General features: G+C 70.8%; 100 protein-coding genes, 1 rRNA gene, 6 pseudogenes and 1 riboswitch (1 of these 108 only partly in view). Of the genes and pseudogenes, 66 read left to right on the top strand and 41 right to left on the bottom strand.

Features of this window, described 5'->3' with window-relative positions; translation table 11 throughout:
• The 11 genes from rrf to ACH4D5_RS37190 all read left to right on the top strand — a co-directional run.
• Window positions 1-88 (top strand): 5S ribosomal RNA (gene rrf / locus ACH4D5_RS37240); the annotation flags it as partial.
• 159 nt (window positions 89-247) lie between these two features.
• Window positions 248-856: a CDP-alcohol phosphatidyltransferase family protein gene (locus ACH4D5_RS37235; protein ID WP_398312127.1), complete on the top strand. Its 609-nt coding sequence runs from the start codon at window positions 248-250 to the stop codon at window positions 854-856.
• Window positions 857-969: 113 nt separating this feature from the next.
• Complete coding sequence (locus ACH4D5_RS37230; protein WP_362995197.1) at window positions 970-3,465, top strand: mannose-1-phosphate guanyltransferase; 2,496 nt, start codon at window positions 970-972, stop codon at window positions 3,463-3,465.
• Between the two features lie 88 nt (window positions 3,466-3,553).
• On the top strand, window positions 3,554-4,453 hold the full coding sequence (locus ACH4D5_RS37225; RefSeq protein WP_398312124.1) for a DUF881 domain-containing protein: 900 nt from the start codon (window positions 3,554-3,556) through the stop codon (window positions 4,451-4,453).
• Window positions 4,450-4,782 (top strand): small basic family protein, encoded by a 333-nt coding sequence (locus ACH4D5_RS37220; RefSeq protein ID WP_003988855.1) that lies wholly within the window; start codon window positions 4,450-4,452, stop codon window positions 4,780-4,782. Before ACH4D5_RS37225 ends, ACH4D5_RS37220 begins: the two co-directional genes overlap by 4 nt.
• 5 nt (window positions 4,783-4,787) lie before the next feature.
• Window positions 4,788-5,618: a DUF881 domain-containing protein gene (locus ACH4D5_RS37215; RefSeq protein ID WP_398312121.1), complete on the top strand. Its 831-nt coding sequence runs from the start codon at window positions 4,788-4,790 to the stop codon at window positions 5,616-5,618.
• Between the two features lie 82 nt (window positions 5,619-5,700).
• Window positions 5,701-6,669, top strand: coding sequence for an FHA domain-containing protein (locus tag ACH4D5_RS37210; protein WP_398312136.1), 969 nt, complete (start codon window positions 5,701-5,703; stop codon window positions 6,667-6,669).
• Window positions 6,670-6,712: 43 nt separating this feature from the next.
• Complete coding sequence (locus tag ACH4D5_RS37205) at window positions 6,713-7,456, top strand: MerR family transcriptional regulator (protein WP_398312118.1); 744 nt, start codon at window positions 6,713-6,715, stop codon at window positions 7,454-7,456.
• Between the two features lie 74 nt (window positions 7,457-7,530).
• Window positions 7,531-8,004 (top strand): bifunctional nuclease family protein, encoded by a 474-nt coding sequence (locus tag ACH4D5_RS37200; RefSeq protein ID WP_063795355.1) that lies wholly within the window; start codon window positions 7,531-7,533, stop codon window positions 8,002-8,004.
• Between the two features lie 169 nt (window positions 8,005-8,173).
• The gene (locus ACH4D5_RS37195) at window positions 8,174-8,791 is read left to right on the top strand and encodes a MerR family transcriptional regulator (protein WP_398312115.1); all 618 of its coding nucleotides are present in this window, start codon (window positions 8,174-8,176) and stop codon (window positions 8,789-8,791) included.
• Between the two features lie 37 nt (window positions 8,792-8,828).
• Window positions 8,829-10,298 carry a DNA polymerase IV gene (locus ACH4D5_RS37190; RefSeq protein WP_398312112.1) on the top strand — a complete coding sequence of 490 codons (1,470 nt, stop codon included), beginning with the start codon at window positions 8,829-8,831 and terminating at the stop codon, window positions 10,296-10,298.
• 34 nt (window positions 10,299-10,332) lie between these two features.
• On the opposite strand, the gene ACH4D5_RS37185 is transcribed toward ACH4D5_RS37190, so the two are convergent.
• Window positions 10,333-10,716, bottom strand: a complete 384-nt coding sequence (locus ACH4D5_RS37185; protein WP_398312109.1) for a PRC-barrel domain-containing protein — start codon at window positions 10,714-10,716, stop codon at window positions 10,333-10,335.
• A gap of 144 nt (window positions 10,717-10,860) precedes the next feature.
• Window positions 10,861-10,959, top strand: a riboswitch (glycine riboswitch).
• 189 nt (window positions 10,960-11,148) lie between these two features.
• Between ACH4D5_RS37185 and gcvP the strand changes: the two genes are divergently transcribed.
• Window positions 11,149-14,037, top strand: a complete 2,889-nt coding sequence (gcvP, locus tag ACH4D5_RS37180; protein ID WP_398312106.1) for an aminomethyl-transferring glycine dehydrogenase — start codon at window positions 11,149-11,151, stop codon at window positions 14,035-14,037.
• A gap of 144 nt (window positions 14,038-14,181) precedes the next feature.
• Here the strand turns inward: gcvP and ACH4D5_RS37175 are convergent, their stop codons facing one another.
• Entirely contained in the window at window positions 14,182-14,388 is a 207-nt protein-coding gene (locus ACH4D5_RS37175) for a DUF5999 family protein (protein WP_362995214.1), read from the bottom strand.
• A gap of 306 nt (window positions 14,389-14,694) precedes the next feature.
• Complete coding sequence (locus ACH4D5_RS37170) at window positions 14,695-15,279, bottom strand: hypothetical protein (protein WP_362995216.1); 585 nt, start codon at window positions 15,277-15,279, stop codon at window positions 14,695-14,697.
• 483 nt (window positions 15,280-15,762) lie between these two features.
• Here ACH4D5_RS37170 and ACH4D5_RS37165 point away from each other — a divergent pair, with 483 nt between their 5' ends.
• A complete protein-coding gene (locus ACH4D5_RS37165; protein ID WP_398312101.1) occupies window positions 15,763-17,283 on the top strand; it encodes a glutamate--cysteine ligase in 1,521 nt (506 codons plus the stop codon).
• Between the two features lie 32 nt (window positions 17,284-17,315).
• On the opposite strand, the gene ACH4D5_RS37160 is transcribed toward ACH4D5_RS37165, so the two are convergent.
• A complete protein-coding gene (locus ACH4D5_RS37160) occupies window positions 17,316-19,091 on the bottom strand; it encodes a substrate-binding and VWA domain-containing protein (RefSeq protein ID WP_398312098.1) in 1,776 nt (591 codons plus the stop codon).
• Between the two features lie 167 nt (window positions 19,092-19,258).
• On the opposite strand from ACH4D5_RS37160, the gene ACH4D5_RS37155 reads away from it, so the two are divergent.
• Entirely contained in the window at window positions 19,259-20,062 is an 804-nt protein-coding gene (locus ACH4D5_RS37155) for a CPBP family intramembrane glutamic endopeptidase (protein ID WP_398312095.1), read from the top strand.
• 30 nt (window positions 20,063-20,092) lie between these two features.
• Here ACH4D5_RS37155 and ACH4D5_RS37150 read toward each other — a convergent pair whose 3' ends face one another.
• Complete coding sequence (locus tag ACH4D5_RS37150) at window positions 20,093-20,947, bottom strand: PhzF family phenazine biosynthesis protein (protein WP_398312092.1); 855 nt, start codon at window positions 20,945-20,947, stop codon at window positions 20,093-20,095.
• 188 nt (window positions 20,948-21,135) lie between these two features.
• Between ACH4D5_RS37150 and ACH4D5_RS37145 the strand changes: the two genes are divergently transcribed.
• From ACH4D5_RS37145 to ACH4D5_RS37135, 3 genes are all read left to right on the top strand, one after another.
• On the top strand, window positions 21,136-21,825 hold the full coding sequence (locus ACH4D5_RS37145) for a HEAT repeat domain-containing protein (protein ID WP_398312089.1): 690 nt from the start codon (window positions 21,136-21,138) through the stop codon (window positions 21,823-21,825).
• Between the two features lie 3 nt (window positions 21,826-21,828).
• On the top strand, window positions 21,829-23,010 hold the full coding sequence (locus ACH4D5_RS37140) for a MerR family transcriptional regulator (protein WP_398312086.1): 1,182 nt from the start codon (window positions 21,829-21,831) through the stop codon (window positions 23,008-23,010).
• Between the two features lie 105 nt (window positions 23,011-23,115).
• Window positions 23,116-23,790, top strand: coding sequence for a PadR family transcriptional regulator (locus tag ACH4D5_RS37135; protein ID WP_398312083.1), 675 nt, complete (start codon window positions 23,116-23,118; stop codon window positions 23,788-23,790).
• Between the two features lie 128 nt (window positions 23,791-23,918).
• On the opposite strand, the gene ACH4D5_RS37130 is transcribed toward ACH4D5_RS37135, so the two are convergent.
• Window positions 23,919-24,347 carry an SRPBCC family protein gene (locus tag ACH4D5_RS37130; protein WP_398312080.1) on the bottom strand — a complete coding sequence of 143 codons (429 nt, stop codon included), beginning with the start codon at window positions 24,345-24,347 and terminating at the stop codon, window positions 23,919-23,921.
• A gap of 284 nt (window positions 24,348-24,631) precedes the next feature.
• Between ACH4D5_RS37130 and ACH4D5_RS37125 the strand changes: the two genes are divergently transcribed.
• A complete protein-coding gene (locus tag ACH4D5_RS37125; RefSeq protein WP_398312077.1) occupies window positions 24,632-25,450 on the top strand; it encodes a putative protein N(5)-glutamine methyltransferase in 819 nt (272 codons plus the stop codon).
• A gap of 99 nt (window positions 25,451-25,549) precedes the next feature.
• Here the strand turns inward: ACH4D5_RS37125 and ACH4D5_RS37120 are convergent, their stop codons facing one another.
• The gene (locus tag ACH4D5_RS37120) at window positions 25,550-25,738 is read right to left on the bottom strand and encodes a hypothetical protein (protein WP_398312074.1); all 189 of its coding nucleotides are present in this window, start codon (window positions 25,736-25,738) and stop codon (window positions 25,550-25,552) included.
• Between the two features lie 196 nt (window positions 25,739-25,934).
• Here ACH4D5_RS37120 and ACH4D5_RS37115 point away from each other — a divergent pair, with 196 nt between their 5' ends.
• From ACH4D5_RS37115 to ACH4D5_RS37105, 3 genes are all read left to right on the top strand, one after another.
• Window positions 25,935-26,525, top strand: coding sequence for a Clp protease N-terminal domain-containing protein (locus ACH4D5_RS37115; RefSeq protein WP_398312071.1), 591 nt, complete (start codon window positions 25,935-25,937; stop codon window positions 26,523-26,525).
• Window positions 26,526-26,601: 76 nt separating this feature from the next.
• Window positions 26,602-27,639 (top strand): EamA family transporter, encoded by a 1,038-nt coding sequence (locus ACH4D5_RS37110; protein ID WP_398312068.1) that lies wholly within the window; start codon window positions 26,602-26,604, stop codon window positions 27,637-27,639.
• A 159-nt stretch (window positions 27,640-27,798) separates the two neighbouring features.
• A complete protein-coding gene (locus ACH4D5_RS37105; protein ID WP_398312065.1) occupies window positions 27,799-28,854 on the top strand; it encodes a DMT family transporter in 1,056 nt (351 codons plus the stop codon).
• Window positions 28,855-29,009: 155 nt separating this feature from the next.
• On the opposite strand, the gene ACH4D5_RS37100 is transcribed toward ACH4D5_RS37105, so the two are convergent.
• Both ACH4D5_RS37100 and ACH4D5_RS37095 read right to left on the bottom strand, forming a co-directional pair.
• The gene (locus tag ACH4D5_RS37100) at window positions 29,010-29,651 is read right to left on the bottom strand and encodes an FMN-binding negative transcriptional regulator (RefSeq protein ID WP_398312062.1); all 642 of its coding nucleotides are present in this window, start codon (window positions 29,649-29,651) and stop codon (window positions 29,010-29,012) included.
• Window positions 29,651-30,355 (bottom strand): pyridoxamine 5'-phosphate oxidase family protein, encoded by a 705-nt coding sequence (locus ACH4D5_RS37095; RefSeq protein WP_398312059.1) that lies wholly within the window; start codon window positions 30,353-30,355, stop codon window positions 29,651-29,653. The genes ACH4D5_RS37100 and ACH4D5_RS37095 overlap by 1 nt, the downstream gene beginning before the upstream one ends.
• Before the next feature lie 80 nt (window positions 30,356-30,435).
• On the opposite strand from ACH4D5_RS37095, the gene ACH4D5_RS37090 reads away from it, so the two are divergent.
• The gene (locus ACH4D5_RS37090; RefSeq protein WP_398312057.1) at window positions 30,436-31,767 is read left to right on the top strand and encodes an aminotransferase class I/II-fold pyridoxal phosphate-dependent enzyme; all 1,332 of its coding nucleotides are present in this window, start codon (window positions 30,436-30,438) and stop codon (window positions 31,765-31,767) included.
• Here ACH4D5_RS37090 and ACH4D5_RS37085 read toward each other — a convergent pair.
• Entirely contained in the window at window positions 31,758-32,852 is a 1,095-nt protein-coding gene (locus tag ACH4D5_RS37085; protein ID WP_398312054.1) for a DMT family transporter, read from the bottom strand. The two genes, ACH4D5_RS37090 and ACH4D5_RS37085, sit on opposite strands and share 10 nt — an antisense overlap.
• Before the next feature lie 74 nt (window positions 32,853-32,926).
• On the opposite strand from ACH4D5_RS37085, the gene ACH4D5_RS37080 reads away from it, so the two are divergent.
• A complete protein-coding gene (locus tag ACH4D5_RS37080) occupies window positions 32,927-33,829 on the top strand; it encodes a LysR substrate-binding domain-containing protein (RefSeq protein WP_398312051.1) in 903 nt (300 codons plus the stop codon).
• A gap of 82 nt (window positions 33,830-33,911) precedes the next feature.
• Here the strand turns inward: ACH4D5_RS37080 and ACH4D5_RS37075 are convergent, their stop codons facing one another.
• Entirely contained in the window at window positions 33,912-34,397 is a 486-nt protein-coding gene (locus ACH4D5_RS37075; RefSeq protein WP_398312048.1) for a pyridoxamine 5'-phosphate oxidase family protein, read from the bottom strand.
• A gap of 175 nt (window positions 34,398-34,572) precedes the next feature.
• Here ACH4D5_RS37075 and ACH4D5_RS37070 point away from each other — a divergent pair, with 175 nt between their 5' ends.
• Window positions 34,573-35,217, top strand: coding sequence for a cysteine hydrolase (locus tag ACH4D5_RS37070; RefSeq protein ID WP_398312045.1), 645 nt, complete (start codon window positions 34,573-34,575; stop codon window positions 35,215-35,217).
• Here ACH4D5_RS37070 and ACH4D5_RS37065 read toward each other — a convergent pair.
• Window positions 35,214-35,696, bottom strand: a complete 483-nt coding sequence (locus tag ACH4D5_RS37065) for a Rieske (2Fe-2S) protein (protein WP_398312042.1) — start codon at window positions 35,694-35,696, stop codon at window positions 35,214-35,216. The two genes, ACH4D5_RS37070 and ACH4D5_RS37065, sit on opposite strands and share 4 nt — an antisense overlap.
• Window positions 35,697-35,728: 32 nt before the next feature.
• Window positions 35,729-37,864, bottom strand: coding sequence for a prolyl oligopeptidase family serine peptidase (locus tag ACH4D5_RS37060; protein ID WP_398312039.1), 2,136 nt, complete (start codon window positions 37,862-37,864; stop codon window positions 35,729-35,731).
• A gap of 64 nt (window positions 37,865-37,928) precedes the next feature.
• Between ACH4D5_RS37060 and ACH4D5_RS37055 the strand changes: the two are divergent.
• The 6 genes and pseudogenes from ACH4D5_RS37055 to ung form a co-directional block, all read left to right on the top strand.
• Window positions 37,929-38,820: pseudogene (locus ACH4D5_RS37055) on the top strand (HipA family kinase); the annotation flags it as partial.
• On the top strand, window positions 38,720-39,142 hold the full coding sequence (locus ACH4D5_RS37050) for a DUF3037 domain-containing protein (RefSeq protein WP_398312036.1): 423 nt from the start codon (window positions 38,720-38,722) through the stop codon (window positions 39,140-39,142). The pseudogene ACH4D5_RS37055 and the gene ACH4D5_RS37050, both read left to right, overlap by 101 nt.
• 193 nt (window positions 39,143-39,335) lie before the next feature.
• Window positions 39,336-40,097 (top strand): 3-oxoacyl-ACP reductase FabG, encoded by a 762-nt coding sequence (gene fabG / locus ACH4D5_RS37045; protein ID WP_398312033.1) that lies wholly within the window; start codon window positions 39,336-39,338, stop codon window positions 40,095-40,097.
• 24 nt (window positions 40,098-40,121) lie between these two features.
• Window positions 40,122-40,877, top strand: a complete 756-nt coding sequence (locus tag ACH4D5_RS37040) for an SDR family oxidoreductase (protein WP_398312030.1) — start codon at window positions 40,122-40,124, stop codon at window positions 40,875-40,877.
• A gap of 146 nt (window positions 40,878-41,023) precedes the next feature.
• Window positions 41,024-42,643, top strand: a complete 1,620-nt coding sequence (locus ACH4D5_RS37035) for an ABC transporter substrate-binding protein (RefSeq protein WP_398312027.1) — start codon at window positions 41,024-41,026, stop codon at window positions 42,641-42,643.
• 111 nt (window positions 42,644-42,754) lie between these two features.
• Window positions 42,755-43,438: a uracil-DNA glycosylase gene (ung, locus tag ACH4D5_RS37030; protein ID WP_398312024.1), complete on the top strand. Its 684-nt coding sequence runs from the start codon at window positions 42,755-42,757 to the stop codon at window positions 43,436-43,438.
• A gap of 2 nt (window positions 43,439-43,440) precedes the next feature.
• Here the strand turns inward: ung and ACH4D5_RS37025 are convergent, their stop codons facing one another.
• Window positions 43,441-43,866: a DUF3224 domain-containing protein gene (locus tag ACH4D5_RS37025; RefSeq protein ID WP_398312021.1), complete on the bottom strand. Its 426-nt coding sequence runs from the start codon at window positions 43,864-43,866 to the stop codon at window positions 43,441-43,443.
• A 183-nt stretch (window positions 43,867-44,049) separates the two neighbouring features.
• On the opposite strand from ACH4D5_RS37025, the gene ACH4D5_RS37020 reads away from it, so the two are divergent.
• Together ACH4D5_RS37020 and ACH4D5_RS37015 are read left to right on the top strand one after the other, a co-directional pair.
• Window positions 44,050-45,012 (top strand): helix-turn-helix transcriptional regulator, encoded by a 963-nt coding sequence (locus tag ACH4D5_RS37020; RefSeq protein ID WP_398312018.1) that lies wholly within the window; start codon window positions 44,050-44,052, stop codon window positions 45,010-45,012.
• A 71-nt stretch (window positions 45,013-45,083) separates the two neighbouring features.
• Window positions 45,084-45,599: a hypothetical protein gene (locus ACH4D5_RS37015; protein ID WP_398312015.1), complete on the top strand. Its 516-nt coding sequence runs from the start codon at window positions 45,084-45,086 to the stop codon at window positions 45,597-45,599.
• Between the two features lie 11 nt (window positions 45,600-45,610).
• On the opposite strand, the gene ACH4D5_RS37010 is transcribed toward ACH4D5_RS37015, so the two are convergent.
• Entirely contained in the window at window positions 45,611-46,120 is a 510-nt protein-coding gene (locus tag ACH4D5_RS37010; RefSeq protein ID WP_398312012.1) for a hypothetical protein, read from the bottom strand.
• A 156-nt stretch (window positions 46,121-46,276) separates the two neighbouring features.
• Window positions 46,277-46,870, bottom strand: a complete 594-nt coding sequence (locus ACH4D5_RS37005; protein WP_398312009.1) for a TetR/AcrR family transcriptional regulator — start codon at window positions 46,868-46,870, stop codon at window positions 46,277-46,279.
• Between the two features lie 89 nt (window positions 46,871-46,959).
• Here ACH4D5_RS37005 and ACH4D5_RS37000 point away from each other — a divergent pair, with 89 nt between their 5' ends.
• Together ACH4D5_RS37000 and ACH4D5_RS36995 are read left to right on the top strand one after the other, a co-directional pair.
• The gene (locus tag ACH4D5_RS37000; RefSeq protein ID WP_398312006.1) at window positions 46,960-48,204 is read left to right on the top strand and encodes an FAD-dependent monooxygenase; all 1,245 of its coding nucleotides are present in this window, start codon (window positions 46,960-46,962) and stop codon (window positions 48,202-48,204) included.
• Window positions 48,205-48,278: 74 nt separating this feature from the next.
• Window positions 48,279-49,184: a Gfo/Idh/MocA family protein gene (locus ACH4D5_RS36995; RefSeq protein ID WP_398312003.1), complete on the top strand. Its 906-nt coding sequence runs from the start codon at window positions 48,279-48,281 to the stop codon at window positions 49,182-49,184.
• Here ACH4D5_RS36995 and lnt read toward each other — a convergent pair.
• The 3 genes from lnt to ACH4D5_RS36980 form a co-directional block, all read right to left on the bottom strand.
• Complete coding sequence (gene lnt / locus ACH4D5_RS36990) at window positions 49,108-50,880, bottom strand: apolipoprotein N-acyltransferase (protein WP_398312000.1); 1,773 nt, start codon at window positions 50,878-50,880, stop codon at window positions 49,108-49,110. The two genes, ACH4D5_RS36995 and lnt, sit on opposite strands and share 77 nt — an antisense overlap.
• 127 nt (window positions 50,881-51,007) lie before the next feature.
• On the bottom strand, window positions 51,008-51,529 hold the full coding sequence (locus ACH4D5_RS36985; RefSeq protein ID WP_398311997.1) for a nuclear transport factor 2 family protein: 522 nt from the start codon (window positions 51,527-51,529) through the stop codon (window positions 51,008-51,010).
• 121 nt (window positions 51,530-51,650) lie between these two features.
• Window positions 51,651-51,830: a hypothetical protein gene (locus tag ACH4D5_RS36980; protein ID WP_398311994.1), complete on the bottom strand. Its 180-nt coding sequence runs from the start codon at window positions 51,828-51,830 to the stop codon at window positions 51,651-51,653.
• A 255-nt stretch (window positions 51,831-52,085) separates the two neighbouring features.
• Between ACH4D5_RS36980 and ACH4D5_RS36975 the strand changes: the two genes are divergently transcribed.
• Entirely contained in the window at window positions 52,086-52,754 is a 669-nt protein-coding gene (locus ACH4D5_RS36975) for a hypothetical protein (protein ID WP_398311991.1), read from the top strand.
• A 127-nt stretch (window positions 52,755-52,881) separates the two neighbouring features.
• On the opposite strand, the gene ACH4D5_RS36970 is transcribed toward ACH4D5_RS36975, so the two are convergent.
• The 4 genes from ACH4D5_RS36970 to ACH4D5_RS36955 all read right to left on the bottom strand — a co-directional run bounded on the left by ACH4D5_RS36970 (window position 52,882) and on the right by ACH4D5_RS36955 (window position 55,547).
• Window positions 52,882-53,112 carry a chaplin gene (locus tag ACH4D5_RS36970; protein WP_398311988.1) on the bottom strand — a complete coding sequence of 77 codons (231 nt, stop codon included), beginning with the start codon at window positions 53,110-53,112 and terminating at the stop codon, window positions 52,882-52,884.
• Window positions 53,113-53,316: 204 nt separating this feature from the next.
• Window positions 53,317-54,486, bottom strand: coding sequence for an elongation factor Tu (tuf, locus tag ACH4D5_RS36965; RefSeq protein ID WP_398311985.1), 1,170 nt, complete (start codon window positions 54,484-54,486; stop codon window positions 53,317-53,319).
• A gap of 127 nt (window positions 54,487-54,613) precedes the next feature.
• On the bottom strand, window positions 54,614-54,748 hold the full coding sequence (locus ACH4D5_RS36960) for a hypothetical protein (protein WP_398311982.1): 135 nt from the start codon (window positions 54,746-54,748) through the stop codon (window positions 54,614-54,616).
• A gap of 88 nt (window positions 54,749-54,836) precedes the next feature.
• Window positions 54,837-55,547: a DNA alkylation repair protein gene (locus tag ACH4D5_RS36955; protein WP_398311979.1), complete on the bottom strand. Its 711-nt coding sequence runs from the start codon at window positions 55,545-55,547 to the stop codon at window positions 54,837-54,839.
• 49 nt (window positions 55,548-55,596) lie between these two features.
• On the opposite strand from ACH4D5_RS36955, the gene ACH4D5_RS36950 reads away from it, so the two are divergent.
• The gene (locus ACH4D5_RS36950) at window positions 55,597-56,301 is read left to right on the top strand and encodes a TVP38/TMEM64 family protein (protein WP_398311976.1); all 705 of its coding nucleotides are present in this window, start codon (window positions 55,597-55,599) and stop codon (window positions 56,299-56,301) included.
• A gap of 109 nt (window positions 56,302-56,410) precedes the next feature.
• On the opposite strand, the gene ACH4D5_RS36945 is transcribed toward ACH4D5_RS36950, so the two are convergent.
• Window positions 56,411-57,580 (bottom strand): thiolase family protein, encoded by a 1,170-nt coding sequence (locus ACH4D5_RS36945; RefSeq protein WP_398311973.1) that lies wholly within the window; start codon window positions 57,578-57,580, stop codon window positions 56,411-56,413.
• Between the two features lie 125 nt (window positions 57,581-57,705).
• Between ACH4D5_RS36945 and ACH4D5_RS36940 the strand changes: the two are divergent.
• The 4 genes and pseudogenes from ACH4D5_RS36940 to ACH4D5_RS36925 form a co-directional block, all read left to right on the top strand.
• Window positions 57,706-58,161, top strand: a pseudogene (locus tag ACH4D5_RS36940) (winged helix-turn-helix transcriptional regulator); the annotation flags it as partial.
• A 220-nt stretch (window positions 58,162-58,381) separates the two neighbouring features.
• On the top strand, window positions 58,382-59,254 hold the full coding sequence (locus ACH4D5_RS36935; RefSeq protein ID WP_398311970.1) for an undecaprenyl-diphosphate phosphatase: 873 nt from the start codon (window positions 58,382-58,384) through the stop codon (window positions 59,252-59,254).
• 77 nt (window positions 59,255-59,331) lie between these two features.
• Window positions 59,332-59,584 (top strand): annotated as a pseudogene (locus ACH4D5_RS36930) (transposase); the annotation flags it as partial.
• 451 nt (window positions 59,585-60,035) lie between these two features.
• Complete coding sequence (locus ACH4D5_RS36925; protein ID WP_398311967.1) at window positions 60,036-60,551, top strand: hypothetical protein; 516 nt, start codon at window positions 60,036-60,038, stop codon at window positions 60,549-60,551.
• 1 nt (window position 60,552) lies between these two features.
• On the opposite strand, the gene ACH4D5_RS36920 is transcribed toward ACH4D5_RS36925, so the two are convergent.
• Window positions 60,553-60,717, bottom strand: a complete 165-nt coding sequence (locus ACH4D5_RS36920) for a hypothetical protein (RefSeq protein WP_398311964.1) — start codon at window positions 60,715-60,717, stop codon at window positions 60,553-60,555.
• A 134-nt stretch (window positions 60,718-60,851) separates the two neighbouring features.
• Here ACH4D5_RS36920 and ACH4D5_RS36915 point away from each other — a divergent pair, with 134 nt between their 5' ends.
• The 5 genes from ACH4D5_RS36915 (at window position 60,852) to ACH4D5_RS36895 (ending at window position 62,573) form a co-directional block, all read left to right on the top strand.
• Window positions 60,852-61,136: a hypothetical protein gene (locus ACH4D5_RS36915; RefSeq protein WP_398311961.1), complete on the top strand. Its 285-nt coding sequence runs from the start codon at window positions 60,852-60,854 to the stop codon at window positions 61,134-61,136.
• Between the two features lie 18 nt (window positions 61,137-61,154).
• Entirely contained in the window at window positions 61,155-61,403 is a 249-nt protein-coding gene (locus ACH4D5_RS36910) for a hypothetical protein (protein WP_398311958.1), read from the top strand.
• 277 nt (window positions 61,404-61,680) lie between these two features.
• Window positions 61,681-61,866, top strand: a complete 186-nt coding sequence (locus tag ACH4D5_RS36905) for a hypothetical protein (protein WP_398311955.1) — start codon at window positions 61,681-61,683, stop codon at window positions 61,864-61,866.
• 87 nt (window positions 61,867-61,953) lie between these two features.
• A complete protein-coding gene (locus ACH4D5_RS36900; RefSeq protein ID WP_398311952.1) occupies window positions 61,954-62,205 on the top strand; it encodes a hypothetical protein in 252 nt (83 codons plus the stop codon).
• A 77-nt stretch (window positions 62,206-62,282) separates the two neighbouring features.
• Window positions 62,283-62,573 (top strand): hypothetical protein, encoded by a 291-nt coding sequence (locus tag ACH4D5_RS36895; RefSeq protein WP_398311949.1) that lies wholly within the window; start codon window positions 62,283-62,285, stop codon window positions 62,571-62,573.
• Between the two features lie 56 nt (window positions 62,574-62,629).
• Here ACH4D5_RS36895 and ACH4D5_RS36890 read toward each other — a convergent pair whose 3' ends face one another.
• Entirely contained in the window at window positions 62,630-62,881 is a 252-nt protein-coding gene (locus ACH4D5_RS36890; protein ID WP_398311946.1) for a DUF6907 domain-containing protein, read from the bottom strand.
• 510 nt (window positions 62,882-63,391) lie between these two features.
• On the opposite strand from ACH4D5_RS36890, the gene ACH4D5_RS36885 reads away from it, so the two are divergent.
• On the top strand, window positions 63,392-64,225 hold the full coding sequence (locus tag ACH4D5_RS36885; RefSeq protein WP_398311943.1) for a hypothetical protein: 834 nt from the start codon (window positions 63,392-63,394) through the stop codon (window positions 64,223-64,225).
• 298 nt (window positions 64,226-64,523) lie between these two features.
• On the opposite strand, the gene ACH4D5_RS36880 is transcribed toward ACH4D5_RS36885, so the two are convergent.
• Window positions 64,524-64,745, bottom strand: coding sequence for a hypothetical protein (locus ACH4D5_RS36880; protein WP_398311940.1), 222 nt, complete (start codon window positions 64,743-64,745; stop codon window positions 64,524-64,526).
• 72 nt (window positions 64,746-64,817) lie between these two features.
• Between ACH4D5_RS36880 and ACH4D5_RS36875 the strand changes: the two are divergent.
• The 5 genes and pseudogenes from ACH4D5_RS36875 to ACH4D5_RS36855 form a co-directional block, all read left to right on the top strand.
• Window positions 64,818-65,288 (top strand): annotated as a pseudogene (locus ACH4D5_RS36875) (fasciclin domain-containing protein); the annotation flags it as partial.
• A gap of 219 nt (window positions 65,289-65,507) precedes the next feature.
• A complete protein-coding gene (locus ACH4D5_RS36870; RefSeq protein ID WP_398311937.1) occupies window positions 65,508-65,969 on the top strand; it encodes a hypothetical protein in 462 nt (153 codons plus the stop codon).
• 5 nt (window positions 65,970-65,974) lie between these two features.
• Window positions 65,975-67,870, top strand: coding sequence for a hypothetical protein (locus tag ACH4D5_RS36865; RefSeq protein ID WP_398311934.1), 1,896 nt, complete (start codon window positions 65,975-65,977; stop codon window positions 67,868-67,870).
• A 1,016-nt stretch (window positions 67,871-68,886) separates the two neighbouring features.
• The gene (locus ACH4D5_RS36860; RefSeq protein ID WP_398311931.1) at window positions 68,887-69,255 is read left to right on the top strand and encodes a hypothetical protein; all 369 of its coding nucleotides are present in this window, start codon (window positions 68,887-68,889) and stop codon (window positions 69,253-69,255) included.
• 302 nt (window positions 69,256-69,557) lie between these two features.
• Window positions 69,558-69,749 carry a DUF6233 domain-containing protein gene (locus ACH4D5_RS36855; protein ID WP_398312133.1) on the top strand — a complete coding sequence of 64 codons (192 nt, stop codon included), beginning with the start codon at window positions 69,558-69,560 and terminating at the stop codon, window positions 69,747-69,749.
• 133 nt (window positions 69,750-69,882) lie between these two features.
• Here ACH4D5_RS36855 and ACH4D5_RS36850 read toward each other — a convergent pair whose 3' ends face one another.
• Window positions 69,883-70,353 (bottom strand): hypothetical protein, encoded by a 471-nt coding sequence (locus ACH4D5_RS36850; RefSeq protein ID WP_398311928.1) that lies wholly within the window; start codon window positions 70,351-70,353, stop codon window positions 69,883-69,885.
• Between the two features lie 78 nt (window positions 70,354-70,431).
• Window positions 70,432-70,851, bottom strand: a complete 420-nt coding sequence (locus ACH4D5_RS36845) for a hypothetical protein (protein WP_398311925.1) — start codon at window positions 70,849-70,851, stop codon at window positions 70,432-70,434.
• A 211-nt stretch (window positions 70,852-71,062) separates the two neighbouring features.
• On the opposite strand from ACH4D5_RS36845, the gene ACH4D5_RS36840 reads away from it, so the two are divergent.
• The 4 genes from ACH4D5_RS36840 to ACH4D5_RS36825 all read left to right on the top strand — a co-directional run bounded on the left by ACH4D5_RS36840 (window position 71,063) and on the right by ACH4D5_RS36825 (window position 73,760).
• On the top strand, window positions 71,063-71,203 hold the full coding sequence (locus ACH4D5_RS36840) for a hypothetical protein (RefSeq protein WP_398311922.1): 141 nt from the start codon (window positions 71,063-71,065) through the stop codon (window positions 71,201-71,203).
• A 205-nt stretch (window positions 71,204-71,408) separates the two neighbouring features.
• Window positions 71,409-72,293: a glycosyltransferase family 2 protein gene (locus tag ACH4D5_RS36835; protein WP_398311919.1), complete on the top strand. Its 885-nt coding sequence runs from the start codon at window positions 71,409-71,411 to the stop codon at window positions 72,291-72,293.
• Window positions 72,294-72,427: 134 nt separating this feature from the next.
• Window positions 72,428-72,556, top strand: a complete 129-nt coding sequence (locus tag ACH4D5_RS36830; protein WP_398311916.1) for a hypothetical protein — start codon at window positions 72,428-72,430, stop codon at window positions 72,554-72,556.
• Between the two features lie 412 nt (window positions 72,557-72,968).
• Window positions 72,969-73,760 (top strand): spermidine synthase, encoded by a 792-nt coding sequence (locus ACH4D5_RS36825; RefSeq protein WP_398311913.1) that lies wholly within the window; start codon window positions 72,969-72,971, stop codon window positions 73,758-73,760.
• Here ACH4D5_RS36825 and ACH4D5_RS36820 read toward each other — a convergent pair.
• The 4 genes from ACH4D5_RS36820 to ACH4D5_RS36805 form a co-directional block, all read right to left on the bottom strand.
• Complete coding sequence (locus ACH4D5_RS36820; RefSeq protein ID WP_398311910.1) at window positions 73,722-75,038, bottom strand: MFS transporter; 1,317 nt, start codon at window positions 75,036-75,038, stop codon at window positions 73,722-73,724. The two genes, ACH4D5_RS36825 and ACH4D5_RS36820, sit on opposite strands and share 39 nt — an antisense overlap.
• A gap of 91 nt (window positions 75,039-75,129) precedes the next feature.
• Complete coding sequence (locus ACH4D5_RS36815; protein WP_398311907.1) at window positions 75,130-76,230, bottom strand: hypothetical protein; 1,101 nt, start codon at window positions 76,228-76,230, stop codon at window positions 75,130-75,132.
• 110 nt (window positions 76,231-76,340) lie between these two features.
• The gene (locus tag ACH4D5_RS36810) at window positions 76,341-77,285 is read right to left on the bottom strand and encodes a hypothetical protein (RefSeq protein ID WP_398311904.1); all 945 of its coding nucleotides are present in this window, start codon (window positions 77,283-77,285) and stop codon (window positions 76,341-76,343) included.
• An 80-nt stretch (window positions 77,286-77,365) separates the two neighbouring features.
• On the bottom strand, window positions 77,366-78,364 hold the full coding sequence (locus tag ACH4D5_RS36805; protein ID WP_398311901.1) for a hypothetical protein: 999 nt from the start codon (window positions 78,362-78,364) through the stop codon (window positions 77,366-77,368).
• 82 nt (window positions 78,365-78,446) lie between these two features.
• On the opposite strand from ACH4D5_RS36805, the gene ACH4D5_RS36800 reads away from it, so the two are divergent.
• From ACH4D5_RS36800 to ACH4D5_RS36785, 4 genes are all read left to right on the top strand, one after another.
• Window positions 78,447-78,899 (top strand): DUF4442 domain-containing protein, encoded by a 453-nt coding sequence (locus ACH4D5_RS36800; protein WP_398311898.1) that lies wholly within the window; start codon window positions 78,447-78,449, stop codon window positions 78,897-78,899.
• A gap of 288 nt (window positions 78,900-79,187) precedes the next feature.
• Complete coding sequence (locus ACH4D5_RS36795) at window positions 79,188-81,683, top strand: beta-glucosidase (RefSeq protein ID WP_398311896.1); 2,496 nt, start codon at window positions 79,188-79,190, stop codon at window positions 81,681-81,683.
• 14 nt (window positions 81,684-81,697) lie between these two features.
• Window positions 81,698-83,416: a carboxylesterase/lipase family protein gene (locus ACH4D5_RS36790; RefSeq protein ID WP_398311894.1), complete on the top strand. Its 1,719-nt coding sequence runs from the start codon at window positions 81,698-81,700 to the stop codon at window positions 83,414-83,416.
• Window positions 83,417-83,513: 97 nt separating this feature from the next.
• Window positions 83,514-84,203 carry a DedA family protein gene (locus tag ACH4D5_RS36785; RefSeq protein ID WP_398311891.1) on the top strand — a complete coding sequence of 230 codons (690 nt, stop codon included), beginning with the start codon at window positions 83,514-83,516 and terminating at the stop codon, window positions 84,201-84,203.
• A gap of 1 nt (window position 84,204) precedes the next feature.
• On the opposite strand, the gene ACH4D5_RS36780 is transcribed toward ACH4D5_RS36785, so the two are convergent.
• The gene (locus tag ACH4D5_RS36780) at window positions 84,205-84,738 is read right to left on the bottom strand and encodes a gamma carbonic anhydrase family protein (protein ID WP_398311888.1); all 534 of its coding nucleotides are present in this window, start codon (window positions 84,736-84,738) and stop codon (window positions 84,205-84,207) included.
• A gap of 134 nt (window positions 84,739-84,872) precedes the next feature.
• Between ACH4D5_RS36780 and ACH4D5_RS36775 the strand changes: the two genes are divergently transcribed.
• The 3 genes from ACH4D5_RS36775 (at window position 84,873) to ACH4D5_RS36765 (ending at window position 86,930) form a co-directional block, all read left to right on the top strand.
• Window positions 84,873-85,610 (top strand): acyltransferase, encoded by a 738-nt coding sequence (locus ACH4D5_RS36775; RefSeq protein ID WP_398311885.1) that lies wholly within the window; start codon window positions 84,873-84,875, stop codon window positions 85,608-85,610.
• Window positions 85,611-85,735: 125 nt separating this feature from the next.
• Window positions 85,736-86,320, top strand: coding sequence for a helix-turn-helix domain-containing protein (locus ACH4D5_RS36770; RefSeq protein ID WP_398311882.1), 585 nt, complete (start codon window positions 85,736-85,738; stop codon window positions 86,318-86,320).
• A gap of 43 nt (window positions 86,321-86,363) precedes the next feature.
• Window positions 86,364-86,930 (top strand): YbaK/EbsC family protein, encoded by a 567-nt coding sequence (locus tag ACH4D5_RS36765; protein ID WP_398311879.1) that lies wholly within the window; start codon window positions 86,364-86,366, stop codon window positions 86,928-86,930.
• A 27-nt stretch (window positions 86,931-86,957) separates the two neighbouring features.
• Here the strand turns inward: ACH4D5_RS36765 and ACH4D5_RS36760 are convergent, their stop codons facing one another.
• A complete protein-coding gene (locus ACH4D5_RS36760) occupies window positions 86,958-88,127 on the bottom strand; it encodes an acyl-CoA dehydrogenase family protein (RefSeq protein ID WP_398311876.1) in 1,170 nt (389 codons plus the stop codon).
• Entirely contained in the window at window positions 88,124-89,320 is a 1,197-nt protein-coding gene (locus tag ACH4D5_RS36755; RefSeq protein WP_398311874.1) for a CaiB/BaiF CoA transferase family protein, read from the bottom strand. The genes ACH4D5_RS36760 and ACH4D5_RS36755 overlap by 4 nt, the downstream gene beginning before the upstream one ends.
• Window positions 89,321-89,708: 388 nt before the next feature.
• Here ACH4D5_RS36755 and ACH4D5_RS36750 point away from each other — a divergent pair, with 388 nt between their 5' ends.
• The 4 genes and pseudogenes from ACH4D5_RS36750 to ACH4D5_RS36735 all read left to right on the top strand — a co-directional run.
• Complete coding sequence (locus tag ACH4D5_RS36750) at window positions 89,709-90,506, top strand: GNAT family N-acetyltransferase (RefSeq protein WP_398311871.1); 798 nt, start codon at window positions 89,709-89,711, stop codon at window positions 90,504-90,506.
• Window positions 90,503-91,390 carry a lysophospholipid acyltransferase family protein gene (locus tag ACH4D5_RS36745; protein WP_398311869.1) on the top strand — a complete coding sequence of 296 codons (888 nt, stop codon included), beginning with the start codon at window positions 90,503-90,505 and terminating at the stop codon, window positions 91,388-91,390. Before ACH4D5_RS36750 ends, ACH4D5_RS36745 begins: the two co-directional genes overlap by 4 nt.
• 31 nt (window positions 91,391-91,421) lie before the next feature.
• Window positions 91,422-92,831 (top strand): annotated as a pseudogene (locus ACH4D5_RS36740) (alpha-amylase family protein); the annotation flags it as partial.
• A 153-nt stretch (window positions 92,832-92,984) separates the two neighbouring features.
• Window positions 92,985-96,089: pseudogene (locus ACH4D5_RS36735) on the top strand (alpha-amylase family glycosyl hydrolase); the annotation flags it as partial.
• 62 nt (window positions 96,090-96,151) lie between these two features.
• Here ACH4D5_RS36735 and ACH4D5_RS36730 read toward each other — a convergent pair.
• The 5 genes in view from ACH4D5_RS36730 to malQ are tightly spaced (each overlapping or abutting the next) and all read right to left on the bottom strand, a layout consistent with a single transcriptional unit that may run on beyond the window.
• Window positions 96,152-97,087 carry a sugar nucleotide-binding protein gene (locus ACH4D5_RS36730; RefSeq protein ID WP_398311866.1) on the bottom strand — a complete coding sequence of 312 codons (936 nt, stop codon included), beginning with the start codon at window positions 97,085-97,087 and terminating at the stop codon, window positions 96,152-96,154.
• Window positions 97,084-98,154 carry an ROK family protein gene (locus ACH4D5_RS36725; RefSeq protein ID WP_398311863.1) on the bottom strand — a complete coding sequence of 357 codons (1,071 nt, stop codon included), beginning with the start codon at window positions 98,152-98,154 and terminating at the stop codon, window positions 97,084-97,086. Before ACH4D5_RS36725 ends, ACH4D5_RS36730 begins: the two co-directional genes overlap by 4 nt.
• The gene (locus ACH4D5_RS36720) at window positions 98,135-98,512 is read right to left on the bottom strand and encodes a cupin domain-containing protein (protein WP_398311860.1); all 378 of its coding nucleotides are present in this window, start codon (window positions 98,510-98,512) and stop codon (window positions 98,135-98,137) included. The genes ACH4D5_RS36725 and ACH4D5_RS36720 overlap by 20 nt, the downstream gene beginning before the upstream one ends.
• Window positions 98,505-99,743, bottom strand: a complete 1,239-nt coding sequence (locus tag ACH4D5_RS36715) for a sedoheptulose 7-phosphate cyclase (protein ID WP_398311857.1) — start codon at window positions 99,741-99,743, stop codon at window positions 98,505-98,507. The genes ACH4D5_RS36720 and ACH4D5_RS36715 overlap by 8 nt, the downstream gene beginning before the upstream one ends.
• Window positions 99,721-100,101, bottom strand: partial view of a 4-alpha-glucanotransferase gene (gene malQ, locus ACH4D5_RS36710; RefSeq protein ID WP_398311855.1) — the end only. The gene runs 1,845 nt beyond the window's last position; the window shows 381 of its 2,226 coding nt (coding positions 1,846-2,226); its start codon lies off the right edge, out of view — the gene reads right to left on this strand; its stop codon occupies window positions 99,721-99,723. The genes ACH4D5_RS36715 and malQ overlap by 23 nt, the downstream gene beginning before the upstream one ends.

Below are 100,101 nucleotides of genomic sequence, written 5' to 3'. Positions count from 1 at the left end.
CGGTTACATTCCGAACCCGGAAGCTAAGCCTCATAGCGCCGATGGTACTGCAGGGGGGACCCTGTGGGAGAGTAGGACGCCGCCGAACTCCTTTTATAGCCGTGGCCCCTGGATTGAATTCCAGGGGCCACGGCTTTTTTTGTTTTCCGGATGCCTTGAGCGTCCGGCCACCCCTCCGCACCGACCCGCCGCGACTGAGGGTAAGGTCAGGGGGCATCATTGGCTCTTTCCCACAGGAGGCCCCCGGGTGGAGGTCCAGGAGACTCGCGTCCAGACGGACCGGGTCCTCACCATCCCGAACATCCTCAGCATGGCGCGCCTCGCCGGCGTACCTCTCTTCCTGTGGCTGATCCTCCGGCCCGAGTTCGGCGGGCCCAACAGCGACCACTGGGCGCTGCTGGTCCTGGCGCTCAGCGGCGTCAGCGACTACCTCGACGGCAAGCTCGCACGCCGTTGGAACCAGATCAGCAAGCTCGGCCGACTGCTCGACCCCGCAGCCGATCGGCTCTACATCCTCTCGACGCTGCTCGGCCTGACCTGGCGGGAGATTCTTCCGCTCTGGCTGACCGCGGCGCTGCTGCTCCGCGAGCTGGTCCTGCTGGTCATGGTCGGGATCCTCAGGCGCCACGGCTATCCGCCGCCCCAGGTGAACTTCCTGGGCAAGGCCGCCACCTTCAACCTGATGTACGCCTTTCCCCTACTGCTCCTGAGCGACGCAAGTGGCTGGATCGCCACACCCGCTGCTATTTTCGGATGGGCGTTCGCCGGATGGGGTACAACGCTGTATTGGTGGGCAGGGATCCTATATGTGGTTCAGGTCCGCCGACTTGTCAAGGCGGACAACCCAGCCGATTGAGCTCACTGATTCGGTGGCTGTAGACGCTCCATGGGCCCGCATCCGACATGTGTGGGTCCATTCAGGTGAGCTGGTCGGCTAAATCGTCGTCTATTGAGGAGGACGCTTCCGACATGAAGGCCGTCGTGATGGCCGGCGGTGAGGGCACACGCCTTCGCCCCATGACCTCGAGCATGCCCAAGCCGCTCCTTCCCGTGGCCAACCGGCCGATCATGGAGCATGTGCTTCGGCTGCTGAAGAGGCATGGGCTCACCGAGACCGTAGTGACAGTGCAGTTCCTGGCGTCTCTCGTCAAGAACTACTTCGGCGACGGCGAAGAGCTTGGGATGGAGCTCACCTATGCCAACGAAGAGAAACCGCTCGGTACAGCAGGCAGCGTGAAGAACGCCGAGGAAGCGCTGAAGGACGACGCCTTCCTCGTGATCTCCGGTGACGCTCTGACCGATTTTGACCTCACCGACCTGATCGCCTTCCACAAGGAAAAGGGCGCGCTCGTCACCGTCTGCCTGACACGCGTACCCAATCCGCTGGAATTCGGCATCACCATCGTCGACGAAGAAGGAAAGGTCGAGCGCTTCCTCGAGAAGCCGACCTGGGGGCAGGTCTTCTCCGACACGGTGAACACGGGCATCTACGTCATGGAGCCCGAGGTCTTCGACTACGTCGAGGCCGATGTGCCGGTCGACTGGTCCGGTGATGTCTTCCCGCAGCTCATGAAGGAAGGCAAGCCCGTCTACGGCTACATCGCCGAGGGCTACTGGGAGGACGTCGGCACGCACGAGAGCTACGTCAAGGCGCAGGCCGACGTCCTCGAAGGCAAGGTGGACGTCGAGCTGGACGGCTTCGAGATCTCTCCCGGGGTCTGGGTGGCGGAAGGTGCGGAGGTGCATCCCGACGCCGTCCTGCGCGGACCGTTGTACGTCGGGGACTACGCCAAGATCGAAGCGGACGTCGAAATCCGCGAGCACACCGTCGTGGGCTCCAACGTCGTGGTGAAGAGCGGCGCCTTCCTGCACAAGGCCGTCGTGCACGACAACGTCTACATCGGGCAGCACAGCAACTTGCGGGGCTGCGTCGTCGGAAAGAACACCGACATCATGCGCGCCGCCCGCATCGAGGACGGCGCTGTCATCGGCGACGAGTGCCTCGTCGGCGAAGAATCGATCATCCAGGGCAACGTCAGGGTCTATCCCTTCAAGACCATCGAGGCCGGCGCCTTCGTCAACACCTCGGTCATCTGGGAGTCCCGCGGACAAGCGCACCTCTTCGGGGCGCGTGGCGTCTCCGGAATCCTGAACGTCGAGATCACACCCGAGCTCGCCGTGCGCCTGGCCGGTGCCTACGCGACGACCCTGAAGAAGGGGTCCACCGTCACCACCGCGCGTGACCACTCACGAGGTGCGCGGGCGCTCAAGCGGGCGGTGATCTCGGCGTTGCAGGCCAGCGCTATCGACGTACGAGATCTCGAGAACGTGCCACTGCCCGTCGCGCGGCAGCAGACGGCCAGAGGCAGCGCCGGCGGCATCATGATCCGTACCACGCCCGGGGTGCCGGACTCCGTCGACATCATGTTCTTCGACGAACAGGGCGGGGACCTCTCGCAGGGCAGCCAGCGGAAGCTGGACCGGGTCTACGCGCGCCAGGAGTACCGCCGGGCCTTCCCCGGGGAGATCGGCGACCTGCACTTCCCGTCCAGCGTCTTCGACTCCTACACGGGGTCGCTGCTGCGGAACGTGGACACCACAGGCGTCGCCGAGTCCGGACTCAAGGTCGTCGTCGACGCGTCCAACGGCAGTGCCGGGCTGGTGCTGCCGAGCCTCCTCGGCAAGCTCGGGGTGGACGCGCTGACCATCAACCCGGGCCTCGACGAGTCGCGACCCACGGAGACCGCCGAGTCCCGCAGGGCCGGGCTCGTCCGGCTCGGGGAGATCGTGGCGTCCGCCAGGGCCGCCTTCGGGGTGCGGTTCGACCCGGTCGGCGAGCGGCTTTCGCTCGTCGACGAGAAGGGCCGGATCGTCGAGGACGACCGGGCCCTGCTGGTGATGCTCGACCTGGTGGCCGCCGAGCGGCGCAGCGGGCGGGTGGCGCTGCCGGTGACGACGACGCGCATCGCCGAGCAGGTCGCCGCGTACCACGGGACGCAGGTGGACTGGACGACCACGTCGCCCGACGACCTGACGAGGGTGGGCCGGGCCGACTCGACCATCTTCGGCGGTGACGGGCGGGGCGGGTTCATCGTCCCCGAGTTCAGCGGCGTCTTCGACGGCACTGCCGCGTTCGTGCGGCTCATCGGGCTCGTGGCGCGTACGCAGCTCACCCTGAGCCAGATCGACGCGCGTATCCCGCGCGCCCATGTACTGCGGCGCGACCTCGCGACGCCGTGGGCGGTCAAGGGACTCGTGATGAGGCGCGTGGTGGAGGAGGCCGGCGAGCGGTCCGTGGACACCACTGACGGTGTGCGGGTCGTGGAGACCGACGGACGGTGGGTGCTCGTGCTGCCCGACCCGGCCGAGGCCGTCACCCATCTGTGGGCCGAAGGGCCCGATGACGCGTCCGCCCAGGCGCTGCTCGACGAGTGGTCCGCGGTGGTGGACAGCGCGGGTCGCTGACCTTTCCGAGCGCCGGGCAGCACCCACAACGGGTGCTGCCCGGCGCGTCGGTGGGGCCATTCGGAGGTAGCGCCCCCGACGTGCGACGATGTGCTGCATGCCGCAGCAGCCCCCCGTTCGGAGCACCCCCTCACGCCCCCGGCGCCCGGACGCGTCCATGTCGCTGCTCACCACCGTCATGGACCACAGCCTGGACGAGGGATACGCCGAGGCGGCCGCCCGCAAGCAGGCCAGAGGGAACAGCGGTGTCCCTCGCCCGCTGCGGGCCAAACTCGGGCTCGCGGCCGGGCTCGTGCTCGCCGCGCTGGTCGTCACCGTGGGGGCCGCGCAGGCGCGGATAGAGGCGCCCGTGCTGGCCAAGGAGCGCGAAGAGCTCATCGACCGCGTCGAAGAGGCGACGGCGGGAGCCGACCGGCTCGAGGACGACGTGGACGAACTCCGCGACGACGTCGGCGAGCGGCAGCGGGCCGCGCTGAAGCAGCACGGCGGCAGCCAGGGCGAGTTGCTGGGACTCCTCTCCGGAGCCACGGAAGCCCAGGGGCCCGGCGTCAAGCTCGTCGTGGACGACAAGAAGCAGGCCGACCAGGGCGGCGGCGGGCCGCGCGAGAGCTCCGGATTCTCCGACACCGGACGGGTGCGCGACCGCGACATGCAGCGTGTCGTCAACGGCCTGTGGCAGTCGGGCGCCGAGGCGATCTCGATCAACGACCAGCGGCTCACCGCACTGTCGGCGATCAGAGCCGCGGGTGACGCGATACTGGTCGACAACAGACCGCTGGTGCCGCCGTATACGGTGCTCGCGGTAGGTGACGGGAAACGCTTGAGCACCCGTTTCCAGAACAGCCGTGACGGTCAGTACCTGCATGCTCTGCAGGAGAACTTCGGCATCCGGACCAGCATCTCCGTGTCGGACGAGCTTCGGCTGCCGGCTGCGCCGAGCGTGACCGTACGTACAGCAGAGCCGAAGGCAGGAAAGGGCACATCGTGATCGCCGTACTGGGCCTCGTCGTGGGAGTCGTGGCCGGATTGTTGGTTCGGCCCGAAGTACCGGCGGTGGTCGAGCCGTACCTTCCGATCGCCGTGGTCGCGGCTCTCGACGCCGTGTTCGGAGGGCTGCGGGCGATGCTCGACGGCATCTTCGACGACAAGGTGTTCGTGGTGTCGTTCCTGTCGAACGTGGTGGTGGCCGCGCTCATCGTGTTCCTGGGCGACAAGCTCGGCGTCGGCGCCCAGTTGTCCACCGGCGTCGTCGTGGTCCTCGGCATCCGGATCTTCTCCAACGCCGCGGCGATCCGCCGGCACGTCTTCAGGGCGTGACGCCGATGAGTGCCGACGAGAGGCCCGAGTACAACCGGCGCAAGGAACTCCCCGCCGAGGTCCCCAGCGCGCCCGAGACGCCCGCGCCCGCCGAGCCCGTAGGGAAGCCGCAGCTCACCGGCCGTCAGCGGCTGGTGAAGGGCCTGTGGCCGCCGCGGGTGACCAGGCCCCAACTCATCGTCGCCCTGCTGCTGTTCGTGCTCGGCCTCGGCCTGGCCATCCAGGTGCGGTCCAACAACGACAGCAGCGCGCTGCGCGGCGCGAGGCAAGAAGATCTCGTACGCATCCTCGATGAACTGGATGACCGTACCGAGCGTCTGGAAGAAGAGAAGCGCCGCCTCGAGGAACAGCGGACCGGACTGGAGAACAGTTCGGACCAGGCCGAGGAGGCGCGCAAGCAGACGGTCGAGCGGGAGCGGCAACTCGGCATCCTGGCAGGCACGGTGGCGGCCCAGGGGCCCGGCATCACGCTGACCATCGAGGACAGGAAAGGGGCGATCGAGGCGGACATGCTGCTCGACGCCATTCAGGAGCTGCGCGCCGCGGGCGCCGAGGCGATCCAGATCAATGACGTACGCGTCGTGGCGAACACCTATCTGTCGGACGCCGGCGGCGGGGGAGTACGGGTGGACGGCCGCAAGGTCGGCGAACCGTACCTCTTCAAGGTGATCGGCAAGCCGCAGGATCTCGAACCTGCGCTGAACATCCCGGGAGGCGTGGTGCAGACTCTGGAGAAGGAGCAGGCCACGGTCACCGTGGAACGCTCGGAGAAGATCGTCGTGGACGCCTTGCGACCTGCGAAGCAGCCTGACTACGCTCGGTCGTCCTCCCAGTGAGGGGCGGACGCATGAGGGTCGTCGGGCGGGGGCATGAGGTTGCGGGGGGTCGGCGCACCGGAAGCGTGGTGCGTGGTGGAAACTGTTTGGTGGCCACGGACGTTGTGAGGATGTCTGGCTCACCGATGAATGCCGGTGTGTGCAATCAGGGTTCGTCCTGCCCCACGGGCGGGTCTGTTTCGGTCAAGGGGAATCGCCCGTGAAGTTGTTTGCGAAGTTGTTCGGCAAGAGCGCACGTCAGGACAGTGGCAATCCGGCCACTGCCCGGCACCGTGCTCCGCGCCATGGAGATGCCGAGGAGCAGGGCGCGGGGCGCCCGATGTTCCGCGATCAGGTCGCTGGTCCAGGCGGTGACATTTCGGGCGGACAGGGCGCGTCGTCTGTTGACCCTGCCGGTCCCGGACGCATAGGTTTCGGAGAACCTTCAACCTCAAGTGCGGGTGGAGGGTACACCTCCGACCCGTACGCATCGAATGCCCCTGCGGGGCAGCCACGGCAGGAGGACCCGTCCATGGCGCTGGTGTGTACGAGGTGCGGTAACCGAAACGCCGAGGCGAGCCGGTTCTGCTCCAACTGCGGTGCGCCGCTGCGGGCCGGTGCCGCACCGGAGCGCGCGTCGGAGACGACCTCGACGATCTCCATCTCGGGCCTTGAGGCCTACGACGCCGAGGCGACGGGCACGAACCCGTCTCCCGCGCTCTCTCCGGAGGCGCAGGCGGCCGTCGACGCTCTGCCGCTCGGCTCGGCGCTCCTCGTGGTGCGCCGCGGTCCGAACTCGGGCAGTCGTTTCCTGCTCGACGGCGAGCTGACCACGGCGGGGCGTCACCCGCAGAGCGACATCTTCCTGGACGACGTGACGGTGTCGCGTCGCCACGTGGAGTTCCGTCGCCTCGGGGACGGTTCCTTCACCGTCGCCGACGTGGGCAGCCTCAACGGCACGTACGTCAATCGGGAGCGGATCGACTCGGTCTCGCTGTCGAACGGCGACGAGGTGCAGATCGGCAAGTACCGACTGGTCTTCTACGCGAGCCAGCGGGCCGTCGGCATCTGACCCTCCCCCAGACGCCGTCCGGGGGGATCCCCAGGGAAGGTCCATGCTTCAAACACCGAGGGGCGGTGCCGGGAACGGCACCGCCGCCGCGGACCGCCGGCTGATGAGCATCGGCACCGTGCTGAACGAACTGCGTGCCGAATTTCCCGAGGTCACGATCTCCAAGATCCGGTTTCTGGAGTCCGAGGGGCTCATCGAGCCCCAGCGCACCCCTTCCGGATACCGGAAGTTCAGCCCGGAGGACGTCGAGCGGCTCGGTCACGTCCTGCGGATGCAGCGGGACCACTATCTGCCGCTCAGGGTCATCCGTGAGCACCTCGACGCGCTGGAGCGCGGTGAGAGGCCCCCGATGCCGTCCCTGGGGCGTCAGGGGGAGTCCGGCGACGCCCAGGGCCTCGGCGAGGCCGAGGGGCCGACGGCGGCCCGTGTGGGCCGTGCCGAGCTGCTGGCCGCCGCCGAGATCGACGAGGTACAGCTCGCCGAGTGGGAGGCGTACGGCCTCGTCGCACCGTTGCCGGACGGCGGGTACGACGCGGAGGCCGTCACGGTCGCCTCACTCGTGGTCGAACTCGGCCGGTTCGGAATCGAGCCGCGGCACCTGCGGGCCATGAAGGCCGCCGCGGACCGCGAGGCCGGGCTCGTCGACCAGGTGGTCGCTCCGCTGCGGCGGCATCGTAATCCGCAGACCAGGGCCCATGCCGAGGCGCGTGCCAAAGAGCTGGCGAGCCTGACGGGGCGGCTGCATTCGGCGCTCGTGCAGACGGCGCTGGGCATCAGATTGCCCTGACTCGCCCGGTCCCGTCCGGTACTCGACGGGTGCCCGACTACCCAAACCTGCCAGCCACGTCCTAGGGTTGCTGTGTGAACGAGCTCGACGTCGTAGGTGTCCGGGTCGAAATGCCCTCCAACCAGCCGATCGTGCTCCTGCGTGAAGTGGGAGGCGACCGGTACCTCCCCATCTGGATCGGACCAGGTGAGGCGACCGCCATCGCCTTCGCGCAGCAGGGCATGGCACCCGCACGGCCGCTGACCCACGACCTGTTCAAGGACGTGCTGGAAGCGGTGGGCCAGGAGCTCTCCGAAGTGCGCATCACGGACCTGCGGGAAGGGGTCTTCTACGCGGAGCTGGTCTTCGCCAGCGGTGTCGAGGTGAGCGCGCGTCCGTCCGACGCCATAGCGCTTGCCCTGCGCACCGGGACGCCCATCTTCGGAAGCGACGGCGTCCTGGACGACGCCGGCATCGCCATCCCGGACGAGCAGGAGGACGAGGTGGAGAAGTTCCGCGAGTTCCTCGACCAGATCTCGCCCGAGGACTTCGGCACCAACAGCCAGTGAGCCGCTTCCGGCGGCCCGCGTCGGACCATTCGGCTAGCCTTTCCCCGCGACGAGGCACGGGAAACCACTCTCAGGGTGATTATCACTCGGCGTGCCGAGTGTGGCGATCGTTGACGAGCCCCTGGCGACTGCCTACCGTCGAGAAGGCAGGTCAAGGAGGGAGGTCGGCGTGAGAAGCAGCGGCGACGGTACGGCGATGGGCGGTCCGTACCCGCTCCACGGCGGCGCGGCCGGTCACTCTCCGAATCGACCGATGGCGGTCCAGGGGAGCGGGGACACGACGTCCGAGCATTCCGAACAGGTCGGCTACCGCGGTCCCACCGCGTGCGCGGCCGCGGGCATCACCTACCGGCAACTCGACTACTGGGCCCGTACGGGCCTGGTCGAGCCCAGCGTGCGGGCCGCGGGCGGTTCGGGTACGCAGCGGCTCTACAGCTTCCGCGACGTCGTCGTCCTGAAGATCGTGAAGCGGTTCCTCGACACCGGGGTCTCACTGCAGAACATCCGCACGACGGTGCAGCATCTGCGGGAGCGCGGGTTCCGCGACCTGGAGCGGATGACGCTGATGAGCGACGGCGCCACGGTCTATGAGTGCACGTCCTCCAGCGAGGTCCACGAGCTGCTCCAGGGCGGGCAGGGGGTCTTCGGGATCGCCGTGGGGGTCGTCTGGCGGGACGTCGAGGCCGCGCTGTCCCAGCTGCACGGCGAGCGCATCGACACCGGGGAGACGCTCATCGGGCACAATCCGGCCGACGAGCTGGCCAGACGGCGCAACAAGGCGGTCTGAGGCCGCGTTGTCAGTGGCGTAAGGCAGCATCGGAGATGTGAGAAGCGCCCCGACGATCCTGCATCTGGACATGGATGCCTTCTACGCGTCCGCGGAGCAGGCCGCGAAGCCCAGCCTGCGGGGCAAAGCCGTGATCGTGGGCGGGCTCGGGCCGCGGGGTGTCGTGGCGACCGCTTCCTATGAAGCGCGGCGGTTCGGAGTGCACTCGGCGATGCCCATGGGGCAGGCGCGCAGACTGGCGCCGAACGCCGCGTATCTCGTGCCGCGCTTCGGGCTGTACCGCGAGATCAGCGAGCAGGTGATGGGCCTCCTGCGGGAGCTGTCGCCGCTGGTGGAGCCGCTCAGCCTGGACGAGGCCTTCGTGGACCTGGAGGCCGGCGGCGTCGCCGACGACGCGGAATCGGCCCGGGCCGTGGGGGAGCGGCTGCGGGCGGACATCAGGGCGGTGACGGGGCTCGCCGGGTCGGTGGGGCTCGCCGTCTCCAAGATGCTGGCGAAGATCGCCTCGGAAGAGGCCAAGCCGAACGGTCTCGTGCTGATCACCCCGGGGACGGAGCGCGCCCTGCTGGGGCCGATGTCCGTGCGGACGTTGCCCGGGGTGGGGCCTGCTACGGGCGACCATTTGCGGCGGGCCGGGATCACGACGGTCGAGGAGCTCGCGGAGGCCGGTGAGGACGAGCTCGTACGACTGCTGGGGAAGGCCCACGGCGGCTCGCTGTACGCGATGGCGCTCGCGCACGACGAGCGGCCCGTGGTGGCCGAGCGGGACACGAAATCGGTCAGCGTCGAGGACACGTACGACGTGGACATCCACGACCGGGTGCGGGTCAGGACGGAGGTCGGGCGGCTCGCGGAGCGGTGTGTGCAGCGGCTGCGGGCGGCCGGGCACTCGGGGCGGACCATCGTGCTCAAGGTGCGGCGGTTCGACTTCTCGACGCTGACGCGGTCCGAGACGCTGCGCGGGCCCACGGACGACCCGGGAGTGGTCCGGGAGGCCGCCGCGCGGCTCCTTGAGTCCGTGGACACCACGGGAGGGGTGCGGCTGCTCGGCGTGGGCGTCACGGGGCTCGCGGACTACACGCAGGAGGATCTCTTCGCGCAGGCCCAGGCGGCCGAGGCGGCCCTGGCCGGTGCCGAAGGGGCGGCGGCGGAGGAAGCCGGCGGGACAGCGGCCGCGGAGGTGGCCGCGGGCGATCCGGAGCGGGAGCGGGCCGAGGAGCCGGTGGTGCCTGCCGAGCGGCGGTGGGCGGCCGGACACGACGTGCGGCATGCCGAGTACGGGCACGGCTGGGTGCAGGGGAGCGGTCTCGGCCGGGTGACGGTGCGCTTCGAGACGCCGGACTCGCCACCGGGGCGGGTGCGGACGTTCCGGACGGACGACCCGGACCTGGCGCCCGCGGAGCCGCTGCCGCTGGTCAGAGCGGTGCAGCGGGGCGAGAGGGTGGCTGAAGCGGGGCTCGAAGGAGCGTCGGGGGCAGCTCGGGTGGCGGTGGAGGGCCCGGGGTGAGGCCGGGTGCCGGGTCGGGCCGCGGGCCAGTGGGTCAGGGGGCCTCTGTGCCGGCGATGCGGCCGAAGTCCTGGTCGGGCGGGGGCGGTGGGGCGCCCGGTGGCGTCGTGTCGAGGCCGTAGTGGTGGTAGAGCTGGAGCTCCTGCTCGGGGGAGAGGTGGCGGCCCACCCCGAAGTCCGGGGCGTCCTTGATCAGGGCGCGGTCGAAGGGAATGTGCAGGGTGCCGTCCTCGGCCAGCTCGCTCGGCTCCAGCGGGACGAAGGCGTCGCGGCTGAACAGGCCGGTGCGTATGGCGGCCCACTCCGGGGCGCCCGTGGCGTCGTCGAGGTAGACCTCGTCGATCGTGCCGATCTTGGTCCCGTTCCGGTCGAACGCCTTGCGGCCGATCAGGTTGCGCGGATCGATATCGGTCTGCACGGGCCCTCCAGCTGGTCGCGGCTCGTCGAAAACGGGCGTAACTCATCTTTAATCATTCGTAGTCACTACGAAAGAGCACTTCGGGGCAGGTGGCCACTCGAGGGAACGGCCGGGGTCCTCGCTGGTAGGCTGGCGCTTGGCTGCTGACCCCGTGCGGGAGAGCTCTCCGGGACGTGATCCCGGAGGCGCCGAAGGAGCAAATCCTCCCCGGAATCTCTCAGGCACCCGTACCGCACGGACGAGGTCACTCTGGAAAGCAGGGCGGGCGTCGGGCGGGCACGTTCGGAACCCTTCCTCACCGACGGTGAAAGCAGATCTGTCGAAACGGACCGGTCTGTGAAGCTCTCAGGTTGAGATGACAGAGGGGGAGGCCGTCCGGGTACCCGCGCCGTGGTACCCCTCGCAGGTCGTGCAGACCAGGAGGCCTCCGCAATGACTGCCACCCATCGCACCCCGCTCTCGGAGCTTGAGCAGGGCATCCCCTTCGAGCAGCGGCACATAGGGCCCGATGCGGAAGCGCGGGCGAAGATGCTCGCCCAGGTCGGGTACGGCTCGCTCGACGAGCTGACGGCCGCCGCGGTGCCGGATGTGATCAAGAACGCCGAAGCGCTGAAGCTGCCCGGCGCGCGCTCCGAGGCCGAGGTGCTGGCCGAGCTGCGCTCCCTCGCCGACCGGAACCAGGTCCTCGACTCCATGATCGGACTCGGGTACTACGGCACCTTCACGCCGCCGGTCATCCTGCGGAACGTGATGGAGAACCCGGCCTGGTACACGGCCTACACGCCGTACCAGCCCGAGATCTCCCAGGGCCGCCTCGAGGCGCTGCTCAACTTCCAGACCATGGTCGCCGAGCTGACCGGCCTGCCCACCTCCGGAGCCTCGCTGCTCGACGAGGGCACCGCCGCCGCCGAGGCCATGGCCCTCTCGCGTCGCATGGGCAAGGTCAAGGACGGCGTGTTCGTCGTCGACGCCGACGCCCTGCCGCAGACCATCGCCGTCATCCAGACCCGCGCCGAGCCCACCGGTGTCGAGGTCGTCGTCACCGACCTGAGCGACGGCCTGCCCGCCGAGGTCGCCGAGCGCGGCGTCGTCGGCGTACTCGTCCAGTACCCGGGCGCCTCGGGTGCCGTCCGCGACATCAAGCCGCTCATCGACCAGGCGCACGAGCTCGGCGCCGTCGTCACCGTCGCCGCCGACCTGCTCGCCCTGACGCTGCTCACCTCGCCCGGCGAGCTCGGCGCCGACATTGCCGTCGGCACGACGCAGCGCTTCGGTGTGCCGATGGGCTTCGGCGGGCCGCACGCCGGTTACATGGCGGTCCGCGAGAAGTTCGCGCGCAGCCTGCCCGGGCGGCTCGTCGGCGTCTCCGTCGACGCCGACGGCAACAAGGCCTACCGCCTCGCGCTGCAGACCCGTGAGCAGCACATCCGCCGCGAGAAGGCCACCAGCAACATCTGTACCGCTCAGGTGCTGCTCGCCGTCATGGCCGGAATGTACGCCGTGTACCACGGGCCCGACGGCCTGAAGGCGATCGCGCGGCGCACCCACCGCTACGCGACGCTGCTCGCCGCCGGCCTCACCAGGGGCGGCTACGAAGTCGTCCACGGCGCCTACTTCGACACGCTCACGGTGCGGGCGCCCGGCAAGGCCGAGCAGCTGGTGGCCGCCGCCCGCGAGGCCGGCGTCAACATCCACCTCGTCGACGCCGACCACGTCTCCCTGTCCTGCGACGAGACGACCACGCGCCGGCAGCTCAGCGCGGTGTGGGGCGCCTTCGGCGTCGACGCCGACGTCGAGGCGCTCGACGCCGCCGTCGCGGACACGCTGCCCGAGGGCCTGCTGCGCGGCGACGACTACCTGACTCACCCGGTCTTCCACCAGTACCGCTCCGAGACGTCGATGCTGCGCTACCTGCGCAAGCTCGCCGACCGCGACTACGCGCTCGACCGCGGCATGATCCCGCTGGGCTCCTGCACCATGAAGCTCAACGCGACCACCGAGATGGAGCCCGTCACCTGGCCCGAGTTCGGCCAGCTGCACCCCTTCGCGCCCGCCCAGCAGGCCCAGGGCTACCTCACGCTCATCCGTGAGCTGGAGGAGCGGCTCGCCGAGGTGACCGGGTACGACAAGGTCTCCCTGCAGCCCAACGCCGGTTCGCAGGGCGAGCTCGCCGGACTGCTCGCGGTCCGCGGCTACCACCGGGCCAACGGCGACGAGCAGCGCACCGTCTGCCTCATCCCGTCCTCCGCCCACGGCACGAACGCCGCGAGCGCCGTCATGGCCGGCATGAAGGTCGTCGTCGTGAAGACCGCCGACGACGGCGAGGTCGACATAGCGGACCTGCGCGCCAAGATCGAGAAGCACCGCGACGAGCTGGCCGTACTGATGATCACGTACCCCTCGACGCACGGCGTCTTCGAGGAGCACGTAACCGACATCTGCGCGGAGGTGCACGAGGCCGGCGGTCAGGTGTACGTCGACGGGGCCAACCTCAACGCCCTGGTGGGGCTCGCCAAGCCGGGCCACTTCGGCGGCGACGTCTCGCACCTGAACCTGCACAAGACCTTCTGCATCCCGCACGGCGGCGGCGGTCCCGGCGTGGGTCCGGTCGGGGTGCGCGAGCACCTCGCGCCGTACCTGCCCAACCACCCGCTGCAGCCCGCGGCCGGCCCCGAGACCGGCGTCGGTCCGATCTCCGCGGCGCCGTGGGGCTCCGCCGGAATCCTGCCGATCTCCTGGTCGTACGTGCGCCTCATGGGCGGCGAGGGCCTCAAGCGCGCCACCCAGGTCGCGGTGCTCTCCGCCAACTACATCGCCAAGCGCCTCGAGCCGCACTACCCGGTGCTCTACACCGGTCCGGCCGGCCTGGTCGCGCACGAGTGCATCGTGGACCTGCGGCCGCTCAGCAAGGCGACCGGGGTCAGCGTCGACGACATCGCGAAGCGGCTCATCGACTACGGCTTCCACGCGCCCACCATGTCGTTCCCGGTCGCGGGAACCCTGATGATCGAGCCGACCGAGAGCGAGGACCTGGCCGAGATCGACCGGTTCTGCGAGGCGATGATCGCCATCCGCCGGGAGATCGAGAAGGTCGGCTCGGGCGAGTGGACCGCCGACGACAACCCGCTGCGGAACGCCCCGCACACCGCCGCCGCGCTGAGCGGTGACTGGGAGCACGGCTACAGCCGCGAGGAGGCCGTCTTCCCGGCCGGCGTCGTCGCCGCGGACAAGTACTGGCCGCCGGTGCGCCGTATCGACCAGGCGTACGGCGACCGGAACCTGGTCTGCTCCTGCCCGCCGCTGGATGCGTACGAGGACTGATATACGCGCCCCAGTGGGGCGGGCATGCGGTGGGGCCGGTTCGGAGAGTTCTCTCCGGGCCGGCCCCGCTTCTGTTCGGTGGTGCGGTGGTGCGCTGCTGCGGACTTGCGGTGTGGTGCGGTCGCGCGGATGTGCCGTCGGTGCTCAGGCGGCTGTCATGACCTGGTCGGTGCCCAGCGGTCGGTGCGGGGCAATGATCTGGCCGTCCGGCAGCAGCTCACCGGTGTCCTCGAAGAGCAGGACGCCGTTGCACAGCAGGCTCCAGCCCTGCTCCGGGTGGCTCGCCATGAGGAGCGCGGCTTCCCGGTCGGCTGAGTCGGCTGTCGGGCACGCGGGTTGGTGCTGGCACATGGAAGGGTTCTTTCGCTGCGATGAGATGGCTGTGACGTCGGTCCTGTGGCTCGATGCGGTGTTCATAACCGCCCCCCGTTTGTAGTCGGTCCGATCCCAGTGTTGCCCTCCGGGCGTCAATCCGCAGGGATTTTGCCGCAGCGGCTCCTACTGCTTAATGACGTATCACCCGGCCGGACGGTTCAGTCCAACTTCCCCGTCTCTTCGGGTGGTTCGGGGTGGCCTGACCGGGCTAGTCCACCTGGGTGGGCAGCGCTGTGCCCCGCGGCCGGGGGCGGCGGGGCACAGGAAGCGGAAGAGGTGCTGTCAGGCGGGTGAGCTCAGCAGCGGTGCCGGTGTCAGACGGTGGTTGAGCATCGGCAGCAGCTCGGCGACGCGGTGCGGGCGGTGGGCCGCGATGCCGGGCGGGGCGGGCGCCAGCGGCACCAGCAGGTCGGTGGCGGCGAGGGGGCCCTCGGCGCCGTCGTCCGTGCAGTCCCGGTGCAGCCAGAGCGTGAGCATATAGAGCTCGGGCACGGAGAGCAGCCGCGGCTGGCAGGGCATCGGCATGGCCTCGGCGTGCCGCAGGGCCCGTTCGGTGGAGGCGATGTACGGCCCTTCGAAGAAGTGCGAGAACGCCCAGCCGTCCGGAGTCAGCATCGTGTCGGCCGCGGCGACGGCGCGCTCGCCGCAGCGGATGAGGAAGCGCCAGCCGGCGAGCCGGGTGGGCGAGGTGCCCTCGGGCGTGATGCGGTCCAACACGTGGACGGGCAGAGGGAGTTCGGGGCTCGCCGGTCCCTGTGCGGTACGCAGGGACGGCGTGCGGGCCTCGCGTACGGCTGTGGGGGAACCGAGTGCCGCGAGGACGCTGCGCAGGGCGGGCGCTGGAGCCGGGGGGACATGCAGCGGCATGGTGGGTCGCCTCTCTCATTCGACAGGCACAGTGGAGCGGGGGCAGGTGCGTGACGGCGCTGTCAGCTCTGGGCCAGAGGGGCGGGGGCCGGTGCCGCGAGCGCCAACTCTCTGCCTAGATTGCGCAGTTTATACGAGACGTGTTCGAGCAGTGTTTCATCTAGGCGCTCCGTATATTGCGGGCAAGGCCTTAATGAGCCGTCCTTGTGAGGCCTTTCTCCCGATTTCGCAGGGGGATCGACCCGCATGACCTCGGATTTCTCCGAAAACGCGGTCGGCCGATTTCTGCCGGTGCTTTTGACCAGGCGCATCGGAAGGGAATCTTCACCGTGCCGCATGCCTGGTGAATGTGCCGGACCCCTGCTGTGCCGAGCGTACCGGCCGGTGGCCCCGCCCGGGGCGTTATCGATCACATTGCCTGGGCATCATCCCTCGTACACAGCGGCCGGACCCATGGCTGCCCGATCGAGGAGGGACGCTTCGATGGGGGAGAAGGTCGTGGCGGGCACGTTCGACCTGGCCGACCGGAACGACTTCCGAGGCAAGCTCCGAGAGTGCCTGGCGGGGCTGGAGCGTTTGTTGGAGGAACAGCGATTCGATCGGCCCAAGAATCTGATGGGCATGGAGATCGAACTGAATCTCGCCGGGCCCGACGGGCTGCCGAGGATGTTGAATGCGCAGGTTCTTGAGCGCATCGCGAGCCGGGATTTCCAGACGGAACTCGGAATGTTCAATCTGGAAGTGAACATTGCCCCGCACCGGCTCGGCGGACGCGTTCTCGACCGGCTCGCCGAAGAGCTGCGCACCGGCCTCAACTACGCCCACAGGAAAGCGAACGAGCTCGACGCCGGCATTGTCATGATCGGTATTCTGCCGACGCTGGACCGCGCCGACCTGGTATCGGCAAACCTCTCGGACGTCGACCGCTACGCCCTCCTGAACGATCAGATCGTGGCGGCGCGCGGTGAGCACTTCACCCTCGACATCCAGGGTGTGGAGCGGCTGACCTGTACCTCCGCGTCGATCGCGCCCGAAGCGGCGTGCACCTCCGTGCAGTTGCACCTACAGGTCACGCCCGGCCGGTTCGCCGATGTGTGGAACGCGGCGCAGGCGATCGCCGCGGCCCAGGTCGCCGTCGGCGCCAACGCGCCGTTCCTGTTCGGCCGTGAACTGTGGCGCGAGTCCCGGCCGCCGCTGTTCCTGCAGTCCACCGACACACGGTCGCCCGAGCTGCAGGTCCAGGGCGTGCGGCCGCGCACCTGGTTCGGTGAGCGGTGGATCACCGGGCCGCTGGAGCTCTTCGAGGAGAACCTGCGGTACTTCCCCGCGCTGCTGCCTCTGATGGAGGAGGAGGACCCGCTGGGCGTCCTCGACGCGGGCGGTGTGCCGCGCCTCGGCGAACTCGTCCTGCACAACGGCACCGTGTACCGCTGGAACCGCCCGGTGTACGGCATCGCCGACGGCGTCCCGCACCTGCGGGTGGAGAACCGGGTGCTGCCCGCGGGCCCCACCATCACCGACGTCATCGCCAACGCCGCCTTCTACTACGGGCTCGTGCGGGCGCTCGCCGAGGAGGCGCGGCCCGTGTGGTCCCGGCTGCCCTTCGAGGCCGCGGCCCACAACTTCGACGTCGCGTGCCGCCACGGCATCGACGCCACGCTGCAGTGGCCGCGGCGCGGCAGGCTCGGCGGACTCGTCGAGGTGGCGGCCGTCCGGCTCGTACGCGAGGAGTTGCTGCCGCTCGCGGCCGCGGGGCTCGACGCGTGGGGCGTGGAGGCCGCCGACCGGGATCTGTACCTCGGGGTGATCGAGGAGCGGTGCCGGCGGCGGGTCAACGGCGCGTCGTGGCAGGCGACGACGTATCACAAGGCCCTGGAGAGCGGGCTGGCCAGAGAGGAGGCGCTGGCCGCGACCACCAAGCGGTACTGCCGGCTGATGCATGAGGGTGAGCCGGTGCACACGTGGCCCGTGGGGCTGAGGGAACCGGCGGTACCGCTGAGCTGACCGGGCCGCCGGACCGGCAGGGGCACGGGGTGTCAGCCCCGGTTGCTGCCCGCCTCCATGATCGCCTTGAGGATGACCGCGTGGATCTGCGTCGGGTCGTCCACCTGGTGGCCGGAGCCGCCGGTCGCCGCGGCGATCTGCTGGACCTCGTCCTTGTCCGCGTCCGGGCCGACGGCGATGGCGATGATCGGCACCGGCCGCCCGGGATCGGCGAGTTCCTCGAGGCGGGCGATGAGGGAGCTGCGCGAGATGCTGCCCGGGTCCTGGTTGGCGCCGTCCGTCAGGATCACGAGGGCGTTGAACTTGTCGCGCGCGTACGTCGACCGGGCTTCCTTGTAGGCGGCGAGCGTCGTGTCGTACAGACCGGTGGCACCGCCCGGCACGGGCTGCAGGGCGGAAAAGGCCGCGGACAGCTTGTCGCGGTGGGTGACGCTGCCCTCGCGCTCGCCCAGGCGCCGGGTCGGCTGCAGTGCGCGGTAGTCACGGCTGCCGTCGAGGCGGGTGGCGAACTCCCACAGGCCGATCTCGTCCTCGTCGGTGAAGCCCGCGAGGGCCCGCAGGAGCGCGGCCTTGGTGACCTCCATGCGGGACTGGCCGCGGCCGGGGACGAGCTGCCGCATGGACTCCGAGGCGTCGACGACCGTGCTCAGGCGGGCGCTCTGCACCGTGATCGTCCACATGCCCAGGGTCTCCTGGAGCTGTTTGTCCGAGGGCGGATCCGTGGCCTCGTCCGCGTAGGGCTGCGGGGTGCGGCCGCCGGCGGCGGCGACCAGCTTGTCCGACGGCCGGCCGGGGTCGGTCCGGAAGCCGTGCTCGGTCAGGGTCCGGCGACCGTCGTCGTCACTGAACATCGTCATGAAGCGCAGGGCGGCACGGCTCGTGTCGGTGGACATGCGGTCGTCCTCGACAAGCGTGTACGGGTAGTCGAGCCGGGGCGAACCGTCCTCTGGGTAGAACAGGTCGAGGCTGTTCTCCTCGCCCGCCGAGGCGTTGTGCGCGTACGCGGCCTGCTCGGAGAGGATCAGCGCCTGGTTGCGGCGCGGGTTTCCCTGCTCGGCTCCCGAGTCGTCGCGGGCCAAGGTGTCCAGCAGTTGGCCGTCGCTGTCGGTCGTGCGGGTCGACAGGGCTTTCGCCATGGCGGCGGCCCGGGTGTCGCCTTCCTCGCCGCCGTGCTTCTTCGCGGAGGCGCCCAGCTTGGCGAGGGCGAGCAGGCCGGTCGCGCTGCGTGCGGGGTCGGCGGCGCCGAGGCGCAGCTTGTCGCCCTTCATGGCGGCCGCCGTCAACCGCGGCCAGTCGTACGTCTTCTCGGGCCAGCCCAGCGATGCGGCGGCGGACGGGATCATGCCGATGGCGACGGGGGAGGAGGCTATGTTGCCCGCGGGCGCGATCTTGGTCTGTTTGGCACCCAGGCCGACGCGCTGCACCCACACGTCGGAGTCGGGCACCCACACGTCGTACTCCGGATCGCCCTTGCCCGCGCGGAGTTCGGCCGCGACCTGGTACGAGTCGCGTGCGGTGACCCGCACGTCGATGCAGTGCCCGTCCGAGGTGATCTCCTTCTCGCGGGCGAGGTCGGCGGCCTCGCGCAGGGCGGGGGTCACATCGGGTGCGGCGACGACATCGAGGCGTACCGCGTCGTCGCCGCAGGCGCCGCCGAAGGAGAGCAGTCCGCCGCGGACCGCCGCCGCCGCGCCGCCCGCGACCACGAGGACGAGCGCCGTGGCGATGGCGACCGCGCGGCCGCGCGCACGCGGCCGGGGGTCGGCCGCTGCCGTCCCGCGCTCATCGGGCAAGCTGTGACGTCCCATGGCGGTGGTGCCCCTCCTTGAACGATGTGGCAAGGAAAGAGGGGGCTGTACGCCCACAACCGGCGTCCGTCCCCCTCGGCCTGTCGCGCACGGTCTTCGTAACTTCTTTCGAGACCCTAGCGGGACGAAGATGGGGATGAGGCGGGATTACTCAACTGGAGGCGGAAGTGCAAGCGGAGCCGGGGCCGATGGCCGGTTCTATTCCGGCGGACGGACCTTCGCGGCGGATCCTGCGGGACGAGACGCTGCTCGTCCTGGCCGTCTCGCTCGGGGCCAGCGGTGTGTCCGCGCTGATCAGCTTCGTGGGCTCGGTCACCAGACCGGGCGGCCTGAAGGACCAGGCGGCCACGATGAACGCGTCGGCGGCGCCTGGCCGGCCGTGGCTCGATCTCGCGTGGCAACTGTTCGGCATCACGACCGCGTTGGTGCCGGTCGCGCTGGTCGCGCACTTCCTGCTGCGGGAGAAGGCGGCGCTGCGGACGATCGGTTTCGACCGGACGAGGCCCTGGCCGGACCTGGGGCGCGGCGCCGCGATCGCCGCGGTGATCGGCAGCACCGGGATCGCCTTCTACCTCGCGGCCCGCGGGCTCGGCTTCAACCTCACCGTCGTCCCCGAGGCGTTGCCGGACGTGTGGTGGAAGTACCCCGTCCTCGTCCTGTCCGCGGTGCAGAACGCGGTCCTCGAGGAAGTCATCATCGTCGGCTACCTGCTGCGCAGGCTCGGCCAATTGGGGTGGACGCCGATGGCCGCGCTGATGGGCAGTTCGGTGCTGCGGGGCTCGTACCACCTGTACCAGGGCATCGGCGGCTTCCTCGGGAACCTCGCGATGGGGGTGGTCTTCGTGCTGCTCTACCGCAGGTGGGGCCGGGTCGGGCCGCTGGTCGTGGCCCACTCGCTGCTCGACATCGGCGCGTTCGTCGGCTACGCGCTGCTGGCGGGGAAGGTGGGGTGGCTGCCCACGCCTTCGTAGGCAGCACCTGGTGTCGGCGTAGGGGCGGCGTCAGGCGAAGAGGTCGCCCTCGATGACCGTGACCGCGTGGCCGGTCAGGAGGGTGCGCTCGCCGCGGAGCCGGGTACGGACCAGGCCGCTGCGGGCCGAGGCCTGAAGCCCGGTCAGTTCGGTGCGGCCGAGCCGCTCGGACCAGAAGGGGGCGAGGGCGGTGTGGGCGCTGCCCGTCACCGGGTCCTCGTCGATGCCGACGCGCGGGAAGAAGCCGCGGGAGACGAAGTCGTAGCCGCCGGAGGGGTCCGCGGCCCGGGCGGTGGCGATGATGCCGCGCTCGGAGTGGCGGACGAGGGCCTTGTGGTCGGGGGTGAGCGACCTGACCGTCTTCTCGTCGGCGAGCTCGACCAGCAGGTCGCCGACGTTCCGGCCCGTGTCGTACGCGGCGAGCGGCTCGGCGCCCAGCGCCTCGGTGATGCCGTCGGGAAGCTCGGTCGCGGTGAGCGGGGCGGTCGGGAAGTCGAGGGTGAGCGAGCCGTCCTCGTGCGCGGTCGAGGTGAGGACGCCGCTGCGGGTGGCGAAGCGGACGGTGCCGGAGGCCACACCTGTGGTGTGCAGGACGTGGGCCGTGGCCAAAGTGGCATGGCCGCAGAGGTCGACTTCGGTGGCGGGTGTGAACCAGCGGAGCGCCCAGTCGGCGTCGCCGCCCGCGGGCAGCGGGTGGGCGAAGGCGGTCTCGGCGTGGTTGACCTCCCTGGCCACGTGCTGCAGCCAGGTGTCGTCGGGGAAGGCGTCGAGGAGCAGGACGCCGGCCGGGTTGCCGGCGAAGGGGCGGTCGGTGAAGGCATCGACCACGCGGATGCGGTGGGGGGTGTGGGAGTGGGCGCGGGATGCGGTGTCGGAAGTAGCCATGGGCATCACGGTAGAGGGCAGCGGAGTGTCGCCGGTAAGGCCAATCCGGGGTGGCTGGCCTGGTTTTGAGGAGTGATTGGCCTTAGGGGGGGTGGGGTGTGGGCCAGCCCTGGCAGCCCACCCCAGCTGGGTTCGTTTGACCTTGACACGGTGACAAGGCCTTCACTTCTGCTGAGGAGGTGGTCCCCATGACCATGTCGGAAGAGGGCACGAAGCCGAAGGGTGACACGGACACGGCACGAGCTGTCCGGGGACTGGAGAACGGCAACCCGTCGGTGCGGCTGCAGGCGGCGCTGGCGGTCGGCACGGCTCCGGACCCCCGGTTCGTCGACCGGCTCGTCGAGCGGTGCGCGATCGAGCCCGAGTTCTACGTGCGGGAAATGCTCACGTGGGCGCTCACCCGCCAGCCGGCAGGAGTAACGGTCCCTCGGCTCGTCGATGAGCTGCGTACAGAGGGCGCGCAGGCGCGAAGTCAGGCGCTGCACACGCTGTCCAAGATCGCGGACCGGCAGGCGTGGCCGGCGATCACCCGGGCCCTGCTGGCCGACGCCGACGACGAGGTGGCGCGGAGCGCCTGGCGGGCGGCGGTCGTGCTCGTACCCGAGGGGGAAGAGGCGGAGCTGGCCGGCGTATTGGCGACGCAGCTCGGGCGCGGCGGGCGTGAGACGCAGTTGAGCCTCAGCCGGGCGCTGATCGCGCTCGGCGAGGTGATCGTGCCGGTCCTGCGCGCCGCGGCGACGGATGCCGACCCGCGCGTACGTCGGCACGCGATCGCCACGGAGCGGTTGCTGCGCGACCCGGAGGCCGGATTGGAGTTCGCGATCGAGGAGGCCAAGCGCGTCGTGGTCCTCGGCGCGGGTGGTCAGGAGGAGTCTTAGTCCGTGTTGATCGGTGATGTGGCACGACGGTCCGGGGTGAGCGCCCGCATGCTCAGGCACTACGACTCGCTCGGTCTGGTGCGGCCGACGGGGCGCACCGGCGGCGGCTACCGGGAGTACTCCGAGGACGACATCCGGCGGATCTTCCATATCGAGAGCCTCCGGTCGCTGGGGCTGTCCTTGCGTGAGGTCGGGCGCGCGCTCGACGATCCCGGCTTCACGCCCGCGGAGCTCGTCGACGACCTCGTCCGTCAGACGCGGGAACGCATCGCTCGTGAGATGGAGCTGCTCACGCGCCTCCGGCGGATCGGTGCCGCGGAGCCCGCGGGCTGGGAGGACGTCCTCCAGGTCGTCGCTCTGCTCCAGGGGCTGGGGTCGAAGAGCGCGGGGGCGCGTCAGCGGGCGGCCCTGTCGTCGGTCGAGGAGGCCCCGGTGCCGGTGGAAGCGCTGGTCGAGGCGGTGCTGAACGAGGCGGACCCGAATGTCGCCGGGGCGCTTCGGTGGGCTTTGGCGCAATCGGGCGGGGGAGGGGGAGGGGGCAGTGGTGCGGGCGGTGGTGAGGGAGAGGGCGGTGGTGAGGGAGAGGGTGGTGGTGATGCAGGGGGCAGTGGTGCGTTGGCGCTGTTGGCGGAGGGGTTGGACTCGCCGGTCGCCGCGGTGCGCAAGCGCGCCGTCCAGGCCGTCGCCGCGCTGGGGGACGGCGAGGCAGCCATCGCACTGCTGCGGGATGCCCTCGCCCACCCCGACCCGGTGGTCCGCGGGTGCGCGGCTCTGGCGCTCGGGGCGCGCGGGGAGGCCGACGCGATTCCGACGCTCATCGATCTGATCGGCGGCGAGGTGTACGTCGGGGGTGAGGTGCACGTCGGCGGGGCGGAAAGCGACGGCGGAGGCGGGAGCGGCGTCGCTGGGGTGGGTGACGTCAGCGGGGTGAGCGACGTCGACGCGGCCGACGCGCTGAGCGTGCTGGCGAGCGATCCGGCGCTGGCGGACCGGATCGCCACCGGGCTCGTCGACCGCGTGACCCATGGCGCCACGGAACCAGCCGCACGCCGGCGGCTGACGCAGGCGCTCGCGGACATCCCGGGCGCCACGACGTCGCGTGCTCTCGAAGAGCTGTCGCATGACGAGGACCGTGCCGTCGCGCTGACCGCCAGGTACCTCCTGACGCTGCGCGCGGCACGGTGAGGGACATGGGGGTTGCCGACCGACTACTTCCGATATATCGTTGAGGCATCGCGACAGGTTCACGACTGATCAACAAGCAATCGAAGCAATCAAGGAGTGATCACCATGCGTTCCCATGGTTTTGAATACGAGCACGGCCGCGGTCATGGACGCGGCCGCCATGGCGGCCCCGAGGGTCGTGAGGGTTTCGGCCGCGGAGGATTCGGCGGCTTCGGGGGTCTCGGGGACTTCGAGGGGCGGCGCGGCGCGTTCGGTCCGTTCGGTCCCGGTTTCGGCGGGCCCGGTGGGCCCGGCGGCCCCTGGGGCGGTGGCCGGGGCGGTCGTGGCGGTCCGCGCGGCAGGGCACGGCGCGGCGACGTGCGCGCGTCGATCCTGGCCCTCCTGAAGGACCGCCCGATGCACGGCTACGAGATGATCCAGGAGATCGCCGAGCGCAGCGGCGGGGCGTGGAAGCCCAGCCCCGGTTCCGTCTACCCGACCCTGCAGCTGCTGGAGGACGAGGGTCTGATCAGCAGTGCGAGCGAGGGCGGGAAGAAGCTCTTCTCGCTCACCGACGACGGCCGCGCGGCCGCCGCGGAGGGCCCCGAGGCGCCGTGGGAAGAGGCCGGGCGCGGGGTCGACTGGGAGACGCTGAACGAGGTCCGGCAGGCCGGTTTCGGTCTGATGGAGGCGTTCGGCCAGGTCTGGAAGACCGGCAGCAAGGAGCAGCGAGAAAAGGCTCTCGCGGTCGTCAACGACGCCCGCAAGAAGATGTATCTGATCCTCGCCGATGAGGACTGAGGTGGTCGGAGCCGATGGCTCCCACCACAGATGAGGCGCCCCGCACACATGGTGTGGGGCGCCTCGTTCGTTGTGCGGGCACGCGCGCTGCCGGCTTCGAGTCGCGGACCGGCGTACGCGTGACGGCCTCAGGTCACGAGTCCGTCCAGCTTGCGCAGGGACTCGTTGAGCGCGGCAGTCGCCGAGTCCTTCAGCTTTCCCGCCATCAGGGACACGGCGGCGCCGGTGAACTCCCCTTCGATGCGGACGACCGTCGCGGGTCCGTCCGGCGAGAGGGCATAGCGGGTGCGTACGTTGACGCCCATCGGGCCCTTGCCCGCGATGGCCAGGGTGCGCGCGGTCTCCAGCTCTTCGATCGTCCAGTCGACCTCGGCGGGGAAGCCCATCAGCTTCATGTTCTCCACGAAAGTGCCGCCCACCTCCAGGGTGGTCGGTCCGCCCTGCGGGAAGCTCGTGTGCGTGGCGTTCCACTCGTCGTACGAGGAGAAGTCGGTGAGCCGGGCCCAGACCTTCTCGGCGGGCGCCTCCATCCGTGCTTCCGCGCTGACTTCGGCCATGCGGCCCCCTCTTCCCGTCGGGCGCTGCGACGGCCGCAGCTACGGTGTCGCGGAACGTAGCCGCAGGGTCTGGAACATTCAATACTGATGAACTGTCAGATGTGGCCGTGCGGGGGAGTGGGGTACTGTTCCCCTGCCCTGTGACAGACGCAGGCAGCGCGCTTTGGAGGTGAGACCCATTACCGCAGTGGCAGGTCGGGTGCTCCCCCTTCGCGACCGCGCGGTTCACCCGGCATAGGTGAACCGAGGGAGCCCCATCGGGATCCCGAAAGGTTTACATCAGCATGTCGATCACAGCTTTCTCCGCATCGCACCGTTCCTCCGTCGTCGACGCCCTGCGCGCCGCGGGCTGCGTCTTCGCCGAGGACGAGGCGGAGTTGATTCTCTCCACCGCGCGCACCCCGGCCGAAGTGGCCGACATGGTCGAGCGCCGTGCGGGCGGTCTGCCTCTCGAACACGTGGTGGGCTGGGCCGAGTTCCGCGGTCTGCGCGTCGCCGTGGACCCGGGCGTCTTCGTGCCGCGCCGCCGCACCGAGTTCCTCGTCGGGCAGGCCGCCGCGCTCGCCGGGCGCGAAGCCGTCGTCGTCGATCTGTGCTGTGGCTCGGGGGCGCTCGGCGCCGCGCTCGCCGCGGGCCTCGACCGGGTGGAACTGCACGCCGCCGACATCGACCCGGCCGCGGTCCACTGCGCCCGCCGCAATGTCGCCGCAGCCGGGGGCGAGGTCTACGAAGGCGACCTCTACGACCCGCTGCCCGGCACGCTCCGCGGCCGCGTCGGCATCCTCCTCGCCAACGTCCCTTACGTGCCCACCGAAGAGGTCGGTCTGCTGCCCGCCGAGGCCCGCGTCCACGAGGCGCGGGTGGCGCTCGACGGCGGCGCGGACGGACTCGACGTGCTGCGCCGGGTGACCGAGGCGGCGCCCGCGTGGCTGGCGCCCGGCGGGCACCTGCTCTTCGAGACGAGTGAGGGCCAGGTGGCCGCCGCCGTCGACGCCGTCGAGCGGGCCGGTCTCGCGGCTCGGGTGGTCAGCGACGAGACCCTGTACGCCACGGTCGTCATCGGGACCCGCGCGGCGGGCCGCGGAGGCCGGCGGGCGGCGTAACGGCCGGACGGCACGACGGGGACCCGGCCCACATTCCCCTGAGCCACCTTCCGGGGGTGCGTGGGCGGCCGGTCGGCCCGTCTCCTGCATCTCCGCCGGTCAGCCCACCAGTCGTATCTCCGCCGCGTCGAAAAGATCCGACGCCCTCGGGAACGGGCCCTCGTCGTGGCAGTGCCAGGCCTCCCAGAACAGGTCGGCGGGCAGTGCGTTGTCGGGTGCGTACACCCGATAGACGTACTGCCTGCCGTCGACAGCAGGCAGGGCGACCATCCAGCTCCTGCTCTCCATGATTGTTGGACGTGCGAAGCCTCGCCATGGTTGCGCGCTCGGCACGGAGCAAGGCGGCGCGCGCGCCGCCGCGCGGGCCGAGCCGATCTCATCCGTAAGGAGGACAACCATCGCATGCGTGCCCAACCTGTGTCGGACGCCAAGATGCTTCCCGCCGCCGATGCATATGCCCCTGGGGGTTGATGTGGTGGGAGATGTGCAAAGCCGTACCCCGCCGGGCGCCGAGCCCGGCCCGACCCGAGCAGAACTCGACTCCGGACTCAGCGCGGAACTGGCGTCGGTGGTGGCCGGTGCGCGCCGTCGCGCCGTCCGTGACGGGGATCGGCAGATAGACACCGCGCACCTGCTGCACTCCCTCCTGGAGACCGACCCCGAGGTGCGCTCCGTTTTCGAGAACGGCGCGCAGGCCGTGCGGGTGCTCGGCTATCTCGTGCAGCGCAGCATCGGCTACGGCCTGCAATGGCAGGGCACCGTCGAGGACTCCGGTGCCGTGCCCGTGGTGACGCCGGTGAAGGAGACCGGCTGGTCGCCGGCCGCCACCAGCGCGATGGACATGGCGCTGGAACGTGCCGCGCTGCGCGGGGAGGCCCGGGCCCTCGGCATCGACCTGCTCGCGGGGCTCGTCGCCGACCCGGACTGCCGGGCCGTCGAGGTCCTCGGACGGGCGAAGGTCGACGTCCCGGTGCTGCTGCGGCGTATCGAGGCGGGATGCAGGCAGTACGCGTCCGGCGGGCAGGGGCATGTCGCGGGCCAGGGGTACTCCGCAGGCCAGGGCTCCGACTGCTGACCGCGGGGCGGCGTGGCGTCCGCCGATTGAGACAGGGGTCTAAAGGAGTGACGCTCCTGACGTCGGCTGCCATGATGTGCCGGTGCGAGCGTCTGACGGTATTCAAGAGGAAAGCCATGGCTCCCGAGGAAGTCATGGAAAGAGTGGTGGCAGGGGGCTCGGGCTGGGTCTCGCCCTGATCTCCGCGGTCGCCTTCGGCGGCTCCGGCGTCGCGGCGAAACCGCTGATCGAAGCGGGCCTCGACCCGCTGCACGTGGTGTGGCTGCGGGTGGCGGGGGCCGCCCTCGTGATGCTGCCCGTCGCCTGGCGCCACCGCGGACTGCTGCGGAGCAGGCCCGCGCTGCTCGCCGGGTTCGGTCTCCTCGCCGTCGCGGGCGTCCAGGCCTGCTATTTCGCCGCGCTCTCCCGCATTCCCGTGGGCGTCGCGCTGCTGATCGAGTACCTTGCGCCCGCGCTCGTGCTCGGCTGGGTGCGCTTCGTGCAGCGGCGGCCGGTGACGCGGGCCGCCGCGCTCGGTGTGGTGCTCGCCGTCGGCGGGCTCGCCTGCGTCGTCGAGGTGTGGGCGGGGCTGAGCTTCGACGTCGTCGGCCTCCTGCTCGCGCTCGGCGCCGCCTGCTGCCAGGTCGGCTACTTCGTCCTGTCCGACCAGGGCAGCGACGCGGGCGACGACGCCCCGGACCCGCTCGGCGTCATCGCGTACGGCCTGCTCGTCGGCACCGCGGTCCTGACCGTCGTCGCGCGGCCGTGGGGCATGGACTGGTCGGTGCTCGCGGGCGACGCGGACCTGGACGGCTCGGCCGTGCCGGCCTGGGCGCTGCTCGCCTGGATCGTGCTCATCGCGACGGTCGTCGCCTACGTCACCGGCGTCCTGTCCGTGCGCAGGCTCTCGCCCCAGGTGGCGGGCGTCGTGGCCTGCCTCGAAGCGGTCATCGCGACCGCCCTGGCCTGGGTCGTCCTGGGCGAGCACCTCTCGGCGCCGCAGGTCGTCGGTGGCGCGATCGTGCTCGTGGGCGCGTTCATCGCCCAGTCCTCCGCCCCGGCCGACACCGCCGTCGTACCGGGGGAGATCCCGGCATCCGAAACGGAGTTGTCGCACAGCGGGAGCCGGTCCTAAGGTGCTGATCATGTATTCACACGCACTCGTTCTTCCGCCCCCCGCCGCTTAGCGCGGGGCACTGACGGAACACGCCCGAGCCGGTGGCCGGGCGGAACGGTGCTGCCCGCAGACGGAGCCAGTCATCCCTCTCTGCTGCGGAGATCTCACGTGTCGAACATGTCGAGCACGTCCAGCGCGCCCGTACTCCCGGGCGCCGCTGTCCTTCCTGCCGTCCGGCGCCTGCCCGTCGGACGAGGCCTCTTCTATCTGATCATCGCCGGAACCGCGTGGGGCACCGCGGGTGCCGCCGCCGCGCTGGTCTTCGATGCCGGCGACATGGGCCCGGTCAGCCTTTCCTTCTGGCGGTGCGTGGGTGGCTTCGTGCTGCTGTTCGCGGCGCGTCTCGTGCGGCCGCGCCGCGCCGGGGCGTACGGGACGGCCGCCGAGCCACTGAGCCGTCGGGCGCACCAAGCGCACCGGGTACGCCGACTGCGCCGGGTGCGCAGGATCGTCGTGACCGGCGTGGCTCTCGCGGTGTTCCAGACCGCCTACTTCGCCTCCGTCGAGGCGACCGGCCTCGCGGTCGGCACCGTCGTCACCATGGGGTCGGGGCCCGTCCTCATCGCGCTCGGCGCGCGGCTGACCCTGAACGAGCGGCTCGGACGCGGCGGTGTCGTGGCCGTCGTCGGCGCCCTCGGGGGCCTCGCCGTGCTGGTCCTCGGTGGCGACGGCGGCGGTGGCGCGACCGTGCGGCCTTCGGGGGTCGCCTGGGGGCTCGTCTCCGCGGCCGCGTACGCCGTCATGACGCTCCTCACGCGCTGGTGGGGCCGGGACGGCGGCGCCGACTCTGCCGAGACCACGGTCTGGGCGTTCGCCGTCGTCTCGCTCTGCCTGCTGCCGCTCGCCGCGGTCGAGGGCCTGGTGCCGCACACCGCCGACCCCGTGCGCGTGGGCCTGTGCCTTCTGTACATCGCCGCCGTGCCGACGGCCGTCGCCTACGCGCTGTATTTCGCCGGGGCGGCCGTCGTACGGTCCGCCACCGTCTCCGTGATCATGCTGCTCGAACCGGTGGGCGCCGCGATCATCGCGGTCGCGTTCCTGGGTGAGGCGCTGACGGTGGCGACCGTGCTGGGTACGGCGCTGATGCTGGCCGCGGTGACGGGCCTCGCGGTCACGGAGGCGCGGGGCGTGGTGGCCGAGCGGCGCGAAGTGGCGCCGGTGGCGCCGGTGTAGGGGGAGCGGGGTGGGTGCCTTGCGGTGACATCTGCTTGCCGTGAGGCGCCCCCGCCATCCGCCCTCGCCGCCGTCCGTGGGGCCTGATCCGGTCCTGCGCCGGGTCCGGTCCCGCGCCGGGTCAAGTCTCGCACCGGACCACGTCCCGCGCCGGGTCAGGTCTCGCGGCGGCGCGCCTGGTGCGCGCGGGCGGCCGCGTCGCGCGGCCCCTGCCGCTCGGCGAGGCCGGCGGCGATGCGGTCCTGCACTTCGTCCGGCTTGTGACTCGCGTACTTGAACTTCGCCCGTACGTCCGTCACTTCGAGGGAGAGCGCGCGGATGCCGGAGAGCATGCGGCCGTACGGAGCCTCGCCCACCGCCGCCCGCGCGGAACCGCCCTCCGGCTGGAAGTGGCCGACCTGGCGGTTCAGGATGTCGGCCTTCTCCTCGGGGTCGTCGACGATGCGGGCGGTGCAGCGGAGCTGGACGGCGGCGTAGAAGCTGGTCGGCACGCCGTGCTCGGCCGGAATGTCGGGGGCGGCCTGCCAGGGCCCCGGCACGTACACGTAGTCGTCGACCACGCTCAGCAGCACGGTCGGGTCGGCCTCCAGGGCGTGCCACACGGGGTTCGGGCGCGCCAGGTGACCAAGAACCCGCCCGTGAGTGCCGTGTGTGGCTTCGTACGTGAAGTGGAGCGGCTGGACGTGGGGAGGTTCGCCCGGCAGGCCGTTCACGGCGAGTTGCCCGAAGTCATGGGTGGCGAGCCACTGTTGCCACTCGGTGTCGGTGCGGGGGGCGTCCCAGGGGTGGATCAGCATCACAGCCCCGCCAGGTAGGCGGGGACCTCGATGCCCGGTGCGAGGTCGTCGGCGGGGATCAGGGCGTCGTGGCCCTTGCGGAGCGGGACCACGCCGGCCCAGTGGGGGAGGTCCATGTCCTCCGGCTCGTCGTTCGGGCCGCCGGTGCGCGCCTTCGCCGACACCTCGTTCAGGTCGAGGCGGAGCACGGCGGTCGCCGCGAGCTCCTTGGCGTCGGCGGGGCGGGAGTCGGCCGCCCGGCCCGGCACGACGTGGTCGACGAGCGCGTCCAGCGCGAGCCGCTTCTCCTCCGGGTCCGTGACCTGGTGGGCCGTGCCGTGGACCACGACGGAGCGATAGTTGATCGAGTGGTGGAAGGCCGAGCGGGCCAGCACCAGGCCGTCGACGTGGGTGACGGTCAGGCACACCGGCAGGCCCGGGTCCTGCTCCGTGGCGGACGCGCCCGCCATGCGCAGCGGCCGGGACCCGGTCGAGCCGTGCACGTACAGGCGGTCGCTCACCCTTCCGTAGAGCGTAGGGAGCACGACGGGGGCGCCGTCGCGGACGAAGCCGAGATGGCAGACGTAGGCCTCGTCGAGTATCGCGTGCACCGACTCGCGGTCGTACGAAGCGCGCTCCCGTGAGCGGGTGGGGATCGTGCGGTCGGTCGGTGTGTAGGCGGCGCCCGGCGAAGGGGTGTCGGTGGTGCTCGGCTGCGTCTGCATGGTTCTCCCTGCTCTGTCGCGCTGTGCGGTGCTGCGTTCTCGACTTGCCACAACTATTGCACTAGTGCATAATCTGCTTTGTGCTAGGAGAGTATCGGATCGAAGGCCGGCGCGCAGCTGAGATCGCGGCCAGCGTGGAGCGTGCGGTGGGCGACGGCGGCCTCGAACCGGGGCAACTGCTGCCGCCCATGCGGGAGTTGGCGACCCACCTCGGGGTGAATCCCAATACCGTCGCGGCCGCCTATCGCACGCTGCGCGAGCGGGGCGTCATCGAGACGGCGGGGCGGCGCGGCAGCCGTATCCGTCCGAAGCCCGCCACCACCGCACGCGAACTGATCCGGGTGGACGCGCCGCCAGGGGTGCGCAACGTCTCCAAGGGCAACCCCGACCCGAGGCTGCTGCCCGCCCTGTCCGAGGCGCTCACGGCGGCCGCCGCACAGAGCGACGAGCGACCCGTCCTCTACGGAGAGGGCGCGGTGGACCCGGAGCTCGAACGGCACGCGCGCGTGGCCTTCGACGCCGACGGCGTGCCCCGTGGCCCCCTCGCCGTCACCTCCGGATCGCTCGACGCCATCGAGCGCGTGCTCGCCGCCCACCTCAAGCCCGGCGACGGGGTCGCCGTGGAGGACCCGGGGTGGGGCAGCCTGCTGGATCTCGTCTCCGCCCTGGGGCTTCGCGCGGTCCCGGTGGGTGTGGACGACGAGGGTCCGCTGCCCGCCGACGTGGAGCGGGCGCTGGCGTCCGGCGCGCGGGCGGCCATCGTGACGGACCGGGCGCAGAATCCGACCGGTGCCGCCGTCACCGCTCCACGCGCGCGTGCCCTGCGGGACGTGTTCGCCGCGCACGAGGACGTTCTGCTCATCGAGGATGACCACGGCCACGGCATCGTCGACCTGCCACTGCACCCGCTGGCCGGGGCGACCCGCAGCTGGGCCCTGACCCGCTCCACCGCCAAGGCGTACGGCCCCGATCTGCGGCTCGCCGTGCTCACCGGTGACTCCGTGACGGTGGACCGGGTGCAGGGGCGCCAGCGGCTCGGTCCCGGCTGGGTGAGCCGACTGCTGCAGCGCGCTGTCGCCCGGCTCTGGGCCGAGGGCGCGGTCGACCCCCGCACGGTGGCGGCCTCCTACGACCGGCGCCGGGAGGCCCTCATCGCGGCGCTCGCCGAGCGGGGCGCGGCCGCGTACGGACGCAGCGGCATGAACGCGTGGGTGCCGGTGCCCGACGAGACCGGGGCGGTCGCGCGGCTGCTGCACGCGGGGTGGGCCGTGGCTCCGGGGGCGAGATTCCGGCTGAACACGCCGCCCGCGGTGCGGATCACCGTGGCGGCGCTCGACGACGAGGACATCGTGGCGGTGGCGGACGCCGTCGCCGCGGCCACCGGGCCCGCTCCTGTCCGGCGTTACGACTGACGGGACGGGCACACTTCTGGGGTCGCTACGACTGACGTGGCGGACGCACTTCCGGGCGCCTTCGTGCACGGCCTGGCGCCTTCGCGCAACGGCCGGGACCGCGGGCGCGGCCCGGACTGGGTGAGCGCGGCGCCCGCCAGGACGATCACCGCGCCGACGGGCGTCGACCAGCTCAGGGACTCCCCGAGCACCACGACGCCGGCGGCGGTCGCGATGACCGGGATGAAGTACGTGACCATCTGGGCGGTCGTCGGGCCGACCTCGGCGACCAGCGCGTACTGCAGCAGGAACGCGAGCCCGGTACCGAGGGCACCGAGTGCCACGACGGCGAGCAGCGGTACGACGGGGAAGTGGGTCGGCAGCGAGGTGAACAGCGGGGTCACTATGGCCAGTTCGGCCGTCGCGACGAGCAACTGGGCGCCGGAGAGGGAGAGGTTCGAGTGCCCGGACCCGGCCAGTGTGCGGCGTACGTAGATCCAGCCGATCGGGTAGCTGAGCGAGGCGAGCAGCGCCATCAGGGTGCCGCCGAGATCGAGTCCGCTGAAGCCCTGCCACGCGCCGAGCACGGTGAGCACACCGAAGAAGCCGAGGCCGAGGCCCGCGACGCGGCGCCGGGTCGGCCGGTCCTCGGAGAGCGCGACCAGCGAGAGGGCCATGCCCCACAGCGGTGACGTCGCGTTGCAGATCCCCGCGAGCGTCGACGGGATCGTCAGCTCCGCGTACGCGAAGAGGGAGAACGGCAGGGCGTTGAGCAGGAGGGCCGCCACCGTCAGGTGCAGCCAGGTCCGCGCCCCGCGCGGCAGCCGCTCCCGCTTCACCACGAGCACGGCGGCGACCACGGCCGTGCCGAACGCCAGCCTGCCCAGGGTCACTTGGAACGGGGCGTACCCGTCCGTCCCCACCTTGATCAGCAGAAAGCTGAAGCCCCAGATGAGCGAGAGGACACCGAAGCGGATGCGCCAGTCGAGGGCGGCGCGCGTCGGCGTGCCGGGAGGGGTGACTGCCGGTCTGACTGCCGAGGCGGCGGGGACGGAGGGGGCGTAGGGGACGGTGTCCGACCGGGGCGGCGGGGGCGCGGTGCTCATGCGTCTCACGATGGACCCGACGATCTCGTAGCACAAGCGAGATTTCGTGCGGTGTATCGCGTAGCATCGCTTACATGTTGAACCTGGAGCGGCTGCGCACGCTCGATGCCCTCGCCCGGCACGGCTCCGTCAGCGGGGCGGCCGCGGGGCTGCACGTCACGACGTCGGCGGTCTCGCAGCAGATGACGAAGCTGGAGCGCGAGGTGGGTCAGCAGCTCCTCGCCAAGAACGGCAGGGGGGTGCGCCTGACCGACGCCGGGCGGCTGCTCGCCGAGCACGCCGCGCGGATCCTCTCGCAGGTCGAGCTCGCCCAGGCCGACCTGGAGGAACAGCGCGGCAAGGCTGTCGGCGAGCTGCGGATCTCCGCGTTCCCCACGGCCATGCGCGGCCTGCTGCCCGCGACTCTGTCCGCGCTCCGCGCCGACCACCCCGGGCTGCGGGTGGCCTGCCAGGAGATGGAGCCGACGCCGGCCGTCGCGGCCGTGGTGCGGGGCGACATCGACATGGCGGTCGTCCTCGACTGGTACAACAAACCGCTGCCCGTCCCTGACGGCCTGGTCAAGGTGCCTCTCCTCGACGACCCCGCCGACATCGCGATGCCCGCGGCGCATCCTCTCGCGGACCGCACCGAGGTGGACTTGGAGGAGTTCGCGAACGACGAGTGGATCACCTGGGCGGAGGGCGAGTTCTGCCACGAGTGGCTGATGTTCACGCTGCGCGGCAAGGGCGTCGAGCCGCGCATCGCGCACCGCGCCGAGGAGCACCACACGCAGCTCGCGCTGGTCGCGGCCGGCCTCGGGGTGTGCGTGGCACCGCAGTTGGGCCGGGACCCGATGCCGACGGGAGTACGCGCGGTCCCGGTGCGGCAGCGGGTGCGGCGGCATGTGTACGTGGTGTGGCGGGCGGACGCGGACCGCCGCCCGTCGATCAGGGCGGCGGCGGAGGCGCTGAGGGCGGCGGGGGCCGGGCTCCGGTAGGTGGCTCGGGTGGCGTCCTTCGGCAGGGGGAGCTTCGGAAAGGGGCAGGGGAGCTTCGGAACGGGGCAGGGGGCGGGCTGGTTCAGTGGGTTCCCGCCCGGCCGGGCGCGGCCAGTTTGCGGAAGTCCCAGGAGGCCACGGCGTCCGGTGTCAGACGCGCCCAGGCGTGGCGGCCGTCATGCGGCATCTCGGACATGCCGAAGATCTTCTGGGCGAAAAGGCGCTCGGGCGCATCGAGTTCGGGGCACGGATCGCCCTTGCGCGGGCACTCGCCGACGAAGTCCACCGTCCCCGACAGCTCCACACCGCGCAGCTCGCCGTACGCCTCTCCGGCGTCGACCACCACGGCGATCCGCGGATCCTTGCGCAGGTCGGCCCAGCGCTTGCTCCGGGTGATCGAGTACAGCCACAGCGACGTGCCGTCCCAGGCGAACCAGAGCGTGCTGGCGTGCGGGGCGCCGTCCTGGGACACGGTCGCCACCCGGCACGTGCGTTCCGTGGCGAGGAACGTGTCGAGTTCGTCCGGCGTCATCATGATCCTGCGGCCCCGGCGCTGCGTGACGGCCATGTGTCCTCCAGCTCAGGATGTTCGTAGATGGGACGGAAGCCTGACTTTCCGTCAGGAAAGAATGAGGGCTCTTCCTTCGTGACGCAATGGCCGTTAGCCTCGCGCGGATTCCGGGCCCAGGGGGCCGACACCCGGCCGACGCCGGCGTCCCGGACGTCCGCGACAAGGGGAAGCCATGCCGTCGTACGAACAGCTGAGGGAACTCCTCGACCCCGCCACCACGGCCCTGCTGACCGTCGAGTGCCAGCAGGGCGTCGTCGGCACCGAGAGCGCCCTGCCCGAACTGGCCGCGGAGGCACGCAAGTCGGGCGCCCTCGCCAATGTCGCCCGGCTGGTGTCCGCGGCGCACCAGAGCGGGGTGCAGGTCCTGCACGCGGTCGCCGAACGGCGGCCCGACGGGCGCGGGGCCAGCCACAACGCCCGGCTGTTCCGGGCCGCCGAGCGGCTGCCCGTACAGCAGCTCTCGGGCACCGCCGCCGTACGGATCGCGCCGCCGATCGAAGTGGCCGACGAGGACTTCGTCGTACGACGCCTGCACGGCCTGTCACCGATCGCGGGCACCGACGTGGACCCACTGCTGCGCAACATCGGCTGCCGCACCCTGCTGGTCACCGGCGTCTCGGCCAACGTCGCGATACCGAACGCCGTGTTCGACGCCGTGAATCTCGGCTACACCGCCGTCGTACCCGCCGACGCCATCGCCGGAGTCCCCGCCGACTACACACCCGCCATGATCCGCCACACCCTCGCGCTCGTCGCCACCGTCACCACCACGCAGGACGTGCTCGGCGCCTGGAAGCGGCCGGGCCGCGCCGGCTAGACCAGCCTGATCGAGCCGCCCGCCACGGTGATCTCGGCCGCCGGCAGGGGCTTGGGCGCAGGACCGCCCCGCACGCTGCCGTCCGCGATGTCGAACTTGCTGCCGTGGCACGGGCAGTTGACGGTGCCGCCCTCGACGCTCGTCACCGGACACTGCTTGTGGGTGCAGCGGTTGGAGAACGCCTTGAACTCGCCCTTGGTGGGCTGGGTGACCACGATCTGCTCGTCCTTGAAGATCTTGCCGCCGCCCACGGGGATGTCCGACGTCTTGGCCAGCACGGCGCCGCCCGCGCCACCGTCCTCACCGCCTTCCGGCTCCTGCGCGCCCGCCGGTTCGGAGGAGCTCTTGTCGTCACTGGACCCGCATGCGGTGAGGGCGGCGGCGATGCCCGCGGCCCCGATGGTGGCCATGACCGTGCGGCGGCAGGGAGCGGAGACGGTCTCTTCGGAAGCCGTCGTGCCCGGAAGTGAAGTCGTCATGTCCGGTGGTACGGAGCCATGGCCCCCCGTGTTCAAACGCTCAAGGATTTCCCCAGGAAATCGAGTTCGAGCCGCAGCAGGTTCGCCGCCACCTCGTCCTGGGAGACCAGGTGGCCCGCGCCGGGCAGCGGCAGCACGGTGTGCGGGCGGCCTGCGGCCAGCAGCGCCGCGGAGAAGCGCAGCATGTGCACAGGGAGGACGTTGTCGTCCGCGAGCCCGTGCACCAGCATCAGCGGCCGCTCCAGACGGTGCGCGTGCGCGACCAGCGAACAGCGCTCGTACTGGTCGGGCAGGACGTCGGGATGGCCGAGATAGCGCTCCTTCCAGTGCGTGTCGTACAACCGCAGGTCCGTCGGCGCGGCACCCGCCACCGCCGCGTGGAAGACGTCGGGCCGGTGCAGCACCGCGCCCGCCGCGAGATAGCCGCCGAAGGACCAGCCCCGGATGCCCACACGCTCCAGGTTGAGGTCGGGGAAGCGCTCGGCGGCGGCGTGCAGCGCGTCCACCTGGTCCTCCAGCACCGGCGTCAGCTGGTCGCCGTGCACGGCCTTCTCCCACACGTCGCCACGGCCGGGCGTGCCGCGCCCGTCCGTGATCAGCACCGCGTACCCCTGCTCGGCGAACCACTGCGCCACGATCGTCCACCACGCGCGCGCGTGGACCACGAGTTGGATTCCTGGACCCGCGTAAGGGCAGAGCAGGACAGGCAGCTTCGCGGCACCCGGTTCGTGCCAGGACGGCAGGTACAGCGCGCTGCGCAGCTCCCGCTTCCCGAGGGTGAGATGGCGGGGCCGGGGCACCACCACCGGCTCCTCGGCGAACACCGCGATCCGCCCGACCGGTACGCCGTCGCGCAGCACCGTCACCGTCTGTCCCTCGGGCGTCCTGCTGTCGAGGACCACGGTGTCGCCGCCGACGGCCGCGGTGTGCACGCCTGGTCCCTCGCTGATCCGCCGCAGGGTGCCGGTACGGCGCTCGGGGTCGGGCTCGTCGTCCTGGTGGTCGAACGACCAGACGTGCACCTCCGTGGGCTCGTACGAGGCGGTGAACCACACCCGGTCGTCGACGCCGCCCAGTACCTCGCGCACCTGGAGACCGCTCGGCGTCCTGGTGTTGCCGACCCGCAGGCCCCGCGTGCCGCCGCGCACGTTCCAGTGCGCCACGACCCGCCCGCTCGCCAGGCGCAGCGGTACGCCCGGCATCAACTCCAGCCAGGCGGGGTCGCGTCGGTGCCCGACCATCTCCGCACCGCCGGTCGCCGGGTCCACCTCCAGCACGTACAGGGAACGCTGGTCGCGGGTCTGCAGGGTCATCAGCGGGCCCTCGGCGTCCCAGCACACCGTGGGAACGTACTCGAAGACGCCGTCCGTCCACTCTCCGTAGGAGTGGTGCTCCGAGACGCGTTCCGGGGTGCGCACCGTGACGTGTGTCCCGTCCACACGCAGGATGTGCAGGGACGTTTCGGCGTTGGCGGTTCCTGCCGCCGGATAGCGGACCGCGCGGGGCGGCAGGTCGGGCCTTGCCGGGTCGGACAGCCACCAGCGTCGCACCCGCGAGGCGTCCACGCGCGCGACGATCAGCGCGTCGCTCTCCGGAGACCACCAGAATCCGCGCTGCCTGCCCATCGACTCGGCGGCGACGTGATCGGCGAGACCGTACGTGACGTCGTCGCCCTCGGGCTCCGCGAGCGCCCGGTCGCCCGTGCCGTCGACGCCGACGACGTGCAGGGCGCCTCCGGAGACGTACGCGACGACGTTCCCGTCGGGCGACGGGCGCGGGTCGACCACCGGTCCCGCCGTGCGGATCCGGCGCGGTGCGCCGCCGTCCGTCTCCACCACCCAGAGCGCGCCGCCCAGCGCGACAGCGGCCACGCGCGCGTGGTGGTCGATCGCGAAAGTCACCACTCCTTGTGATGCTTCCCGCGCCCGCTCCCTGCGGATCCGTTCCGCCTCCGGCACCGGTCCCGCCTCGCCCAACGCCAACGGATCGACCAGCATGCGCTCGGCCCCGTCCTCGTACACCCACAGCCTGCCCACCGGATCGTTGCCGGCGGTGGAGCGCACGAACAGCACCCGTTCACCGTCCGGCGAGACCGTGAAGCCGTGTGGCACACCCAGCGAGAAGCGGCGCGTGCGCGCGAACTGCCGAGGAAGGTCAAGGGAGTCCATGGCGGGCACTGTAGAGAGCGGGCCACGTGATCGAACAGCGTCGGACCGGCAGTAACCTGGGGCAATGCTCAGCGAAGTCACCGCGGTCCGCTATGTCACGCCCCTACGGGAGGGTGGCTCGCTGCCCGGGGTCGTCGAGGCCGACGACCACGGCACCTACGGAACGTACGTCATCAAGTTCACCGGCGCGGGGCAGGGGCGCAAGACGCTCGTCGCCGAGGTGATCTGCGGTGAGCTCGCCCGCAGGCTCGGTCTTCGGATGCCGCGGCTCGTCGGGATCCGGCTCGACCCGGTCCTCGGCCTCGGCGAACCCGACGAGCGGGTGCAGGCACTGCTCAAGGCGAGCGGCGGGCTCAACCTCGGCATGGAATTCCTGTCGGGCGCCCTCGGCTTCGACCCGCTCGCTCACCACGTTGACCCGGCCGAGGCGGGCCGCGTCGTCTGGTTCGACGCCCTGATCAACAACGTGGACCGCTCCTGGCGCAATCCGAACCTGCTCCTGTGGCAGGGCGATCTGTGGCTCATCGACCACGGGGCCAGCATGATCTGGCACCACAACTGGCGCACCGCGGAGACCGCCGCCGCCAAGCCGTACGACGCCTCGGACCACGTCCTCGCCCCCTACGGGCCCGACGTGGCGGCGGCCGCCGCCGAACTCGCCCCCCTCGTCACCCAGGAACTGCTCACCGACGTCGTGGCCCAGGTGCCCGAGGAGTGGCTGGCGGACGAGCCGGGCTTCGACAGCGCCGACGACGTCCGGCGGGCGTACGTGGCCGCTCTGCTGCCGCGTGCCGGGACCATCCACGAGCGGATCACCCTGCCGTTGACCGAGCCGAAGCCGAAGGGCGCCACCAAGTGACCGAACAGAACGCGCCCGTCCCCGACGGGCAGACCGCGCCCGCACGGGACGTCTTCGAGTACGCGCTGGTGCGCGTCGTGCCGCGTGTGGAGCGCGGCGAGCAGTTCAACGCGGGAGTCCTGGTCTACTGCCGCGCCAAGTCCTTCGTGGCCGCCCGCACCCACCTGGACGAGGCCAAGCTCCTCGCCCTGGACCCGGCGGCGGACGTGGCCGGCATCCGGGCCTCGCTCGGCGCCGTCGAGCGGATCTGCCGGGGCGGCGCGGCCGCGGGGCAGGCCGAGAGCGACGACGCGGGACGGCGTTTCCGCTGGCTCATCGCGCCCCGCTCCACGGTGGTCCAGCCGGGCCCCGTGCACACCGGCCTGACGGCGGATCCCGAGGCCGAGGTGAACCGTCTCCTCGACCTGTTGGTGAGGTAAAGCGGCACGGCTCTCCTGGTTGCCGTTGACACCCGGTGCCAGGGCTTCTAGCGTCTCGTCCAGCTGAAGGTACTAAGCGGTCGCTCACCATCGGGGCGTACCGTGGAGCCGCACCCCGTAGAGCCACACCTGTACAGCCACATCCGTACAGCCACATCCGTAGAGCCGCATCCCAAGGGCGAGGAGAACCAGCATGTCCACCACTGAGCAGCGCGTCGCTGTCGTGACCGGTGCAGCGCGAGGCATCGGCGCCGCGACCGCCGTACGGCTTGCCGCCGAGGGCCGCGCCGTGGCCGTCATCGACCTCGACGAGGCCGCCTGCAAGGACACCGTCGCGCAGATCACCGCGGCCGGTGGCAGGGCGATCGCCGTCGGCTGCGACGTGTCCGACGAGGCCCAGGTCGAGGCCGCCGTCGCCCGCATCGCCGAGGAGCTCGGCGGGCCGACGATCCTCGTCAACAACGCCGGCGTGCTCCGCGACAACCTCCTCTTCAAGATGAGCGCGAGCGACTGGGACACGGTCATGAACGTGCACCTGCGCGGCGCCTTCCTGATGTCCAAGGCCTGCCAGAAGCACATGGTGGACGCGGGCTTCGGCCGCATCGTCAACCTCTCCTCGTCCTCCGCGCTCGGCAACCGCGGCCAGGTCAACTACGCCGCCGCCAAGGCCGGTCTCCAAGGCTTCACCAAGACCCTCGCCAAGGAGCTCGGCAAGTTCGGCGTCACCGCCAACTCCGTCGCCCCCGGCTTCATCGTCACCGAGATGACGAAGGCCACCGCGGACCGCGTCGGCATGGGCTTCGAGGAGTTCCAGGCCGCGGCCGCCACCCAGATCCCGGTCCAGCGCGTCGGCCGCCCCGAGGACATCGCCAACGCCATCGCCTTCTTCACGGGCGACGCCGCGGGCTTCGTCTCCGGGCAGGTCATGTACGTCGCCGGCGGCCCGCTCAACTGACCCGGAAGCTGGAAGGCAGGGATCATGGCTGTGCAGGACAGCGGGAAGGCCGCGCTCGTCACGGGCGCGAGCCGTGGCATCGGATACGGCATCGCCGAGGCGCTGGTCGCCCGCGGTGACCGGGTCTGCATCACCGGACGCAATGAGGACGCCCTCAAGGAAGCCGTCGAGAAGCTCGGCTCCGACCGGGTCATCGGCGTCGCCGGCAAGGCCCACGACGAGGCGCACCAGGCGGTCGCCGTCGAGCGCACGATGGAGGCGTTCGGCCGCGTCGACTTCCTGATCAACAACGCGGGTACGAACCCGGTCTTCGGACCGATGGCCGACCTCGATCTGAACGTCGCGCGCAAGGTGTTCGAGACCAACGTCATCTCGGCGCTCGGCTTCGCCCAGCACACCTGGAAGGCCTGGCAGAGCGAGAACGGCGGCGCGATCGTGAACATCGCCTCCGTCGCCGGAGTCTCCGCCTCGCCGTTCATCGGCGCGTACGGGATGAGCAAGGCCGCCATGGTCAACCTCACCCTGCAGCTGGCGCACGAGTTCGCGCCGAAGGTGCGCGTGAACTCCATCGCGCCCGCGGTTGTCAAGACCAAGTTCGCCCAGGCGCTGTACGAGGGCCGCGAGGCGGAGGCCGCCGCCTCCTACCCGCTCGGCCGGCTCGGCGTGCCGGAGGACATCGGGGGCGCGGCCGCGTTCCTCACGTCCGCCCAGTCCGACTGGATCACGGGCCAGACACTCGTGGTCGATGGCGGCATCTTCCTCAATGCGGGCGTCGGCTGACGAAGGCCGCACACCCGTCGAGTGCGCCGTCTACACCGCTTTCAGTGACATACGCGCGCATCAAGTGCCCTGTCGGCGCCGAGACTTGGCCCGGCGGGGCACTGCGATATTGTCTCCCGATTCCATGGCATGGCCGATCGAGGAGCGTGCGCGTGTTCAGTGAAGTCCCCCCTGCCAAGCGGACCCGGGGTCTGCGCCCGGCGGCGGCGATCGCGTCCATATCCCTGCTCGCCGGCTGTGGGGTGTTCTCGTCCGAGGGGTCGGACGAAGAGGAGCAGATCACCGTCGGCACGATGAGCGCGCCGACCACCTTGGATCCGGCGAAGGCCTGGGACAGCTCATGGGAGCTCTACAGGAACGTCTTCCAGACGCTGCTCAGCTTCCCCTCGGGGGCCACCGAGCCCGAGCCGGACGCCGCGGAGTCCTGCGGGTTCAGCGACGCCTCCAACACGGTCTTCACCTGTGAGCTGCGCGAGGGCCTGCGGTTCTCCGACGGCGACGAGCTGGACGCGGCGGCCGTGAAGTACTCCTTCGACCGCATGCTGACCCTCGACGCCAAGAAGGTGGTGAAGGGCGGTCCCGCCGGTCTCCTCGGCTCACTCGACAAGGTCGAGACGAAGGGCGACCGGACCGTCGTCTTCCGCCTCAAGAAGGCGGACGCCACCTTCCCGTTCGTGCTCGCGACACCGGCCATGTCGATCGTCGACCCCGCCGAGTACCCGGCGGACAAGCTCCGCGAGGGCAACGAGGTCACCGGCTCCGGGCCGTACACCCTGGAGGCGTACACGCCGAACGACAAGGCCGAGCTGGTCAAGAACGACCACTACAAGGGCGCGGCCGACGTCAAGAACGACGCCGTGACCATCCGCTACTTCAAGAAGTCGTCGGCCATGGTCGACGCCCTCAAGAACAAGCAGATCGACGTCACGTTCCGAGGCCTGGCCTCCGAGGACATCGTCGCCATGCAGGGTAGGGGCAGGCGCGAACAGGACATCGAGCTCGTCGAGGGCTCGGGCACCGAGATCCGCTACCTCGTCTTCAACACCAAGGACCCGTGGGCGCGGAAGCTCCCGGTCCGCCAGGCTTTCGCGCAGCTCGTCGACCGCGGGGCCATCGCCCACAAGATCTACAAGGACACCGTCGAACCGCTGTACTCCATGGTCCCCAGGGGCCTCACCGGTCACGCCACCGGGTTCTTCGACGACTACGGAAATCCCAGCGCGGCCAAGGCCAGGAAGATCCTCACCGACGCCGGCATCCACCAGCCGGTGCCGCTCACCCTCTGGTACACCACCGATCGCTACGGCTCGGCCACCGAACCGGAGTTCGCCGAGCTCAAGCGGCAGCTGGAGGCCTCGGGCCTGTTCAAGATCACACTGAAGAGCCGTCCCTGGACCGAGTTCCAGGAGGGGTACAGCAAGGGCGAATACCCGGTCTTCGGACGCGGCTGGTTCCCCGACTTCCCCGACGCGGACAACTTCATCGCGCCGTTCGTCGGCCCCAAGAACGTGCTCAACACGCCCTACCCGTCCAAGGAGATCACCGACGAGGTACTGCCGCGCCAGCGCAGGGAGGCCGACCGCGGCGCCGTGATCGACGAGTTCGAGCGGGCCCAGGAGATCCTCGTCGACGACGTCAGGCTGCTGCCCCTGTGGCAGGGCAAGCAGTACATCATGTCGAGCGAGGAGATCGCGGGCGGCGAGCGCGCCTTGGACCCCTCGGCGATCATGATGATGTGGGAGCTGCAGCGCAAGACCAGCTGGTAGCGGGGGCGGGGCGGAGGGCCGTCGGCCGGTCGGGGCGGCCGGGCGGTCGATTGTCAGTGGTCGCCGGTAGGTTCTGTGGTGAGAAGTGACCGCACACCGGAGGTTGTTGACGTGACCGACATCGCCATGCTGCCCGCGTCCTGGCGCGGAGTCCTCGGCGAGGAGCTCCAGAAGCCCTACTTCAAAGAGCTCACCGAGTTCGTCGAGCAGGAGCGGGCGAAGGGCCCCGTCTACCCTCCGCGCGAGGAGGTCTTCGCCGCCCTGGACGCGACGCCGTACGACCAGGTCAAGGTCCTGGTCCTCGGCCAGGACCCGTATCACGGCGAGGGGCAGGGACACGGCCTGTGCTTCTCCGTGCGCCCCGGCGTGAAGACCCCGCCCTCCCTGCGGAACATCTACAAGGAGATGAAGGAGGAGCTCGGCCACCCCGTGCCCGACAACGGCTATCTGATGCCATGGGCCAAGCAGGGCGTCCTCCTGCTGAACGCGGTCCTGACGGTCCGCGCCGGAGAGGCCAATTCCCACAAGGGCAAGGGCTGGGAGAAGTTCACGGACGCGGTGATCCGGGCGGTGGCCGACCGCCCCGACCCCGCCGTCTTCGTCCTGTGGGGGAACTACGCCCAGAAGAAGCTCCCGCTCATCGACGAGGAGCGGCACGTCGTCGTGAAGGGCGCGCACCCCTCGCCGCTCTCCGCGAAGAGGTTCTTCGGCTCACGCCCCTTCACACAGATCAACGAAGCGGTGGCCGCGCAGGGCCACGAGCCGATCGACTGGCGGATCCCGGACATAGGCTGACGTCAGCCCGCGACGGCATAGGCGAGGGAGTACGGGGTGGTGGCCTGCCCGCTCCGCGCGGTGAACGAACCGGCTCCGGTGAGCCCGGCGAGGTCACCGGTGCCCGAGCCGGGCAGCACGGTGAAGGAACACTCGATGGTTCCGTCGGCACCGAAGGAACCGCGCTGCTCGATCACGAAGGAGCCCGAGCGGCCGGCGAGCGTCCCGTCGACGAACTCGTAACCCACGAAGGTGCCGACCGTCTCGCTCGTGTACGCGATGGTGTACTCGCAGGAGGTGCCCGTCGCCTCGACGGCGCCGGTGTAGTCGTTGCTGACGGCGGCGTGGGCGATGCGTGCGCCGCCGTCAGCGCCGGCGACGGGGCGCTCGTCCCAGCCGGCGAAGGTGAAGGTGCCGGTTGCCGTGTCGGTGGTGTGCTGCTTGGTCATGGTTCTCCTCTGCGGTAGCGGCCCCACCTGCCGTGGTGGGCGCCGTGCGAAGGACACTGCCAGCCGTACCTGACACCTTCTGTCAGGTACTGAGGCATCAAGTGCTGAGGCATCAAGTGCTGAGGCATCAAGTGCCGAGGGATCAAGTGCTGAGGCATCAAGTGCTGAGGCAGAATCGATCACGTGCGCGCCGACCGGCTCCTGGCCCTTCTCCTGCTGCTCCAGAACCGTGGACGCATGACCGCGCCGGAGCTGGCGGAAGAGCTGGAGGTCTCGGTCAGGACCGTCTACCGGGACGCCGAGGCGCTCGCCGCCTCCGGAGTGCCCGTGTACGCGGAGCGTGGCCCCGCCGGCGGCTTCCGGCTCCTGGACGGCTACCGCACCCGGCTGACGGGGCTCACCGACGACGAAGCCGATTCGCTGGCCCTCGCCGGTATGCCGGGGGCCGCCGCCGAGCTCGGCCTGGGCGCGGAACTGGCCACCGCGCAGCTGAAGTTGGCGGCAGCGCTGCCCGCCGGCCTTGGGGAGCGGTCGCGGCGCATCCAGGAGCGCTTCCACCTCGACGCGGCCGCCTGGTTCCGTACGGCGGAACCGGCGCCGCTGCTCGCCACGGTCGCCGACGCGGTGTGGCGGCAGCGAGTGCTGGAGGCCCACTACCGGCGCTGGGGCGGCGAAGTCCGGCGCGAGCTGCATCCTTTGGGGCTGGTCCTCAAGGCGGGCAACTGGTATCTGGTCGCGGCGGTCGACGGCGATGCGCGCACATACAGGGTGTCGCGGTTCCTGGCGGCGACGGTGACTCGGGAGGCCTGCGAGCGCCCGGACGGCTTCGACCTCGCGGCGTACTGGGAGGCGTCGTCGCGCGGCCTCGAAGCGCGGGTGCTGCGGGGCACGGCGCGGCTGAGGGTCTCCCCGGCGGGGCGACGGCTGCTGCCCGCCATGTTCGGGACCGCGGGGGTGCGGGCCGTGGCGGGTGCGGGCGCGGCGGACGCCGACGGCTGGGCCGAGGTCGACCTCGACGTGGAAGAACTGCCGGTGGCGGTCGGCGACATCCTCCGGCTCGGCCTGGACGCGGAGGTGCTCGGCCCGCCCGAGCTCCGCGCCGAGGTGGCAAGGAGCGTCACCGCGCTGGCCCAGCGGTACGCGTGAGCACCCCCCGTCCGAACGTGCCTGACCGCGATTGTCAGTGGTGGCCGCTAGCGTCGTGAGAGATGGAGGCGATGGCCGGCACGACCACGGAGGATCCGGTGACGGAGCAGCAGGAGCACACGGCGGAAGACGCGATGATGACGCGGATCGGGCAGGCGGTCATGCTGCATCACGGCGGCGACCGTGAGGAGGCGCAGGACCGCTTCCTCGGCCTCTGGGGGGAGATCGGCGACACCGGCGACCCGCTGCACCGCTGCACGCTCGCGCACTACATGGCGGACACACAGGCCGACCCTTCGGACGAACTGGCGTGGGACCTCCGGGCGTTGTCGGCGGCGCACGAGCTCACCGACGAGCGGCTGAGCGAACACCACCAGTCGCTGGCGGTGCGCGGTTTCTACCCCTCCCTGCACCTGAACCTCGCCGCGGATTACGTGAAGCTGGGCCGCCCGGAAGCGGCCCGCAGCCATCTGCGCCGGGCGCGCGGCGCGGTGGGCGCGCTGGAGGACGACGGCTACGGCAGAGGCATCAAGGAGGCCATCGCCCGACTGGAGGGGGAGGTGGGGGAGGGGAGCGAGGAGGAGTAGGGGGCGCTGACTCAACGGCCGTATGTGTTGCGGCAGATGACGGCTTGAGGGCTGTGTGGATCCCAGTTGCCGTACGCCTCGCCGAGTGCGCAGACGTCCGCGACCGGTGGGGCGGGGACAGTGGGTGGGGCGGGACGGGGGGCTCCGGCGTCGGGCCGCGCCGGGGCAGGCCTGCGTACTGGCGCTGCGGGCGGGGACGGGGGTGCGGGTGCCGGGCGGTCGTGGCTGTGCGGCGGGCCGGGAGGCTTGGTCCCCGTTTCGGTCTGCCAGGAGGACGCCTGCCGGGGGGAGGGGCGCCGGGGCGGGCCCATGCGCTCCAGTGCCTCCCGGGCCGGGGCCTGCACGAGGCGAGGCCGGTTCTTCCCGTCGGTGCGGGGCGCGGGCGGCGGGCCGGTGACCGCGGAGGGGGCGGCCTCCGGGGGCTGCTCGACGCTCATGCAGCCGGAGACGGCGGCCGAGACGGCGACGGATGCGAGGATCGCGGCAGCGGTGGCGGCGGTGGTGGTCGTCGGTCGAGGCACCCGCACAACCATGGTGCGCCCGGCGCACGTTGGGAGTGAAATCCGTGAGGTTGCCCCGCACGGGTGACGGGGCAGGGTGAGTCCACTCACCCCGCGTCACCCGTCCAGCACCCCCCTCACCCATCCGGCACCCCCCTCACCCATCCAGCGCCCCCCTCACCCGTCCAGCATCCCCCGCAACAGTTCCCCCACGCTGCTCCGCAGCTCCTCCTGTGTCGGCGTCGCGGCGTGGTGCGAACCCGCCACGCACGAGAACATCAGGCCGTCGCACCACGCCACCAGGGAGAGGGTGTGGCGTTCGGGGGCGGTGGAGCCCGCGGCGCGGAGCAGGGCCTCCAGGGGCTCCCTGAACTGGGCGCCCGTGGCGTCGTAGTAGGCGCGCAGCTCCGGCCTGCGGGTGGCTTCGAGGGCCAATTCGTAGCGGGATACGAGGAGTTGGCGCTGGTCGCCGGTCAGGTACCGGTGCAGGGCCAGGGCCAGGCCCGCGGCCAGTTGTTCGCGGCCGGCCGCCGGGTCCGGGAGCTCGGTGGGGTGCAGCACCTCCGCCTCACGTTCGGCCTGCCGCCGTACCGCCGCCTCCAGAAGCGCGAGCCGGGTGCGCGCGTGGTTGGACGTGGAGCCCTGGGGCAGTCCCGCCGCCTCGTCGACGGCCCGGTGGGTGAGACCGCGCATGCCGCGTTCGGCGAGCAGGGCGAGGGCGGTGTCGGCGATGAGTTCGGTGCGGGAGGCCCCCGCGCTGCGTACGGACATGGCGGAAACCCTACGCGGAACCCTACCCCCGGCACTACAGGTGTAGTACGGTCATTTCATCGTGCACTACAGATGTAGTTGGAGGGGCCATGAAGCAGCAGCCCCGCGCGGTCGTCATCGGTGGCGGCATCGGCGGACTCGGCGCGGCCATCGGCCTGCACGCAAGCGGGTGGAGCGTCACCGTCCTCGAACGCGCCCCGTCCCTGGAACCCGTCGGCTCCGGCATCGGCCTCGCCCCCAACGGCCAGCGCGCCCTGGACGTCCTGGGCCTCGGCGACCGGGTCCGCGCCCTCGCCGCCTGGCAGGGCGACGGTGGCATGCGCGCCCGGAGCGGCCGCTGGCTGGTGCGCACGAGCGCGGCCGAGGCCGAGGCGGCGTACGGCGGCAGCCTGGTCATGCTGCACCGCGCCACCCTCATCGGCCTCCTGGTGTCCGCGCTGCCCGCCGAAGCACTGCGTACCGGCACGCGGGCCCGCGTCGCGGACCCCGGCGCCGCCGACCGCCGCGCCGTCGTCACCACCGGCGACGGGGACATCGAGGCGGACCTCGTCGTCGGGGCCGACGGCATCGACTCCGCCGTGCGCACGGCCCTCTTCCCCGCCCACCCCCGGCCCGTGTACGCGGGATTCACTGCCTGGCGGTTCGTCATACCCGCACCCGACGAGCCCTTCACGCCGCACGAGACCTGGGGCCGCGGCGGGGTGTGGGGCACGCACCCGCTGCGGGACGGCCGGGTGTACGCGTACGCCACCGCACGGCTGCCCGAGGGCGGCAGGGCGCCCGACAGCGAGAAGGCCGAGCTGGAGCGCCGTTTCGCCGACTGGCACGACCCGATCCCCGGCCTGATCGCCGCCGCCGCGAACGAGGACATCCTGCGCAACGACGTACGACAGCTGACGACGCCGCTCGCCGCGTACCACCGCGGCCGCGTCGCCCTCGTCGGCGACGCCGCGCACGCGATGACACCGAGCCTCGGCCAGGGCGGCAACCAGGCCATCGAGGACGCCGTCGTCCTCGCCCACCACATGGCGCCGGGCGGCGACCTCGCAGCGGGCCTCGCCGGCTACAGCGCCGCCCGGGTCCCCCGCACCACGGACATCGTCCGGCGTGCCGCACGGGCCTCCCGCGTCACGCACCTCCGCAGCGCTCCACTCATCGCCGTGCGCGACACCCTCATCTCGGCGGCGACGCGGCTCGGCCCGAACTTCATTCTGCGCGGCTTCTCCTCGATCGCCGACTGGTGTCCGCCGCAGGCCCCGTATGCTGCGGGAACGGCGACCGCGGCCCCCGGGCGGAGCACGGAGGCGACGGTTCGCGAGCCAGCACAGCGGTAGACCAGCACAGCGTTGGACCCGGTCAGCGGTGGACCAGATCAGCGGTAGTGACAGTGGTCGGTAGGGAGACAGTGGTGAAGATCGGTTGCATCGGACTCGGCGACATCGCCCAAAAGGCGTACCTGCCGGTCCTCACCACCCAGCCCGGAATCGAACTGCACCTGCAGACGCGTACGCCAGCGACCCTCGCCCGGGTCGCCGACGTCCACCACATCCCGGAATCCCGCCGCCACACCGACTTGGACGCCCTGCTCGGCCAGGATCTCGACGCCGCCTTCGTGCACGCGCCGACCGCCGTGCACCCGGAGATCGTCACCCGCCTCGTCGAGGCGGGCGTGCCGACCTACGTCGACAAGCCCATCGCGTACGAACTCGCCGACTCCGAACGCCTCGTGCGCCTCGCCGAGGAGCGCGGGGTGAGCCTCGCCGTCGGCTTCAACCGCCGTTACGCGCCGGGTTACGCGCAGTGCGTCGAGCACCCGCGCGAGATCATCCTGCTGCAGAAGAACCGCGTGGGCCTGCCCGAGGACCCGCGCACGCTCGTGCTCGACGACTTCATCCACGTCGTGGACACCCTGCGCTTCCTGGCGCCGGGACCGGTCGACGACGTCACGGTGCGCTCCCGCGTCGAGGACGGGCTCATGCACCACGTGGTGGTGCAGCTGGCCGGCGACGGGTTCGTCGCGATCGGCATGATGAACCGGCTCAGCGGCTCCTCGGAGGAGATCCTCGAGGTGTCCGGGCAGGACGCCAAGCGGCAGGTGATCAACCTCGCCGAGATCGTGGACCACAAGGGGCAGCCCAGTGTGCGGCGGCGCGGCGACTGGGTGCCGGTGGCCCGCCAGCGCGGCATCGAACAGGTGGTGCTCGCCTTCCTCGACGCCGTGCGCGCGGGCAAGGTGCTCAGCGCCCGGGACGCACTGGCGACTCATGAACTGTGCGAGCGCGTGGTCCGTGCCGCTCTGGAGCAGGGCGCCTGACAGCGCGCAGTCCCTCTGCCGCGGCCAGCGCCGCGAGCACGAGGAGCGCGGCGTGCACGGGCCAGTCGCCCCACTTGACGTAGGCCGTCTCGCCCTTGCCCAGCGGTACGTCGTACACCGCCGCGGCGCTCGCCGACGTGCCGAGCGGGCTGCCGACGCGCGAACCGTCCGGGGCATGGACCGCGGAGACGCCGGTGAGCGTGGCGTGCACCATCGGGCGGCCGGTCTCGGCGGCCCGCAGCGCCGCGAGCGACGCGTGCTGGCCGGGCGCCCAACTGGACTGGAACGACGACGTGGCGGACTGGGCGAGCAGCAGTTGCGCGCCGTCACGGGTGAGGCGACGGCTCATGTCGGGGAACGCGGACTCGAAGCAGACGAGGGGCCCGAAGCGCAGGTGTTGTCCGCCGGAGCCGGTGTCGGTGTCGGTGCCTGTGCCTGTGCCGGAGCCGGTGTCGCCTCCCGTGTTCATCACCACCTGCCGGTCCCCGCGCCTGCGGTCCTCGCCCGCTGCCTTGCCGACGGACGTGGCCCAGCCGAGCAGGGACCGCGCCGGGATGTACTCGCCGAAGGGCACGAGCCGCATCTTGTCGTAGCGGTCGCCGGTCGGCCCGTCCGGGCCCACCAGGACGGAACTCTTGAATATGCCGGGGCGGTCGGAGCGGCGCGCGTCGACGTTCACCAGGATGTCCGCGCCGACCTCGCGGGAGAGCGCGGTGATCCGACGGGCAACGTCCGGCCGGTCGGCCAGGTCGTAGCCGACGCTGCTCTCGCCCCAGACGACGAGGTCCGGGTCCCGGCCCACCAGCGTCCGGGTCAGCGCCTCCTCGCGGGCCAGCCGCTTGTCGGCGCTGGCGATGCCGTCTTCTATGATCCCCGGCTGCACGACCGCGATGCGGACGTGCCCGGCGGACTCGGGCCGTGGCGCCCAGGCCCAGGCGGCGCAGGTGGCGGTGACGACGGCGAGGAGGCCGGCGAGGGCGGGGACGACGGGGACGCCGGGGGACACCGACGAGGACGAACCGGGGGCCGGTGCGTACGAAGCCGACGCATACGAAGCCGGTGCTCCGGGAGCCGATGCACCGGAAGCCGACCTACGGGCCGCCGCGGCGACGACCAAGAGCGCGACCCCCGTGTTGAGAGCCACGACGAACGCGCTGATCAGCCACACCCCGCCCACCGAGGCGAGCCGCAGCGCCGGCGTCACCTGCCACTGACTGGAGCCGAGCAGGCCCCACGGTCCGCCCAAGCCCTCCCAGGACCGGACCAGTTCGACCATCAGCCAGCCGGAGGGCAGCACGACGAGGGCGGCCGCGGCACGTCCGGACGTCGGTACTCCACCGAGGAACCGGCGCACCAGCCAGCCCCAGGGCGCCCACAGCAGGCCGAGCAGCGCGGCGATGACCACCGTGAAGACGTGCAGGCTCGGCAGCAGCCAGTGGTGCACGGCGACCATGAAGCCGAGGCCGCCGAGCCAGCCGTCGAGCGCGGCCCGGCGGGCGGTCGGGGCCGACCTGGCCAGCAGCATCCAGGGCACGAGCGCGACGTACGCGAACCACCACAGCGACGGTGCGGGGAACGCCAGTGCGGGCAGTGCCCCGGCCGTGACGGCGAGGCCGCCGCGCCACCAGCGCGACGCGAGCATCCGCACGACGCGCGGCCTGTGCCGCTCCCACCGGCCGTCGCCGAACTGATCCATGCAGTGCCTCCCTCGCCCGCCCCCGACGCCGGTCGTACTCACGTACCCATCAGTGTGCGCGTCAAAGACGATCTAGGACAGTGGGCCAGGGGGTGGAAAGGAAGCCGGGACGGATCTTGAGCGCAGGTCACATGTCGGAGGCCGCGGCCCGCCGCTCCGACTGCTCCCGCGAGCCCCCCACCTGGCGCCACTTCTCCGTGACGACCACCTGGCGCAACCGCCACCCACTGGGCGTACGCAGGAGGGCGAAGCCGTAACGGCCGCCGCAGACGAAGTCCGGGGCGGTCGACGGCTCCCGGCGCGGTGCCGAGTCGGCGCGCTCGGCGAACCGCATGGGATTCACATAGTCGGCCTGTACGTGGGCGGTGTCGCCGACGTCCTGGTCCAGGGTGCCGAACTCCAGCTTGCGGTTGGTGATCAGATGCTGGCGCATGGGGAACATCCGCATCGTCTCCGCCAGCCAGGTGGCGATCTCGTCGGCCCCTCCCTCGATGCCGCCCGCGGAGCGGTAGTCGGCGCGCCCGCCCGGGGCGAACAGCTGTCGATAGGCGTCCCAGTCACCGTCGTCAACGGTCACCGCGTACTCGGTGATGAGGGCATCGACGGCCAACCGGTCGATCACGGCGGCGAGTTCCACGCGCTGCGTCATCGGCTCAGTGTTGGGCACAGGAGGGGCCGAGCCAAGGGGGCGTACTGATCGATGTGGGCGGAGCGCCGGTCCGGGCGAACACCTGCCCGCCGCCGCGACCGCGCGGGGCGGACGGCTGCACCTACGCGGCCTTCACCATCTCCTCCCGGACCGCGGCGGCCCACTCCGTCACCAACTGCTCGTACTCCCGGCGCTGTTCGGCGGAGAGTCGACCTCCGGCGCGCAGCCACAGGCCACGGATCCGCTCGTTCAACTCGGCGGAAGAGCGCGCGGAACCATAGGGTGGAGGGGTTAAGGGCATGGCGTCAGCCTAAGGGATGGCTACGACATTCGGAACTGTCAGCTACCACACACCTGCACCACGTGATCGCCGCCGCACTTGATCCGGCCCGCCAGGCGGTCTGGAGCGGTGAGCCCGACCGCCTCGCGACGTGACCCGCGCCTGGTCGTCGCGCAGCTCTTTGCGTCCGGATGTCACGAACCAGACACTTCACCTGCACGGCTCCCTCACGAAGCCGGATGATGCGCAGACACAGCACAACCGCAGGGGGGACCCATGAGCAACACCACACCGCCGCCACCGCCACAGCCGCCCGCGTTCCCGCCGAGCCCACCGGCCAAGAGGCGCAACACCAACGCCGTCATCATCGGCTCGGCAGCAGCCGTCATCGTGGCCGTTGTCGCCACCGGCATCGTCGTCGTCAACAGCCGCGACGACGACAAGAAGCCGGTGAGCACCAGTGCCGCGGACACCGCGAAGAACGACGACGTGGTCGCGGGTGAGGAGGAGCCGCCCGAGGAGCCGGAGCCCGAGCCGGAGAGCACCGAACCGGAAGTGTCCGGCCTCGGCGACACCGTGACCTACGTCAACGATGTCGAGGTCAGCCTGTCGAAGTTCGCCCGGGGCACGTCCAGCGAGTACGGCTCACCGGAGAACACGCCGTACGTGAAGTTCGCCGTGACGGTGAAGAACGAGGGGAAGTCGACGATCGATACGTCGGGGTTCACCACCAGCTGCTCTTACGGCGAGGTCGGCGAGTCCAGTGAATCGGTCTTCGATTCGGAGCGGGGCCTGAACGGTGGGCCCGACACGCGGCTTCTTGCGGGCCGGTCCATCACGGTGACGTGGGCCTGCGAGCTGCCGAAGACGGAGGACACGATCCAGATCGAGGTGTCGCCGGACATGGAGACGGAGACGGCGATTTTTACGGGAGACGTGAAGTAGCAGCCCCTCAGCAACGAACTCCCGGCGCCGCTCGACGCGAGCGAGCGCGTCACCGATAGGGAAGGTCGGTGGCGCGCTCGGGCGGAGCCGCGGTGCCGCCAGGGGCACCGCGGTCAGGTGCGTCGGGTCAGTCGTTGACGCACTTGTTGCCGAAGGTCGGGTTGAGCAGCCCGATGATGTCGACGGTGTTTCCGCACGCGTTGACCGGGATGTGCACGGGGATCTGGATGGCGTTGCCGGAGATGACGCCGGGGGAGCTGGTCGCAGCGCCCTGGGCGCCGGCGTCGGCGGTCGCCATACCGGCGGCGCCCATCACGAGGGCGCCGGTGCCCAGCACCACACTCATCGTCTTCTTCATGGTGGTTCTCCTTGATGATTCGTTCAGCTTGTGGGCGCCTGGCCGTGTCGCGCGGCCGGAGCAGCACTCTGTGTGGCACCCGCGAGATCAACGCCGCATCCCACTGATGGACACGCCCGGGCACGCTGATTCAGCCGATGAGCCGCACTGAGCCGCCCTGTGCGGCTCTGAGTAACTCTGAGCCGCACCACAGGGCGGCTCCGCTCACGCGACTCCGGTGACCGTCCCCGCGCCGACCGTGCGGCCGCCCTCGCGGATCGCGAAGCCGAGGCCGGTCTCCAGCGGTACGTCGCGGCCCAGCTCGACCGTCATCGTGACCGTGTCGCCGGGGCGGGCCACGGCGGCCTCGCCGAGGTCGACGTCGCCGACCACGTCCGCGGTGCGGATGTAGAACTGCGGCCGGTACCCCGTGGCGATCGGCGTCGTACGCCCGCCCTCGCGCGCCGACAGGACGTACACCTGCGCGGTGAAACGGCGCCGGGGCGTGACGCTGCCGGGCGCCGCGACCACATGGCCGCGTCGTACGGCGTCACGAGGCAGACCGCGCAGGAGCAGCGCCACGTTGTCACCGGCCTGCGCCTCCTCCATCGGCTTGCCGAAGGTCTCCAGGCCGGTGACGACCGTCTCCGTGTCCGCGCCGAGCACCTCCACGCGGTCCCCGAGGCGGACGGTGCCGCGCTCCACGGCGCCGGTGACGACGGTGCCGCGCCCGGTGATGGTCAGCACATTCTCGACGGACAGCAGGAACGGCGCGTCGAGATAGCGCTCGGGCATCGGCACATACGTGTCCACGGCGTCGAGCAGCGCCTCGATCGAGGACGTCCACCGCGGGTCGCCCTCCAGCGCCCGGAGCCCCGAGACCCGTACGACGGGGACCGAGTCCCCTCCGTATCCGTGCGCGGAGAGCAGGTCGCGGACCTCGAGCTCCACAAGGTCGGTGAGTTCCTCGTCCCCGGCGTCGGCCTTGTTGAGGGCGACGACGATGTGGTCGACGCCGACCTGCCGGGCGAGCAGCACGTGCTCGGCGGTCTGCGGCATGATCCCGTCGAGCGCCGACACGACGAGTATCGCCCCGTCCAGCTGCGCCGCGCCGGTGACCATGTTCTTGATGTAGTCCGCGTGGCCCGGCATGTCCACGTGCGCGTAGTGCCTGGTGTCGGTCTCGTACTCGACGTGCGCGATGTTGATGGTGATGCCGCGCTGCGCCTCCTCGGGCGCGCGGTCGATGCGGTCGAAGGGGACGAACGTGCCGGTGCCGCGCTCGCTGAGGACCTTGGTGATGGCGGCGGTCAGTGTGGTCTTGCCGTGGTCGACGTGGCCCATGGTGCCGATGTTCAGGTGCGGCTTCGTGCGGACGTAGGCGGTCTTGGACATGGTGGTTCCTTCTCGGGAACTCGAAGCTGTTGTCCCGGTACCGCGGCGTGCGCGCGGTCGGGACGGGGACCCCCGGGGGCCGGACCGACCCTCCCCCTGTGGGGTCCGCCGGAATGTCCGGGGAGGGTCAGCTTCGGGCGCCGTCGAAGGCGGCGGGTGCGTCGAAGGCGGCGAATGCCTCGAAGACGGCGTGTGTGAGGACGGCAGCCTTCGCAGCGCCCGCGACTGCGGGCGTGGCTGCGAGGAAGGCGTACCGGAACATGTGACTGATCCTCACCGAAGGAGACGCGCACGTCGAATGGTTTTCGCGGGGACGTGAACGGCACGCCCGGGGAGACGAGTTGCGGCAGTCAGAGGTTTTTCAGGGCCTCCCGCACCGACAGCGGCGCCAGCCTCCACCGTTCCCGCTCGACGAAGGCACGTACGGCCTCCGGGTCGGTCTTGGCGTACTCCCGGAGGCACCAGCCGATGGCCTTGCGGAGGAAGAAGTCGGGATGCCCGGACTGGCGTACGCAGTAGGCGAAGAGGCGCTCCGGGTCGGTGGCCGACTTGTACCGGAGCTGGTGGAGAAGGGCGGTGCGGGCCACCCACAGGTTCTCGTCCTCGATCCACTCGTCCATGGCGGTCCGCAGCTCCGGGTCGGCCGCGACGAGCCCGCCGACGACGTGCGCGGCGAGCAGGTCGACCGTGTCCCACCAGGAGCGCGTCGTGACGAGGTGCCGGGCGACGGGCAGGAAGTCGGAGGAGCAGCGCCGCACGTGGCGGCGGAGGTAGTCGACGGCGAAGTAGGCGTACTCGCGCTCGGGCAGCTCCCAGCAGCGCAGCGCGATCGCCGTGCAGTCGGTCTCGTCGGGGCGCGGGGTGCCGGCGAGGACGGCGCGGGACAGGTCGCGGCGCACCGGTGAGGCAAGGCCGAGGAAGGGGGCGATGTCCTTCATGTACGCCCTCATCTGCGCGGCCCGCTCCGGATCGGCCGCTGCCCGGTAGGTCGTGACGAGCCGTTCGAGGACCGTGTCGGCCAGCTCGCTTCGCGGAGCCGTTCCCGGAACTGTGACGCTCATGAGACGCACCATACGGCGATCAGACACATGTGCCGGTTACTCTTCCGGGATGTCCGAGACCGTCACCGCCCGCCCGCAGGGCCTCGCCGTGCGCTGTGCCAGAGTGCTGCTCTCGCCGTGGTCGCGGCTGTCCCTGCTGGTGGCGCTGCTGGCCGCGGCGGCCACGTGCGTGCTCGTCTTCGAGCCGCAGCGGCTCCTCTCCGATGGGTGGCCCGCGCAATTGGGCGGCGCCACGGCGGTGGCCCTGTTCGCCGTGGCGTACGGGGCGTGCACCGCCGCGTTCGTGCCGCGGCCGCTGCTCAATCTGGCGGCGGGCGCGCTCTTCGGCTCACAGGCGGGGCTCGGCGCGGCGATCGCCGGCACGGTCTTCGGCGCCGGGATCGCCTTCGGGCTCGGCCGGATGCTGGGCCAGGACGCGCTGCGGCCGCTGCTGCGCGGCCGCTGGCTGCAGGCGGTCGACGGCCAGCTCAGCCGGCACGGGTTCCGGTCGATGCTGGCCGTGCGGCTGTTCCCCGGCGTGCCGTTCGCCGCGGCCAACTACTGCGCGGCGGTGTCCCGCATGGGCTGGCTGCCGTTCCTGATCGCCACGGGCCTGGGGTCGATCCCCAACACGGCGGCCTACGTCATCGCGGGCGCCCGCGCCTCGACGCCGACGTCGCCCGTCTTCCTGATCGCGATGGGGTTCATCGCGATGACGGGTCTGGGCGGCGCGGCGGTGGCGTGGTTCAAGCGCCACCACTTCCGCGACCGCTGAGAGCCCCGGCCCCGCGACCGCTGAGAGCCCCGGTCCTGCGACCGCTGAAAGTCCCGGTTCCGCGACCGCTGAGAGCCCCGGAGATCCGGAGCGAGCCGGGCGGGGCTCCTTACAGTGCTTCCAGGACGGTCGCGTTGGCGAGTCCGCCCGCCTCGCACATCGTCTGCAGGGCGTACCGCGCGCCGCGTGCGCGCATCGCGTGGACGAGCGTGGTCATCAGCCGGGTGCCGCTGGCCCCGAGCGGGTGGCCGAGGGCGATGGCGCCGCCGTGCACGTTGACCTTCTCGGGGTCGGCGCCGGTCTCCTGCAGCCAGGCGAGGACGACGCTCGCGAAGGCCTCGTTGACCTCGAAGAGGTCGATGTCGTCGAGGGTCAGCGAGGCCTTGCGCAGCACCTTCTCGGTGGCGGGCAGGATGCCGGTGAGCATGAGGAACGGGTCGGAGCCGGTGACGGCGAAGCTGTGCAGCCTGGCGAGCGGGCGCAGGCCGAGCCGTGCGGCGTTCTCGCTGGTGGTGATGAGGACGGCGGACGCCCCGTCGTTGACGGGGCTGGCGTTGCCCGCCGTGACGGACCAGTCGATCTGCGGGAAGCGCTCGCCGAAGTGCGGGTCGTAGTAGGCGGGCTTGAGGCCGGCGAGGACCTCGGGGGTGGTGCTGGGGCGTACGGACTCGTCGCGCGTGAGGCCCGCGATCGGCGCGGTCTCGGCGTCGAACAGCCCGCTGTCCCAGGCGCGCGCGGCCCGCTGGTGCGAGGTCGTCGCGAACTCGTCCATCCGCTCGCGACCGATGGACCACTTCGCGGCGATGAGTTCGGCGCTGATGCCCTGCGGGACGAGGCCTTCCGGGTAGCGCTCGGCGACGCCGGGCCCGAACGGGTCGGCCCCCTCGGGCACGTTCGACCACATGGGCACGCGGCTCATCGACTCCACACCGCAGGCGACGGCCATGTCGTACGCGCCCGACATGACGCCCTGCGCCGCGAAGTGCACGGCCTGCTGGGAGGAGCCGCACTGCCGGTCGACGGTGGTCGCGGGCACCGACTCGGGGAAGCCGGCCGACAGGACGGCGTAGCGGGTCGTGTTCATGGCCTGCTCGGCGACCTGGTCGACGGTGCCGCCGATCACGTCGTCGACGAGGGCCGGGTCGATTCCGGTGCGCTCCACGAGGGTGCGCAGGGTGTGGGCGAGGAGCTCGACGGGGTGGACGGCGGCGAGGGCGCCCTGGGGCTTGCCCTTGCCGACGGGGGTGCGTACGGCTTCGACGATGACGGCGTCACGCATGTCCGGGCCTCTTTCGACTGCCGGTGAACCACCGGCGGATACCAGTGAGTAGGAAATTCAAACTCACCATAGTCCGGTCAGTTGGAAAAACAAACCCTCTCCTTCCCGCCCCCTAGACTGCCCGCATGAAGGATCCGCGCCCCTGCTCCATCGCCGACGCCCTCGCCCTCGTCGGCGAGAAGTACTCCCTGCTGGTGCTCCGCGAGGTGTGCCTCGGCAACGAACGCTTCGACCAGCTCGTACGCAACATCGGCGCGCCCCGCGACGTCCTCGCGACACGCCTGCGCCGCCTCGTCGAAGCGGGCGTCCTGGAGAAGGTGACGTACAGCGAACGCCCGCAGCGCTTCCTGTACCGGCCGACGGCCGCCGGCCTCGAACTGGAGCCCGTCCTGATGACCCTGATGGCCTGGGGTGACCGTCACCTGCGCGGGGACCGCGATCGCCCGATGGTCCTCGAACACTCCTGCGGCCACGAACTGGTCCCGGTGGTGACGTGCTCGGCCTGCGGCGAGCCGGTCCGCCACGAGGACCTCACCGCGCATCCGCAGGCTCCGGGGTGGACGACGGCGGGTCCGACGGCGGGCCCGACGGCCGACCCGACGGCCGACCCGACGGTTGGCCCGGCGGTCGGCCCGAACACACAGGCCCCGGTCGGCCCTCCCACCGTCCCGTAACCCAGGACCGCTACGCTGCCCCCCAACGAGGGACGTGATCACCCCTCACACTTTCAGCTACGCCCCGCTATGACCGCTTCGACCGCATCCGCGGCCTGATGATCAGTACTTGGACGGCGCAGTTTTCATGTCTTGGCTTGAATCCTTCATCCTCGGGCTCGTCCAGGGACTGACCGAGTTCCTCCCGATCTCCTCCAGCGCGCATCTGCGGCTGACCGCGGCGTTCGCCGGCTGGCACGACCCAGGCGCCGCGTTCACGGCGATCACGCAGATCGGCACCGAGACCGCCGTGCTGATCTACTTCCGCAAGGACATCGCGCGCATCGTGTCGGCGTGGTTCGGCTCGCTCTTCGGCACGGTGCCACGCTCGGACCACGACGCGCAGATGGGCTGGCTGGTCATCGTCGGCTCGATCCCGATCGGTGTCCTCGGCGTGACGTTCAAGGACCAGATCGAGGGCCCGTTCCGCGATCTGCGCCTGATCGCCACCACGCTGATCGTGATGGGCATCGTCCTCGGCATCGCCGACCGCCTGGCGGCCCGCGACGAGACGGGCGGCAAGCACCGTGCCGTACGCGAGCGCAAGAGCCTCAAGGAACTCGGCGTCAAGGACGGCCTCATCTTCGGCGTCTGCCAGGCGATGGCCCTGATTCCCGGTGTCTCGCGCTCGGGCGCCACCATCAGTGGCGGCCTCCTCATGGGCTACACCCGCGAGGCGGCGGCCCGCTACTCCTTCCTCCTCGCCATCCCCGCCGTCCTCGCCTCCGGCGCCTTCGAACTGAAGGACGCGGGGGAGGGTCACGTCTCCTGGGGCCCGACGATCTTCGCCACGATCATCGCCTTCGTGGTCGGCTACGCGGTGATCGCCTGGTTCATGAAGTTCATCACCACGAAGAGCTTCATGCCGTTCGTGTACTACCGGATCGTGCTCGGCATCGTGCTGGTAGTGCTGGTCAGCATGGGTGTGCTGAGTCCGCACGCGGGGGAATCGGCGGGGTGAAACCGGGCCGCACAGGGAGCGCTATCTAGCATTTCCTAGCGCCTCACCGGCAGCCGCTCGGGAGCGTTGACCGGGGCATGGCGGGGCGGGCAGACCTTCCCGACGGGCAGTGGGTGCAGCTTGATTGAGCCGCTGCTGCCGGTGAGCAACGGCCGGTGCGGACGGTGGCGGGACCACCGCCAGGTGATCAACGGGATACCGCACCGGGTGCGGACCGGGGTGCCCTGACGAGACCTGCCGGAGCGGTTCGGCCCGTGGAAGACGGCGTATGAGCGCCATCGGCTCTGGTCAGCCGACGGCACCTGGGAGCGGCTGTTCCAGCAGGCTCAGGCCGCCGCCGCTCGCCGAACGGCTCCGCCTCACCAGCCAAGCCGTCAACGACACGTCCCTGCGCGCCCGCCAGCGTCCGGGGGGCGCTCACAACCCCGCACGCCGTCTTCCTCGCTGTCCAGACGAATCCTCAAGCGGCACCGCGGAAGGCCGCCAAGTCCGCCACGACGCCTCCTCACGGCCCGACAGGCCGAAGTCTTCACCGCCGCAGCCGACGGAGCCAGCCTCACCGTCGTCGCCCGGCGGGTCGACAGCACTCGCGAACAGATCTCCGCCCGGCTTTCCGAGGGCTACCTCCGCCTCGGCGTCATCCACCTGCCCCGCGGTCAACGCCGCACCGCAGCCGTCACCGTGCCACGCCGCCGCGGACTCATCCCATCCGCCAGCCAGGAGCGTGCCGCATGACAGCCACACTGGTAGCCGACACGACGCACCGCCAAACTCTCAGGGCATGGGGAACTCTGGTCTATGGGTTGCTGCACTCACGGCTGGTACCGCCATCATCGCGAGCTGGGTGACAAGCAGAGGCAACGCCGAGGCCGCTCGCGTGCAAGCAGAAGCTTCAGCAGCAGCTCAACGTAGCGCCATCAAGCAAGACCGGATGCGGGCCGCGCACCTGGCGTTCATAGAGCAGATCAACGCCATGGGTGACCTCTACCGGCAGGTGCCGCCGCTCCTCGCCATTCAGGATCCCGCCGGGCGGGCGTCGGCCATAAGCGCGCACCTGGAGGCGCTGCGCATCGGCTACGGAGAATTCCACCGGCAGATCAACGTCGTAACCCTTGACGGCGGAAGATCCTCGCAGGCCGCGGCTGATGCTGTGCATGCCGCATCCACCCATGTCTACAAGACTCTTCTCGCCATCTCGGAGCGGAGACAGCCTACTGAGGACTTCAGCCCCAGCGTCGAGGCGTATTGGAAGGCAGCCACCACGTTCATCCATGGCGCTCGCGAGGCCGGCGCCTAGGTTACGAACCCTTCAGCTGTGACGACACCCGCGCGGCGAGGTTCGACAAAAGTGTCCCCGCCGCCTCCCGATCCGCGTGCTGGCCGGCCACCACCGCGGCCAGCACCGCCACCACCTCCTGCGCCTCCGACAATGTAAGCAGCGGGAGGAGCGGCTCGTCATCCATGACCAGGCGACGGCAGGGAAGCGCCTGCGGTCACGGTCTGTCACCGACGGGAAAGTACGTCCCTTGCGCCCCGTCACGGTCAGTTGTTAGCTACCGTGGTGGCCTAGGCCATGACGGCGCGCAGGGAGACGACGATGAGCGACCAGCCGTGGACAATCGAACGGATTCGCGACGCCCTCGGCAACCCGGCCCTGGCCCAGCGCTTCATCACGGAGATCAACAAGGCGCCAGCGCACGAACTTCTCCACGTCTTCGCCAGCTGGGAACGCGTCGCCAAGGACACCCTCGCCGCCGTCGAACGCGGCCGGGAGGTCGCCGCGGCCGAAGCCCGCGGCGAAGAACCCACCGGCCGGTGGATCGACGTCACCGACCGCGTCCTCACAGAAGCTGCCCGAATCCGGTCCCGCGGCGCAGCCTGACCTGACAGGCTGAGAGCCGTGTACCGGCTCCTCTGCGACGAGACCCTCATGGCCGTCTGGGACTCTCTTCCCGACAATGCCAGCGAACAGCTCACCCTCGGCCTCGCAGATGTCTGCCTAGACCCGCTTACGGCCACAGAATCCTGGGGCATCGACGACGGCATCCACCGCCAGCTCATCCGGCCCCTCGTCACCGCACTGATCTCCGTCAACCAGGACCAGCAGACAGTGCGGATTTACGACATCCAACGGCGACGGAAACCCTGACCAGCGCGAAACCCCCGCCCGAGGCGATCCGGGCGGGGGTTTCGCGCTGTCCGATCAAGCAACAGACGCGCACGAAACCGTCCAGATGCCGGGCACCGTGGCTCCATGCGCCCCCTCATGCACCGCGCACCGTAGCCCTACCGCGCTATCCGGCTGCCGCAAGGGGAAGGGACACCACACGGCACACGCCGAAGCCCTCCGGTGCAGGACACAGGCTTCCCAACCAGCCTGCACCAGAGGGCCACACCAACCCAGGCGAACCCAGAAGGAGAAGCACGTGACCGTACCTCAATGTGTGAATGCCCCCGATGACGGCCGGGCACACGGCGCGAACGAGTTGCACGTAATCGTCATCACCGTAACGATCACGGTGATCGTGCTCGCATGCGCCGGGGTGACCCCCGACTGGATCGCAGCAGCGGCAGCACTCGCCGGCGTGACATCCCGAGCGGCCCAGAAGTAGCTCAAGACAACGCCCCCTCCCAGAGAGGGGGCGTTGTGATCAGCCACAAGCTCGCGAGACCCTGTTCGCAAGGCAAGGAGAACCGCCATGGCCTGGGTTGATCGTGAACACATTCCGGCGCTGGAGAAAGACCACCGTTACGCCCGCCTGCTCAACCTCACCAAGCGGCTTCTGGAGGACGACGTGCCCGCCTGCGGCAACTGCACCGGCGGGACGATCACCGTGCAGGACGCCGACGGGAACGAGACCACCGTCGACTGCCAGGCATGCGTAGGCTGCGGGGAAGTCGGCACGCTCCAGGACAATGAAGGCAACGGGCAGGCCGACGGCGGAAGCTAGACCTCCTCGGTTTCGTACACGGGCCGCTCCAGGCCCAGTACCCTCATCCCCCTCAACAGCCATCAAAGGGGGAGCCAGTGAGTGACACACCCAACCTGATTTGCGGCGCCGAACTCCAGCCCTATGAGCCCCAGCCCAACGGCCCCGCCAGCACCTACTGCATGGCTCCCGCAAACCATGACGGCGCCCACATCTACAGCGCCCGAGACGAGACGCCGTCCGAAGACGACGGCTTCTGCGAGGCCTCCCAGAAAGCCCCGGGCAGCGAAACGCTCTACTGCGAACGCAACCACGGTCACCCAGGGCAACACCGTGCAGCATCCAGCATGCCCGGCAACACCCTCCAGCGCCTCGTCACCTGGACCTGACAAGGCGACAAACGCCCCCACCGGCACGAATCCGGTGGGGGCGCAGAAGGCGGGGACTAACTGGCGTCGGCCTCGTTCGCCGCCTGAGCGACACGCGCCGTGCCGCGAGCCTCAGCGGCGAACGCGACCAGATCGTCCGCCAGCTCGTCGGCCATATCCGGCGTCAGATAGGCGTCCACGCCAGTGCCGTTGCCATACAGGACGTGTGCCGCACGCATGCTGGGATCGGGGCTCGCCGGATCCGACGTCACACGGCAGTACAGCTCAGAGTGCGCCGTGTCCTCCGACAGAAGCGTCGGCACCTGCATTCCTGGAACTTACCGGACCGTAGGTACGTGCCACTGGGCTCAAGCGTCAGATTCGGATATGCGTCCGGGGGTACGTCTTTGCTGGAGGGCGTTGGAGACAGGCATCTTCACGAATACCGGCAGGTCGGGTGACCTCACGCCTCCCGTCCGGCGGGACGAGATGCATCCTGTGGGATGCGAGCTTCGCGGTCCGCCAACGTGGCCGGAAATAGGGGTCGTCGAGCCGCACTTTGAACCTACCGACCCTGCAGAACCAGCCGCCGAAAACGAGCACCCGTCCACTGCACTCAACGACATCGACTGCTACTGACTGGCATCGAAAGGCGAAACAGGCGCAGTCAGGACGGCTAGCACAACCTCAGACAGCGCGACGCCCCCACCGAGGGCGACGAGCAGAAGCGGAGGCTGGCGCGTGCGCCGGGAACATGCCTCCGGTGACCGGTTCGCGCGCTTGTCGACATCTCGATCAAGCCGCACTCTGGCCACGTCAGTCGACGACTAGGGGGGCCTATGGCGATCTTCGGTAAGGACAATGCGGAACTGCTACGGCGGATGATGGACCAGCTTGGACGCATCGGCACCGACCTCGCCGCACTCAAACAGCAGGTCAGCGACCAGCAACTCGCCATTGATCAGATCCGGCAGGACACCACCGCCGCCCTCAATACCGGCCTCACCGAGAACCGGGCCGTCATCCGCGACGGGCTGGACCGCGCCCGCGACACGATCGGCGACCCGCTCACCCGCATTAGCACTGAACTCGTCGCCATCCGCGGAGGCGTCAGCGGCCTCGACAGCCAGCTGAAGGCGCGCACGGAACAAGCGCCGCCAGCCGCTGCCGCGGCTGCACCGCCACCACCGCCGCCGTTGCCGGAGCCCGTGCACCGGGCCGACGACGAACGCGTAGTCCACTTCACCGAGCCCAGCGACTACGACAGCCACCAGCCGAGCGACGCCATCCTGACAGCCGCAGCCGGCGTAGCCCACGCCACCCTCGAAGCCCACCGAGACACCTGGGCATTCCTCGTCCAAGTCGCCGGAAACGCAGAGCACTTCCACATCCCCGGCGCCGTCAAAGACGACAACGGATTCGTAGAAGTCCGCCTCTCCGGACCGAGCCTCGTCGCCGCCATCACCAGCCTCGCCCACACCACCCGCGACACCCACAGCCCCGTCACCCGCGCCATCGCCGACCACATCCAAAGCAAGATCACCAGGGCAGTGCAAGAAATCATCGACAGGCCCCGCAACAACGGCGACGGAACACCCGTCCGCATCACCATCGACGACCAAGCCCAGGCCGACAACCGGGATGATGGAGAGCAGCCGGGAACCGACAGTTAGACAGCGCGACGCCCCCCGGCCAGAACGGGCAGTGGTGACGGGGGGAAGGGGCTAGCTGGCGTCAGCCAACGGCTCACCACCGGCTGGAGGGGCAGCCGCTTAGCGAGAGGAATCCTCTAACTCGCGTGCTGGTAAGCCCTCCAAAACGCCAAGCCGGGGGGCAACATGGAAGACGTCTGGACGATCATCGCAGCAGCATCCGGAGTACTCGGGAACATCCCAGCCATCGCCGTATCTTTGGTCAGCACCCGGTGACCGGACCTGATCTGGCCCCGCTCGTGAGTGCCAGGAGCGGCCCTCATTCGTCTCCCGGCAGGTGGTAGTAGACGGTCCCCGACCACCAAGGGCCGTGCTCGGTCGCCTCAGACGAGATCACCACGTCTTGAATCTCAACAGGACCCAACGCGTCGATGGAGTCGGCCAGCCGTCGCAAGAGGGCCGGAACGCTATCGCAGCCCGAGCCAGCGGGATTGGCCTGCGAGAAATGGCGCACGGTCCAATGCTCCGGGGTATCAATCATGGGCTGATCATAGAACCTGCCGTCGTCAGCAGTTCTTTCGAGAATCCGCCTCATCCAGAGGAGGAACTGACCATGACCACTCGGAGCATGATCCGCACTGTCGCGGTCTCAGCCGCGGCGATAGCACTGCCCGTGTCCCTTGGGCTCCTCGCGCCGGCCGCCCACGCGGACGACCACGAGACCTTCGGAAGCACCTGTTCGTCGGTGCCCGAAGAAGGGGCAGGCAGCCTCGACGGCATGGCCCAGTACCCGGTGGCCACGGCTGCGTCCAACACTCCGGAACTCTCCACGCTGGTGACCGCTGTCAAGAAGGCAGGTCTGGTCGACACGCTCAACAACGCCAAGAACGTCACCGTCTTCGCCCCGTCCAATGACTCCTTCAAGAAGATCCCGAAGGCTGACCTGGACAAGGTCTTCGCCGACAAGGACCAGCTCACCAAGATCCTCACGTATCACGTGGTCGGCGAGAAGATCGCACCGAGCGAGCTGTCCATGGGTTCCTTCAAGGCCCTTGAGGGCAGCAAGCTCACCACCGACGGTTCGGACGAGTCCTGAACGCCGTGTGATCACCACATCGGCACGCTCGCCGACGCGCCGCGAAGAGGGCCTGATACGACAATTCCGCGGGGCCCATGCGCGGAAAAGACTGCGCGCATTCATGCCCCATTCAAGCAACAGTTCGATGTCCTGAATTGACCCCTCTCCGTGGCCCGTGGCAGATCAGTCGTATGGACCTCTCAGGGGAAGGGTAGGCAGCCGCCCATGACCTTCAAGAACATCTTTGTCAGCGGCGGAAGCGAAGCCAAATCCGCCGAGGAAGCCGCCCGAAAGGCCCGGGAGAACATTCCTGGCGCCTGGCCCGAAAGGGAAGGGGTCGACCCGGAGCTCTACGACGGTATTCCCGAGGTCCGGCGCGACCCGAAGCTCGTGCGCGAGACCTCGCCCGAAGCGCTCGACATCATGGGCAATTTCATCGCCCCGCTCTTCAAGAACACCCAGACGGCGGCCACCAAGCAGCAGGCGGCCAGCGAAAGCGCCGAATCGACGACCACCATGGCCTCTGCGACCAAGGACGAGGCATTTAAGAAGGCGGGGGTGGTGATCAAGGAAGAGGACCAGCCGAAGATCAGCGAAAAGGACCGCCCGCAGATCAGCGACAAACAGCTGGACCAGTCGAGGAAAGACAACCGCGCCTCGGCCAGCGACATCCCGAGGGAAGGCTGAGGAATATGGGCGGCCCCGCCAAGAACAACGTAAGCACCACCTACCTCGGTGAGCGGTCCATTCGCCATCCGTTGACCGGGCGGAATCTAAAGGAACTGGAAATCGCCGAGAAGGCCCCCGCCATCCTGGAGCGGGACAAGGCCAAGCTGAAGAGGAAGGCCGAGCGCAAGGCGCCGGACGGGACTGACCGGGAGATCTTCCCCACCGGGTTCTCCCTGAACAAGGGGCGATTCGGTGCTTTCCCCGCCACGGAGGCCACCGCGCACCAGCGCGGCTGGCAGGCCTATATGACGGTGGGTGTTCCCCTCATCGATGAGCGGGGCGACATCACGCAACCCCCTCCCGACGTGATCTCCAAGCAGACGTTCGTCAACCGGACCGACCCCGTCGAGACCAACTGGTCGCACACGGTCGAATTCTCGGTCTCGAACACGATCAGCTGGTCTCTTCAGGGGCAGGTACAGCTCACCTTCGGGGCGAAGACCACCGCTTCTCTACAGCAACAGCTACAGAAGAGCATGGCTCTGAACCAATCCCAGAAGACCACCCTGAAGAACAGCAAGGACAATCAGGGCGTCGACACGGAGTCCCAGTCCCAGTCGACGAGCACGACGACGGGCACGAGTACCGCCACCGGGACCGGCGAACTGTCCGCACAATTGATGCTCGGGATCACCGCCTCTGTCAGTGGTTCGGTGACCACCGGGTTCAAGACCTCGTCCACACTGGGTGGCAAAATCAGCAGCCGGGTCGACGTCTTGGCCACGCAGCGGCGCCAGGTGCGGAGGTTTGATTACGAATTCCCCATCTCCTTCGGCGGATGGGTCGCCCTCTACTACCCCGAGCCGGTGGAGGTGAGGGAGACCCGGCCGAAAGGTCCGCAGGCCGCCGAACCGCAATACTCCAAGGTGATCGCCTGGAAACTCGGTGAGACGGGCGGGTCGGATTCCTTCGACCTGACCGACGAAGGAAAGCCGTTCTCCCAGAAGGGGGAGGCCGAGGTCGTCTCCACGCTCGCCGGGGTGCACGAGATCTTCGAGCTGGAAAAGCTCGAATTCGACATGGAGCGCCACCCTCTCCACAAGAAGGGCGAAGTGCGGGAGATCCCCAAGAAGCCTCCCGTCGAGCTGGCCACCGGCATGGGGACGGCCGACGGCCTCGCCCTGGACCTCCCGAACCAGAAGGCGTACGTCACCGAGCGGTACAACGGCGGCAAGCTGTACAAGGTGGATCTCGCGGGCGGCACACCGGAGTTGGTCGCGGGCGGTCTGGGCCAGGTCAACGACGTGGCACTCGACCTGCCGGGCAATAAGGCCTACGTCACCGACTACAGCGGCAAGCGCCTGATCACGGTGAACCTCGCCGACCCCTCCGCCCCACCCGCCAAGGTCGCCGAAGGCATGTACGCGTACGGCGTCGCGCTGGACCTGCCGAACAACAAGGCCTACGTCAGCGACGTCGAGAACGGCAAGCTGATCGAGTACGGCCTGCACAGCCAGCCGGCGGAGCAGCAGCGCACCTGGGCCGTGCCGAGGGCCGCCGGAGTGGCGCTGCACGCGGGCAAGGCGTACGTCGGCCAGTACGAGCTGGGCGGGCTTTACGAGATCGACCTGGCGGCGAAGGACGCCACCCCGCGCTCCGTGGCCTCCAGCCTCGGGAGCAGTGTCCGCGTGGCCCCGGACGGCACGGCCATCGCGTACGTCTCCAACCCGGGCGGCGGCAAGCTGCGCGAGGTCGTCATCGCCGACGGCGAGGCCAAGGGCCGCCAGCGCGTGGCCGCCGACGGCATCGGCTCGGTCTGCGGCATCGCCCTCGACCGGGACAACGCCCTGATCTACGCCACCACTCGGGAGGGCAAGCTCTGGCGGCTCCCCGACGTGCTGCCCGACGCCTCGGCGTAGGCCCGAGGCTCATCACGTCGCACGACCCGAGCGGTTGCTCCACGGAAGGGGAGGCGGGCCTCGCCCCGCCTCCCCTTCCGCTTGTGGGTTGTTGTACGCCCGCACGTGAGTGACGGGGGTGCCCTTGGATGCGCTGGGAGTTCCAGAAAGGGGTGCAAATTGGTGCTGCAGGAGAAGAGGCAGAGCTTCCGCTCTCTGACCTGGATATCGAGGCGTACATAGCCGTCGCCGCAGGAGAACCAGCCGACGAAACGAGATTGACACGCCTCGCGGCACTGGGCCTGATCGACCGCAATCCGTACGAGGGGGGCGGGCATATCGCTCTCGACCCGCGCACAGTCGCCCAGCGATTGCTCGCCGGGGGGCGCACAGTAATGTCCCGCGCCATCGACCGGATGGCACGGTTCAGGCACTGGAGCCCCTCGCCACCCACTTCGACCCGAACCGCATGTACGGGGGGGCCGGGGCCCGAATTCCTGCCCTCGAAGAGCCTCGTGAACGGGCGTATCGGACAGGCCTTGGGTGAAGCAGAGACCGGACCGCGACCCCTCGGTGCAACGCCTCGGCGCCGAGCGGGCCCGCACCGTATCGACTCGCGGCGTACAGGTGCGGTCGCTGTACGCCGCAACGCGCTCGGCCACCCAGGGACATGAGAGTACGTGGCAGAGATCCTGGCGAGCGGCGGGGAAGTGCGCGTGGGTAGCCACCTGCCTCCGCGGATGGTGTGTCCGGCGTGGCCGGCTCGGGCTGCGCACGTCGAGGTAACCGGGCAGCCGCGGAACGAGGTCGAGCAGGCCGCGAAGAAGGCTGTCCGACATTCAGAGCCGTAGGGCATCGGCGGCCCCTCCGGCGACTCAGCGGCATGTACTGCTCTGGTTTACCCCCTTACCGCCTTACCGCAGAAGTTGACACAGAAGCACTCCCGTAGTTGGACGTCCCAGCGTCAGCGGCACGCCTAGGGTCTCCTTTGTCCGCTTGACCAGCGGATATGTATGCGACAACTACGGAGGGGCTTCATGAGGAAGAGTTTCGCAATCGGAATAGCCGCGGTCGCACTGGCCGGTTCGGCGCTCGCGGCGCCCACTGCCGGGGCAAGCGCGCCGTCGGCAACGGTGACGGCCGCTCCGGCCGACTGTCCCAAGGGCTACTTCTGCGGGTACAAGAAGGCGAATTTCAAGGACCTGGCGTTCCGGTTCAAGGACTGCTACACCCAGGAAATCCCTGACGGCCTGAACAGTGGCGGCTCCTGGTACAACAACCAGACCCCGGGCACCTCGGCCTGGCTGCTCGGCAAGCACAAGGAGTTGGTCTACGCGACCCCGGGCGCCCCCTCCAAGGATGCGTCGGGAAACTGGGCTCCGATCTGGTACGTCGACGCCTGCTGACCGTTTGACAGCGGCAGCTGTGTGAGTGCTCTGCGGCCCCGGCTCTGAACGGTGGAGTCGGGGCCGTGCCCCGACCGCGTCCCGCACGGCGGTACTGGCGGGGCTCCGGCCGGATGACCCGAGGGGATTGCCACAGGCCAGCGTCATAGAATCCGCTTCCGCTTAACGAGCTCGCCGCGCTGCGCTTCCTGGAACGGGTCCAAGAGCGGGAACCTCGCGCGCACCCGCTGGTGGATCGAGGACGCTGAGCGCCGTGAGGCCGAACGGATCCGCGGCGAGCAGGCCCGGCCGCCGGCCCCGGACTGGCTCATCGAGCAGGGCATCGGCGTCCAGAAGCGCCCGGTGTACGTGCACACAGGCAACTGCCGTATGGCGCCCGCCCCGCCGAGGGTCGCAGCGCCACGCGCGAGCAGGCGTGGCGTGCCCTCGCTGTCGACCGGGTGGATGCGTGCCCGCACTGTCGGCCGGACACGCCGCTCGGCGTGCTGGAGTGATCAAGCCACCGCACCTTGGATGCAGGGCTACTGATCGTTCTTCGGCGTGCCGGGACAGGATTGCCTTCCGTGTCGTTCCCCCATGGCCCTACGAGTTGCGGTACTCGGTGGCGTGCCGACACGCCACCTGGATCTACCGGACGCGGACTGCGTCGCGCAGTGCGGTGTGAGCGTCCCGGCTCCGCTCCCGCCCTGCGGCAAGAGCGTGTTCGACCTCGTCGCTGAACTGTCCGTCGCGTACATCTCCGAGAGAGATGTCGCCCAGGTCGATGGCCGACCAGGCAGCCTCGACCGCGACGGTGGTCAGCTCGGGGTCCGTCGTGGTCAGGGCCAGGCGGTCGAAGGCTGCGGTCACGGCCGAGCGGGCTCGGTACAGGTCAGCCCGTCCCTCCCTGCTCGGGGCTTCGCCATCACGCTGGTCGGCGACCTGGAGCCAGAACCGCTCCCGGTAGGCCAGGGCGGCGGCGAGCAGTTGTGCGGTGGCGTCGAGGACCTGTTGCCGATGTTCGGCGGCCCGGGCGCGGCGGTCCGTCCAGTGCGCGGTGAGGCTGGCCAGGGCAGCACCGGCGAGCGTGCCGAGCACGGCGATCAGAGTGGACCACATCTCGTGCTCTCCTTTGGATGAAGGCAAGACCCCAACTCCCTCAGTAGGTAGGGCCCCAGTTGCTTGTCGGCGGGGTGGTCAGACCTTGCAGAAGCCGGACTTCTTGAGCGCTTCGTTGATCTTCGCGCCCTGTGCTTTCGTCGTCTTCACGTCCCTGTATGTGAAGCGCAGCGCCGCTGACCAGGTGAGACGCTGTGCCTTGCTGTTGATGGCGGCGCACTGGTTGCGGGCCCCGTCGATGGCCTCGTCCTCGTAGCGCACGACGTCCGGTGCGGCTGCCTCAAGGGCCCGGAGAAGCTTCTCGCGTTCGGCGCCCGTGGGCTTTGGCGGGATGCCGGCGGCGTCTGCGAGCGCCTTCTTCTGCTTCTGGGACAGCTCGGTGCCGGCGCTCGGCTCGGCCTTCGGCTCGTTGTCGGCCTTGTCGTCGCCCGACGAGCAGGCGGTGAGGGCGAGGGCTGCCGAGAGGAGCAGTGTGACGGTGGTGGTGCGGTGGTTCATGGTCCCCCCAGGGATGTTGAGCTGAAGGGGGCCATCATGCCGTCATGCCGCGTGAGTCTCACGTGGCGGCCGGATCTTGAATGTTTTCGGGCATGCCGGATCTGCGGCCCAATGTGGGGCAGGAGCGCCGACGCAGTGATGAGCGTGGTCATGCGGCGCCTCTCAGTGGGCATGGAGAGGTGTACTGAGCCGTCGACTCGGGAGGACTGCGATGAACTTTCAGTTTCTGGCTGCCGTCGGCGGAGGCCCTGACTGGCCGGTCTGGGGGCAGATCGTTGTCGTGGCGGTCTGGTTGGTCCTTGCTGTCTTCATCGTCGGCGGCCTGGTCCGGCGCCGTCGTCGGCAGCGCTGAGGGGAGCGTCGATCGGTTCATGCCGTAGCGCTCCTTCTCTGTGGGGGCGGGCAGGTGGTCTCGTGCTTGTCGCCGGGCTGACGAACCTGCACCCCTCCGTGCGGCCGCTGAGTGCGAGCGGCTCATCGGCGTGCTGGCGGGACAGCGGCGGGGCCTTGGCGGTTAGGCTCGCTGTTTCCGTCGTCGTCGAGAGAGAGTCCTTGCTGTGGAGCTGCCGCGCCTTGGGGTCGTGATCGTGACCATGGGGAATCGGCCGCGTGAGGTCGACGAGTTGCTGCTGTCCGTGGCCAAGCAGGATGTGGCGCCCGCTCGCATCGTGATCGTGGGCAACGGTTCGCCGCTGCCGGACTTTCCGGGGCTGCCCGGTGAGGTGACCGTCGTTGAGAACGAGGAGAATCTGGGCTGTCCCGGCGGCCGCAACACCGGCATCGCCAGGCTCCGGGAGTTCGGTGACATCGACGTCGTGATCGAGTTGGATGACGACGGCCTGCTCGTTCGAGATGACGTCTTCCGTCGGATCCGGGATCTTTTCGCCGCCGACTCCCGTCTGGGCATCGTCGGGTTCCGGATCGTTGACGAGCACGGCGGGACCGCTCGTCGGCACATTCCGCGGCTGCGCGCGAAGGATCCGATGCGGCGTGGCCTGGTGACCGCCTTTCTCGGCGGCGCCCACGCCTTCGCGATGCCGATGCTGGACCGGGTCGGAGACTGGCCGGCCGAGTTCTTCTTCACCCATGAGGAGACCGACCTCGCCTGGCGGGCCCTCGATGACGGGTGGGAGATCCTCTACGAACCGGAGCTGCTGCTCCAGCACCCCAAGACCTCCCCGGCCCGGCACGCGGTCTACTACCGGATGACCGCCCGCAACCGAGTCTGGCTCGCCAAGCGCCATCTGCCTGCCCTCCTCGTGCCGGTGTACCTGGGGACGTGGGTCCTGCTCACGCTCGCCCGGACCCGCTCGGCGAGCGGTCTGAAAGCGTGGGCCGGCGGGTTCGCCGAAGGCGTGCGCACCCCGTGCGGGCGGCGCAGGCCGATGCGCTGGCGGACCGTGGTCCGGATGACGCGGCTCGGCCGGCCGCCTGTGATCTGAGGTTCTGCGCGGCGGCGGTGGCCGGGGCGTCTGGAAGCGGATGCCGCGGAGGGGGAATCTTTGGCATCCGCTCCGCACGGGCGGCCGGGACTTCGAGATGGTGAAGCTCCGCACCGCCACGAGAAGAGGCACCCATGTGGACCACGGAGCAGTTCGGCACCGCGCACGCGGGCTACGTCGGTGCCGTGCTCGACGACGGCACCGAGCCCGAACCCGCATACCTGGACCCCGGCAGCGGCGCCGACTTCCACGAAACGTCCTGAACCGACCGCGGGCCGGGCGTGGCCGTGCTGGAGTGCATGGTCAAGAGGGTCGCCGGCAGCGCTGCCATGAACGCGGAGGCCGACGCGCACACCGGCGAGGAGCTCGGGCGGGCGCTTGGAGTGTCGCGTTCGGACGCCGAGTCACGCCTCCTGCGGTACCTGCTCACGCTGACTCACGCGGTAGTCCACCGTATGCCGTGTGACGCTTCCGAGGGGCACGGCCCCCGACGCAGCCAGGCACAATGGGTGCGTGGATGCGGATGCGGATGCGGATGAGTTCGAGGGTGGGGCCGGGGAGGGGATCTCCGGTGCCGCGGAGGAGATCTCCGGTGCCGGGGAGGAAATCTCCGGGGAGGGCGAGAATGAAGCGGTTCCGGTGATTCGGGAGGTTGATCACGGGACCGCCAAGCTCATGCCCGACATCGACCGCCCGCGGGCCTGGCTGCTCACGGTCGACGGGGCGCCGCAGTCGTACGTCGACCTGGACGAGCCCACGCACCTGGAGTTCGAGTACGCGCGCCGGCTCGCCCATGTCCTCGACACCGCGGCCGAGCCTGGCATCCCTCTCGACGTCACCCACCTCGGCGGCGGCGCCCTCACCCTGCCCCGCTATCTCGCCGCCACCCGGCCCGGCTCCCGGCAGCACGTGGTTGAGGCGGACCGGGGACTGCTCCGGCTCGTCGAGGAGCGGCTGCCGTTGGGGGCGGCGACAGGGGTCCGTGTGCACGGCGCGGACGCCAGGGAGTGGCTCGACGCGGCGCCGGACGACAGCGCCGACATCGTCGTCGCCGACGTCTTCGGCGGCTCACGCGTCCCCGCACACCTCACCACGGTCGCGTACGCGCGGACCGCCGCCAGGGTGCTCCGCCCGGCCGGGCACTACACCGCGAACCTCGCCGACGGGGCGCCCTTCGCGTTCCTCCGCTCCCAACTGGCCACCTTCGCCGAGGTGTTCGCCGAGCTCGCGCTGATCGCGGAGCCGTCTGTGCTGCGCGGGCGCCGCTTCGGGAACGCGGTCCTGATCGCCGCCCACCGGCCCATCGACGTCGCCGCACTGGCCCGCCGCACCGCGTCCGACGTCTTTCCCGCCAGAGTCGAGCACGGCGACGCGCTGCGCCGCTTCATCGGGGACGCGCGGCCGGTGCGCGACGAGGACGCGGTCCCGTCACCCGAGCCGCCCGACGGCGCCTTCTCCATCGGCTGACGGATCGGCGGCCCCGCGCGACACGGGCTTCGCGGAGGCGACCACTTCCGTCGTACGCCGTGTCAGGTTCCGTACGTCGGGGACGAACAGGACGGCCGCCGTCACCACGACCACCAGCGCCGCGCAGCCCCACAGCGACGCGGACCGGCCGAAAACGGACTCCGCGGGACCGGCGAGCGCCGTGGCCAGCGGCACCATCGCGATCGAGCCGAACCAGTCGTAGGCGGCGACGCGCGACAACTTCTCCTCCGGGATCTCCTGATGCATCGCGGTCATCCAGGAGACGCCGAACACCTCGATCGCCACACCGCTGACGAACATCACCGCGGCGAGGCCCGCCACCGGCAGCGGCACCGCGAGGGCCGCCGAAGGGGCAGCCAGCGGGAAGACGCAGAGGGTGCCCGCGAACAGCAGCCGCCGAGGCTTCCACCGCGTCATCAGGAACGCCCCGCCGACCGTGCCCGCCCCGAACGCGCCGAGCGCCAGACCCCACGGCCCCGCGCCGCCCAGCTCGTCCCGCGCCACCAGCGGCCCGAACACCGACTCGGCGGCCCCGACCACCGCCACCACCACCGAGAACTGCGCCACGATCGACCACAGCCAGGGGCGGCCAGTGAACTCCCGCCAGCCGTCCCGCAGATCGGCGACGAGCCCCTCGCCGGGCGCGCGTGCCGGGATGTGACTGACGTCGAGGAACGACCGCAGCGCCCCCGCGACCGCGAACGCCGCGGCGTCCACGGCCAGCACCCAGCCCGGGCCGATCGCCGCCACCATCAGGCCGCCGAGCGCGGCCCCGCCGAGCCCCGCGCCCTGCATCGCCATGCGGTACATCGCGAAGGCCTTGCCGGCCTGCTCGCCGCTGACCGACGACATCAGCATGCCTTCGGCCGCGGGTCCGAAGAAGGCCTGGCCGACGCCGCCGAGGCCGGTGAGCAGCATCATCTGCCACAGCTGTGGTTCGCCCGCGAGGACGAGGACGGCGAAGGCCGCCTGGGACACGCAGTTGAGGGTGTTGGCCGCGACCATGACGTGGTGCCGCGGCAGCCGGTCGGCGACCGCCCCGCCGATGAGCAGGAACAGGACGAGCGGCAGCGTCCGCGCGGCGGCCACGAGCCCGACGTCCCCGCCGTCGCCGCCCGCGTCGAGAACCGCGAACGCCGCCGCGATCAACGCCCCGTGGCTTCCGAGGTTCGTCACGATCGCGGCGGCGGTCAGCAGTGTGTAGTTGCGGCCCGCCCAGGAGGGGCGGGAGCGTCTGGCGGGGGCGGGATTCGTCACCCCGGGACTGTCCCCGGCAAGTCGCCGACTTGGCAAACCGTTTTGTCGGTTCGCCGGGGTCTCTCGTTCCCGGTCCTTCGGACCCCGTGGCTCAGGACTCTTCCGACGCTGCCTTGCTCCACCGGACGGTGCTGAGGATCTGCTTCACCGTGGCGTCGGGCACCTCGTCCTTGACGCCCTTGGCGCCGTAGAGAGTCCAGGCCACGTACTCGCCGGCCTCGTTCTTGAAGCCGAACGTGGTGGCCTTGCCCTCCGAGTCGCACTTGGCCGAGGTGGCGGCCCCGGACGTCGTCGACGTGGCGACGCTGCCCTTGATGCCGGACTTGGTGGTGTAGTCCTCGATCTTGCCGATCTTGATCTTCTTCTTGTCGGCCTTCGTCTGCTCGGTGTAGCCGCCGAAGACCCACCAGGCCGAGTCGTTGCGTGCGATGTCCTTGGTGTTCTTGGCGCCGTTCTGGCCCTTCGTGCCGACCGCGGCGAGCGAGGTGTCGTCGGGCTCGCCGTCCTTGTCGTCGTCGGACGTGCACCACTTGTCCTTGAAGATCGCGGGCGCGGACATGCCGATGATCGTCTTCGCGCCGTCGTCCTTGCGGTCGTCGAAGGCGATGAAGGTGTCCGGCGTCTTGACCTCCCAGTCGGGCGGGACGTCGAACGCGGTGCCCCACTTGGGGTTCACGACGACCTGCCAGCCGTCGATCATCGGCTTGTCGTCGTTGCCCTCGCCGCGCGCGTTCCCGTCGTCACTGGCCGTCGGGCTCGGCTTCTTCGTCGCGGACTTCGAGGGCTTCGCCGGGCCCGCCTCGTCGCTCTTGTCGTCGTCACCGCCGAAGACCAGGAAACCGGTGACACCGGCCGCCACCACCACGGCGAGCGCCGCGACGATGGCGGTGACCTTCGTCTTGTTGCCGCCGCCACCGCCCTGCCCGCCGGTGCCCTGGACGCCGCCCAAGTGCTGCGGCGGTACAGGCGGCGGTGTCGGGGCCGCCCAGTGTGACTGCTCGGGCTGCGAGTATCCGCCCGAGTGCGGTTGCTGGCCGCCGCCCAACGGCTGCTGGTAGCCGCCCGCAGGCTGCTGCTGGTATCCCGGCTGCTGATACGGGTTCGGCTGCTGGTACCCCGGCTGCTGATACGGGTTCTGATTCTGGTCCTGCGGGTTCTGCTCGCCCCCGGGCGGCTGCTTTTCTGGCCACATGGCCAGTAACCATAGAGGTGCCGGGGGCGCGGTGCCATGCGCGCCCCCTGCGGTGCGGGCACCGGGTCGCCGGGGGAGGGGAGAAGCCGTGGAGAATGCGGAGGAAAGCCTCAGGATTCCGTCGGTTCTCCGTGGGTGCGCACCGTGCTGAGGATCTTCATGACGGTGTCCTCCGGTATCTCGTCCTTCACGCCCGTGGCTCCGTAGAGGCTCCAGGCGACGTAGTCGCCGGCGGAGTTCTTGAAGCCGAAGGTGATCGCTTTGCCGTCCGTCGCGCACTTGCCCTTCTGGGGCGTATCGGTCGACTTGGCGCGGGCGATGCTGCCCTTGATGCCGGACTTCGTGGTGTACGGCTGCGCCTTCTCGTCGGAGGTGAAGCTCTTCTTGTCCGGCTGGGTGTAGCCGGCGTACACCCACCAGCCCACCTGGTTGACCGCGACCTCGTCGGTGTTCTTCGCGCCCTTGGCGCCCTTGGTGCCCACGGCGGCGAGTTCGTGGTCCTCGGTCCTGCCGTCCTTGTCGTCGTCGGTGACGCACCACTTGGACCGGAGGTACGCGGGCGCCGACATGGTCATCAGCGGCTTGCCGGTCTTGACGTCCTCGAAGGCGATCGCCGAGCCGGGGTTCTGCACCTCCCACTCGGGCGGCACGTCGAAGGCGGTGCCCCACCGGGGGTTCACCACGACGTGCCAGCCCTTGATGGTCGGCTTCAGGCCGTTGTCCGTACCGCGCTCGCTGTCGTCGCCGTCGTCCACGGCGGGGCTCGGCTTCTCCGATGCGGCCTGCGCGGGGGCGTCGGCCTTGGTGTCCTTGTCGTCCCCGCCGCCGAGCACCAGGAATCCGGTCACACCGGCGGCCACGACCACGGCGGCCGCCATCACGACCGAGACGATCTTGATCTTGTCGCGCCCGCCCGCGGGCTGCGGGGGCCGCGGGGGCTGCGCGGGCTGCTGGTAGGGGTTCGGCGCCTGGTAACCCTGCTGCTGGTACGGGTTGGGCTGCTGGTATCCCGGCTGCTGGTACGGGTTCTGCCCCTGGTCCTGTCCTGGCCACATGGCCGGACACGATACGGGGCGACGCCGAGCAAGATCACATCCACCCCTGACGCGTGACAGGCCCGGCTTCCCGAAGCCGATCAGTCCTGGGCGGTCTCGTACAGGCGCACCGTCGCGAGGATCTTCTTCACGGTCGCGTCCGGCAGCTCGTCCTTGACGCCCTTCGCGCCGTGGAAGGACCAGGACGCGAACCTGCCCGCGGGAGTCTTGAAGGCGAACACCGTGGCCTTGCCGTCCGAGTCGCACTTGTCCTGCTTCTCGGCTCCGGACGAACTGGCGCTCACCAGGCTGCCCTTGAGGCCGGACTTGGTGGTGTACGTCTCGGTCGGCCCCGTCGTGACCTTCTTCCTGTCCGGCTGCGTGTACACGCCGTAGACCCGGTTGGTCGCGTCGTGCCGTGCGGCCTGCTCGGCGCTCTTCACGCCGTGCCCGCCGCGCGTGCCCGCGGCCCCCAGCGGTGCGTAGTCCTTCGTGCCGTCCTTGTCCTCGTCGCTCGCGCACCACTTCTCCTTGAAGTAGGCGGGGGCCGCGTACGCGGCGAGGAACGGTGCCGAGTCGTCCTCGGCGTCCTTGTCCTCCACGACTCCGCCGGCCCAGTCCCGCGAGTCGAGGGACCACCCGGCGGGCACGTCGAAGGCGATGCCGAGCTTGGGATTGACGACGACCTTCCAGCCGGGGACCGTCGGGTCGGGCATGCCGTCCCCGGTGCGGGGGTTCGAGTCGTCGGAGGCGGCCGGGCCCGGCGAGGCGCTGGACTTCGCCGGATCGGGCTTCGCGGTGTCGTCCTTGTCGCCGCCGAGGAGCAGGGCGCCGGCCACGCCCGCGGCGACGACGACGGCGCCGGCTGCGACGAGGGCGATCACCTTGGTCCGGTTTCCGCCGCCGTTTCCGCCGCTGTTACCGCTGCCGCTGCCGATGCCGGGCACGGTCGGAGCGTTCCACGGAGCCTGCTGCGGGGTCTGCTGCCCGTACGGGTTGGGCTGCTGGTACCCCGGCTGGCGATACGGGTTCTCCCCCTGGTCCTGCCCCTGGTTCCGCTGGTTCTGCTCGCCCCCGGGCGGCTGCTGTCCTGGCCACATGGGCGTCAACGATAGGTGACGGTGATCCACGCGGAGGCAGGTCCTGGTCAAGGATCGCTACTCGTGGGTAACATCGCGTGCCATGAGCGCAGAACAGATGTCGATCGGCGAGATGCTCGCCGCCACGGTTCCGATGGCCCGGACCCTGAACCTCGAATTCCGGGAGACCGCGCCGGACAAGGCCGTGGTGGCCCTGCCCGACCAGAGCGAGTACCACAACCACGTCGGCGGCCCGCACGCCGGTGCCATGTTCACGCTGGGCGAGTCCGCGAGCGGTGCCATCGTTCTCGCCGCGTTCGGCGCGGAGCTCTCGCGCGCCGTGCCGCTCGCCGTCAGCGCCGAGATCGCGTACAAGAAGCTGGCCATGGGGCCGGTGACCGCCACGGCGACCCTCGGCCGCCCGGCCGCCGACGTGATCGCCGAGCTCGACGCGGGCGAGCGCCCCGAGTTCCCGGTCGCCGTCGAGATCCGGCGCGAGGACGGCGCAGTAACGGGCGAGATGACGGTGGTGTGGACACTGCGCCCCAACAGCTGACGCCCCCCACCCCTGCCCCCCACCCCTGCCCCCGGCCCCCTGTCTCTCGGTTCGCACCGCTGACGCGAACCGCCAGGGGGCCCGCGCTTTTCTGTTCAACTTATTGACACGAGTCATCGTCGGTCATAGTTTTCCCGCCGCCACACGTGGTGCCTAACGGTGTGTCAAGTCCCCTCTGTCGCATAGTGCGTTCAAAGGGCGAACGACGACCCGCCACTGGCACGTGTACACCCTTCGCTTCGCACAGTCGTGTTCGCGCACAAAAGGCACAGAAGGAAGTGACGGCTCATGTCCGACTCCGTGTCCCGGCGGTCAGTCCTCGGACTGGTCGGCGGTGCGATCACCGTGGCGGCCGCGGCCACCGCAGGTGTGGCGGCGCCCCCACGCGCGGCGCACGCGGCAGCCCGCGCAGGACGGGGCCCCGGCGCGGGCCCCCGCGTCGAGTCCCTCGTCGCCAGACTCACGCTCGACGAGAAGATCTCCCTGCTGCACGGCGCGACCGACCCCAAGGGTCTCGGCCAGGCGGGCTACGTGCCCGGCGTGCCGCGCCTCGGGATCCCGCCGCTGCGGCTCGCCGACGGCCCCGCCGGCGTCCGCGTCGCGGCCCGCGCCACCGCCCTGCCCGCCCCCGTCATGCTCGCCGCCGCCTTCGACCCGGCACGCGCCCGCCGCTACGGCCGGGTCATCGGCCGCGAGGGACGCGCGCTCGGGCAGGACGTGCTGCTCTCGCCGATGGTCAACCTCATCCGCACCCCGTACGCGGGCCGTAACTTCGAGACCTTCGGCGAGGACCCGCTGCTCGCCGCCGACATGGTGTCCGAGGAGATCAGGGGCATCCAGGGCGAGGGCCTCATCGCCACCGTCAAGCACTTCGCCCTGAACAACCAGGAGAAGGACCGCGAGTCCGTCGACGTGCGCGCCGACGAGCGGACCATGCACGAGACGGAACTGCGCGGCTTCGAGGCGGCGGTCGCCGCGGGCACCGGCGCTCTCATGGGCGCGTACAACAAGGTCAACGGCACCTTCGCCTGCGAAAACAAGACGCTGCTCAGCGACATCCTGCGCGGAAGGTGGGGCTTCGAGGGGTGGGTGATGACCGACTGGTTCGCGCAGCACAGCACCGTCGCCGCCCTCGCCGCCGGGCTCGACATGGAGATGCCCGACGACTCCTACTTCGGGGCCGCCCTGAAGAAGGCCGTGCGGAACGGCAGCGTGCCCGAGTGGCAGGTCGACCGCTCGGTCCGCCGGATCCTCGGCGTCATGGAGCGGTTCGGGCTGCTCGACGCACGCGTGCCGCCGCGGCCGCCACGCGACCCCGAGGCGGGCAAGGCGGTCGCCATCGACGTCGCCAAGGCCGGCGCCACCCTGCTGTGGAACGTACGCGGGGCGCTGCCCCTGCAAGGCCGGGCCGCCCGCGACATCGCCGTCATCGGACCCACCGGCCGCCACCCGTTCGTCAGCGGCGGCGGCAGCGCGCACGTCATCCCCGACCGGGCGGCGAGCCCCCTCGACGCCATCACCGCGAGGGCCGGGCGCGGCGCCGACGTCACGTACGCGCTGGGAGAGGACCTCTACGGCAAGGCCATCCCGAGGCGCGCACTCAGCCCCGGCATCGACGCCGAGGGGCAGCGGGTCGCCGCGGGGAAGAAGTGGACGTACGACGGGAAGCTGACGCTCGACGAGTCCGACGAGTGGACGCTGGTCATCCACTACTCGGGCGAGCGGCCCAAGGTGGAGCTGGACGGCAAGGAGCTCTATCCGAAGCTGCCCGGCGTCGCCGAGTACTTCTCCGGCGGCCTCGTCTCCACCGCGCCCGACGGGCTGAACGTGCGCCGCGCGACGCTGAAGCTCACCCGCGGCGGGCACCGGCTGCGGATCAGTGCGCAGGGCGGCGACCAAGGACAGACCTTCCGGCTGCGGCGTATCACGCGCGCCACCCGCGCGGCCGACGTCGCCGAAGCGGTGCGGGCGGCGCGCGGCGCGCACAGCGCCGTCCTCTTCGCGTACGAGGACGCCACCGAGGGCCAGGACCGCACGACCATCGCGCTGCCCGGTCACCAGGAGGCGCTGATCAGGGCCGTGACCGCCGCCAACCCGCGCACCACCGTCGTCCTGAACACGTCGTCGGCCACCTCCATGCCGTGGCTGCGGCGGACAGCCGCCGTGCTGCAGATGTACTACCCCGGCCAGGAGGGCGCGGCCGCCACTGCCGCCGTCCTGTTCGGCGACTGCGACCCCGGCGGCCGGCTCACCCAGTCCTTCCCGGTGGACGACGACCGCCATCCGATGGCCGGGGACCCGCGCCGCTATCCCGGGACCGGCGGCGTCGAGGAGTACTCGGAAGGCGTCCACATCGGATACCGCTGGTACGACGCCGAAGGAGTGCGGCCGCTCTTCCCCTTCGGGCACGGGCTCTCCTACACCACCTTCGCCTACGAGGACCTGGCGGTCCGCGGGGCGGGGCGGGGCGTCGACGTGAGCTTCACCGTGCGCAATACCGGCAGGCGCGCCGGTGTCACCGTCGCGCAGGTGTACGTCGGTCCGTCCCCCGACCTGGACCTGAGCCAGGCGGAGCGGGTGCTCGGCGGCTACCGGCGGGTCGAGCTGCGCCCGGGGGAGCGGCGGCGCGTCACCGTCCGCGTCGACCGGCGGACTCTGTCGGCCTGGGACGTCGAGCGCCACGACTGGGTGCTCGGCACCGGACGGCGGACCGTCCAAGTGGGAACATCAGCACGTGACTTGACCCTCTCCACGACCACCGTCATCAAGGGAGCCGGTTCATGAGGAAAAGGTTCACGATGAAGATGAAGAGGTGCACGACGGCAAGAGGAAGCAGGCGGGGTGCGCGCGGCCGGATACGTCGCGCCGCGTCGCTCGTCGCCGCCCTGGCGGCCGGCACCGCGGTCTCGCTGGTGCCGCTCCCGGCCGCCCAGGCGACCACCGGCCCGGGAGCCCAAGCGATGACCGGCCCGGCCGCCCAGGCCACGAACGCCCCGGCCGCCAAGGACAGCACGTTGGTACGCACCACCGCCGGCTGGGTGCGGGGTGAAACCACCGCGGAGGGGCGGCAGTTCCTCGGCATCCCCTATGCCCAGCAGCCCGTCGGCGCCCTCCGCTGGAAGGAGCCGCGCCCCGCGAAGGCCTGGGACGGGGTGCGCCGCGCGACCGAGTTCGGCAACCGGTGTGTCCAGACCGCCAGTTGGGACCCGGGCTACGAGAACCCCAGCCACACCGAGGACTGCCTCGACGTCAACGTCTACGCGCCCAAGGGGCAGGCGGCGAAGCAGCGGCCCGTGATGGTGTGGCTGCACGGCGGCGGACTGACCGCGGGCGCGGGCGAGGACATCGTGCCCGACACCTTCGCCCGCAGGACCGGCACCGTCGTCGTGACCGTCAACTACCGCCTCGGCGCCATGGGTTTCCTCGCCGGTGAAGGCCTCGACGGCGAGGCGTCCGACGGCGTGTCCGGCAACTACGGACTGCTCGACCAGCAGGCCGCGCTGCGCTGGGTGCGCGCCAACATCGGCCGGTTCGGCGGCGATCCGCACCGCGTCACCATCGCGGGCGAGTCCGCGGGCGGCCGCTCCGTCTGCACCCTGCTCGCCTCGCCCACCGCGCGGGGCCTGTTCCGCGCGGGCATCGTGCAGAGCGGCGCGTACGGCGACTGCGCCGGCCGCGAGCGCGAGCGGGCGGTCACCGACGGTGCGGCGTTCGCGAAGAAGGCGGGCTGCCCCGACCCGCGCACCGCCCTCGCCTGTCTGCGCGGCAAGTCCGCGAAGGACATCCTCGCCGCGCAGGCCGGCTTCGACTGGGGCCCGGTCGTCGGCGGTGCCTTCCTGCCGGTCCAGCCCGAGGAGGCGTACGAGAAGGGGACCGCGGCCCGCGTTCCGGTGCTGAACGGCGCGAACAGCGACGAAGGCACCCTCTTCGCCTTCGCCCAGTTCGACGGGCAGGGCAGGCCGCTCACCGCCGAGCAGTACCCCGGCGCGCTCACCGACGCGTACGGGCCAGAGCTGGGCGGCCGGGTCCTGAAGACGTATCCGCTCGACGAATACGCCTCGCCCACGCACGCGTACGCCGCGGCCGTCGGCGACCGCATGTTCGCCTGCACGGCGCTGCGCATGAACACGGCGCTCGCGCACCGCGGGCCCGTCTACGCCTACGAGTTCGCGGACCGCACCTCGCCGCCCTTCGCATCGCTCCGCGACCTGGACACGGACTTCGACTTCGGCGCGACCCACGTCAACGAGGTCCAGTACCTCTTCAAGCACTTCGGACTGACGTCGCCGCTCGACACCGGGCAGCGGGCACTCGCGAAGCAGATGATCCAGTACTGGGGTTCCTTCATCCGCGGCGGAGTGCCGCGCGCAGACGGCGGGCCCGCCGCTCCCGACCAGCGCACCCGGCCGGGGCAGGTGCTCTCCCTGCGCACCGCGCCGGCGGGCGGCACCACGATCAGCACGACGGTGTACGACGAACACCGGTGCGACCTCTGGGACACCGTTCCCGCCGGGTGATCCCGGTCCGGTGATCGCGTCCGGGTAGGCTGCCCGGCGTGCGTGGCCGAGAGGCGCGCACGCCGGGCACACACATGAACCACGGAAGGAACCGGCGTTGCACGTCCAGGAGTGGCTGGAGCACGTCCCAGCCGTCAGCATCTACGCGCTGGTGGGCCTTGTCATCGGACTGGAGAGCCTGGGCATTCCGCTGCCCGGTGAGATCGTCCTGGTCTCCGCGGCGCTCCTCTCCTCACAGCACGGCGACATCAACCCGGTGATCCTCGGGGCCTGCGCCACCGCGGGCGCCATCATCGGCGACTCCATCGGGTACGCCATCGGGCGCAAGGGCGGCCGTCCGCTGCTCGCCTGGCTGGAACGGAAATTCCCCAAGCACTTCGGTGCCGCGAACGTGGCGACCGCCGAGCGGTCCTTCCAGAAGTGGGGTATGTGGGCGGTCTTCTTCGGCCGCTTCATCGCCCTGCTGCGGATCTTCGCCGGGCCGCTCGCGGGCGTCCTGCGCATGCCGTACTGGAAGTTCCTGATCGCCAACGTCCTCGGTGGCATCGTCTGGGCGGGCGGCACCACCGCCGTCATCTACTACATCGGCGTGGTCGCCGAGGACTGGCTCAAGCGGTTCTCGTACGTGGGACTCGGCATCGCCGTGCTGATCGGTGTCGGCTCGATGCTGTTCGTCAAGCACCGGGCGAAGAAGGCGGCGGCAGAGGCGGAAGCGGAGGCGGCGGCCGCGGAGCCGGCAGCGCCCGCCACCACCGCCGAGCCGCAGCCGGTCCCGGTCGCCGACTGACTCACTCCGCGGCGTGGGCGTCCCGGTGGGCCCTGGCCAGCTCGACGTACATCGTGCCGTTGAGCGAGATGCCCTCGCGCTCCTCGTCGGTGAGCGGCCTGCGCACCTTGGCGGGCACGCCCGCGACGAGTGAGCCCGGGGGCACCCGCATGCCCTGCGGCACCAGGGCCTGCGCGGCGACCAGGGAGCCCGCGCCGATCACCGCGCCGTTGAGGACGGTGGCGCCCATGCCGATCAGGCAGTCGTCCTCGACGGTGCAGCCGTGCAGCACGGCGTTGTGGCCGACCGAGACGCGCTCGCCGATCGTGATGGGGAAGCCCGGGTCGACGTGGAGGCTGCAGTTGTCCTGGATGTTGCTGTCGGTCCCCACGACGATCGGCCCGCAGTCGGCCCGCAGCACCGCGCCGTACCAGGTGCTCGCCCCCGCGTGCAGCGTCACGTCGCCGAGCACGACGGACGTCGGCGCGGTGAAGGCGTCCTGGTCGATCTTCGGGTCCTTGCCGCCGATGCCGGTGATGAGTGCCTCGTGGCCCATCGGATGTCTCCCTCTTCCGTACGTCGTCACGCCTGACGGCACCGTACGGGACCGGGCGGCCCGTGCCGCCGCGTGGGGTGAAGATCACAGGCCATGGGCCTGCGGGCCCCCGAGGCACTGAGTAACGTGAGCGCGTGCCGAAGAACAGGAACACGTTCTCATCCCTTGCCGCCGCGCCGCGCCGTCTCGCGCAGCGCGCCGTCCACGCGGGCTGGGACTGGGTGCAGCGCACCGGCGCGGTCACGGCCGCGCACCCCGGGCGGCTGCGCTTCGGCGCGATCGGCGAGGGCACGAAGCTCGCCTTCCCGCAGGGCACGGTCTTCGGGGAGCCGTGGATCAGGATCGGCGACCACTGCATCGTGGGCCAGCACGTCACCCTCACCGCGGGGATGATGCCGGACCTCGACCTCGGACCCGACCCGATCCTCCGCATCGGCAACGGTGTCGTGCTCGGCCGCGGCAGCCACGTCATCGCGGACACGACGGTGACGATCGGCGACGACTGCTACTTCGGCCCCTATGTGTACGTGACGTCCACCAACCACTCCTACGACGACCCGCACACCCCCATAGGCAAGCAGTGGCCCCGCATGGACCCGGTCGAGATCGGCCCCGGCTGCTGGATCGGCACGGGCGCGGTGATCCTGCCGGGGGCCCGGATCGGCCGCAATGTGGTGGTGGCCGCGGGCGCGGTCGTCCGGGGCGAGGTCCCGGACCACGCCGTGGTGGCGGGGGCGCCCGCGCGGGTCGTGCGGACATGGGACGCGGAGCAGGGGTGGCAGCCGCCGCTGCGCACGCCCGCGCCGGTGCCGATCCCCGACGGGGTCACGCCGGAACAGCTGATCGCGCTCGGCGAGTTGGGCGAGGCCTGAGAGCCCGAGCCGTCGCCCCGGCGCCGAGGAGAGCCGGCCGCTCGCGGGCCTCGCAGTACAGTGTGCTGGACCATCCGGGCCCATCGGATGCACCGCACGGCAGAACGCAGAACATGGACGGGAATGTGTCGGATCTCGATCAGCTGACCCAGTCGCTCGCGCGCAACCTCAAGCGGTGGCGCAACGAGAGGGGCTTCACCCTCGACGCCCTCGCGGCCCGCGCGGGCGTCAGCCGCGGCATGATCATCCAGATCGAGCAGGCCAGGACCAACCCCAGCATCGGCATCACGGTGAAGCTCGCGGACGCGCTGGGCGTCAGCATCACCACGCTCCTCGACTACGAGCAGGGTCCGCACGTCCGCCTCGTGCCGCCGGAGCAGGCGGTGCGCATGTGGTCCACGGACGCCGGCAGCAGCACCACGCTCCTCGTGGGCGCCGAGGCGCGCGGCCCCTTCGAGCTGTGGTCCTGGCACCTGATGCCGGGCGAGGGCAACGACTCCGACGCGCACCCGCCGGGCACCATCGAGCTGCTGCACGTCTCACGGGGTGAGCTGACCCTCGTCGTCGACGGCGCCGAGCACGCCGTACCGGCGGGGACGGCCGCAACCTTCGAGGCCAACGTGCCGCACGGCTACCACAACCGGGGCGCCGAGCCCATGGAGATGACGATGTCGGTGTCGGTGCCGCCGGCCCACGCGGGCTCCTACTGAGGGCCGTCGGCCCGCCGCTCCCGGGGGCTGTTAGCGTGCCGCCATGCGCGCTCCTCTCGGTGAATTCGACGTCGTCAGCCCCGCCCCAGAAGCCCTCGACCTGCTCGTACCGCCCGTGGCGGACGCCGTGCGCGACTGGCACGGCCCCGTCCCGGCCGACGAGCTGATCCATGTCGACACCGACCCGCGCTGGGCCGACACCGCCACCTTCCTGGAGCACTACGGCCCCGAACTCCTCACCCAGTCGGCCAACTGTGTCGTCGTGGCGGGCAAGCGCGGCGGCGAGACCACGCTCGCGGCGTGCGTCGTCCTGTCCGGGACGCGCGTCGACGTGAACGGCGTCGTGCGCCGCCAACTCGGCGCGCGCAAGGCATCGTTCGCGCCGATGGAGACGGCCACGGGCGAGACCGGCATGGAGTACGGCGGCATCACACCGATCGGGCTGCCCGCCGCCTGGCCGCTGCTGGTCGACGCCGCCGTCGCCGACCTGCCGTACGTCCTGGTCGGCAGCGGCAGCCGGCGCGGCAAACTCATCGTGCCGGGCAAGGTGTTCGCCGGACTGCCGAACGCGGTCGTGCTCGAAGGGCTCGGCGTCGCGGTCGACGGCTGACGGTCACGGGGTGCGCCGCGCGGCGGCTCACGGCTCCAGGCCGCCGCGCGCCACCAGTTGACGGGCTATCACGTTGCGCTGGATCTCGTTGGTGCCCTCACCGACGATCATCAACGGCGCGTCGCGGAAGTAGCGTTCGACGTCGAACTCCGTCGAGTAGCCGTGGCCGCCGTGGATGCGGACCGCGTCCAGGGTGATCCGCACGGCCGTCTCCGATGCGAAGAGCTTGGCCATGCCCGCCTCCATGTCCACGCGCCGGCCCGCGTCGGCCTCGCGGGCCGCGTGCAGGGTGAGCTGACGGGCCGCCGTGAGCGAAGTGGCCATGTCGGCCAGGTAGTTGCCGATGGACTGGTGGCGCCAGATCGGCACGCCGAACGACTCTCGCTCCTGGGCGTAGCGCAGCGCGTCCTCGAACGCGGCGCGGGCCACTCCCAGCGCGCGGGCCGCCACCTGAAGCCGCCCCGTCTCCAGCCCCTTCATCATCTGCCCGAACCCTTCGCCCTCGACGCCCCCGAGCAGCGCGTCCGCGGGGGCGCGGTAGCCGTGGAAGGACAGCTCGCAGCTCTCCACACCCTTGTAGCCCAGCTTCGGCAGGTCGCGGGAGACGGTCAGGCCGGGGCCGTGCTCGACGAGCAGCACGGAGATGCCCCGGTGCCGGGGCTCGGCGTCCGGGTCGGTCTTGCAGAGCAGTGCGATCAGTTGCGAGCGGCGGGAGTTGGTGATCCACGTCTTCGCGCCGTCGATGACATACCCTCCGTCGTCGTCACGCCGCGCCACCGTGCGCAGCGCCTGGAGGTCCGATCCGCCGCCCGGCTCGGTCAGCGCCATCGTGGCGCGCACCTCGCCGGTTGCCATGCGCGGCAGCCAGCGGCGCCGCTGCTCCGGAGTGCCGAAGAGCAGCAGTAGCTTGGCGACGACCGTGTGGCCGCCCATCGCGCCCGCCAGGCTCATCCAGCCGCGCGCCAGTTCCTCGGTGACCAGGACGTAGCAGGGGGTGGAGACGGGGGTCCCGCCGTACTCCTCGGGGACCGCGAGGCCGAAGATGCCGAGCCCCTTCATGCCGTCGATGAGATCCGCCGGATAGGTGTCGGTGTGTTCCAACTCCCGTACGACCGGCCTGACCTCGCGGTCGACGAAGTCGCGGACGGTCGTGACGACCAGTTGCTCGGCGGGGGAGAGGGCGTCCAGGGAAGTCACCGGCAGACTCCCGTCGCGCGCAGCCGGGCGATGTCGTCCGGGCCGCGGCCCAGCTCGGCGAGGATCGCGGCGGTGTGCTCGCCCGCCGCGGGCACCGGGTCCATGCGCGGGGTGACCCCGGAGAGGTCGGCCGGCGGCAGCAGGGCCTGTACGGGCTCGGAGGTGCCCGGCACCCTGATGTCCTGCCAGCGGCCGCGCTCGGTGAGCACCGGGTGGGCCAGGAACTCCTGGACCGAGTTGACCCCCGCGTTGGCGATGCCCGTGCGGTCAAGCAGCTTCATGGCCTCGTCGCTGCCGAGTTCGGAGAAGCGTACGGAGATGATCGCGTCGAGCGCCTCGCGGTGCGCCACACGGTCGGACCCGGTGGCGAAGCGCGGATCGTCGGCCAGCTCGGGCCGCCCGAGGAACTCGGTGCACAGCGCGGCCCATTCACGTTCGTTCTGCACGGAGAGCAGCACGTCCTTGCCGTCGGCCGCGGTGAACGGGCCGTAGGGCGCGACCGTCGCGTGGCGGGCTCCGACGCGGGGTGGCTGGGTGCCGCCGTAGCGCGTGTAGTAGGCGGGCTGCCCCATCCACTCGGCGAGCGCGTCGAAGAGCGACACCTCGACGGTCGGCGCACGCCCCGTCGTCGCCCGCGTGAACAGCGCCGACAGGATGCCGCTGTACGCGTACATCCCGCCCGCGATGTCGGCGACCGAGATGCCGACGCGGGCGGCCTCGTCCGGGGTGCCGGTCAGCTGGAGCAGCCCGGTCTGGCACTGCACGAGCAGGTCGTACGCCTTGCGGTCCGCCCAGGGGCCGTCCGTGCCGTAACCGCTGACGGTGCACGGGATCAGGGTCGGGTGGCGCTCCTGCAGCTCCTCCGCGCCGAGGCCCATGCGGGCGGCGGCGCCCGGGGCGAGGTTCTGCACGAACACGTCCGCGCCCGCGAGCAGCTCCTCCAGGATCTCCCGGCCGTGCTCGGACTTGAGGTCGAGCGTGAGCGACTCCTTGGACCGGTTCAGCCAGACGAAGTAGCTGGCCTGTCCGTGCACGGTGGTGTCATAACGGCGGGCGAAGTCGCCCCCGCCGGGGCGCTCGACCTTGATGACCCGCGCCCCGAGATCGGCGAGCTGACGGGTGGCGAAGGGCGCGGCGACGGCCTGCTCCAGGCTGACGACGGTGATGCCCGCGAGGGGGAGGGGAGGTGGCATGCCGCGTTTGTACGGGCAAAGGTGAGGCGGGTCAATGGCGCGCAGGCGCGGGGCGTGCGGGGTGGCCGGGATCTCGGGGGTCCGCTCGGTGGCTGTCGTAGCCGCAGTTCAGGCGGTGGGGCCGTATCTATCGGGCCTCCGCTGCGTGATCGGGCAGGGCGGCCTGACCGAGCCTGACGCGTGCCGGACGGCGGGTCGATGCACGGCTGAAGCGCGCAGTTCAGCCGGTGACGTCACCGTGCTGCTTGGGCGGGGCGGGTGCTGTGCGCCGCTCGCCGCCCGACTCTCCCCGTCCCCTGCCGGCTCCCGTTCCCCCTGGCTCCCCACTCCGCCCTGACTCCGTCGTCCCCCTCGTCTCGACCCCATCGAACCGAGAAACGGAACTGTCATGCCCTCGACACCGCTTACGCCGTCCACTGTCCCCACCTCGACAGCCCCGAAAGCCCCGGTCGTCCCTACGGCCACCCCCGCGTACGTCACCTCCGTCGCGGACACCACCGCACAGATCAGGGCCGCCCAGCGGCTGCGCCACCGCGTCTTCGCGGAGGAGCTGGGCGCGGCCCTCGACACGCCCCTGCCCGGCCACGACATCGACGCCTTCGACGATCTCGCCGACCATCTGATCGTCACGGACACCTCGACCGGCGAGGTCGTCGGGACCTACCGGCTGCTGCCTCCGGGATGGGCCGAACAGTCCTACTCCGACGGGGAGTTCGACCTGCGCGCGCTGAGCGGGCTGCGGTCGTCCACCGTCGAGGCGGGCCGCTCCTGCGTCCACCCCGACCACCGCTCCGGTGCCGTGATCAACCTGATGTGGTCGGCTCTGGCCCGCTATGTCCTGCTCTCCGGGCACCGGTACCTCGCGGGCTGCGCCTCCGTGCCGCTGGCGGATGGTGGCCGGGCGGCGTCCAGCGCCTGGCTGCTGGGCACGGCCAAGCACGCGGCGCCGCAGGAGCTGCGCGTGCACCCCAGGCGCCCCTGGGCTCCCGGGGGCCCCGTGGCGGGGCGCCCTGCCCTCGCCGACCTGCCGCCTCTGCTGCGCGGCTACCTCCGGCTCGGCGCGTGGGTGTGCGGCGCCCCCGCGCACGACCCGGAGTTCGACGTCGCGGACTTCTTCGTCCTTCTCGACACGGAGCGGCTCAGCGCGCGCCACCGCCGCTACTTCCTCGGCGAGGACGCGCGGTGACGCCGTGGACGGTCGACCGGGGCTGCCCGGCGAGCTGCGCCGCCGACCCGGACCCGCGCGTGCCGTTGGGGGAACTCGCCCGCCGGTACGCCGGTCTGACGTACGCCCTGACCCGGTCCGTGGCCCGTGGCGACCGGCTGGCCGAACCCGCGACCCTGCGGGCCGAGGCGCGCGCGGTGCTCGGCGCGCTCGGGGTGAGCCTGGAGGTGGCGGGTGGCGAACGGCTGAGCTCACGACCGCGCCCACGACCGCGCTCACGACCGCGCTCACGCGAGAGCGGCGTGGGCACCCTGGTCGTCGCCAACCACGTCTCCTGGCTCGACGTCGTCGCCCTGCTCGCCGTCGAGCCGGTGAACGTGCTCGCCAAGCGTGAAGTGGGCCAGTGGCCGGTGATCGGCGCGCTGGCCCGGCGGGTGGGCACGCGGTTCATCGACCGGGACGGCGGCGTGCGCGAACTGCCGCGGGTAGTGGCTGAGTTGGCGGACGCGCTGCGGGCGGGCGCTTCGGTGCTCGTCTTTCCGCAGGCGACCACTTGGTGCTCGGCGGAGGGCGGCCGTTTCCGCCGGGCCGCCTTCCAGGCGGCGGTCGACGCGGGGGCCCCGGTGCGCCCCGTGACGGTCGAGTACCACCAGAGCGGAGTGCCGACCACCGCCGCGGCCTTCCTCGGTGCGGAGGAGTTCACCGCGTCGCTGCGCCGCGTCGCGAGCGCCCGTCGCCTGGGCGTGCGCGTCACGGCACACGCCCCACTGTGGGGCACCGACCGGCGGGAGCTGGCCGCGGCGGCACAACAGGCGGTCATGTGCGGGGGGTTGACCCTTCAACAGGCGACTCCTAGGGTCCGGTCTGCAACAAGTTTCTGCAAGCGAGCGGAAACTCTTTCATAGCCGCCACATCCCCCCACGTAGGAGGCTTTCGATGCACGGCCGTATTTCGAGACCCCGCAGGATCGCCGTCATGGGTGCCGCACTGGCCGCTGGCGCCGCGGGCAGTCTCTCCGCCGGAGCCGAGCAGCCGAGCGAAGCGGCATCCGGCAGGGGCGCCACGAAGGACGTCACAGCGGTGATGTTCGAGTGGAGTTTCGACTCCGTCGCCAAGGCCTGCACGGACACCCTCGGCCCGGCCGGCTACGGATACGTCCAGACCTCACCCCCACAGGAGCGTCTCGACGGCCCGTCCTGGTGGACCGCCTACCAGCCGGTCAGCTACAAGATCGCCTCCCGGCTCGGCGACCGCGCGTCGTTCAAGAACATGGTCGACACCTGTCACGCCGCGGGCGTCAAGGTCGTCGCCGACACGGTCATCAACCACATGACCAACGCCGAGGGCACCGGCTCCGGCGGCACACGGTTCAGCAAGTACGACTACCCCGGCACCTACGGCGACGCCGACCTGGACAACTGCAAGAAGGAGATCCAGGACTACACCAAGCGGGAGGAGAGCCAGAGCTGTGAACTCGGTGGTCTCGCCGACCTGGACACCGGCGAGGAGCACGTCCGCAAGACGATCGCCGGGTACCTGAACGACCTGCTATCCCTCGGTGTGGACGGCTTCCGCGTCGACGCGGCCAAGCACATGCCCGTGGACGACCTGAAGGCCATCAAGGCACAGCTGAGCGACCCGGACGTGTACTGGAAGCAGGAGACGCTGCCGGGGCCCGGCGAGGAGGTCCAGCCCAGCGAGTACATCGGCACAGGTGACGTACAGGAATTCAATTACGCGTACGCCTTGAAGGGAGCCTTCGACAGCGGCGGCCTCGCCGGACTGAAGAACATCGCCGACGGCAAACTCCCCTCCGAGTCGACGGGCGTCTTCGTCGCCAACCACGACACCGAGCGACAGGGGAACGTCCTCACCTACAAGCAGGGCGCCCCCTACACCCTGGCGCACGTGTTCATGCTGGCCTTCCCCTACGGGTCCCCGGACGTCCACTCCGGGTACGCGTTCGCCGGCAAGGACGACGGCCCGCCCGACAACAGCAAGGCCGACTGCTCGGGCGACGCGTGGGTGTGCCAGCACGAACAGCGGCAGATCGCGGGCATGGTCGCGTTCCGCAACGCGGCGGGCGACGCCGGGGTCGCCGACTGGTGGGACAACGGCGGCAGCGCCATCGCCTTCGGCCGCGGAGACAAGGCCTTCGTCGCCATCAACGCGGGCGACGGCGAACTGAAGGAGACCTTCAAGACCTCGCTGGCCGCGGGCGAGTACTGCGACGTGCAGTCCGGCAAGCCCGTGAATGTCGACGACGGCGGCAGGCTGACGGCCACCGTCGCCGCCAAGAGCGCGGTCGCCGTCCATGTAGGCGCGAAGAGTTGTGAGGGTGCGACGAACTGAGTGCCCGTCATACCCGTAAAGGCAGCCCGGCGTGTGTCCGCACACGTCGGGCCGCCCCTGCGTCCGTGTCCGTGTCCGTGTCCGTGTCCGGAGAAGCATGCGTCCGTCCAGAGAGGCATGCGTCCAGAGAACGAGGAGTGAGGCACCGTGTCCCGCCTCGCACGTTTCGGCCGCCTGAGAGCGGCCGCCGTCCTGTCCGCCGCACTGCTCGCGGGGCTCCTGCCCTCCGCCCAGCACCGGGCGGCGGCCGGGGCCGCGCCACCGCCGCCCTCCGACGCCGCGCTCGCCGCCGAGCCCGCCCGGCACGACCTGACCCGCGAGCAGTTCTACCTCGTGATGCCCGACCGGTTCGCCAACGGCGACCGGCGCAACGACCGCGGCGGACTGACCGGCGGCCGCGCCACCACCGGCTTCGACCCCGCCGACCCGGCCTTCTACTCGGGCGGAGACCTCAAGGGGCTCACCCAACGGCTCGACTACATCAAGGGCCTCGGCACCACCGCGATCTGGCTGACCCCGGTCTTCAAGAACAAGCCGGTGCAGCAGCGCGGCGGCCGCGACGTCGCCAACTACCACGGCTACGCCATCACCGACTTCACCCGTGTCGACCCGCACTTCGGCACCGACAAGGAACTGGCCGCCTTCATCGACAGCGCCCACGGCAAGGGCATGAAGGTGTTCTTCGACGTCCTCACCAACCACACCGCCGACACCATCCACTACGCGGAGAACGAGTACGGCTACCGGTCCAAGGGCGCCCACCCTTACCTGGACACCGACGGACGCCCCTTCGACGACACCGCGGGCCCGCGCCCCGTGACCGCCGACAGCTTCCCCTACACCCCGCGCACGGACGCCGCCGACCGTGACGCGAAGACCCCGGCGTGGCTCAACGACCCGACGATGTACCACAACCGCGGCGAGTCGACCTTCGCCGGGGAGAGCGGCCTGAACGGCGACTTCATGGGCAACGACGACCTGTGGACCGAGCGGCCCGAGGTCGTCGAGGGCATGAAGCGCATCTACGAACGCTGGGTGCGGGACTACGGCGTCGACGGCTTCCGCGTCGACACGGCCAAGAACGTCGACATGGGGTTCTGGACCCGGTGGGCCGGTGCCCTCGACGCCTACGCGGCCGGGCGCGGCAAGAAGGACTTCCTCATCTTCGCCGAGGCGTACTCCGCCGACGCGGCCATCACCGCCCCGTACGTCACGAAGGGCGGCCTCGACTCCACCCTCGACTTCCCCCTCCAGGCCGTCACCCGCAACTACGCCTCGCGCGACGGCGCGCCCCGCGACCTGTCGAAGGTGCTCGCCCAGGACTACCGCTACACCACCGGCACCGCCAACGCCTACGAGCAGGTCACCTTCCTCGGCAGCCACGACATGGGACGCATCGGCGGCTTCCTCCGCAAGGACAACCCCGGCGCGGGCGAGGAGGAGCTCCTGCGACGTGACCGGCTCGCCCACGAGCTGCTGTTCCTCGGCCGCGGCAACCCCGTCGTGTACGCGGGCGACGAGCAGGGCTTCACCGGCGAGGGCGGCGACAACGACGCCCGCCAGCCGATGTTCGCCACCAAGGCGGAGGCATACCTGGAAGACGACCAGCTCGGCACGGACCGCACCCACGCCCGGGACGCGTACGACACCCGCCACCCCCTGTACCGCGCCATCGCCCGCCTCTCCGAACTCGGCAGGAAGCACCCGGCGCTGCGCGACGGCGTCTTCACCGAGCGCCTCGCGGGCCCGGCCGAGGGGCCCGGCGTGTACGCGTACTCGCGCACGGACCCGCGTCGGCGCGTCGAGTACGTCGTCGCCCACAACAACGCGTCCCGGCCCGAGACCGTCGAGATCCCGACAGGCGCGGCGCGGACCAAGTTCACGCGGCTGTACGGAGGTCTGACGGCCGGCGCCGCGGTGCGCAGCGGTGGCGACCGGACGGTCACGGTGACGGTCCCTCCGCTCTCCTCTCTGGTGCTGAAGGCCAACACGCCGCTGCCCAAACCGACTTCACGTCCCACTGTCGCGCTGAGCGCACCCGAAGAGGGCGCCACCGGCACCGTGGAACTCTCCGCCGACGTCGACGGCGGCGGGCTGAACCGCGTCGTCTTCGCCGCGCAGGTCGGCAACGGCCCCTGGAAGGTGCTCGGTTCCGCCGACCACGCGCCCCACAAGGTCACGCAGCAGCTCGGGCCCGACGTGCCGGAGGGGACCCGGCTGCGCTACAAGGCGGTGGCCGTGGACAGTGCGGGGCGCACCGCGAGCGCCCTCGCCGACAGCAGCGCGGGCCGCACCCCGCCGCCGTCCCCGCCCACCGTCGAACGGCCCTACGCCGTCGTCCACTATCAGCGGCCGGACGGTGACTACGACGGCTGGCGGCTGAGGACCAAGGACGGCCGGGAGGCCGCCTTCGCCGGGCGCGACGCCTTCGGGGCCTTCGCGTGGGTGAGGACGGCCGAGGGTGCGGACTCGGTCCCGTACACCGTGGAGAGGGACGACAGGACCGAAGGCCCCGAGCGCACCGTCGACCTGAGCCGCACCGGCGAGGTCTGGATCAGGGAGGGTGAGCCGGGGCAGCGCGAGCAGCGGCCCGGGGACGCGGTCACCGAGCCGCCGCAGGGCGGCGGCAAGGCGGTCATCCACTACCACCGCCCCGACGGCGACTACACGGGCTGGGGGCTGCACGTGTGGGACGGCGCGGCCAGGCAGTCGGACTGGGACGTGCCCGTGCGGCCGGTGCGGACCGACGCCTTCGGCGCCGTCTTCGAGGTGGAGCTGCGGTCCGGCGCGGAGAGCCTGAGCTATGTGCTGCACAAGAAGGAGGAGAAGGACGTCGCGGGCGACGAGGCGCTCGACATCAAGCTGTACGGCCACGAGGTGTGGCGGGTGGCGGGCGAGCCCGCGTACCTGACGCCCGCGGTGGGCGGGTCGCTCGGCCTCGATCTGTCCGCGGCCAAGGCCCGCTGGGTGGACGAGGACACCGTCGCCTGGCCGTCGGGAGGCACGGGGGTCGCCAGCCGCCAGCTGGTGTACGCACCCGGGGGAGGCATCACTCTGAAGGACGGCGCGCTCTCGGACGAGGGCCACTGGCTGCGGCTCGACCCCGTGAAGAGCGGGACGGCCGAGGACGGCACGGCGGAGTTCACCGTCGACCCGCGCGACCGGCACCGCATCCCCGAGGCGCGGCGGGCCCGGCAGCTCCTGGCCACCCAGCGCGCGACGGACGGCGCGCTGCTGGGGGCCACGAGCGTGGCGCCGGGGCTCTCGGAGGCCCCCGACGCCTTGGTGGGCGGGCGGGACGTCCGCCCCAGGTCCTAGGACAGGAACGCGGCCGCCAGGTCGCGCGCGCCGTCCCGTACCCCGCGTACGGAGACGGCGCGCGTGGCCGGCAGGGTCGGCAGCAACTCGCTGACCAGACAGGCGTTCTCGGGCCGTGACGCGTAGCGGCTGCGGGCCTTCGGGACCGGCACTACGAGGCCGGCCGGGGCGTTCAGGGACTCCGCGATGACCGCGGCCCACTCGGCGCGGGTGATCCGGTCGGGGCCGCCCAGGTGCAGGACAGGGGGGAGCGGGTCCGTGCCGGTCAGGAGCGCGGCCACGGTGTCGGCCACGTCGTCCACGTGGACCGGCGTGGTCCAGTGGTCGTCGGGCGCCTCGACCGGCGCGCCGGCGGTCAGCCGGTGGGCGCAGGCGGCGAAGAAGTTGAGCCACTTGTCCGCGTCCACGGGCTCGTGGCCGTAGACGAGGCTGACCCGCAGGCAGACGGCCCGCTCGGCCCGGGCGAGCAGCAGCTGCTCGGCGCGGCGCTTGGCGCGTCCGTAGGCGTTGGCGGGCGAGACCGGGGTGCGCTCCGTGTTGTGCCACGCGTGACCGTCGAAGACGTTGTCCGTCGAGATCATGAGGAGCCGCGAAGTGCCGCACAGTGCAGCGAAGTTGGCCGCCACCGCGGCGTGCGCTGCGGCCGCCTCCTCGGGGTGTGCCTCGCACCAGGTGACGTCGGAGGGGCCGTGCACCAGGACGATCCGCTCCGGCCGCAGCCGTGACACGAGACGGCCGCAGGCCGCGCTGTCCGTGGCGTCGAGCGCGGACCAGCGCGCCCCGTACTCCTCGGGGGGCCGGGCGGGACGCCCGCGCGAGACGAGGGTCACCGTGTCACCGGCCCGCGCGAGCCGCCGGGCGATGCCGGTGCCGACGAAGCCGCTGCCGACGACGAGGGTGCGGGCGCGGCCGGGGACGCGGGGCGCCATCATCGGGCGTCCTGCCCGTACGGACCGCCCGCGGCCGCGGTCCGGCTCGACAGGAGGCGGCCGACGCCGAGCAGCCCGTGGTCGTCGTCGGGGGCGCCGAGGGACACCAGGGCGTCGACGCGGTCCGCCGTGAGGCCGAAGCAGCCCTGGCGCGCCAACTCCTCGACCAGCAACGCCCGGTAGCGCTCGCCGACCCCCAGCGCGAAGCCGCCCATCACGATGAAGCGGCGGACGCCGATCGAGGTGAAGACGGCCGTAACCGCCTGGGCGAGCGGCACGAGCGTGCCCCGGAGCACTTCCGTGGCGAACGGGTCGCCCTCCCCGACCGCCTTGGCGACGGCCGGATTCCCGATCGTGTCGGGATGGCCCCCGCAGAGCGCGGCGAGGCGGGACGCGGCGAAGCCCGCCGGGTCGGCGGCCGCGGCGCGCCGGGCCGCCGCGAGCACACCGCGCCCGGAGGCGACGGCGCCGAGGTGGCCGCGGCCACCGCAGTCGCACAGCGGCGCGTCGGGCGCGGGATCGCAGACCCAGTGGCCGAGTTCACCGCCGTGACCCGCCGGGTCGACGAGCACGTCGCCGCCGAGGAAGACCTTGTTGCCGATGCCGGAGCTGACGGTGAGGAGACAGAACGGCTCGGTCTCCGTGGCTGCGTACCGCCAGGCCGCAGCCGTGAGGTCGTTGACGACGGTCACGGGCGCGCCGAGCCGCTCGCTCAACAGCCCGCCGAGAGGCAGCGGTTCACCGCGCCGCCCCCACACGGTCGGGGCGGCCACGACCAGCCCTCCCGCCGTGACCGGGCCGGCGAAGGCGACGCCGACCGCGCGCGGCACCGCACCGGCCCCGTGCCGGTCGACCTCGCGCACGATCTGCTCCACCACCCGCTCCTGCAGCACGGGCACGCCGTCGTCCGGGTGGAGCGCCATGCCCTCGACCGGGACCCGGCGCACCCCCGAGAGCCGGCCGGTGGCGGGCGAGTAACTCCCCACCCGCAGCGTGGTTCCGCCCACATCGAGCACGGTGAAGGGGCGGTCGGCCACGGTGGAGGGGCGGTCAGCCGCCGTCGTGGTCACGGAGTTCCTCCTCGAAGACCAGCAGATGCAGATCGGTGTCGGCGCTGTCGTTGCGCAGGCCGTGCTCACCGTGGGGCCGGTTGACGACGACGTCTCCCGCGCCCACCCGGAACTCCTCGCCGTCCAGGAACATCAGCCCGCTCCCGGCGAGCACGATGTACGTCTCGCGGTCCGCGCCGTGCCGGTGCCTGCCGATGGAGGTGCCGGGCGGCAGAACCGCCAGATCGATGAACTCGGCGCCGGGCCCGCCCGCTTCGCGGGCGAAGACGCGATGCGCGAGGATGGTGCCGGTGCCGCCGTGGTCGTGCTCCTTGGCGGTCAGCAGGTCGCGTACGTTGCGGGTGCGGGCCTCAGCCATCGCGCCGCACCTCCCGCGTCGACCGCGTCGCCCGTGCCGCGAGGGCGTCCAGGGCGGCCCGCAGTGTGCCCGCCGGGACGTCCTCAAGCTCGTCGACGAAGGCCGCCTTGCCGAGGGCCGTCGGCACGACCAGGTGCAGCTTGCGGCCCCGGCGCTGCCAGGACGCGCGCAGGGCCTGTGTCATCAGTCCGGGCGTGCAGGTTTCCGGGTCGTACACCGGTAGCCCGATCCGTTCGAGCAGGGCCACGATCCGCTCGCAGGTCTCCGCGTCGGTGAGCCCGAGCAGCCGCGCGAGGTGCGCGGAGAGCGCCATGTCGACGGCCACCGCCTCGCCGTGGGCAAGCCGGTGGCCGCCCGCCGTCTCGATCACCGGGCTGAAGGTGTGGCCGAAGTCGACGAGGCGGGCGAGGTCGTGCTCGCGCAGGTTCGGGCACAGCTCCTCCATCATGAGCCGCATGGAGGTACGGATGATGTACGTCTCCACATCGCCGCCACCCGCCCCGGTGCCGCCCGGCCCCGTCCCGTCCGCCCGCGCGCCGGGCCGGGTGCGCAGGAAGGCGTCCGGATGGCGCTCCAGGGTCCGGAACAGCTCGCCGTCGAGGATCACCGCCATCTTCACGATCTCTGCGAGGCCGCAGCGGATCTCGCGGGCGGGCAGGGTGTCGAGGAGCGCGGGGTCGTTCAGGGAGGCGTGGGCGGGGTGGTAGGCGCCGAACATGTTCTTGGTGTGCAGGGCGTTGACGCCGGTCTTGACCCCGACGCCGACGTCCACCTGGCCCACCAGGCTGGTGTTGACCTTGATGTAGCGGATGCCGCGGGCGTACATGGACGCGGCGAAGCCGACGATGTCCGCGACGATGCCGCCGCCCACCGCGAGCATCACGCCGTGCCGGTCGAGGCCCGCCGCCTTGGCCGTCGCGCAGACCTCCTCGACCGATGTGAGCGACTTGTTCCGCTCTCCGGTGGCGATGGTGTGCACGCTCCAGCTGCCCGGCTCCAGACGGGCTTCGAGGTATCCGCGCAGTCGCTCGCCGTGCAGTCGGTCCACCGTGGGGCCGATGAAGGCCACCACGCGGCGGCCCGCGACGTACTCCGCGAGCAGCGGATTGTCCGGGGAGAAGACCCCGCCTGTGACGTCGACGCGGTAGCCGGTGCCGTCCGGTGCGAGCAGGTCGAAGCCCCCGGGGTCCTCGCGGACCCCCTCGGCCTCAGCAAGAACCTGGCCTGCCATGTCTCTCCTCGGTTTCGTTCGCGTTCGCGTTCTCTGTGGTGTCGTCCGGTGCGCGGTCGGTGTCGTGGGGGTCGTGCGGGCTCTCCTCCTCCAGGTCCGCGAAGACGTCCGCCAGGGTCCGCAGGAGCGCGGTCCTGGGCAGCTCCTCCAGCGGGACCGGGCGCCCCCGCGCATCCGCCACCGGCAGCCGCCAGTTGGGGTGCACCGTCGCGGTGCCCGGCAGGTTCTGCGGGCGGCGGTCACCCGTCGCGTCCGGCAGCCACACGCCGAGCATCCGGGCCGGCGTGAGCCGCAGGAACCGGTGCAGGGCGGCGACCTCGCCGCCCGGGTCGGGCAGCAGCCCGAGCCGGGCCAGCTC

It is taken from the genome of Streptomyces sp. NPDC018029, from assembly GCF_044327655.1.
Taxonomy (GTDB): domain Bacteria; phylum Actinomycetota; class Actinomycetes; order Streptomycetales; family Streptomycetaceae; genus Streptomyces.
Note: the sequence above shows the minus strand (reverse complement) of the source record. Positions and strands in the feature narration are given on the sequence as shown.

Excerpts from the sequence above, each read along its gene's own strand:
- ACH4D5_RS36755 (WP_398311874.1), bottom strand. The coding sequence starts at position 89,320 with ATGCCACCTCCCCTCCCCCTCGCGGGCATCACCGTCGTCAGCCTGGAG.
- ACH4D5_RS36985 (WP_398311997.1), bottom strand. The coding sequence starts at position 51,529 with ATGACGCAGCGCGTGGAACTCGCCGCCGTGATCGACCGGTTGGCCGTC.
- ACH4D5_RS37205 (WP_398312118.1), top strand. The coding sequence starts at position 6,713 with ATGCTTCAAACACCGAGGGGCGGTGCCGGGAACGGCACCGCCGCCGCG.
- ACH4D5_RS37075 (WP_398312048.1), bottom strand. The coding sequence starts at position 34,397 with ATGGCCGTCACGCAGCGCCGGGGCCGCAGGATCATGATGACGCCGGAC.
- lnt (WP_398312000.1), bottom strand. The coding sequence starts at position 50,880 with ATGGATCAGTTCGGCGACGGCCGGTGGGAGCGGCACAGGCCGCGCGTC.
- ACH4D5_RS36975 (WP_398311991.1), top strand. The coding sequence starts at position 52,086 with ATGAGCAACACCACACCGCCGCCACCGCCACAGCCGCCCGCGTTCCCG.
- ACH4D5_RS36955 (WP_398311979.1), bottom strand. The coding sequence starts at position 55,547 with ATGAGCGTCACAGTTCCGGGAACGGCTCCGCGAAGCGAGCTGGCCGAC.
- ACH4D5_RS37120 (WP_398312074.1), bottom strand. The coding sequence starts at position 25,738 with ATGGAGAGCAGGAGCTGGATGGTCGCCCTGCCTGCTGTCGACGGCAGG.
- ACH4D5_RS37105 (WP_398312065.1), top strand. The coding sequence starts at position 27,799 with ATGTCGAGCACGTCCAGCGCGCCCGTACTCCCGGGCGCCGCTGTCCTT.
- ACH4D5_RS36830 (WP_398311916.1), top strand. The coding sequence starts at position 72,428 with ATGTGGACCACGGAGCAGTTCGGCACCGCGCACGCGGGCTACGTCGGT.
- ACH4D5_RS36845 (WP_398311925.1), bottom strand. The coding sequence starts at position 70,851 with ATGAACCACCGCACCACCACCGTCACACTGCTCCTCTCGGCAGCCCTC.
- ACH4D5_RS36720 (WP_398311860.1), bottom strand. The coding sequence starts at position 98,512 with ATGGCTGAGGCCCGCACCCGCAACGTACGCGACCTGCTGACCGCCAAG.
- ACH4D5_RS37125 (WP_398312077.1), top strand. The coding sequence starts at position 24,632 with ATGTCGATCACAGCTTTCTCCGCATCGCACCGTTCCTCCGTCGTCGAC.
- ACH4D5_RS37060 (WP_398312039.1), bottom strand. The coding sequence starts at position 37,864 with ATGGACTCCCTTGACCTTCCTCGGCAGTTCGCGCGCACGCGCCGCTTC.
- ACH4D5_RS37135 (WP_398312083.1), top strand. The coding sequence starts at position 23,116 with ATGCGTTCCCATGGTTTTGAATACGAGCACGGCCGCGGTCATGGACGC.
- ACH4D5_RS36780 (WP_398311888.1), bottom strand. The coding sequence starts at position 84,738 with ATGGGCCACGAGGCACTCATCACCGGCATCGGCGGCAAGGACCCGAAG.
- ACH4D5_RS36750 (WP_398311871.1), top strand. The coding sequence starts at position 89,709 with ATGCCCTCGACACCGCTTACGCCGTCCACTGTCCCCACCTCGACAGCC.
- ACH4D5_RS37215 (WP_398312121.1), top strand. The coding sequence starts at position 4,788 with ATGAGTGCCGACGAGAGGCCCGAGTACAACCGGCGCAAGGAACTCCCC.
- ACH4D5_RS36765 (WP_398311879.1), top strand. The coding sequence starts at position 86,364 with ATGCGCGCTCCTCTCGGTGAATTCGACGTCGTCAGCCCCGCCCCAGAA.
- ACH4D5_RS36890 (WP_398311946.1), bottom strand. The coding sequence starts at position 62,881 with ATGCAGGTGCCGACGCTTCTGTCGGAGGACACGGCGCACTCTGAGCTG.
- ACH4D5_RS36865 (WP_398311934.1), top strand. The coding sequence starts at position 65,975 with ATGGGCGGCCCCGCCAAGAACAACGTAAGCACCACCTACCTCGGTGAG.
- ACH4D5_RS37080 (WP_398312051.1), top strand. The coding sequence starts at position 32,927 with ATGTTGAACCTGGAGCGGCTGCGCACGCTCGATGCCCTCGCCCGGCAC.
- ACH4D5_RS36980 (WP_398311994.1), bottom strand. The coding sequence starts at position 51,830 with ATGCCCTTAACCCCTCCACCCTATGGTTCCGCGCGCTCTTCCGCCGAG.
- ACH4D5_RS36925 (WP_398311967.1), top strand. The coding sequence starts at position 60,036 with ATGGGGAACTCTGGTCTATGGGTTGCTGCACTCACGGCTGGTACCGCC.
- ACH4D5_RS37150 (WP_398312092.1), bottom strand. The coding sequence starts at position 20,947 with ATGGCTACTTCCGACACCGCATCCCGCGCCCACTCCCACACCCCCCAC.
- tuf (WP_398311985.1), bottom strand. The coding sequence starts at position 54,486 with ATGTCCAAGACCGCCTACGTCCGCACGAAGCCGCACCTGAACATCGGC.
- ACH4D5_RS37095 (WP_398312059.1), bottom strand. The coding sequence starts at position 30,355 with ATGCAGACGCAGCCGAGCACCACCGACACCCCTTCGCCGGGCGCCGCC.
- ACH4D5_RS36840 (WP_398311922.1), top strand. The coding sequence starts at position 71,063 with ATGAACTTTCAGTTTCTGGCTGCCGTCGGCGGAGGCCCTGACTGGCCG.
- ACH4D5_RS36900 (WP_398311952.1), top strand. The coding sequence starts at position 61,954 with ATGGCCTGGGTTGATCGTGAACACATTCCGGCGCTGGAGAAAGACCAC.
- ACH4D5_RS36800 (WP_398311898.1), top strand. The coding sequence starts at position 78,447 with ATGAGCGCAGAACAGATGTCGATCGGCGAGATGCTCGCCGCCACGGTT.
- ACH4D5_RS36935 (WP_398311970.1), top strand. The coding sequence starts at position 58,382 with ATGTCTTGGCTTGAATCCTTCATCCTCGGGCTCGTCCAGGGACTGACC.
- ACH4D5_RS36850 (WP_398311928.1), bottom strand. The coding sequence starts at position 70,353 with ATGTGGTCCACTCTGATCGCCGTGCTCGGCACGCTCGCCGGTGCTGCC.
- ACH4D5_RS36945 (WP_398311973.1), bottom strand. The coding sequence starts at position 57,580 with ATGCGTGACGCCGTCATCGTCGAAGCCGTACGCACCCCCGTCGGCAAG.
- ACH4D5_RS36885 (WP_398311943.1), top strand. The coding sequence starts at position 63,392 with ATGGCGATCTTCGGTAAGGACAATGCGGAACTGCTACGGCGGATGATG.
- ACH4D5_RS36950 (WP_398311976.1), top strand. The coding sequence starts at position 55,597 with ATGTCCGAGACCGTCACCGCCCGCCCGCAGGGCCTCGCCGTGCGCTGT.
- ACH4D5_RS37070 (WP_398312045.1), top strand. The coding sequence starts at position 34,573 with ATGCCGTCGTACGAACAGCTGAGGGAACTCCTCGACCCCGCCACCACG.
- ACH4D5_RS36810 (WP_398311904.1), bottom strand. The coding sequence starts at position 77,285 with ATGTGGCCAGGACAGGACCAGGGGCAGAACCCGTACCAGCAGCCGGGA.
- ACH4D5_RS36915 (WP_398311961.1), top strand. The coding sequence starts at position 60,852 with ATGAGCGACCAGCCGTGGACAATCGAACGGATTCGCGACGCCCTCGGC.
- ACH4D5_RS36920 (WP_398311964.1), bottom strand. The coding sequence starts at position 60,717 with ATGGATGACGAGCCGCTCCTCCCGCTGCTTACATTGTCGGAGGCGCAG.
- ACH4D5_RS37175 (WP_362995214.1), bottom strand. The coding sequence starts at position 14,388 with ATGTGCCAGCACCAACCCGCGTGCCCGACAGCCGACTCAGCCGACCGG.
- ACH4D5_RS36790 (WP_398311894.1), top strand. The coding sequence starts at position 81,698 with ATGAAGATGAAGAGGTGCACGACGGCAAGAGGAAGCAGGCGGGGTGCG.
- ACH4D5_RS37170 (WP_362995216.1), bottom strand. The coding sequence starts at position 15,279 with ATGCCGCTGCATGTCCCCCCGGCTCCAGCGCCCGCCCTGCGCAGCGTC.
- ACH4D5_RS36825 (WP_398311913.1), top strand. The coding sequence starts at position 72,969 with ATGCCCGACATCGACCGCCCGCGGGCCTGGCTGCTCACGGTCGACGGG.
- fabG (WP_398312033.1), top strand. The coding sequence starts at position 39,336 with ATGTCCACCACTGAGCAGCGCGTCGCTGTCGTGACCGGTGCAGCGCGA.
- ACH4D5_RS36960 (WP_398311982.1), bottom strand. The coding sequence starts at position 54,748 with ATGTTCCGGTACGCCTTCCTCGCAGCCACGCCCGCAGTCGCGGGCGCT.
- ACH4D5_RS37005 (WP_398312009.1), bottom strand. The coding sequence starts at position 46,870 with ATGTCCGTACGCAGCGCGGGGGCCTCCCGCACCGAACTCATCGCCGAC.
- ACH4D5_RS37040 (WP_398312030.1), top strand. The coding sequence starts at position 40,122 with ATGGCTGTGCAGGACAGCGGGAAGGCCGCGCTCGTCACGGGCGCGAGC.
- ACH4D5_RS37065 (WP_398312042.1), bottom strand. The coding sequence starts at position 35,696 with ATGACGACTTCACTTCCGGGCACGACGGCTTCCGAAGAGACCGTCTCC.
- ACH4D5_RS37225 (WP_398312124.1), top strand. The coding sequence starts at position 3,554 with ATGTGCTGCATGCCGCAGCAGCCCCCCGTTCGGAGCACCCCCTCACGC.
- ACH4D5_RS36715 (WP_398311857.1), bottom strand. The coding sequence starts at position 99,743 with ATGGCAGGCCAGGTTCTTGCTGAGGCCGAGGGGGTCCGCGAGGACCCC.
- ACH4D5_RS37000 (WP_398312006.1), top strand. The coding sequence starts at position 46,960 with ATGAAGCAGCAGCCCCGCGCGGTCGTCATCGGTGGCGGCATCGGCGGA.
- ACH4D5_RS37100 (WP_398312062.1), bottom strand. The coding sequence starts at position 29,651 with ATGCTGATCCACCCCTGGGACGCCCCCCGCACCGACACCGAGTGGCAA.
- ACH4D5_RS37025 (WP_398312021.1), bottom strand. The coding sequence starts at position 43,866 with ATGACCAAGCAGCACACCACCGACACGGCAACCGGCACCTTCACCTTC.
- ACH4D5_RS37085 (WP_398312054.1), bottom strand. The coding sequence starts at position 32,852 with ATGAGCACCGCGCCCCCGCCGCCCCGGTCGGACACCGTCCCCTACGCC.
- ACH4D5_RS36795 (WP_398311896.1), top strand. The coding sequence starts at position 79,188 with ATGTCCGACTCCGTGTCCCGGCGGTCAGTCCTCGGACTGGTCGGCGGT.
- ACH4D5_RS37230 (WP_362995197.1), top strand. The coding sequence starts at position 970 with ATGAAGGCCGTCGTGATGGCCGGCGGTGAGGGCACACGCCTTCGCCCC.
- ACH4D5_RS37160 (WP_398312098.1), bottom strand. The coding sequence starts at position 19,091 with ATGGGACGTCACAGCTTGCCCGATGAGCGCGGGACGGCAGCGGCCGAC.
- ACH4D5_RS36860 (WP_398311931.1), top strand. The coding sequence starts at position 68,887 with ATGAGGAAGAGTTTCGCAATCGGAATAGCCGCGGTCGCACTGGCCGGT.
- ACH4D5_RS36870 (WP_398311937.1), top strand. The coding sequence starts at position 65,508 with ATGACCTTCAAGAACATCTTTGTCAGCGGCGGAAGCGAAGCCAAATCC.
- ACH4D5_RS37145 (WP_398312089.1), top strand. The coding sequence starts at position 21,136 with ATGACCATGTCGGAAGAGGGCACGAAGCCGAAGGGTGACACGGACACG.
- ACH4D5_RS36815 (WP_398311907.1), bottom strand. The coding sequence starts at position 76,230 with ATGTGGCCAGAAAAGCAGCCGCCCGGGGGCGAGCAGAACCCGCAGGAC.
- ACH4D5_RS37130 (WP_398312080.1), bottom strand. The coding sequence starts at position 24,347 with ATGGCCGAAGTCAGCGCGGAAGCACGGATGGAGGCGCCCGCCGAGAAG.
- gcvP (WP_398312106.1), top strand. The coding sequence starts at position 11,149 with ATGACTGCCACCCATCGCACCCCGCTCTCGGAGCTTGAGCAGGGCATC.
- ACH4D5_RS36730 (WP_398311866.1), bottom strand. The coding sequence starts at position 97,087 with ATGATGGCGCCCCGCGTCCCCGGCCGCGCCCGCACCCTCGTCGTCGGC.
- ACH4D5_RS37165 (WP_398312101.1), top strand. The coding sequence starts at position 15,763 with ATGGGGGAGAAGGTCGTGGCGGGCACGTTCGACCTGGCCGACCGGAAC.
- ACH4D5_RS36880 (WP_398311940.1), bottom strand. The coding sequence starts at position 64,745 with ATGATTGATACCCCGGAGCATTGGACCGTGCGCCATTTCTCGCAGGCC.
- ACH4D5_RS36805 (WP_398311901.1), bottom strand. The coding sequence starts at position 78,364 with ATGTGGCCAGGACAGCAGCCGCCCGGGGGCGAGCAGAACCAGCGGAAC.
- ACH4D5_RS37015 (WP_398312015.1), top strand. The coding sequence starts at position 45,084 with ATGGCCGGCACGACCACGGAGGATCCGGTGACGGAGCAGCAGGAGCAC.
- ACH4D5_RS36970 (WP_398311988.1), bottom strand. The coding sequence starts at position 53,112 with ATGAAGAAGACGATGAGTGTGGTGCTGGGCACCGGCGCCCTCGTGATG.